A 115,343-nucleotide genomic window follows, 5' to 3' on the forward strand; every position below is an offset into this window, starting at 1 on the left:
AATGAGCTAATGGGATACGATACGTTAGGCATCTATCTCTATAAATAACTCTAATTAAGACTGGTATTTACTCTATTATTTATTAATAGAATATTTAAAGTTAATTATAACTCAGAATATATGCCTTATAAATAAAAATGTTACCTGGTGTTACTGTCGACTAAAAGTTAATTGTGTCTTTTGTTGACTAAAAGATTATGTAAGTAAAAACTTTATAGAGGAATTAAGGTCTAAAGTTTTACTGAAAACAACTTTGATATGAAAAATGAAAAAGTAAATTTATTAGCTTTACTAATATTACTATTTATTGCTTGTTCAAAAAATAATAATGACATTACATATATACAAGAAGAACCTTTATTTAAATTAGATTTACCTGAAGAGTATTATAATTATGCTAATATTGAACTTCCTAATTATTATAAAGAAAGTAAATTTCCTGATGCTTTTCAATTTGAAGCTGTAACAATATATGATAATACTCCCAAAGATAATCTGATAACAGATGCAGGAGCTACTTTAGGTAGAGTACTTTTTTATGATACTAAATTAAGTTCAAACGGGACTATTTCTTGTGCTTCTTGTCACAATTTCGAACATGGGTTTTCTGATTCAGAAATTTTGAGTATTGGATTTGAAGGAGGCCGTACCCGAAGACATTCTATGGGAATTGTAAATGCTAGGTTTTATGCTGGAGGACAATTTTTTTGGGACGAACGAGCAAAAACTTTGGAAGATCAAGTTTTAATGCCATTTCAAGATGATATAGAAATGGGACTGACATTAGATGAACTTATCCATATTATAAAAAATCAATCATATTACGCTCTACTTTTTGAAGATGCGTTTGGTAACGACAATATTACAAGTGACAGAATTTCTAAAAGTTTAGCACAATTTATTAGGAGTATAGTTAGTGTTACTTCAAAATATGATAAAGCAAGAGGAGATGTAGAATCTCCACTAGATGATTTTCCTAATTTTACAGCTAAAGAAAATGAAGGGAAAAAACTTTTTTATATGCCGAGAACACTTACAAATGGAGAAAGTGGAAGTTGTGTTGGTTGCCATCAAACCGAAGCTTTTATAGGGCCTCTTCCAGTAAATAACTTTAGACTTACTACTTTTGCTACTTCAAACGGATTAGATTTAATATCGACTACTGACTTAGGTGTTAATGAGGCAACGAATAATATTAATGATATTGGCAAATTCAAATTTCCATCTTTAAAAAATATTGCAATTCGTCCTCCTTACATGCACGATGGTAGGTTCTCAACTTTAGAAGAAGTGATTGATCATTATAGTTTTGGTATCCAAAATAATACGGCTTTAATTACTCCTTTAGTAAATTCGAATGGAGAAGTTGGGCAGTTTAATTTTACCGAAACAGAAAAAGAAGCATTACTTGCTTTTTTAAATACATTAACTGATAATGAAATGCTTACAGATGAAAAATATAGTAATCCGTTTAAATAATTATATAAAAATATTTTATACAGTTTTAGTTGTATTACTTATAGGATGTAAAAAAGAAAGTGTAATTATGGATCAATCTATTTTAGACCCAGCTGAGAGTACACCAAATATCCTATTTATTATAGCAGATGATTTAGGAAAAGATGCTATTAATGGCTTTTCTGAAGGACAGATAAAACCAACTACACCTAACATTGATGCTATACGAAATTCTGGAATTACATTTGTTAATTTTTGGAGTTATCCAACATGTTCACCAACAAGAGCTTCTATTATTAGTGGTAAATACAGTTATAGAACCGGTGTGAAATGGGCAGGTGATGAATTAGATTCATCAGAAATGAGTTTACAAAAATTTATAAATAAAGAAACTAATGAAACTTATGCAACTGCTTTGGTAGGGAAGTGGCATTTATCTGGAAGTAATAGTTCTTTTAATCCTGAAGTATTTGGTATTGATTATTACGCAGGACTTATAAGAGGAGAAGTTCAAAGTTATTACAATTGGGTATTAACTGAAGATGGAATAGGTAGTTTTGTCTCTGATTATACTACCGAAAGATTTACAGATTTAGCTATTAATTGGATACAAAAGCAAGAAAAACCTTGGTTTATGTGGTTGGCTTATAATGCACCACATACTCCATTTCATGTACCACCAAATGAAATGCATTCTCAGGGGAATTTGCCTGATTATATGGAAGGGATGGATGAAACACCTTACTTTATGGCTGCAATTGAAGCTATGGATTATCAAATAGGAAGATTGTTAGATAGTATTCCAGAAGATAAAAAAGAAAATACAATTATTATTTTTATAGGAGATAATGGATCCCCAAATCAAGTAGCACAATCTCCATATACATATTTTACGGCAAAAGGTTCTTTAAACCAAGGAGGTGTAAACGTACCTATGTTTATTTCTGGTAAAGGAGTTTCTAGAAGAGGTAATGATACGAATCTAGTTACTAGTACAGATCTGTTTGCTACAATATCAGAAATTGCAGGAGTACACGTAAATAATATTAACGATAGTAAAAGTTTTAAATCATTATTAACAGAATCTATAGGAGGAGTCAGAAATTTTCAATATGCTGAAAAAGATGATGGAGACAATAATTTATGGGCTATAAGTAATGGAAGTTATAAAATTATCGAAAATGAGAATGGTACTAAAGAATTTTACAATTTAATTGACGACCCTTACGAAGAAATTAATTTATTAAATAGATCATTGTCCAGTTCAGAATCAAATGCTAAAATAGAATTAGAAACTGAATTGTTAAATATAAGAAAGTAAAAAAAGCATCTTATTTCAAATAAGATGCTTTTTTAGATATTTTTGATTGTACTAAAGACTCACATATTTTAATCTTTTTTCAATTGCTTGAATTATATTTCCAGCAATATCTTTTCCAGTAGCATTTTCTATACCTTCTAGACCTGGAGACGAATTTACTTCTAATAAAAGTGGTCCTTTGTTAGAACGTATTAAATCGACACCAGCAACAGGAAGATTTAGAATTTTAGCAGATTTTAAAGCTAATTTCTTTTCTTCTGCAGATATTTTTACAATAGATGCAGATCCACCTTGGTGAATATTAGCTCTAAACTCTCCTTTAGCAGCAGTTCTTTCAATAGAAGCAACTACACGTCCATCAACAACAAAACATCTTAAATCTTTCCCATTAGCTTCTCTAATAAACTCCTGAACTAATATGTTGGCATTTAAGCTTTTAAATGCGTTTATTACAGATTCTGCAGCCTTATTTGTTTCGGCTAATACAACTCCTTTTCCTTGCGTACTTTCTAATAATTTAATAATTAATGGAGCACCACCAACCATGTGAATTAAATCTTTAGTATCTAATGGAGATTTGGCAAATCCAGTGGTAGGAATATGTATGTCATTTTTAGAGAATAATTGAGAAGAGAATAATTTATCTCTAGATGATGAAATAGATTCAGCTTCATTTAAACAATATGTTCCTAAAGATTTAAACATTCTAAGTAGCGCACAACCATAAAAAGTCATACTTGTTTTAATTCTTGGAATTACCGCATCAAAATCGTTGATAACATTACCACCTCTATATCTAATTTCAGGAGTAGCAGTGTCTAGTTTCATGTAACACTGTTGTACGTTTAAAAACACCATTTCATGACCTCTAGCACGACCTGCTTCCATTAATCTTTTGTTAGAGTATAATTCAGGATTGCTAGCCAATACAGCTATTTTTAATCCAGATTTTTTCATGACAAAAGTTTCATATTTTTGGTCAATTTCTTCTTCAGGAATATTACCCAATAAAAACTCTTCAGAAGGATTTACAATCATTCTGTTTTCCATAGCTTGTCTACCCAATAACATTTTAAATTCCATGTTATCTCTATCGGCTAAAGTAAGTTCTATATCCCACGTTTGATTTCCCATTGTTACAGGAGAAGAAACTACATATCTTTTTTCTGGAATACCAGATGAACTTTTAATAATTCTAGTGGCAACTATTTTAGACTCACATTCTATAGAAATACTTCTATTTTCTGTTAAGGGTTGAATATAATAACGAACCCAATTTTCTTTGTTTTTTTTATATGTTGTAATATCAGTAGCTTGAATAGAAGATGTTTTAGCACCAGAATCTACTCTAGCTTTGATAGCAGGAATATTTAATTTGTCAAATTGACACCATTCTTTGTTTCCTACAATTGTTAATTCACTCATGAATATTTATTTTTTTATCGAATGTAAAGGTAATAATATGTTGTTAGTGTTATGCTAATATTAATTTTAAAGATAGCGTATTTTCTTTATTTTAATTCTTTTAAAATCATATTGAATTGCTATATTTGTGCAAGAAAATTAAGAACATGATTTCAATTCAATTACATCATCATCATCATATCCAGTACTGCGCTTAAGCGAGTTGGAAGGATTATGTTGTAATAAGAACATATTTTTCAAACCCGTTTGAGCTATCTCGAACGGGTTTTTTATTTTTAAATTGATTATAAACTATATACCAATGAGCACATTAAAAATTGCCATTCAAAAATCTGGAAGATTAAATGAAGATTCTTTACAACTTTTAAAAGAGTGTGGAATTTCAATAGATCATCGTAATGCACAGTTAAAAGCTACAGCAAGAAATTTTCCTTTAGAAGTTTTTTATTTAAGAAATGGTGATATACCTCAATATTTAGAAGATGGAGTAGTGGATATTGCTATTTTGGGAGAAAATACATTGATTGAAAAAGGAGAAAATTTACCTATTGTAGAACGTTTAGGTTTTTCTAAATGTAAAGTATCTTTAGCAGTGCCTAAAGACGTTGAATATACGGGACTTTCTTACTTTGAAGGAAAACGCATTGCAACAACTTATACTAATACTCTTGATAAGTTTTTAAAGGAAAAAAACATAAAAGCAAGTTATCATAAAATTGCAGGTTCTGTAGAAATTGCTCCAAATATTGGTTTGGCTGATGGTATTTGTGATATTGTAAGTTCTGGAGGAACATTGTTTGCTAACGGATTAAAAGAAGCAGAAGTAATGTTTTGGTCAGAAGCTGTATTGACAAAATCACCAGTTTTATCAGATGATAAACAAGCTTTGTTAGATAAATTACAATTTAGAATTCAGTCAATTTTAAAAGGAAGAGCATATAGATATGTTTTGTTAAACGCTCCTAATGATAAAGTTAATGCTATTATTAAAGTAATTCCAGGAATGAAATCTCCAACAGTTTTACCTCTAGCTCAGGCAGGATGGAGTTCTATACATACCGTAATTCCTAAAGATAAATTTTGGGAGATTATAGACGAATTAAAAACGTTAGGAGCCGAAGGTATTTTAACTACCGAGATAGAAAAAATGGTGTTTTAATTAGTACTGAGTACAAAGTACTGAGTACAGAGTGTTAAGTAAAGTATCTAAGATAAGCTTAGGACTTTATACTTGATACTTAATACTTGCAACAAATGAAAACATATATAAATCCAGCAAAAAATACATGGGAAGCAATTACCCAAAGACCTGCTAAGGAAGCAAATACCTTAGGAGCTACTGTAAAAGCTGTTTTTGATGACATAAAAAAAGAAGGAGATAAAGCTTTAAAGGACTATACTCAAAAATTTGATGGAGTTACTTTGTTAAATTTACGAGTTTCTCAACAAGAAATTGATACTGCCATTCCTTTGGTTTCACAAGAGCTGAAAGATGCTATTATATTGGCTAAAAACAATGTTGAGAAATTTCATACTTCTCAAAAAATTGAGAAAAAAGTGATTTCTACTACAAATGGAGTAGATTGTTGGCAAGAAATGAAACCTATAGAAAAAGTAGGTTTGTATATTCCAGGAGGTTCAGCACCTTTGTTTTCTACTATTTTAATGTTAGGAATTCCTGCAAAAATTGCTGGAGCAAGCAAAATTGTTTTGTGTACACCTCCATCAAAAGATGGAAGTATTCATCCAGCTATCTTATTCGCAGCACAATTAGTAGGAGTTACAGAAATTTATAAATTGGGTGGTATTCAGGCCATTGCAGCCATGACGTATGGAACGGAATCTGTACCTAATGTTTATAAAATATTTGGACCTGGAAATCAGTTTGTAACGGCAGCAAAACAATATGCTACAACACAAGGTTTGGCTATTGATATGCCAGCAGGACCAAGTGAAGTTATGGTGGTTGCAGATAAAGATGCAGATGCAAGTTTTGTGGTGGCAGATTTATTATCGCAAGCAGAGCACGGAGCAGATAGTCAAGTAATTTTAGTTACAGCTTCTCAACAATTAATAGATGAAGTTCAAATAGAGTTAGATAAACAATTGGTAGAACTACCAAGAAAAGAAATTGCAGAAGGAGCAATTGAAAACTCTAGTGCTATTTTAATAGATAGCATTGCAGATCAGAATGAATTGATTAACGCATATGCACCAGAACATTTAATTTTAAATGTATTGAATGAAGATGTGTATATTTCTGAAATTGTAAATGCAGGATCTGTTTTTATTGGACCATTGACACCTGAGAGTGCGGGAGATTATGCATCAGGAACCAATCATACTTTACCTACAAACGGATATGCAAGAATGTATAGTGGTGTAAATTTAGATGCATTTACTAAGAAAATCACGTATCAAAAAATCACCAAAGAGGGAATTCAGAATATTGGACCCGCTATAGAATTAATGGCTGCTGCCGAAGGTTTAGATGCACACAAAAATGCAGTTACGTTAAGATTGGAGAGTTTAAAGAAATAAGAGAAGTTAAGAATTCAGGAGTTAAGAAGTTTTAGAACTTAATACTAGTTAAATATGAATTTTGATATCAATAAAATAATAAGAGAAAATGTAGCCAATATGAAAGCTTACTCTTCAGCAAGAGATGAGTTTACAGGAGCTACAGATGATATGGTCTTTTTAGATGCGAATGAAAATCCGTTTGAAAACGGAGTAAATCGTTATCCTGACCCAATGCAAAAGACAGTCAAGTCAGAATTGGCTAAAATTAAAGGAGTGGCTCCTAAAAACATTTTATTAGGGAATGGATCTGATGAAGTCATTGATTTAATTTTACGTGCTTTTTGTGAACCTAAGATTGATAATATCATCACATTGCCACCATCGTACGGAATGTATGATGTATCGGCAAATTTGAATAATATCACTATTAAAGAAGTTCCTTTAAGAGAAAATTTTCAACCTGATATTGCTAAAATATTAGAAACAGTTGACGAAAATACTAAAGTGATTTTCTTATGTTCTCCAAACAATCCATCTGGAAACTTGTTTGATTATGCAAACGTAAAAGCAATTGTAGAAGGTTTTAACGGTTTGGTTGTGGTTGATGAAGCTTATATTGATTTTGCATCAGAACCAAGCTGGATTACTCGTTTGGCAAAACATCCAAATTTAATTGTAAGTCAGACTTTATCTAAAGCTTACGGAATGGCTGGAATACGTTTGGGAGTTTGTTATGCATCAACAGAAATTATTACGGTGTTAAACAAAATTAAACCTCCATATAACGTAAACGAATTAACACAGCAAAAAGCATTAGAACGTTTACTGGCTTATGAAGATGTACAAGAGGAGATTGAAGCTATTTTGGTTGAGCGTGATAATTTAGAAATTGCATTAAAGGAAATTTCTTATGTAGAAAAAATATACCCTAGCGATGCCAATTTTTTATTGGTAAAGGTAGATGATGCAACCAAACGATACAATCAATTAATAGAAAAAGGAATTGTAGTTAGAAATAGAACCACTCAAGTACTGTGTGAGAACACGTTACGATTTACAGTGGGGACAATTAAAGAAAACGTTGCCTTAATGAAGGCTTTGAAGGAGTTAGAGTAGTACAAAGTACTGATATTTGAAATTGAAAAGGGAATAAGAAGTGGTTTAAATGGAGTTATTCATTTTTATGGTTTTACAGAAACTAGAAATGATCAGAATATCTTATTTAAGAAAGTGAAAGAAGATGAATTTTTATTATTACGAATTTCAAGAGATAAAATAGCTGATTTATACTATGTAAAATATGAAAAAGGAATTAGTTCTAATAATTATTTACATGAAGAAGAAAAAATGTTAAAACTTGGTTTTGATCCTAATGAGGTTGAAAGTTTAAACATATTGAAAAAATATATAAACAATTAAGTTATAATAATATCCTGAAACAAGTTCAGGATTGATTAACAAGTTAATCATGAAAAAAGTTTTATTTATAGATAGAGACGGTACACTTTGTATAGAGCCGCCAGTAGATTATCAGTTAGATAGTTTAGAAAAGTTAGAGTTTTACCCAAAAGTTTTTCAATACATGGCAAGAATTGCTGAGGAGTTGGATTACGAATTAGTGATGGTGACCAATCAAGATGGATTGGGAACAGACTCTTTTCCTGAAGATACTTTTTGGCCTGCTCAGAACAAAGTAATTGATGCTTTTAAAAACGAAGGTGTAGAATTTGCAGCTGTTCATATTGATAAAACATTTCCTCATGAAAATGCAGAAACTCGCAAACCAAGAACAGGTTTGTTAACACAGTATTTTGACAAGGAAAAATACGATTTAGAAAATTCTTTTGTATTAGGTGATAGAATCACAGATATGGAATTGGCTAAAAATTTAGGAGCAAAAGGAATCTTTTTATCAGAAAACCCTGAATTAGGAGCTGATGAAACAGAAGCTGATGCAAAAGCAATTCACGATTGTATAGCGTTGACATCAACTGACTGGAAAGAAATCTATGAGTTTTTAAAATTAGAAGATAGAGTTTCTGAAATTACTAGAAATACCAACGAAACTAAAATTTACATCAAACTAAATTTAGACGGTTCTGGTAAAAATGATATTTCTACAGGAGTAAAGTTTTTTGATCATATGTTAGATCAAATTGGTCGTCATGGAGCCATGGATTTAACCGTAAAAGTAGATGGAGATTTAGAAGTAGATGAACATCACACTATAGAAGATACCATGATTGCTTTGGGAGAATTATTTAACAAAGCATTAGGTAATAAATTAGGAATAGAACGTTACGGGTTCTGTTTGCCAATGGATGATTGTTTGGCACAAGCAGCGGTTGATTTTGGCGGAAGACCTTGGTTGGTTTGGGAAGCAGATTTTAAACGTGAAATGATTGGTGACATGCCAACAGAAATGTTTTTACATTTGTTTAAATCGTTTACAGATGGAGCAAAATGTAATTTAAACATTAAGGCAGAAGGAGCTAACGAACATCATAAAATAGAAGGAATTTTTAAAGCTTTTGCAAAAGCAATGAAAATGGCTGTAAAACGTGATGCGAATAAAATGTTTTTACCAAGTACAAAAGGAGTATTGTAGAATCCAGAAGTTAAGAATTTAAGAAGTTAAGAATTTCCTTAATTCCTCATTTCCTTAACTCCTTAACTACTAAAAAATATGAAAATAGTAATTATAAATTACGGAGCCGGAAATATACAATCTATCCGATTTGCGATTGAGCGATTGGGTTACGATGCTATTTTAAGCAACGATGTTGAAGAAATAAAAAATGCGGACAAAGTAATTTTTCCAGGAGTGGGAGAAGCTAGTTCTGCCATGAAAATGTTAAAAGCTACAGGATTAGATCGCTTAATTCCGACCTTAACACAACCCGTTTTAGGAATTTGTTTGGGAATGCAGTTGATGTGTAAATACTCTGAAGAAGGAGATACAACAGGTTTAGGGATTTTTGATGTTGACGTAAAACGTTTTGAAAATATTGTAAAAGTGCCTCAGATAGGATGGAACCAAATTAGTGGATTGGGTTCTAAAATATTTAACAATGTTAAAGAAGGTGCTTACATGTATTTGGTACACAGTTATTATGCACCAATCACCAAAGAAACCATTGCGACTACAGAATATGGAATTCAGTACGCTACAGCATTGCAAAAAAATAACTTTTACGGAGTGCAATTTCACCCAGAAAAGAGCAGTACTGACGGAGCGATGATTTTAGAGAATTTTTTAAATCTATAGATTTAATAAAGTACAGAGTATTCAGTACTTAATACTATTATAAATGAGAATAATACCAGCCATAGATATTATAGACGGACAATGTGTACGTTTGTCAAAAGGAGATTACAATACCAAAAAAGTATATAATGAGAATCCGCTAGAAATTGCCAAGCAATTTGAAGCACATGGAATTACACATTTACATTTGGTAGATTTAGATGGAGCAAAGGCAAGTCATATTGTAAATCATAAAGTGTTAGAAGAGATTGCAACCAAAACAACATTAAAAATTGATTTTGGTGGTGGTTTAAAAACCGATGAAGATTTAAAAATTGCTTTTGAATCTGGAGCGAATCAAATTACTGGGGGAAGTATTGCAGTAAAAAATCCAGCAGTTTTTAAAAGTTGGATTTCTAAATTTGGTGCAGATAAAATCATTTTAGGAGCCGATGCAAATAATGAAAAAATTGCAGTAAGCGGTTGGTTAGAAGAATCTGATGAAGAGTTGATTCCTTTTATTCAAGGATATCAAAAAGAAGGAATTCAGTATGTAATTTGTACAGATATTGCCAAGGACGGAATGTTACAAGGTCCTTCTTTTGATTTGTACGAAAAAATATTAAAACAATGCCCTAACGTAAAATTGATTGCAAGTGGAGGAATTTCTACTTTTGATGAATTGCCTAAATTAAAAGAATTTGGATGCGAAGGTACTATTGTAGGAAAAGCGATTTATGAGAATAGAATTAGCTTAAAACAATTGGAAGATTTTATTATAGGTACAAAGTAAATAGTACTGAGTACAAAGTTTTAATTGTTAGAATTTGAGTATTTAATACTCTGTACTAACTACTTAATACTAAAAAATATGTTAGCAAAAAGAATAGTTCCTTGTTTGGATATAAAAAATGGTCGTACTGTTAAAGGTGTGAACTTTGTAGATTTACGAGATGCAGGAGATCCTGTAGAGTTGGCAAAAAAATATGCAGAAACGGGAGCGGATGAATTGGTGTTTTTAGACATATCTGCAACAGAAGAACGCAGAAGAACATTGGTGAATTTAGTTCGTGATGTAGCTGCACAAGTAAACATTCCGTTTACCGTTGGGGGTGGAATATCCTCTGTAGAAGATGTAGATATTTTATTGCAAAATGGAGCAGATAAAGTTTCTATCAATTCATCAGCAGTAAAAAGACCACAGTTGGTGAATGAATTGTCTCAGAAATTTGGAAGTCAATGTGTAGTAGTAGCTATTGATGCAAAGAAGATTGATGGAGAATGGATTGTACATTTGGTAGGAGGAAAAGTACCTACGGAATTAAATTTATTCGATTGGGCAAAAGAAGTAGAAGAAAGAGGAGCAGGAGAAATTTTGTTTACATCTATGAATAATGATGGAACGAAAGATGGTTTTGCAAATGATGCTTTAGCACGTTTGTCAGAAGAATTAAACATTCCCATTATTGCAAGTGGTGGAGCAGGAAACATGCAACACTTTGTAGATACGTTTAAAGATGGTAAAGCAGATGCGGCCTTGGCTGCAAGTGTGTTTCACTTTCAAGAAATTGAAATACCAGATTTAAAAGAAGAATTAAAAAAACAGGGAATTCCTGTGAGATTGTAAAATTGTACAAGGTAGAAAGTACAGAGCATAAATAAACGTGACTCAATACTTACTATTCAGTACTCAGTACTAAAGAAATATGGAAATTAAATTTGACGAAAAAGGATTAGTTCCTGCAATTATACAAGATGCCGAAACTAAAAATGTATTGATGTTAGGATATATGAATCAGGATGCATTTGACAAAACATTGGCAACTAATAAAGTTACTTTTTATAGCAGATCTAAAAACAGGTTATGGACTAAAGGAGAAGAAAGTGGAAACTTTTTAGAATTGGTTTCTATTAAAAACGACTGTGATAAAGATACTTTGTTAATACAAACAAAACCTAAAGGACCAACGTGTCATAAAGGAACAGGTAATTGTTGGGCAGAAGAGAATACAGAAAACTTTGGTTTTTTATCTACTTTAGAAAACGTAATTGCTGAGCGTGTTAAAAATAAAGATGTTCAAAAATCTTACGTAGCAAGTTTGTTTGCTAAAGGAATTAACAAAGTAGCACAAAAAGTTGGAGAAGAAGCTGTGGAAACGGTGATTGAAGCGATGGATAATAATGACGAATTATTTTTGTATGAAGCAGGAGATTTATTATTCCACTACTTAATGTTATTACAAGCCAAAGGATTTACATTAATAGATATTACTGCCGAATTAAAGAAACGTCAGAAGTAAATTGTTTATAAATAATACTTGAGAGCCCTAGAAATTTTATGTTCTAGGGCTTTTGTTTTTTATATTTGTAAACCACTTTATGCTATGAAAGACACATTTAAACATCAAGGATTAAGAAATAGATTGATTACTGTTTTACAAACAAAAGGAGTTACAGATACTGCTGTGTTATCTGCTATAAAAACAATTCCAAGACATTTGTATATGGATTCTAGTTTTGAAGAATATGCCTATCAAGATGTTGCTTTTCCTATTGCTGCAGAGCAAACTATTTCACAACCTTATACAGTTGGATTTCAGTCTCAGTTATTAGAGATTAAACCGGGAGAAAAAGTTTTAGAAATAGGAACAGGGTCTGGATACCAAACCAGTGTGTTGGTAAATTTAGGAGCGCATGTTTATACAATAGAGAGACAACAAGAATTGTTTAAAAAAACACAATTGTTATTGCCTAAATTGGGGTACAAACCTAAGCATATGTATTTTGGAGACGGTTACAAAGGCTTGCCACAATTTGCTCCTTTTGATAAAATTATAGTAACCTGTGGAGCTCCTTTTTTACCCAAACCTTTATTGTCTCAGTTAAAAATAGGAGGTAGAATGGTGATTCCCGTAGGAGATGCTCAACAAATGATGACATTAATTACAAGGAATTCTGCGAAAGAGTTTGACAAACAAATAATTGAAGAATGTGCTTTTGTACCTATGTTAACAGATAAAAGTCTTAAGAATTTTTCTTAATCGTTCTTAAGTTTTTTTCACGTTCGTCAAATGATTTTTCTGCTAGCGGTAAAACCGTGTCTTCAAATAGTTGCATAAATTTAGGACTGTGTTCTGTGGTTTTATTTTTTTTCAAATCAAAATGCACAAAACTAATCCAAGCAACAGATTTTAAAACAGTTTTATCCTTATTAAACATACGCACCTCTGCTTGTAAATGTTTTTTAGAGTAAGCAATGGTTTGCGACTCAAAACTAACCTCTTCCATGGTATAAGCAGGAACCAAATAAGCAAGCTGAGTATTAGAAATTACCCAGCCTTTTTTTTCTTTTAAAATCATGCTAAAAATATCAATACCATAAGCATCTAAAACCTGATCTTCTCTTTGGTTGATAAAATAATCAATATAGCGACCATTGTTTAAATGGTTAAAAGGATCACAATCTTGGAAACGAATTTTGGTACTACTGGTTAAAATTTTAGGTTTGTCCATATTAATTTTTAGGATTAAAAACAGCACAAGGTATAATCATTTCTTCTAAAGATATTCCACCATGTTGGTAGGTGTCTTTAAAGTATTTAGTGTAATGATTTTGATTGTTTGGATATACAAAAAACAAATTGTCTTTGGCAAAAATAAAAGAACTATTAATGTGTTCTTGGGGTAAAAATATTTGTTTAGGATCATGTTCTGCATACACATCTTTTTCTTGATACGTAATACTTCTTCCTGTTTTGTATCTTAGGTTAGAAGCAATTGCTTTGGTACCTATAACTTGTGTAGGTTTGCTACAATTTATGGTTCCATGATCTGTGGTAAGAATCAATTTTATATTGTCTTTTTGAGCTTTTTTAATTAGTTCTAACATCGGTGAGTTTTGAAACCAACTATCTGTTAAAGCTCTATAAGATTTGTCATCAGAAGCCAACTCTCTTATTACCTTGGTGTCTGTTTTGGCATGAGAGAGCATATCAACAAAATTAAAAACAACCATATTAAATTTATTGTCTTTGTACTGGTTGTAATTCTGAATTAAATCTTTACCTGCTTTTTGATTGCTTATTTTATGATAAGAAAAAGTATATTCTTTTTGTAAACGTTTTAATTGTCGTTTTAAAAACTCTTCTTCATACATATTTTTACCACCTTCATCATTTTCGCCTAACCAAATATCTTTGTGTTTGGTAGCCATTTCTAAGGGGGTTAAGCCAGAAAAAATAGCATTTCTTGCGTAATGTGTAGCGGTGGGTAAAATGCTATAAAAAGGAGTTTCTTTTTGTTTTTTATAGTTGTTCGCTATTGTTTTTTCAATCATTAGGTATTGATCATATCTAAGATTGTCTACTACAATAACTAAAGTTTTATCGCTACTGTCTATCTCTGGTAAAATTACTTTTTTGAATAATTGATGAGATAAAACAGGAGCATCGTCATCGTAAAACCAATCCGCATAATTGTTTTTTATAAATTTAAAAAAGATTTGATTGGCTTCTTGTTTCTGACTTTCTAAGATTCCCAATAGTCCAGCATCATCAATATTTTCTAACTCCAACTCCCAATGAACTAATTTTTTGTAAATATCTACCCATTCTTGATGCGAATTCACCTGAGCCAATTCCATAGATATTTTTCTAAATTCTTGTTGGTAATTAATAGTGGTACGTTCACTTATCAACCTATTGTGATCTAAATTCTTTTTTAAACTCAGTAAAATCTGATTTGGATTTACAGGTTTTATCAAATAATCGGCAATTTTAGAACCAATAGCTTCTTCCATTAAATATTCTTCCTCGCTTTTGGTAATCATTATAATAGGAACGTTAGAAACCATATTGTTAATTTCTGTTAACGTTTCTAAACCAGAGAGTCCTGGCATGTTTTCATCTAAAAAAATAACATCGTAGTTATTTTCTTTTACCATATCTAAGGCATCAGCACCATTGGTACAGGGAGTTACTTGATAGTTTTTTTTCTCTAAAAAAAGAATATGTGGTTTTAACAAGTTGATTTCATCATCAACCCATAAAATTTGAATCGTATTCATGTAGTAAGAATCTGTTAATTACTAACTCTATAGGAATTAGATTTTTATATTTGCATTACCTTAAAAGTACAACAATTGAAAAGTCTGTCCAATAAAGTTAAGATTATTAACGATCCAATCTATGGGTTTATTACAATTCCGAACAAATTAATTTTCGATTTAATAGAACATCCTTATTTTCAACGTTTAAGAAGAATAACCCAAATGGGAATGTCTAACTTGGTATATCCAGGTGCTCATCACACACGTTTTCATCACGCAGTAGGTTGTATGCATTTAATGCAAAAAGCAATATCTGTATTACAAAACAAGGGTGTTGAAATTTCTAAAGAAGAAAAAAATGCGGTTTGTATTGCTATTTTATTGCACGATATTGGTCACGGACCTTATTCACACGCATTAGAACATAGTATTGTAGATGGTATAAGTCATGAATCTATTTCTTTGATATTTATGAATTCTTTAAACAAAGAATTTAAAGGAAAGTTAGATTTAGCTATAGAAATATTTGAAGGTAAGTATAAAAGAAAGTTTTTAAATCAATTAGTATCTAGTCAGTTAGATATTGATAGAATGGATTATTTAAAAAGAGATAGTTTTTATACAGGAGTTGCCGAAGGAAATATAAGTTCTGAACGTTTGATAGATATGTTAAATGTTGTAGAAGATCAATTAGTGGTAGAAGAAAAAGGAATTTACTCCGTAGAAAAATTTATTGTAGGTAGACGATTAATGTATTGGCAAGTTTATTTACACAAAGCAGGAGTTGTTGCCGAAAAAATGTTGGTAAATCTATTGGCTAGGGCAAAATATTTGGCTAGCAAAGGAGTTGTGTTGCCATCTAGCAAAGCGTTGCATTATTTTTTATACGAAGAATTAGATACAAACTTTAGTAAAGAAACCTTAAAAACATTTTCTAGATTAGATGATTACGATATTTTATCTGCCATAAAAGACTGGATTAGTCACGATGATAAAATACTTTCTAAGTTATCTGAAATGTTAATTAACAGAAAATTATTAAAAGTTCAATTAAATAATAAACCATTTACAGCAGAATATATTTCTTCAGTAAAAAATAAAATGGAAGAAAAAGGATGGACACAAGAAGAGATGAAATACTTTTTTATTCAGGATACTATTACTAATCAGGCATATAACGATACAAAAAGCAAAATATATTTATATTATAAAAATGGTCAAATCGTAGATATTGTAGAAGCATCTGATCAATTGAACATTCAAGCATTAACAAAGCCTGTAGTAAAACACTTTCTTTGTTATCCAAAAGGCATCAAAATAGCCTAAATAGATTTTAATTTTATATTTTTGCGAATAATGGAATTTAAAGCAACACAGATAGCTGAAATTTTAGGAGGTGAAATTTTAGGAGATTCATCTGCTAGTGTTTCAACATTGGCTAAAATTGAAGAAGGAGAAAAAGGAGCGATGACATTTTTGTCGAATCCTAAATACACAAAACACATTTATACTACAAATGCATCTATTGTAATTGTAAATAAAGATTTTGAGGCTACTCAACCTATATCAGCAACATTAATAAAAGTAGAGGATGCTTATCAGGCATTTACACAAATATTAGAGTTTTACAACGAATACAAAAATCAAAAATCTGGAATAGAATCTCCAGTAAGTGTTCATGATTCTGCCAAATTAGGAGATGATATATATATAGGAGCATTTACAAGTATAGGAGCAAACGTATCTATAGGTAATAATGTAAAAATCTATCCTAATTGTTACATTGGTGATAATGTTGTTATTAAAAATAATACAACACTTTTTGCAGGCGTTAAAATATATACTGATTGTATAATAGGAAACAATTGCAAGATACATGCAGGAACTGTAATTGGAGCTGATGGATTTGGTTTTGCCCCTACAGAAGATGGAACCTATAAAAGCATTCCGCAAATAGGAAATGTAATTATAGAAGACAATGTAGATATTGGAGCTAATACAACAATAGATAGAGCTACTATGGGATCTACCCTTATTAAACAAGGAGTTAAGTTAGACAATTTAATTCAGGTAGGACATAATGTTGTTATAGGCAAAAACACTGTAATTGCAGCACAAACCGCTATAGCAGGTTCTAGTAAAGTTGGAGAAAACTGTATGATTGGTGGTCATGTAGCCATTTCAGGTCATATTAGTATTGGTAACAATGTTAAAATTTCTGGAAAAACAGGAGTTGGAAAAAGTATAAAAGATAATTCTGTGATTAGAGGAATTCCAGCTATGAATTATAATGATTACAACAAATCATATATATATTTTAGAAAATTACCCCAAATTGTAGAAGAATTAAGAAATAAATAAAAGCTTTTAAAAAGTAAAAGGATGCTAAAACAAAGAACAATCCAAAAGGAAGTAACCTTAACAGGTATAGGATTACATACAGGTAAAAATGTTACTATGGTATTTAAACCAGCTCCAGAGAATAATGGATATGCGTTTGTACGTGTAGATTTAGAAGGAAATCCAACTATTGAGGCAAAAGTAGAATATGTAACCGAAACTGAAAGAGGTACTAATTTAGAGAAAAAAGGAGTTAGTATTAACACATCAGAACATGTTTTAGCAGCAGCAGTAGGTTTACAAATAGATAATTTAATTATTGAAATTGATGCATCAGAACCTCCAATTATGGATGGTTCTTCTAAATATTTTATAGAAGCCTTAGAATCCGCAGGAATTGTAGAGCAAAATGCACCTGTAGAAGAATACATAGTTAAAGAAGTTGTATCATATAGAGATGAAGCAACAGGTAGCGAAATTATTTTAATGCCTGCCGATGAATACCAAGTAACTACAATGGTAGATTTTGGAACTAAAATTTTAGGAACTCAAAACGCTACTTTAGATAGTATTACAAACTTTAAAGAAGAAATTTCTGCCGCAAGAACATTTAGCTTTTTACATGAGTTAGAAATGTTGTTAGAGCACAACCTAATTAAAGGAGGAGACCTAAACAACGCAATTGTTTATGTTGACAAAGAAATATCTACAGATACTTTAGAAAAATTAAAAAAAGCATTTGGTAAAGACGATATTAAAGTAACACCAAATGGAATATTAGACAACTTAGAATTGCATTGGGCTAATGAAGCAGCTAAGCATAAATTGTTAGATGTTATTGGAGATTTAGCTTTAGTAGGAACTAGAATTAGAGGAAAAGTAATTGCAAATAAACCAGGACATAAAATTAATACGTTATTTGGTAAACGTTTGTCAAATATTATCAAACAAGAAAAACGTAAAAATGTACCTACGTATGATTTGAATCAACCACCGTTGATGGATATCAATCAAATCATGAAAATATTACCACACAGACCTCCATTTTTGTTAATAGACAGAATTTTAGATTTAGGAGATGATTTTGTAGTAGGGATGAAAAATGTATCTATGAATGAACCTTTCTTTGTAGGACATTTTCCAGAAGCACCTGTAATGCCAGGAGTTTTACAAATTGAAGCAATGGCTCAATGTGGGGGGATATTAGTATTAAGTACCGTTCCAGATCCAGAAAATTACTTAACCTACTTCATGAAAATGGACAACGTTAAGTTCAAACAAAAAGTATTACCAGGAGACACTTTAATTTTTAAAGCGGAATTAATTTCGCCAATAAGAAGAGGAATTTGTCATATGAGATCTGTAGGTTATGCCAACGGAAGAATAGTAGTAGAGGCTGAATTAATGGCTCAAATAGCAAGAAAAAAATAAAAGGATGAATCAACCATTAGCATATGTACACCCAGGAGCAAAAATAGCTCGTAATGTTGTTATTGAACCATTTACAACAATTCATAACAATGTAAAAATTGGTTCAGGAACATGGATAGGGTCTAATGTAACTATTATGGAAGGAGCTGTAATTGGAGAAAATTGCAAAATTTTTCCAGGAGCAGTAATATCTGCAATGCCACAAGATTTAAAATACGACGGAGAAGAGACAAGTACTATTATAGGTAACAATGTTACCATTAGAGAGTGTGTAACTATTAACCGTGGTACTACAGATAGAATGAAAACAGTAATTGGAGACAATTGTTTAATTATGGCATATTGCCACGTGGCACACGATTGTATTGTAGGAGATAATTGTATTTTTTCTAACGGAAGTACTTTAGCAGGACATGCAAACGTAGGGAACAACGTTATTTTAGCAGGAATGACTGCGATTCACCAATTTTGTTCTATTGGAGATCACGCTTTTGTAACAGGTGGATCTTTAGTAAGAAAAGATGTTCCTCCCTATGTAAAAGCAGCAAGAGAACCTTTGTCTTATGTAGGAATTAACTCTGTAGGATTAAGAAGAAGAGGTTTTTCTACAGAAAAAATTAGAGAGATTCAAAATATATATAGAATCTTATTCCAAAGTACTTATAATAATACGCAAGCAATTCGAATTATTGAAGCAGAGATGGAAGCTACCAGTGAAAGAGATGATATTATAAAATTCGTCCAAAACTCACAAAGAGGAATTATGAAAGGATATTTTAGTAATTAAGCATAAAAAATTATAGATGGCAACAACATCAGATATTAGAAACGGATTGTGTATTGTATATAACAGTGATACATTTAAAGTAGTAGAGTTTCAACACGTAAAGCCAGGAAAGGGTCCTGCATTTGTAAGAACAAAATTAAAGAGTTTAACTTCAGGAAAAGTAATTGATAATACCTTTTCTGCAGGACATAAAATTGAAGAAGTAAGAGTAGAAACTAGAAAGTATCAATACTTGTATGCTGAAGGTGATACATTTAACTTTATGAATACAGATGATTACAATCAAATAACTTTAGAAAGATCTACATTAGATGCTCCAGATTTGTTAAAAGAAGGAGAAATTGTAACCATCATTGTTCGTTCAGAAGATGAAATGCCATTGTCTGTAGATATGCCTCAATCTGTAATTTTAGAAGTAACTTATACAGAACCTGGTATTAAAGGAAATACAGCTACAAATGCAACAAAACCAGCAACAGTAGAAACTGGAGCATCTGTAAACGTACCTTTATTTATTAATGAAGGAGATATGATTAAAATAGAAACAGCTAAAGGTACTTACCAAGAAAGAATTAAATCTTAAGCGTTTTAAAATCAATCAACAAAAGCCCAAAACATATTATTTGTTTTGGGCTTTTGTTATAAAATTAGCACAGTTACACAATTCTGTGATAAAAAAAATAAAACAACATATATTGTGAACAAATATTTATATTTGTTCGCAACGAATTTTCAATAAAAAAAATAAAATTAAATGAGTGTTTTAGTAAATAAGAATTCTAAAATTATAGTTCAAGGGTTTACTGGGAGTGAAGGAACTTTTCATGCTTCTCAAATGATTGAATATGGAACAAATATAGTAGGTGGAGTAACTCCAGGTAAAGGAGGTCAAGAACACTTAGGAAAGCCCGTTTTTAATACTGTACAAGATGCAGTAGACAAAGCAGGAGCAGATACTACTATTATTTTTGTACCACCAGCATTTGCTGCTGATGCAGTTATGGAAGCTGCAGATGCAGGAATTAAGGTAATTATTTGTATTACTGAAGGAATTCCAGTTGCTGACATGGTGAAAGTAAAAGGATATTTAGAAGGTAAAGAAGCTCGTTTGGTAGGACCTAACTGTCCAGGAGTTATTACTCCAGGAGAGGCTAAAGTTGGAATTATGCCAGGTTTTATTTTTAAGAAAGGAAACGTTGGTATTGTCTCTAAATCAGGAACATTAACATATGAAGCTGCTGACCAAGTTGTTAAACAAGGTTACGGAATTACAACAGCAATTGGTATTGGTGGAGATCCAATTATTGGAACCACTACTAAAGAAGCTGTAGAAATGTTAATGAATGACCCAGAAACGGAAGCAATTGTTATGATTGGTGAAATTGGAGGTCAATTAGAAGCAGAAGCTGCAAGATGGATTAAAGCTGACGGAAACAGAAAACCAGTTGTAGGATTTATTGCTGGACAAACTGCACCTGCAGGACGTACTATGGGACATGCTGGAGCTATTGTAAGTGGAGAAGGAGAATCTGCACAAGCTAAAATGGAAATTTTAGCAGAAAATGGAATTCACGTTGTTGCATCACCTGCAAAAATTGGAGAAGCTATTGCTAAAGTATTAGCTTAATAAAAATAATAATAAACTTATAGAATGGGATTATTAGAAAATAAAACAGCCATTATAACTGGTGCAACTAGAGGGATTGGTAAAGGAATTGCATTAGAGTTTGCTAAGCAAGGTGCTAATGTAGCTTTTACGTACAGTTCATCAGTGGAGGCAGCTAATGCATTAGAAACTGAATTAACTGCAATGGGAGTTAAGGCAAAAGGATATCAATCTAATGCAGCAGATTTTGATGCTGCTCAAGCTTTAGCAGCAGATGTGTTAAAGGAGTTTGGTACTATTGATGTATTAATCAACAATGCAGGGATTACTAAAGACAATTTATTAATGCGTATATCAGAAGAAGATTTTGATAAGGTATTAGAGGTAAACTTAAAATCTGTATTTAACTTAACCAAAGCTGTAATTCGTCCTATGATGAAACAAAGAGCAGGATCTATCATTAACATGAGTTCTGTAGTAGGAGTTCAAGGAAATGCAGGTCAAACTAACTACGCTGCTTCTAAAGCAGGAATGTTAGGGTTTAGTAAGTCTGTAGCTTTAGAATTAGGATCAAGAAATATTCGTTGTAATTCAATTGCTCCAGGATTTATTGAAACTGAAATGACTGCCAAACTAGATGAAGCAGTTGTTGATGGATGGAGACAAGCTATTCCTTTAAAAAGAGGAGGTCAACCAGAAGATATTGCAAACGCATGCGTGTTTTTAGCTTCTGATATGTCTGCATATATTACAGGTCAAACTTTAAATGTAGATGGTGGTATGATCACTGCTTAATACAATTAAAATAATAATTTATAACTGCCCTAAAGGACTAACTTTAGGGCAGTTTTTTTATATTTATAAAAAGCTTACCAATAATGACTATTTCCGATATTAAAGAAAAAATTTTAGCCAATACATGGAAACCTTTAAAGTTGTTTACTTATCAGTACAAAGGATCAAGTGGTAAAGAATGGGAACAAACTAGAGAGGTATACGATAAAGGTGATGGTGCAGCAGTTTTGATGTACAACAAAGCAGCTAAAAAAATAGTGTTGACCAAACAATTTAGAATGCCTGCATATATAAATGGATTAAAAGGAGGTATTGTAACCGAAGTTCCTGCAGGAATGTTAGATAAGGATGATCCTGAAACATGTATTATAAGGGAAATTGAAGAGGAAACAGGGTATAAGGTTCCTAAAGTTATAAAAGTGAGAGATTGTTTTATGACTCCGGGTGCTGTTACTGAAATAACACATATGTTTATTGCAGCGTATGATGAGACTATGAAAGTAGCTAATGGTGGAGGTTTGGAGAATGAACAAGAAGATATTTTAGTTTTTGAAATGAGTTTTGAGGAGGCTAAAAGAGTTGTGGAGAATAATGAAATAAAAGATGCAAAAACCTTAATTTTGCTTCAATATGCTTGGATTCATCATTTATTAGAGGCATAATTAATAACGTAAATAACAAATAAAATAAAGAATAAAAATGGGAAAAGTAATAATCAATAGTTTTGATGATTTTAAAGCATATGAAGGAAAAGAAATAGGAGTTTCTGAGTATTTACCAGTGCCTCAAGAAAGAATAAATCAGTTTGCAGATGCTACATTAGATCATCAATGGATTCATTGCGATGCCGAAAAAGCAAAAGAAGGACCTTTTGGAACTCCTATTGCCCATGGTTATTTAACATTGTCTTTAATGCCTTATTTGTGGGAACAAATTATAGAAGTAAACAATAGTAAAATGTTGGTAAACTATGGAATTGAAAAATTAAGATTTAACAAACCTGTTACTGTTGATAGTAAAGTAAGATTAAGAACTAAATTAAAATCAATAGAAAATTTAAGAGGGATTTCTAAAGCAATCTTATCTATTAATATAGAAATAGAAGGAGAACGTAAAACAGCATTAGATGCAGATATTGTTTTCTTGTATCATTTTGTAAATTAATACATGCATAGTACAGAACAAATAAAACAGTTGGTGCAACAAAATATCCATCAAATTAAAATTAGTGAGTTTGTGGCTGAAGGAGGTTGGCCTAATATAAATGAGATAGATGTTTCGGTCTTTAATCAAACAGAACAAAATGGTGTAGAGGTTATAAATTTACATATTTTGTATACTGTTGATAAAGCAGGATGTTGTTTTATACCTGGTGCAGAACAACAAATGAGGTTGCCAAAAAGAATAACCATTCAAAACAATAAAGTAAAAATTGGAGAAGATGAATAACAATCAAAATTTAAATATACCCAAAGGTTTACCCTTAATAATTATTATAGCAATAGTTGTAATTGTGTTTATATCTAAATCTGCATTAACCATAGATTCTGGTAAAGCAGGAGTCTTGTATAAAACATTTGGAGGTGGGGTAGTAACAGATCAACCCGCTTTAGGAGAAGGGTTTCATTTAATAGCTCCATGGAATAAGGTAATTGTTTATGAGGTTCGTCAGCAAGAATTGTTCGAGAAAATGAAAGTTTTATCTTCTAATGGATTGGATATTATTTTAGAAGTTACTGCTTGGTATTTGCCACAAAAAGATAAAATAGGAAGATTGCATCAGCAAAAGGGACAAACCTATTTAGAGTCTGTAATTAAACCTTCGTTAAGATCTGCAGCTCGTTCTGTAGTTGGTAGATATACTCCTGAGCAAATATATTCTAGTAAAAGAGATGTAATTCAAGAAGAAATATATACCGAAACTAAAAAAATATTAGACAATCAATTTATTCAGTTAAATGATGTTTTGGTAAGAGATGTAACTTTACCTCCTACAATTAAAACAGCAATTGAAAATAAGCTAAAACAAGAGCAAGAGTTTTTGGAATATGAGTTTAGGTTAGAAAAAGCTCGTAAGGAAGCTGAACGTCAAAAAATTGATGCAGAAGGAAAAGCAATAGCAAATAAAATTTTAAGTGAATCATTAACCGATAAAATTTTAAAGGAAAAGGGAATTGAAGCTACTAAAGAGTTAAGTAGTTCTCCTAATGCCAAAGTAATTGTAATAGGTTCTGGTAAAGATGGATTGCCTATTATTTTAGGAAATCAATAATTTAAAAACAGACAGATACAAAAACAGCCTTTACAAATTTGTAAAGGCTGTTTTTTTTGTATGATTGATATATTTATGATTCTTTAGTCATGGTAACTACTCTTTGTGGCAATGGAGCTTCGTAACCTGCTTCACCTAAAGCTTCTACTATAGCTTGTTTGGTATCCCAATAAACATCCCAGTAATTTTCGCATTTAGCATATGGCAATGCTAACAATTCAACACCATTAATTCCTAAGTTATTTACAGCAACTCTTGCTTTTTTATCTGAGGTTTGTAAAATATTAGGATCGTTGTTTAAAACATTTAAAACAATTTCTTTTGCTTTTTTAATATCTGCACCATAGCGTATTGCAAATGGCATATCAATTCTTAAAGTTCCTAGTTTGGTTAGGTTTACAATTTTATTTGCAGTAATAGCACCGTTAGGTATAATTTCTGTTTCGTTCTGAAAAGTTTCTATAATAGTTACAAATACAGATATTTCCTTAACAAAACCAAACGCACCATTTGTTTTAATTAAGTCTCCCACTTTAAAAGGTTTAAAAATTAAAAGCATAATTCCAGAAGCCAAATGACCTAAAGAACCATTAAAAGCAGCACCAATAGCAATACCTACACCAGCTATTAATGCGGCAAAAGATGCTGTAGGAACTCCTACTATACCTGCAATAGAGATAATAACCAATGCTTTTAGGGTAAATCCTAATAATGTAATTAAAAAAGGACGAAGAGTTTCGTCTATGTGTTTTGTTTCAAACAATCTAGAAATTCCTTTAAGGATAATTCTAACAATCCAAAGACCAATAATAAGTGCTGCTAAAGCTCCAATTAATTTAAGTCCCCAATCTCCAATTCCTGTTGCAATAGTGTTGTAAAAGCTCGATAATGATTCTGTAACTGTTTCCATAAAATTTTTAGTTAATTTAGTATTCTATAAATATAGAATAAAAAAAGAGGAACTAACATAGGTTAGTTCCTCTTTGTGTTTTAAAATTAAAATCTTATTAGTTTTTTTTCATATCTATTAAAATAGAAAAAGTTTTATTAATATCTTCTTCTTTTACTACAATTGTAATTTCGTGAGTTGTAGATATAATTTCGTGTACAGGAATATCTGCCCAAGCCAATTGCTTTAAAATAAAATAATAAATTCCTGATTGTTGAGAATTAGATTTTGGCAACTTAATAGTAATAGATGCCAACTCTTTAGAAGAGGATAATAATTGTTCTGTTTTAAAGATATCAGAAACTTTATCGTGTAATTTTTTACTGGTGATAATATTAGTCTCAAAAATTCCTTGAGAAATGGTAAAGAAATAATCTTTGTCATCTCCAAATTCATGAATTAAATCAGAAATACATCTTAGCAGAGTAGGAGTATTTTTAAAAGTAAAATTCTCTAAGTCAGAACGAACAATAAAATCACCTAAAGTAAGTGTTATTTTTTTTATGTTCTTGCGTATTTTTAAAATACTAGATGGAGATAATCTATTGATAGCCATCATAATAGCACCAGATTTAACATCTTTATTTAAGTCCTTTTCAACGTCAGGCTGAATGACTCTAGCCAACGATGAAACGTTGATTAATTTATCATTTAAAGCCTCTTCTAAAAAAGGTGTTTTTCTAATAATTCCTTCTACAGATTCTTGTATGGTTTTCATACGTGTTCAAATTTTAACAATTCGTATTAAGATGTAAAGATATTATTATTATTTTGTTCAAATGCCACATTTGTGAAACCTTTGCACTTTTATAGCAAATATTTTTTTGAGATAAAAAATAAATAACTGAAACTAGAAACTATTATGAAAGTATTAAAATTTGGAGGTACTTCTGTAGGGAGTCCAAAGAGCATAAAAGAAGTGGCTAACATTGTTAGAAATGTTGAGGGTAAAAAAACGGTAGTTTTGTCTGCAATGTCTGGAACAACAAACTCTTTACATGAAGTAGCAGATCACATTATTAATTATAGAGAAGAAGAAGCAAATGATTTAATTAACGATTTAGTTGCTAAATATGTTGATGTTGTTACTGAGCTTTTAGAAGAAAAAACAAATCAAAATGAGGCTATTGCTTTAATATCTGATCGTTTTGAATTTATTAGAGAACATATTGGTATAGAAATTCCATCTTCTCAAATAGAAAAAAACATTGTAGCTCAAGGAGAAGTTTTATCAACTAACTTGTTTAATTTTCATTTAAAAGAAACAGGAGCTAGTGTTTTGTTGGTTTCTGCTTTTGATTTTATGGCTATTGATGAAGCCAACGAGCCTGTACTTTCTAAAATAACAGAAGAATACGGTAAAATTGTAGTAGCAAACCCAGCAACAGAAATTTTTGTAACACAAGGTTATATTTGTAACAGCCATACCGGTAAAATAGACAACTTAAAAAGAGGGGGATCTGACTATTCTGCTTCTTTAATAGGTGCGGCTATTGTTGCAGAAGAAATTCAGATTTGGACAGATATTGATGGAATGCACAATAACGATCCTCGTTTTGTAGAAAATACGTTTTCCTTAAAAGAAATTTCTTTTGATGAGGCTGCAGAGTTGGCCTATTTTGGAGCTAAAATTTTACATCCACAATCTGTAATTCCTGCACGCAAAGCAAATGTGCCTGTGTTGTTAAAAAACACGTTTGAGCCAGATGCACCAGGAACTATTATTAAAAACTGTAAAGTACCCGATGGTGTTAGAGCCATTGCAGCCAAAGATGGTATTACAGCTATAAAGATTAAGTCTTTTAGAATGTTAATGGCTTATGGTTTTTTAAAAGGTGTATTTGAAGTGTTTGAGAAGTACAAAACTTCTATAGACATGATTACAACATCAGAAGTAGCTGTTTCTGTAACTATTGATGATACCACTCATTTAAAAGAAATTGTGGCAGAGTTACAAGAAATAGGTTCTGTAGAGGTAGATACAGATTTAACAATTGTATGTTTAGCAGGAGATTTTTCTGAACAAAAAACAGGATCTAATACCGCAATTTTTAGCAGTTTGTCTAATATTCCAGTTCGTATGATTTCTTACGGAGGTTCTAATTACAATGTCTCGTTAGTAATTAATACAGAAAATAAGAAAAAAGCTTTAGTTGCTTTAAACAACGGTTTATTTTAGTAGATAATTATTATTAATTTGAGGTGTTAAAATCAAAAAATAGTTTTATTTTTGCAAGTATTATAACACGAACAAAAGATTTAAGATAAAATGGATATTTCACAATTCTCAGGATTTTTAGCATTCTTATTTGTATTTACAGCTGGTTTTTGGTTGTTAATTTTCTTACTAACATTTGTAGTACCTTATTGGATTACAGGAACTGTTATAGAAAACATCAAATTAAAAGCAGCAGCTAAAAAACTGAAATAATTCATATTTCATTAAAATAATAAAAAGCCTAGTAGATTTCTACTAGGCTTTTTTGTTATAGATCAATCACCTTTTGTATCTTTAAATAGTATTAAATACAAATTGATTTCCAATTTTTAGAATACATTCTCACAAACAATAGCACCGTTTTACTAGGTAAATAATATGGAATTAAGTAGTAGTGATTTAGAAAAATTAAGACAAATAGCTAAAAAGGCAGCTCTAAAAGCAGGACAACACGTAATTGCTTGTTTTGGTACCGATTTTAAAATAGGTAGTAAAAATAAAGGTGGAAGTTTGGCTGCCGATGTTGTTACAGAAGTAGATATTAAATCTCAAGAAATTATACATGCTAGTTTGCAAGAAAGTATTAAAAAATACGATTTAGGTTGGTTGGGAGAAGAGTCTGAAGATGATAAAAGCCGCTTGGTTAAAGATTATTTTTGGACTGTAGATCCTATTGATGGAACTTTGCCTTTTACTAAAAAAAGTCCAGGCTTTGCTGTTGCCATAGGTTTGGTATCTAAACAAGGAGATGCTGTTGTAGGGGTTGCTTACGATCCTTATCATAATGACTTATATGATGCCGTAAAAGGAGGAAAGGTCTATAAAAATGAGAAGTTATTCAGTATAGAATACAATAAAAATAAAGGATTGACTTTTTATAGCGATTTAAGTTTTTTGTCTAGCGGAGCACTTCCTTACTTGATAAAATCTTTAGAAGAAAAATCTTTAGAAAAATATAATAAACCTTTAGAAGTTATTACACATCAAGGAGCGGTTATGAATGCTATGTGTGTCTTGCAAAATGCTCCTGCGGTATACATAAAACCACACAGAGACAAATTAGGTGGAGGTTGTGCCTGGGATTTTGCAGCAAGTGCCTGTATTGCCGAAGCTATGGGGTGTACTCCTACAGATTATTTTGGGAATAAAATCAACTTAAACAAAGAGGAAAATACCTATATGAATAATGAGGGGATTAAATATGAGATTTGGTAATATGGAAATAAATTTATCCTAAAATCTCAAACTCAATATTTACATCAACTTCTGGCCACTCAGAATGTCCATCTAGTTTTACATCAATAATTTTATCAATTACATCTAAACCTTTGGTTACTTGTCCAAAAACGGTGTGCTCGCCATCTAAATGAGAGCAATCTAATTTTGTTTGAATGATAAAAAATTCAAAAGGATTTGATTTTTTACCTGGATTATTTACCCAACGTCTAGTAGCAGATAATGCTCCGCGTTTGTGTGTAATTCCGTCTCTAAACTCAGGAGGAAGTTTGTAGTTGTTTAATTGTATTCTATAAGTATCTACAATTGTTTTTTCGGACCACCCTCCTTGAATAATAAAATCTTTAACAATTCTATGAAAACAGGTTTTGTTGTAGTATCCATTTTTAATTAAATAAATAAAACTAGCTCTGTGTAGTGGAGTTTCTTTATAGAGGGTAATGTGTATGTTTCCTAATCTAGTTTTTAGTAGTAATTTGGTTTCTGGATTTTTTTTTCCATAATCTAAAAAGAAACTCTTTACATTTTTATGATTGATGATATCTTTAATTAAAAGCTCTTTTTTAGGAATTTGAGCTAATAAAGAATCTTTAATCTCTTGCAATGTAGGTTTTTTGACCTCTTTTTTTAAGTTTTCTTTTTGAATATGAACTACAGTTTCTTTTATTGCTGTTTTTGGTTTTTTAGATTCCGAAGAACAACTATACATCAGTAAAGAAATAAATAAAATCTTTAATAATAAATGGATATGTTTACTCAATAATACCTGCATATAAACTTTTTACAATTCCGTCTGCCAATCCTATTTTTGGAACATATATGCGTTTTGCATCGGACCATTTCATTGCAGATAAATATATTTTTGTAGCGGGTATAATTACATCGGCTCTATCCTGATTTAAGTTTAGTTCAGAAATACGCTCATCATAACTCATAGTTTTTAAATATCTATAATTTGCTTTCATATAAATATAAGAAAGGGGAGAACCATCTGTTCTACCAGACATTTTATAAATTTTATTAATGTTACCACCAGAACCTATTAAAGAAATATTTTTAATACCAGCAGTGTGTTTTTTAACCCACTCTTTCATTTCTTCCCATTCATCTTTTAGACTGTCTTTTTGATTTAACATTCTTACAGTACCCATTTTAAAAGATTTAGATCTACTAATAGTTCCGTTTTTATATACGGTCATTTCTGTACTACCACCACCAACATCTACATATAAATAAGATTTGCTGTTGTCTAATAGTTCCCCTAAATCTGTAGTAGCAATAATTTTAGCTTCTATTTTACCGTCAATAATATCTATTTTTATTCCGGTTTTTTTAAGAATTCTATCAATAACATAGTCTCCATTATCTGCATCTCTCATAGCAGATGTTGCACAAGCTTTATATTTAACGACTCCATGTATACTCATCAAAAGTTGAAAAGCATTCATAGCATCTGTTAGTCTAATAATTTTCTTTTCAGAAATTTCTCCGGTAACAAAAGTGTCTTCTCCTAAACGGATAGGAACACGTATAAGTGCTGCTTTTTTAAATTTAACACTTGTCCCGTCGTCCTTTTCTATTACATCCATAATTAAAAGTCTAACTGCATTAGATCCTATATCTATGGCTCCGTATTTTTGAATTTTAATCAAAATAATCTGTTTTTAATGATAGAGTTCTCTTTATTTTTTATGATGTTTTGGGAACTCTTTTAATATTGTTTTTCCTGGCTTTATGTTTTTCCAATGTTGCGTGTCAAATTGTATTCCAATAACTCCACAAGTGGGTACATGTGCTATGGGTTCGCTACCAAAAGAATTTACAAAGGTGTTAATTCCATGATCGTGACTAAAAACAATGGCAGAGTCATAAGCATCATCTAAGGCTCTAATTGTTTTTACTAAATAACCATCGCTAAAGCTGTATAAAGATTTGCTTATTTTTAAATGTGCCATAGGAAAGCCTATAACGTTGCAAAAAATAATTCCTGTGTGCAATGCTCTATTGGCACAACTAGATATAAATGAATCGGGTTTTGGTATTTTATTTTTTAAAACTTTGGCAACTATATACGCATCTTTAATTCCTCTTTTTTTTAAAGGTCTATCAATGTCTTCTATGCCTTCATATTCCCATGAAGATTTTGCATGTCTTACAATATATATTGTTTTCATAATTTACTGCTAGGGGTTAGGGAGCTAAACGCTCAATTTTCCACTCAAAATTTTCTAATAAAGTATAACGTATTCTATCGTGCATTCTATTGGGTCTACCTTGCCAAAACTCTATAGATATTGGTTTTATAATATAGCCACCCCAATGTTCTGGCCTTGGAATTTCTTTGTCCTTAAATTTTTGTGTATAGTTTTCTAACTGTTGATTTAATTGTTCTTTAGAAGATACTACTTCACTTTGGTTAGATGCCCACGCACCTAATTTACTACCCTCAGGTCTAGTTTCAAAATATCCGTCAGACAAATTTGGCTGTATTTTCTCAGCTTTTCCTTTAATGATTACTTGTTTTTCTTGTTGTTCCCAAAAAAAAGAAGCACATATATTTGGATTATTGGCTATGGCTTTCCCTTTTTCACTATTGTAGTTGGTGTAAAAAATAAAACCTTCCCAGGTAAAACGTTTTAATAATACAATTCTACTTTTAGGAAATCCATCTAATCCTATACTGGCAATATTCATAGCATTGGTTTCTAAGCTTGTTTTAGCTTCTTCAACTTCGTAAAACCATTGTTGAAAAAGCTCAATAGGAGCTTCGGGGACTGCTGTTTCTAACAACTCTCCCTTTTGATATGTTTTTCTATAATTGCTTAAATCCTTATTCATGTTTAATTCTAATGATATAAAGTCCTAAATACGTGAGGATTCCGTTGATTAATAGTAATTCGTAACCAAATTGAAATCCATCAAATAGACGAACACTGTATTCGTTTATAAAATAACTAAAAATAATAGCAATAATAGCTATAAATAACACCCATTTATCTTTGATTTTATATTGGGTGAAAATTCCAAAAGAGAACAACCCTAACAATGGACCATATGTAAAAGAAGCTACTTTTAATAAATTGCTAATTACGTTTTCACTTAATATATATTTAAAAGTAATAATGGTGATAATTAAAACTATAGACATATAAATATGTGTTTTTTTTCTAATTTTTTCTTGGTCTTCTTTTTTCTTTTGTTCAATCTTTAAAAAATCAATACAAAAAGAGGTGGTTAAAGACGTTAAAGCGCTATCAGCACTAGAGTAGGCTGCTGCAATTAATCCCAATACAAATAGAATAGAAGCGGTAATACCCAAACCTCCATTTAAAGCAATTTCAGGAAATAACAAGTCGGTTTTGGCTTTTCCGTCTACTATAGGAATGTTAATGTTTTGTTGTTGTGCATAAGTAAATAATAAAGCTCCCAATGTTAAAAACAAAAAGTTGATGATAATTAAAGAAGGGGCTAGAGACATCATATTCCATTGTGCTTCTTTTTTATTTTTACAAGCTAAGTTTTTCTGCATCATGTCTTGATCTAGTCCTGTCATGGCAATGGCTATAAAAGCACCTCCTAATACAGACTTTAACCAGTAACTTTTAGCATTCACATCTTCTGTTACAAATATTTTTCCATACTTACTATATTCTTGTGAGCTGATAAAATCAAAAAGATTGGTGTTTAATTTTTCTAACAACAAATAACCAATTACTACCAAAGCGGTTAACATAAAAAGTGTTTGTAAGGTATCTGTCCAAATAATGGTTTTAATTCCTCCTTTAAAGGTGTAAATCCAAATTAATAAAACAGAAAATACCACGGTAAATTCAAAACGAATGTTCCAAGCATCAAAAATAAAATATTGCAATACAATAGCTACTAAGTACAACCTAAAAGAGGCTCCTAATACTCTAGAAACTAAAAAAGAGGCTGCTCCTACTTTGTGACTATTGCTCCCAAAACGTTGTTCTAAATAGCCGTAAATAGAAGTAATGTTATATTTATAGTATAGTGGCAGCAAAATATAGGAGATCACTACATATCCTAAAAAGTAACCAAAGACTACTTGCATATAACTAAACTGACTGGTAGCCACCCAACCTGGCACCGAAATAAAGGTTACTCCAGATAAAGAAGCACCAATCATTCCAAAAGCAACAATGTACCACGGAGCTTTTTTGTTGGCTTTAAAAAAAGTATCGTTGTTATTTTCTTTTCCTGTAATTACAGAGATTGTGTATAAAACAATAAAATAAACTCCAATAATTAAAGCAATGGTTGTAGGTGTCATTCAATAGATTTAAAACTAGTACAAATTAAATATTTTTTTTATTCAATTCCCGCCATATATGTACATTTGTACACTTATGGATTTTTCATCAAAACTTTTAGAAAATGCCGTTAACGAAGTTTCTCAATTACCAGGAATAGGTAAAAGAACTGCTTTACGTTTGGTGTTGCATTTATTAAGACAGCCTAAAGAGCAAACAGGATATTTAACACGTGCGTTAGATAACTTAGTCACCGATATTAAACTATGTAAAAATTGTTACAATATTTCTGATGTAGAGCTTTGCGAAATATGTTCTAGCCACAAAAGAGATGAGACTACTATTTGTGTGGTAGAAGATGTACGTGATGTAATGGCTATTGAAAATACAGCTCAATTTCAAGGAATGTATCATGTTTTGGGAGGTAAAATATCGCCTATGGAAGGAATAGGACCTAACAATTTACAAATAGAAAGTTTGGTAGATAAAGTAAAAGCAGGAAAAGTAAAAGAATTGGTTTTTGCTTTGAGTTCTACTATGGAGGGAGATACCACCAATTTTTATATTTACAAACAAGTAAAAGACTTAGATATAAAAATATCTGCCATTGCTAGAGGTATTTCTGTAGGAGATGAGTTAGAGTATGCAGATGAAGTTACTTTAGGTAGAAGTATCTTAAATCGTATTCCGTTTGAAAATAGTTTAAGACAATAAAAAAATGCTCTTTTAACTAAATAGAAGAGCATTTTAATTTTAGATATATAATAATTACTTAAACTTTTGTATTTGCTTTAATCTCATCAAAATGAGCTTTTAAAGTTACTTTGTTACCCGATGCTATGATGGTTTTGTCAAACAAAGAACCACCCATTCCGCAACCCACAACACCTACTTTAAAAAAGTCGTTAATATTGTTTTTATCTACACCACCTGTTGGTAATAACTTAATGGTGTTTAAAGGTCCTAAAATATCTTTAATGTATTTAGTTCCTAATTGTGTTGCCGGAAATATTTTAACCGCATTTGCACCTAGAGACCAAGCTTTGTAAATTTCGGTAGGAGTATAAGCTCCAGGAAATACCGGAATTTTATTAGCTACACAGTATTTAATAACTTCTTCGTCAATAACAGGGGTTACAATAAATTGAGAACCTGCTTTTAAGGCACGTTGCAAATCATCCATATTACAAACGGTACCCGCACCTACATTTAAAGTAGGGTATTCTTTACGCAAAGTAGCTATAGATTCTTCTGCGTTTTCAGAATTCATCGTAATTTCTACCGTATAAAAACCACTTTCTATATATACAGGTATAATTTCTCTAATTTGCTCCATAGAAAATCCTCTCATGATTCCTACCACAGGAGTTTCGTTATATTTTTCCCAAGAAAATGTTGATTTAGACATGTGATTTTACTATTTTTTTGTGACCTATTAATAATGCTTTGTCAATCATATCTGCATCAAAACAAACTATATTTTGATGAATTTGATCTAACGCTAATTTGTATAATTTGTATAAAATTCCGGTAGTGGCAATGTATATTTGCTGATGACTCTGTTTTAAATAAGCTAATTCTCCACCAATTAACAAACCAGATAAAAAGTAAAAGTTTTGTTGTGGTGTTTTGTTTTGTAACAAGTCATTAGCTCTTATAGAAAATAAAGAAGTCAAAGATTGATTGTTTAGTCCTTTTTGAACACCTTCTAAAAAAGAAGATTCAACATCGTTACTCCAATCGGTTTTTGTTAAAGAGTTTGCTAAGAGTGTGTTTTTACTAATTACATCAAAAAGCTCTCCTGTCATGTACGTGGTAAAATGGGTAAACACTCCATTTTTAAAATGAATGTGTTTGCTGTGCGTACCTGGTAATAACAAAACCCCTTCCTGGTTTTTTGGGATATGTTTAGACAAACCAATAGCTTGTATTTCTTCCCCTCTCATCACATCATCAAAAGTTTTGGCTCCTGATACTAGAATAAGATCTAATCCGTTTTCTGAAATTGTTTTGCTGAATAAATTAGCTCCACTAAAATTAATAGGCATGTCTACATAAGGCAATTCCATCATTCCAATGCTAGAAGTAGCCATTCCCGAGGCAACAATAATAGGGGTAGTACCTATACTATTTAGGTGTTTAATTTGCTCTTTTAAATAGTTTACAAAGTAAGATGTTTGGCTTTCTGTTGATTTACTTTCTTTGTAGTTAAGATGTAGTTTTTTAACTCCAACATCAGTAGTGTGTTCTGCAATTACTTCTAAATTAGAAGTGTTTACCAAACGCAATCTAAAATTAGAGGTTCCCCAATCGCAACTTATAAATGTTTTAGGTAAAGACATAGTTATAGTTGTATGCTTATTCTTTTTCTGATTAAATAATCTTCCAAAGCAAATTCAGAACAATCTACACCAATACCACTGTTTTTAATTCCACCATGTGGTAAATAGATGTCGTATTTTACTCCGTTAATTTGTACTTCTCCAAAAGCTAATTTTTCAGAAAAATATTTTTGCGTTTCATTATTCTCTGTAAATACGTAAGAAGCTAGTCCAGCATCTGTGTTATTTGCCCATTGTAATACTTCTTCTTTTGTTTTAAAAGGAACAATTAAAGCAATAGGACCAAATACTTCGTGTGTTAAAATCTCTGCTTTTGGATTGTTTATTTTAATTGCTGTAGGTTCAAAGAAATAACCAGGTGTATTTATCGCTTTTCCTCCTGTGATGATTTCACCACCTTGGGCAATTGCTTTAGCTACTGTATTTACCATTCTAGTAACCGATGCTTTGTTAGCTAAAGGTCCCATGTCAGGTTTATTTTCCTTACCAAATCCAACTTTGGTGTTTTCAAATTTAGCTTTCATTCCAGAAATAAATGTATCAATAACAGATTCATGTACATAGAATCTATTAGGAGCTACACAAATTTGACCTGTATTTGCTGTTTTTAGAATACTACCAATATTGATGGCATTTTCTAAATTGGCATCTTCACAAACAATAAAAGGAGCATTTCCACCACATTCCATACTGTATTGTTTGATGGATGTTTTACTACTTTGTTCTATTAATTTTTGAGCAGTTTTTGTAGAACCAATCATTGTGATTAATTGTGGAATTGTACTTTCGCACAACGGAATTCCAACATTTTCTAAATCTCCACAAATTACGTTGATGACCCCTTTCGGAAAATTAATTTCTTCGCAAATTTCTCCAATTAAATAAGCAGAAATAGGAGAGAATTCAGAAGGTTTTAAAATAATACTACAACCAGCTGCTAGAGCAGGGCCTAGTTTAAAACCTAAATTTAGCAATGGAAAATTATAAGCTAAAAAAGCAACAGCTACACCTAAAGGTTGTTTAATAACAGTATGTTTATGTGTACCTTCTTTGTCTTTAATGTCTAAGTCTTCTATTTTTTGAATTTCGTCTGCATAAAATTGTAAAGAATTGGTAATACTAGTAATGTCTTCTTCTGAACCTTCCCAAGTTTTTCCCATTTCGTGAACAATGGCAGTACGTAATGTATCTGCTTTTTCTAAAAGTTTGCTTCTTAGTTTAGACATCCAAGAAACTCTCTCTGATATAGGAAGTTGAGACCAATTTTCAAATCCTTCTTGAGCAGATTTTAAGGTTTTTAAAGTATCTTCTTTAGTCGCCCAACTTATGGTAGCGATAATTTTTTCAGTTCCGGGACAAATTACTTCAAAAGTAGTGTTGTTGGTTGCCGGATTTAATTGACCGTTTATATATAAATTTTTATGTCCAAATAATAAATTGCTCATTGTGTTTATTTTACAAATAGTTTGGTGTTGGCATCGCAAGAATATTTTTTAAGAGCATCCTCGTCAATATCTACTCCTAAACCAGGGTTTTTAGGAACGGTTAAAACTCCATTTTTAATAATTAAGCTATGTTTTACAACTTCATCTCTTAAAGGGTTTTCTGTTCTGTCTAATTCCATTACAGGTTTGTCAGAATACATTCTACCAGGATTTTTATCTAAGTTTGCTACTAAATGTACAGCAGCACTAATAGCAATCCATGTACCCCAAGTGTGCGGAACTACATCTTTAGAATAGGTTTGTGCTAAAGAAGCAATTCTTTTAACTTCTGTTAAACCTCCGGTAGCACAAATATCAGGCTGTGCAATATCTACACAATCGTTATCAAATAATCGTTTAAATCCGTGTTTTAAATATTCACACTCACCTCCTGCAATAGGTATAGAGGTTCTTAAACGTAGTTTTCTATATCCATCGTAATCTTCTGGAGATACAGGTTCTTCAAACCAAGAGATGTTGTATTTTTCAACATTTAAAGCTAATTCTAAAGCTTCTTTATAAGAGTATGCGTGGTTGGCATCTATCATCAATTTAATATCATCACCAATAGCTTCTCTTACTGCTTTTACGTAATGAGTATCTTGCTCAATACCCAAACCAACTTTCATTTTGATGGCTTTAAAACCTTCGTTTTTATAACTTAAAGCTTCGTCAACTAATTTTTTTTCTAAATTTTCTACTCTTTCAAAATACAAACCTGTTGCATAAGGATGAATTTCGGGGTTTTTAACACCACCTAAAAGAACAGATACAGGTTGGTTTAATATTTTTCCTTTTAAATCCCAAAGGGCAACATCAATAGCACTTACTGCAGCCTGAAAAACTCCACTTCTACCAAAATCTAAAGATCTTAAGTACATTTCTTGCCAAATACATTCGTTTTCTATGGCATTTTTTCCAATAATAAAAGGTCTAAAAAATTCAATTCCAGCTTTAATTACATCTGCAGGACCATATCCTTCTCCCCACCCATAGGTACCATCTTCTAAAGTAATTTTAACCAAACATATTTTTCTGGTATCGTATTGCCATTGCGAAAAATAAAAAGGTTCGTCTAGTTTACTAGTTAGTACGTAAGGAGTGATTTCTTTGATAATCATAATAATGATTTTTTGTTTATATACGCAGGGTGTAATCCATACGTTTAATTAATTTTTTTATAAAGTATTAGAGTAAGCCAACACGCAGGTAGCTACAATAATGATCCCAATTCCTACTAATAAAGTTTGGAATGCTTTGGATACATTTTTCCATTCTCCTGCTCTGTATGCCCATATATTACTAATGATTAATGATATTCCTAACATCATTGGCCAAGCAATCATAGTTCCAATGTCTCCAATTAAAGCAACTCCTTGTCCGTAAGTTCCCAAAGCTGCAAACCATAACAATCCTGCAATTACAGACCATTTTAAAGCTTTCCCCATTTCTGGAGTTTTAAAAGAATTGAATGATTTGTTTTTAATTAATAAAAATAAAGAGTATCCTAAATTCATAACATAAGCACCAGCTAATACAACTACCCAGCGAGCTAAAGCTGTGTTTCTTTGTAAAGCACCTGCCTTTTCTGCAATTTTCCCTATTTCAGAAGTACTGTCAAATCCAACAGCTAACATAGCTGATAAAATTCCACTTGCAGAAGCAATAATTAATCCTGTTTTAAAATCTTTTCCTTTTTTAATTCCTTCAATTTCATCTCCTTGTTCGGCTAAAATTTTGTCTCTTTTTAAACCTGCAATAGTTACAACTATAACAGCAACGGCTAACAATATCAATCCTAGTAAAATATAAGGAATACTGTCTGGGTTTATAGAATTGTATCTTAAAAACATTGGAATTAAAGCACCTACAATAGAACAAAGTCCCATTACAATACCATAAGTTAAAGACATTCCTATATAACCAACAGAAACACCAAACATAATTCCTCCAATACCCCATCCAAAACCAAGAGCTGCACCAGACCAAATTTCTTCGGAAGGAGCTTGAGCAATTACATCAAACAAATTAGGAACTACTAGCATAGCCCAGATTAAAGGAAAAATAACCATAGCTACCGTTGCATGTACAATCCACCAAGCTTCCCATTTTAAAGGAGCTATATATTTCATTCCTAAACCAAAGCTACCTTGAAATAAACTAGCAAATAAGATAAGTGCAATTGCAATTAAGTAAGTATCCATATTTTTATTTTGTATTAAATTAAAATTTTATTGTTTAGTTAATAGTACTTTTTTTACAGTTAAGAATATATTGTAGTATTCTATTGATTTGTACTAATGTTAGTTGTGAAAACAAATTTCGTTAATATTTATCCAATAAATTCACAACAATATACCAAAACAAGTATCTTATTGACATATTATTAAATTAGCAGTCTTTTTTTGATAAAATATGTTAGTTTTATATTTCATAAATAAAACAACTTATTAAAATTGAAGATTTTACAAAAAAAAATCACACCGTCTAACAAAAGTTTTTCAGTGTATAAGAATACCAAACCTTACTTGGATGAATCTTGGCATTTACATCAAGAGTTAGAGTTGATTTATATTATAGAAGGTACGGGTACTTGTTTTATTGGAGATAATGTTCATGAATTTGCGTCTGGTGAGCTTGCACTAATAGGTTCTAACATGCCACACTTGTGGAGAAATTCCGAAGATTATCATAAAAACATCAATTTAAAAGCAGAAGTGATCGTTTTACATTTTACGGAAGATTTTTTAGGAAAAGAGTTTTTTGAGAAGAATGAAATGGTACTAATAAAAAATTTAATCAGTAGAGCAAATAATGGAATTGCTTTTCTAGATGATAAGTTAAAAGCCTATGTATCTAGCGAGTTAGAAAGATTAATTCCATTAACGGGTTTTAAAAGTATACAGTGTATGCTTAATATTTTAGATGCATTAGCATCTACCAAAGATGTTAAAGAGTTTGCAAGTAATGGATACACTGAAAAAGTATATGTAAAAGATTCTCAACGATTAGAAAAAGTATATCAATACGTATTGACTAATTTAAGTAGAGAAATTCACTTAGATGAGGTAGCAGAAATAGCTCATTTGGGAGTTTCTCCTTTCTGTAGGTTTTTTAAGAAAAGAATGCATAAAACTTTTTCTCAGTTTTTAAATGAAGTTAGAGTGGGGTATGCTTGCAAGTTGCTTATAGAGAATAAGTTATCGATATCTGAAGTAACTTATAGTTGTGGATACAATTCTCAAACTAATTTTAACAGACAGTTTAAAAAAATAAAAGGGATCAATCCCAAAGCTTATCAAAAAATGTATTTAGATAATTAAAAAATTATATATCAAAATCAAATATTACCAATGAAAATTAAATTCAATGCTGTTTTATTGTTGCTGATTGCAACAAGTCAGTTGCTTGTAGCCCAAATTCAAAACGATTGGGAAAACGAATTAATGTTTGAACAAAACAAAATGAAAGCTAGAGTGCCTAGTTTTTCGTTTACCAATGTTCAAGATGCCTTAACAGGAAATAGAGACAAAGCAAGAGTAAAATCTTTAAACGGAATTTGGAAATTTAAGTATGTAGGAAAGTCTGAAGATAGACCTACAGATTTTATGGCAAAAGATTTTAAAGGAGAAAAATGGGCTGACATTCCAGTACCATCTAACTGGGAATTACAAGGTTTTGGACAGCCTATTTATACTAATATTACATACCCTTTTACTCCTGATATTATAAATGGTGGAGTGCGTAATTTTAATTATATGGGGCCACAGCCTCCAGTTCCTCCTAAAATATACAGAGACAATCCCGTGGGGAGTTATTACAGAGATTTTGAAGTGCCAGCAGATTGGAAAGATCAATCTATTGTTCTTCACTTTGGAGGGGTTTCATCAGCATTTTATGTGTGGGTAAATGGAAAAAAAGTAGGATACAGCCAAGGAAGTAGATTGGCAGCTGAATTTGATATTACAGATTATCTTACAGCGGGTAAAAACCGTGTGGCTTTACAAGCGTTTAGATGGAGTGATGGTTCTTATTTAGAAGATCAAGACATGTGGAGACTAAGCGGAATTCACAGAGAGGTATTGTTAATGGCTCAGCCTAAAATAGCGTTAAATGACTTTTTTGTTAGAACTAAGTTTGATGCAAATTTGAACAATGCAAAATTAGAAATTAGACCACATGTTTGGGTTAAAAAAGAAGGTGAAGATTTAAAAAATTGGACAATTAACGCACAATTATACAATGCTGAAAATGAAAAAGTAGCCAAGGAAATGAAAGTTTCTTTTGATGATGTATTTTATGAAAGATGGCCACAAAGAGATATTACAAAGTTTGCCATGCTAGAAACAGAAGTTACGTATCCAAGAAAATGGTCTTCAGAAGATCCTTATTTATACAAACTTGTTTTTAGTATTACCAATCCAAAAGGAGACGTAATTGAGGTAAGATCACAATCTATAGGTTTTAGAAAAGTCGAATTTAGTGCTGCTAACGAGTTGTTGATTAATGGTAAGTCTGTAGAAATTATGGGAGTAAATCGTCATGATCATCACCCAGTAAGAGGAAAAGCATTAACAAGACAAGATATGTTAGACGATGTTTTGTTGCTAAAACGTTTTAATTTTAATGCAGTGAGAACTTCTCACTATCCTAACGATCCTTATTTTTATGAGTTGTGTAATCAATATGGGGTGTATGTAATGGATGAGGCCAATATAGAGTGTCATCATTTAGGAAGTTATTTACCACAACAACCTACTTGGCCAGCAGCATTTTTAAGTCGAGTAATTCGTATGGTTGAAAGAGATAAAAATCATCCATCTGTTATTTCTTGGTCTTTAGGAAACGAAGCGGGATCAGGACCTGCACATGCAGCCGCAGCAGGTTGGGTAAAAGATTTTGATCCTTCTAGATTTATACATTACGAGGGTGCACAAGGAGATCCTACAGATCCAGATTATAAGGAAGGAGCAGAAGGACAAGCTGTGTTTAGAGGACCTGCACATGCAAATCCAGACGATCCTAATTATGTAGATGTATTGAGTAGAATGTATCCAGAATTACATCAGTTAGTTAATATGTCTAACAGTAAACATATAGATAGACCAATTGTTATGTGTGAATATATGCACGCAATGGGAAATTCTATTGGTGGTTTAAATGATTATTGGAAAGAAATTAGAGCTAGAAAAAATTTAATAGGTGGATTTATTTGGGATATGGTAGACCAAGGACTAGAAACTACCAATAAAAAAGGAGAAAAGTTTTATGCCTATGGAGGGGATTTTGGAGACATTCCTAATGATAAAAACTTTTGTATAAATGGAGTGTTTGCACCAGATAGAACTCCAAACCCACATGCATGGGAATGTAAATATATTTTTCAGTCTGTTGTTTTTGAAAATGCAGATATTAAGAAAGGAAAGGTTAGAATTTATAATAGATTTAATTTTACAAATCTTAAAGAGTATGAAATTCGTTGGACATTGTCTGAGGATGGAAAAAAAATACAATCAGGGATTTTAAAAGATGTAGATGTAGCTCCATACTCTGCCAAAGTAGTTCAAGTTCCTTTTAAAAATGTAAAATTTAAAAAAGATAAAGAATATTGGGTTGGTTTTACTTTACATGAAAAACAAGATAGATTGTGGTGTAAAAAAGGGTTTGAGATTGCACACGAACAAATTTTGTTAAAAGCAAAAGAAACAGCTACAGTTGTAAAAACAAGCTCTAGAGCTAAATTGTCAGTTGCAAATCAAAATTCTTCTATTCAGATTAAAGGGAATAAATTTTCTGTAGAGGTGTCTAAAAATAAGGGAGAAATTGTTTCTTACGTTGTAAATGGAAAAGAGCAATTTGTAACTCCGTTAAAACCTAATTTTTGGAGACCACCTATTGACAATGATGTAAGAGGAGCAGATTCTGGAAGATTTAGAAAATCTAGACAAGTTTGGAAAGATTTATTAGAAAATGTAACAACACAGACTTCTGTAATTTCTAAAGATGAAGCTTCTGTAAAAATTAATGTGATACACAAATACAAAAACAAGGCTACAGTTAACATTGTGTATACTGTTTATAACACAGGAGAAATAGGTGTTAAAATGGATGTAAATGCAGATAAATCTTTGCCTGATTTAGTTAGGATTGGATTTACTACAGGAGTGTCTAAAGAATTGGTGAATACTACTTATTACGGTAATGGACCTTGGGAAAATTATAGCGATAGAAAACTGTCTACCACTGTAGCTACTTATAAAAAAGAAACAGATGCTATGTTTACTAATTATGTGTACCCACAAGAGAACGGAAACAGAACAGATGTTAGATGGCTAACTTTAGCAAACAAAAAGAACAAAGTAGGATTAACTGTAAAAGGAAATCCTATGTTTGGTTTTTCTGTATGGCCTTATACAGCAGAAAATATAGAAGCTGCTAAACATCCGTTTGATTTAAAACCTCAAGATTTTTACACCTTAAATATTGATTTAATTCAATCTGGATTAGGAGGAACTTTGTCTAACACTTTGCCTCATTATTTGGTAAAACCAGGTGTTTATTCTTTTGAGTTTGTTATAAGTAAATAATACAATTTACATATTTATTTATCTGGTTTGTATGAGTTTTTCTCATATAAACTAGGTGAATACTGTCTAATTTTAAAATTAAAACCAAAAATAAAATTATGGAATACAAATTTAGTCACATCGGAATCCCAACAACAGAAGAAAAAGAATGGGATGGTTTTTTTGAACCAGGAAAAGTTCATTTTACAGAGTTTGATAAAGATGAGTTTAACGTAGAATGGGTAAAGTTTGATGCCGATAGTCCTTGGCATGAATTGGTAACTACCCAACCACACGTTGCATATTTAGTTGATAATATTGAAGAAGCTATTGCAGGTAAAGATGTTATAGTTAAAACATTTAGCCCTGCAGAAGGAGTTAGAGTGGTATTTGTTGCTCACAACGGTTCTCCTGTAGAATTTATGGAAATTAAAGAAGAGTAGTTGTTAAAACTATAATACATCATAAAAAGGCAGTTAAGAAATAATAATTCTTAACTGCCTTTTTTATATAGAATTCATAAATATAGTTAGATTTATGTTTCTATCAAGGTTCATTTTTTTTCTTAATCTATGACGAGCCACGTGCACACTTCCCAAGGAAATACCTAATAAATAAGCCATTTCTTTTCCGTTAAAATTCAACTTAATCAAAGCGCATAGTTTAAGATCAGAAGCAGTTAGGTCGGGAGATTTTTTTAACAAACGCTCATAAAAACCTTTGTTTTGTGCTACAAACCTGCTGTTAAATGCATCCCATAAATTTTCAGATCTTTTGTCAATGGTTTTTAACAATACCTTAGAGCTAGAGTCTGTATTGTTCTTTTTAATGTGTGACTTTAACGTATTGATAATTTCTTCTTTTTCAATCAGATTTAAAATGTTTGTAGTGAGTTCTTTGTTGTTTAAAGCAATTGTGTTTTCTGAAAATTCTTGTTCCTCTTTGTGTTTTGTAGCTTTAATTTTTATCCACGTTAACAATAGTGTAAGTGCTATAATAAGTAATGCAATGGTTAAATATATTTTAAAAAGTAAGATCCTTTTTTCAATACGATTCATTTGGTTTTGTTGCTGATTGATTTCAGAACTAAAAGCAGTTAGTTGTTCTTGATACTTGCTTTTTAATGTTAAAAAACTTTGGTTCTCATCGTTTCTAGGATTTAAATAAGTATCATTAATTTTAGCAGCATAGTTTAAATTTACATAAGCGTTTTTATAATCTCCGTTCGCAAATAAAAGGGAAGCATATCTATTGTAAACATAAGCCTTGTAAAAAGTGTTTTCACCATAAGTATCTTTTGTGTTTATAGATTTTTGGTAATAAATTTTTGCATTGTTGATTTCATTTTTATTTTGATATATATTTCCTAATGATGCATAAAGAATAATTAAAAAACCGGAATCTTTTTTTGTTTTTTTAGCTAAAAGGATAGATTCTTTTAAAAGTTTTTCGGCATTAAGATAATCTTCATTCCATCTATATAACGTTGCCTTTTTTTCATTTAAATAAAGCTGGTAACTAGAGTTTAAGTTGTTGTGCTTAGCAACAATTTCACAACTATCAATATAAGATTTGGTTAAGCTAGCATTGTCGGTACGTTGGTAATAAAGTATTAGATTGTAGTAAGAGTTAAACAGCTTAGGGTGCGTTTTGTCTTTGTAAACTTGTTTGTAATAAAAATGAGATTTTTTAAAGTTTGTTCCTGCTAAATTATCTTGTTTAAACAAATAATTTAAAATACCGTATTCTTGGTGTGCCTCTGCTATTAGTAAAGTATCTCTTAATTGTTCTGATAAAAAAAGTGCTTCTCCTGCATAGTCAAAAGCAGCTCCATAGTCTAAGTGAATACGTTTGTATCTACTTAGTTGAATTCCTTTTTGAATCATTTTAATAGAGTCTTTCTCTTTTATCGCTTTTTTATATAATCCTTGTAGTTGAGAAGAGTCTGTATTGTTAAATTCTTTCTCATTTTTTAACAAATAAAATTGCTGAGCATATATGGTTTGTGTAAAAATAAAAATGACAATAGTTAAACTTGTTTTTTTTGTTAACGTTTTCATTTTTAGTGTTTTATGTTGTTTTATGAAGTTAGATGTTAAGTTTTAATTTTAAACCTTTTACTAGGATGTTAAGTTTTTGTAATAGGTTTTATTACAATTAAGACTTGTTACGTAGCTAATTTAGATGAAAAATTAATGACCAACAATACTATAAAATGAAAAAAATCAAAATCATTTTTTTACTGACTTTTATCTTTCAATATACATATGCACAACCAAAACCTAACATCTTATTTATAGCAGTAGATGATTTAAGACCTGAATTAGGATGTTACGGTTCCAAGGAAGCAATTACACCTAATATAGATAAATTGGCAAGTCAAGGAGTACTATTTAACAATGCTTATTGTCAACAAGCTATTTGTGGTCCCTCAAGAGCAAGTATCATGACTGGTATTAGGCCCGAAAATAGTGGAGTATTTCATAACTATATAAAGTTTAGAGAAGCCAACCCCAATGTGATTACACTCCCTCAAAATTTCATTAATAATGGATATCAGTCTGTGCATTATGGAAAAATTTTTCATCATGGAGACGAAGATCCAAGTTCGTGGAATAGAACAGCATTAAAAACAAGTCAAAACTCAGCCACAAAAGGAGGATTTGCATTGTTAGAAAATCAAAACATCAAAATAAATGATAAAAAAGAAATGTTTGCAAAATACGGTAATGTTGCAAAATATGGTTTAGCAATGGGTCCTGCTTATGAATGTGCAGATGTTCCTGACAATACTTACAAGGATGGACAAAATACAGACTTAGCTATTAAAACTTTAAATGCTATGGTTAAAGAAAAAAGTGCTCCTTTCTTTTTGGGTTTGGGTTTTCACAAACCTCATTTAAATTGGGTGGCTCCTAAAAAATATTGGGATTTATATAATGAATCTTCATTGCAATTACCCTCACAAGTTACTGCTCCCAAAAATGGGGCGACTATGGGAGTGCCTCCTTCTTTTGAGTTAAGAGTACGAAGTGGTATTCCTAAAACAGAAGATTTTTCTCCAGAGTTAGAACGTAAATTAAAGCATGCTTATTTAGCTTGTGTTAGTTATGTAGATGCTCAAATAGGTAGAATGTTAGCTGCTTTAGATGCTTCAGGAGAGAGAGACAATACTATTATTGTTTTGTGGAGTGATCATGGATATCATTTAGGAGAAATGGGGCATTGGGGAAAGGCTACCAATTATGAAATTGCCACACGTGTTCCGTTAATAATAGCGACACCCAATATGTCTAAAAAACAAAAAGGAACAAAAACAAATGCTTTGGTAGAGTTGGTAGATCTTTATCCAACATTGTGTGATTTAGCAGCTATAAATGTTCCTATAACAGCAGAAGGAAAAAGTTTTGCACCGTTATTAAAAAAGCCTACTAAAAAATGGAAAAAAGCAGCTTTTAGTGTGTTTCCAACACCTGCATTAAGGGAATGGGGTGCCTATCCTATAAGACCAGCAATGAGAGAAACTTATTTTGGGCCTTTGTTAAAAGAGGTTGAAGCAAAAATAAAAGAGCAGCAAAAAGAGAATTGGAACAGAGAATTGTTTGAAAATAATTTGATGGGTTTTGCCATGAGAACAAAAAAACACAGAGTTGTGTTCTGGAAAGATTTAAAAAATGAGGATCAGGCACCTTTGTTTGTAGAATTATATAATCATAAAAAAGATCCATTAGAAACTAAAAATATAGCTAAAGAACAACCAAAGTTGGTTCAAAAACTATACAAGCAATTTCAACAAAGAAACAAATAGAATAATAAAACATACATTTATGAAAAGAAGAGATTTTTTTACAAAAACAGCTAAGAGTACTTTAGGATTAGGGTTGATTCCTATAATAGGAAGTGCTACAAATATAGAGGGAAGTTCTAGTGATTTTATATACGATGATAAAATTGGAGGTAAAAGAAAACGTAACACCATCCATAGACATAAAGATATTAAAGTAGATGTTGCTGTAATTGGAGGAGGAATTGCAGGTATTTGTGCTGCAGTTTCGGCAGCAAGAAATGGAGTTAAAGTCGTATTGGTACAAGATAGGCCTGTGTTGGGAGGGAATGCTTCTAGCGAAATACGTGTGCATTTAAATGGGGTAACTCATCTAAAAGACCATATGGCAGAGAGAGAAACGGGGGTGGTAGAAGAATTGTTACTGCATAATAGATTTCACAATCCACAAGAGTCTTATCCTGTTTGGGATCATATTTTATATGATTATGTAACATCTATTCCTAATTTAGAAGTAATTCTAAATACATCAGCTATTGATGTAGCCATGAAAAAGGATAAAATTAAATCTGTTTTTTGTTGGCAATTAACCACAGAAACAGAAATCACAATCAATGCAGGTATTTTTATAGATTGTTCTGGAGATGGATTGGTAGCTGCTAGTGCTGGTGCAAAATTTAGAACAGGTAGAGAGGCTTCGTCTGAATTTAATGAGAAATATGCACCTAAAAAAGCAGACGGTTGGCAAATGGGAGCAACCTTATTATTGTCTACTAAAGACATGGGAAAGCCAATGCCGTTTGAAGCTCCTAATTTTACCATACCCTATGATGCTGAGAGAGCAAATAAGGAACGAAAATTAAAGTTTTTTAAAGATGGTTTTTGGTGGGTAGAAGTTGGTAGTGAGCATGATATTATTGGAGAGTTTGAAGATAATAGGAAAAAGTTAATGGGATATGCTTATGGAGTTTGGGATTATATGAAAAATTCAGGAAAGCATCCAGAGGTAGAAAATTATGCTTTAGATTGGGTTGGGTCTTTACCAGGAAAAAGAGAGTCTCGTCGTTTTATAGGAGATTTTATCTTGTCGGAAAAAGACTTAACAACCTATAAACATTTTGACGATGCTGTTGCTTATGGAGGATGGTCTTTAGATGAACACAATCCAGGAGGAATAGAAAACATTGAAGAAAGACCTAGTTTTTTTCACGAGCGATTTAAAAAAGTATATGAAATACCTTATCGTTGTTTGTACTCTAAAAATATACCTAACTTGTTGTTTGCTGGTAGAAACATTAGCCAAACACATATTTCACTTTCATCAACACGTTTAATGGGTACTTGTTCTTTAATGGGACAAGCAGTAGGGACTGCAGCAGCCATGTGTATAAATAAAGGAGTAGAACCAAGGACAATTTATAAAAAGTATATACATAATTTACAAGAGCAATTGTTAAGAGACGATGCTTATATTCCTAACAGACCTGCAAAAGATACAAATGATTTAGCTCCAAAAGCAAATGCAATTTTTGCTTCTTCAACCGTGTCTGGAAATGCAAACTTGTTGGTTGATGGGTATTCTAGAGATGTAAAAACAGATCAAGGTTATGATATTCATCATTGGGAGTCTGATGGTCAATCTGCGCATGTTCAGTTAGAGTGGGAGAGCTTAATATTGCTGTCTAAAATTGAAATAAAATGTGACACCAACGTGCATAGAAATATATTAATGCGCAAAGATTCTAAAAATGATACAAGATTTACAAATACTGTACCTGTTGAATTGCTAAAATCTTTAGATGTAGAAGGTAGGGTAAATGGAAAATGGGTAAAATTAGGAGGCTTAGATAAAAACCGTAAACGTTTGATAAAATTCAATTTTGATAAAATACAAACAACAGCTATCCGAATCAACGTGAAAGAAACGTATGGAAGTAAAAATGTAAGATTGTATGAAGTAAGGTGTTATGAATCTTAAATAGATAATTTGTTTTTTGTAAAAATAAGTTTAGTTCTTAAATGGGTATTTAATTTAAGAACTAAACTATTTTTGTGTGTATTCTTAACTGATTTGTTGTTGTTGGCTTCTAATTAAAGTCAAAATAATACTACTAGTAGCTAAAATAGATTGATAAAATACTGCAATGTTTTGCTTAATTTGTAAAACGATAGATTTAAAAGTTAGAATTTGTCATATTATTAACTTGTTTGTTAAAACATTGTCAGAATGAAGAGAGTTTTGTTATTGGTGTTGTTGGTATTTAGTCAGCAATACTTTTTTGCGCAAAAAAAGCCCAACATTGTATTGTTGTTTGCGGATGATGCCGGATATATAGATTTTGGTTTTCAGGGAAGTAAGGTTATGAAAACACCTAACTTAGACAAACTTGCCAAGTCAGGAGTTGTCTTTACTCAGGGGTATGTTTCTGATCCTACTTGTGGTCCTTCTAGAGCAGGCTTAATGACAGGAAAGTACCAAGCAAGATTTGGTTACGAAGAAATTAACGTTCCTGGTTATATGAGTTCTCATTCTGCTTTAAAAGGAGATGAAATGGGATTGCCTTTAGATCAAAAAACAATAGGAAATTATTTACAAGCACAAGGTTATAAAACCGCTGCTTATGGTAAATGGCATTTGGGAAATGCAGATCGTTTTCACCCATTAAACCGTGGATTTGATGAGTTTTATGGTTTTAGAGGAGGAGCAAGAAGTTATTTTGCTTATAAAAATCCGAAGGGAGACCATAAAATGGAAACTAATTTTGGGATTTATGAAGAGCCAGACCATTATGCAACAGATGTGTTTGCCGAAAAAGCAATAGATTTTATAGAAAGAAATAAAGAAGAGCCTTTCTTTATTTACTTATCTTTTAATGCAGTGCATACACCTATGGAAGCTACAGAAGAAGATTTGGCTAAATTTCCTCATTTAACAGGAAAAAAACAGCAATTAGCAGCCATGACTTTGGCATTAGATAGAGCTTGTGGTACCGTTTTAAATAAATTAAAAGAATTAAAGTTAGATAAAAATACTATTGTGGTATTTACAAACGACAATGGAGGGCCTTCTGATAAAAATGCATCTATCAACAAACCTTTAAGCGGTACTAAATCTAATCACTTAGAAGGGGGAATTAGAGTTCCTTTTGTAATGAGTTGGCCTGCTAAAATAAAATGCAAATCAACTTACGACTATCCTGTTATTACATTGGATTTGTTGCCTACTTTTTATGCTGCTTCGGGAGGTGATGAAAGTCAACTTACGGATGTTAATGGAGTAAATATTGTTCCATTTGTAACGGGAGAGAAAGAGAAAAGACCTCATGATGTTTTGTACTGGAAAAAAGAAACAAGAGCTGTTATTAGAGAGGGAGATTATAAGTTGATTCGTTTTCCGGATAGACAAGCAGAGTTGTATCATATTCCTAATGATGTATCTGAACGATATAATTTGGCAAATAAATATCCTGAGAAAGTGCAAAGTATGTATCAAAAATTATTTGATTGGGAAATGACTTTAGAACGTCCGTTGTGGTTGTTAAAAAGAAAGTACGAACAATATGATATTAATAGAATGAATAAGTACAGAAAAGGGTGGGAGCTAGTAAAAGAATAAAAAAATGGAGAATAAAAAAGGTTTTACGAGATTATGGGTCCTTATTGTAGTTCTGTTTGTAGGTGTTAAAAACACAAGTATAGCTCAATCTGCTAAACAACCCAATGTCATCCTAATTATGTTAGATGATTTAAATGATTATACAGGTTTTTTAAAAGGACATCCACAAGTGCAAACTCCTAATATGGATGCTTTGGCTAAAGAAGGTATTGTGTTTAACAATGCACATACAAATGCTCCTATTTGTGCTCCATCTCGATCTAGTATGTTAACAGGAATTTACCCTCATACATCTAAAATTTTTTGGTTCTCTAAATGGCATCAAAACAATGTGTTGTCCAATAGCAAAACGTTAATGCAGTTTATGGGGGACTGTGGTTATGCTACTTTTGGAACAGGTAAACTAATGCACGATAGGGTAAAAAGTGAATGGAATGAATTTGGTGTTGAACACAATTTTGGTCCCTATGCTTTTGATGGTAAAAGACCTGTAAAGCATCCCTCGGTACCTAAAGAATATTATCAAAATAAGAATGATGGATTGTATGCATCGTTGGCAGATGTACCTAACATTGCTAGTTCTAATAATGTAAAAGGATACAAGGGTTGGTATGACGTTAAGAACAGAAAACCTTTTAAGTATATTGATGAAGAGAATCGTGATTTGTTAAGTGATGAGTTAAGTGCGAATTGGGCAGTTGATAAAATAATAGAACTAGAAAAAAGCAAGAGTTCTAAACCTTTCTTTTTAGCTGTAGGGTTTGTAAAACCCCATACACCTTTGGTTGCACCTCAAAAATATTTTGATTTGTACCCTTTAGAAACTTTACAATTGCCAAAAATTAAAGAAAATGATATTGAAGATACTTTTTACAGATCTACTTTTAAATGGACTCCACCCTGGGCAAGCCATTATGAAGAGTTAAAGGCATCTTATACAGATTTTAATAAGGGGTTGCGTACGTATCTTCAAGCATATTTAGCATGTGTAAGTTTTGCAGATGCACAAGTAGGTAAGGTAATGACAGCTTTAAGAAAAAGTGAGTTTGATAAAAATACCATTGTTATTTTGGTTAGTGATCACGGTTACAATCACGGAGAAAAAGAATTTATATACAAGAATAACTTATGGGAAAAGACCACTAGAATACCTATGATTGTGCGTGCTCCTGAATTCAAAGAAAATGCTGGACAGGTAGTAAATCATCCGGTTTCTTTGGTAGATGTTTACCCTACGATTACAGACTTGTGTGGTATAAATAATGCAAGTAATGTAAAAAATGATAAGGGAGCTGTATTGAGTGGTTTTAGTATGAAACCATTTTTAGAGCATCCAAAAAAAGGAACATGGAAAGGTCCTGGGGTTGCATTAACGGTTGTGAGAGGTGATTTTAAGAGTAATGAAGTAGATAGTCAAAGTTATTCGGTAAAATCTAAAGATTATCGTTACATACGTTATGTAAATGGAAAAGAGGAATTGTATGATCATACAAAAGATCCTAATGAGTGGACAAACTTAGCAGAAAATAGAAAGTACAGAAAGATAAAAAAGGACTTAGAACATCAATTAGATATGTTGTTAAAATAAAAACAATCAAAATGAAAAAAATAAATACAATACTACTATCGTCACTATTATTGATGATGTCTTGCGGTAAAAAAATAAATTCTACAGCAACAAAAGGAAGAACTTTAATAGTATCTCCTTTTTCAGATCCTACCAATACAGAAGGATGGATTTTAAATACAGCGGTTAGTGATGAGTTTAATGAGAATAAATTAGATAGAGAAAAATGGCATTTGGTAGGAGAAGTTACCAATGGAGTTCCTAGTTATAAAAATCCAGACAGACCTCAAAGAGAAGATTGGATAGGTAGAGCACCCTCACAATTTTCGGGAAACAACTATAGGTTTGAAAACGGAATGTTAAAATTAGAAACAAGATGGGAACCTAATTTTGCTTTTAGCGATAAAGTGGATAACGTTGGAGGTAAAAAAGTAAAACACGAAAATATTACCACAGCTTGTATTATTGGTAGAAGAGAATTTTTATATGGATATATGGAAATTAAATGTAAAGCAGCAGATGCTGAGGTTTCTAGTGCTTTTTGGGCAACAGGAGGACAAACAGAATTTGATATGTTTGAGTTTTTTGGAGATCATAGACAACCTAAGAAAGAAGCTAACGGAAAAGATAAAGAATTGTGGTGGTCTATGCATGATTGGAGTAGAACCGGTAAAGGAAAAACAACGTATACCGAGCATAAATATTTTGACTTTAGAGTGGCAAGCGATTTTCATGTATACGGATATGATTGGAGTAAAAATGGAGTGAAAATATTTGTAGATGGAAAGTTGTTTAGAAATGTATCTAGAAAACAAATCAACGAATGGGATGATGTAAAACTAAGCAAAGGAGGAAACGGAGCTGCAGAGAATTATGTAATTACACATCCTCTTAAAATTTGGTTAGACCAAGAAACGTTTCCTTGGCATGGAGTTCCAGATTCTAAAGAAGATTTACATCCTTCTGGAAAGGTAGATTTTGAAATAGACTACGTAAGAGTTTGGCAAAAAAAATAAAAAGTAAACACTAATATATACATAAGATGAGAAAGTTAATCACAAGCGCATTGAGCGTTATTATGTTTAGTGCAGGTTTTGCACAAGAGCATGGAATCTTAAATCATAGACATAGTAAACATGTTAAGTTAAAAAGTATTAACATGGGGGACTGTCATTGGACAGAAGGTTTCTGGGCAGATAAATTTAAAGTAGCAGAGAAGTCTATGATACCTTATATGCGTAAAGTATTAACAGGAGATGTAGGGCATGCTTTAAATAATTTTAAGATTGCTGCAGGTTTAAAAGAAGGAGAACACAAGGGGATGAAATGGCATGATGGAGATTTCTATAAGTTTATGGAAGCCGAATGTTATTTGTACGCTCAGAATAAAGACAAAGCTTTGTTAACAGAGTTGGATGGGTATATTGATATTATTAAACAAGCACAAGCAGAAGATGGGTATTTACAAACTCAAATTCAGTTAGATAAAGATGTAGATCGTTATGAAAATCGTAAGTATCACGAAATGTACAATTCTGGACATTTTTTAACTACCGCTTGTATTCATTACAGAACTACAGGACAAAGAAATATGTTAGATTTGGCTATTAAGCATGCTAATTTACTGCATACTCAGTTTATGCCAGATAACAAATTGTTAGGACGTTTTGGATTCAATCAAACTCAGATAATGGGATTGGTAGAATTGTATAGAACTACTCAAGATGAGCGTTATTTAAAGTTGGCAGAAAAATTCATCAATAACAGAGGAAAATACAAGGTTACAGAAGTATCTACAACAATTGGTTACCCTATTGGAGATATGGTGCAAGAGCGTACACCGTTACGCAAATCTAGCGAAGCGGTAGGACATGCAGTATTGGCTTTGTATTATTACGCAGGAGCTGCAGATGTATATGCAGAAACTGGAGAGGAAGCATTGATTAGTGCTTTGGATAAACTGTGGTACAATGTTACAGAGCAAAAAATGTATGTAACAGGTGCTGTAGGACAAACACATTATGGAGCCTCTACTAACAGAGATAAAATTGAAGAAGGATTTATAGATAAGTACATGATGCCTAACTTAACGGCTTATAACGAAACTTGTGCCAATGTATGTAACTCTATGTTTAGTTACCGTATGTTAGGATTGCACGGAGAGTCTAAGTATGCTGATGTTATGGAATTGGTATTGTACAACAGTGCATTGTCTGGAATTAGTTTAGATGGTGAAAACTATTACTATGCAAACCCTTTACGTGTGATAGAAGGATCTAGAGATTATAAAAAAATGAATACAGAGTATCCTACTCGTCAACCATATTTAGATTGTTTTTGTTGTCCTCCAAACTTGGTAAGAACTATTGCTAAGGTTTCTGGATGGGCATATAGTTTGGCAGAAAATGGAGTGGCTGTAAACTTGTATGGAGGAAACAAGTTAGATACTAAATTGTTAGATGGTTCTAAATTGGTATTAACACAAGAAACACAATACCCTTGGGAAGGAACGGTAAAGTTTACGGTAGAAAAAGCTAAAAGAAGTGCTTTTGATGTGATGTTAAGAATACCTAACTGGGCTAATGGAACCAAAGTTTTGGTTAATGGAAAAGATGCAGGAGTAAGTGTAAAAGTGGGAGAGTTTGCTACCATTAACCGTAAATGGAAAAAAGGAGATGTAGTTACTGTAGAATTTCCTATGGATGTTTATTTTGTAGAAGGACATTCTAGAATAGAAGAAGTAAGAAACCAAGTTGCTGTAAAAAGAGGTCCGGTAGTGTATTGTTTAGAGTCTGCAGATTTGCCTAAGGATACAAAAATAGTAGATGCTTATATTAAAGGAGATGCATCTGCTTTAAAAACAGAATATCGTGCTGACTTTTTAGGGGGAGTTACGGCTATAACAGGAGAATTATTGTTACGTAAGGATAAGTCTGATAAAAGTATGTATAACAAAGTAGGAAAACCAACTTTGGAAACCTACAAAACTACATTGGTACCTTATTTTTCTTGGTCTAACAGAAACAAAGGAAAGGAAAGTGAAATGAGTGTGTTTTTACCTGTAGTTTGGTAATTTATAATCTCAACTGTATTACTATTATCTGTAACTAGATGTAGAGTGCTTTTAAAATAAAATTATATAGAAACAGGATTGTATTTAGCAATCCTGTTTTTTTTGTTATTATTAGGTGTTTTGATTATGTTTTTATAGAGTAGTTTAGAATTTAAATAGGCTTTTATTGGTTATAGGTCTGGGTTCAAAAACGATATGGTTTTATTGTATTACTTTGGTGATATATAAAATTATAAAAGCATACGTTGGATGTGGGTAATATCAATTTTTTAGAATTAAAAGCAAGAGAAACTTAAGCTCCTAGTATCGTAAACTTCTCTACTTCAGTTGCAGAGTAATTTAGCTTTGTGACTTTTGCTTTTACGTAGCAGTTGGTAAGTTAAATAGTTTTTTGTTTTGTAAACTCATCCTAGGTACTTCCTGAAACGAGTTCAGAACATATGAATTGACAGGTAAGTGTTGATAGTTTTGAATGTTTTTTAGGAGTTGAGAGTTTGAGGAGTAAGGCAGGTGTTGATTAATTCCCAATACATTCTGAAACAAGTTCAGAACACTCGAATTAATATGATAAGTCTTTAAAAATTATCACCATAAAAAAAGGGTTTGACTTATTAGTCAAACCCTTTTTTTATAGAAGTGTTGTTTTTGTCTTAATTGTAAACTTCTTCTTCACTAATGGTGATTGCCGTGTACGTAGTTGCTGGGTTTACACCATCGTTAATAATTAAAGTTCCTGTTCCAGAAGTTTTGTCTCCGTCTAATACCCAAGTAATTTCTTGATTAATGATAGAGCCATCCTCTTGTGTTTCTGGAACTAGTTTAACCAAAGTAACGTCGTATACTGTTTCTGTAGAATTGTCTGTGTAATTTTTGGTTGTGTACTTGTTTAGCTTGGTGTCTGTTAGGTATTCTATAACAATAGATTCTGTTTGGTAGATGTTTATTTTTTCTAAACTATTACCTGTTAAATTGCTTAGGCTGTATGTTTTTGTTAACTCAATATTTGGAGTTCCTTCAAAAATAGATTCTTTGGAGCAGCTACTTAATAAGATAGCAAAGCAAAAAAAGATTGTTTTTTTTAATATATTTTTCATTTTTTTGATTTTAAATTACTCCTTTGTCTACACAAAGGAGTAATTGGTGTGTGTTTAAGGTCTTAATTCAATAGCTACTATAGAAATATCATCTATATATAATTTTTGAGCCCCTGTTACTCCTGGGTTTAAAGAAGATAAAATTCTTAATTGAAATGAAGCATCAGTTGGCACATCTCCAGTAAAAACAATTTCTTGTTTTAATTCTATCCACTTACCTCTTTCTATACTTTCTAAGTTCCAGTCTCTTTGAACCCATGTAGGTTTGTTTACAATAGTTCTAAAAGCTTTGATATCTGAACCAGACTCAATAAATAATTTTAAAGACATAGAGTAGGTTCCTGCTGGTATACCGTCTGGTGCAGCAAAGGCATTAGAGCTAATAAATGGAGTAGGGAAAGGAGTTGTGTCAGTAGATTCAAATTTCATACTAGCACTACCACTTGCAAACTTATCGGTAGTTCTTTCGTAGTAGAAACCAGCTCCATGCGAATTTGTATTCCCTACCCAGTAAGTAGATGCAAAAGCACTGTTTGCGCTTGTAGTAGCATCTTCAAATCCTTTATTAAAGCTTAAAATATTGTTTCCAAAATAAGGAACTACTTTTATTGGAGTTGTAAAACTTTCTAAAGTTCTTTCATCAGAAGACATAATAGTACCTCCTGCATAATTTACGGTAATTATATCAGAATTATAAATAGGTTGGTCTAAGGTTAGTTCGATAAAAGTTGCATCTGTTTCACTAACTTTTGCATTGGTAACAGAAATATTTTGATTAAATGTACCATTGGCTACGTTTACGGTAAAAAAGCTTTCTTGCGCTGTAAAAGGAGCTAGTTCTCCAGTAACCTGAAAACGTAAAACCTCTTCTTTAGTTTCTTTAATTTGTCCGTTAATTGCAAAAGGTTGGTTAGATTTAATGACTTTAACTTTTAAGGGAATTATTTTAGTTGTAGATGCTGTAGGGTAGTTTATTCCTTCTGAAACACCTCTAAGTACTGTAATGTTTCCGGCATCATATGTACCTAACTTAAAGAATTTTATGGTTGCTTCTTTTAGGTTTGAAGAAAGAGGGCTTGCGTTTTCTACTTGCCATCTTCTACTTGTAGGTCTACCTTCTGTTGTTAAATCTTGATAGGTTAAAGATCCACCAGCTTCTACTTCTACTATAGGCCAAGAGTCTTTATTTTTTATACTAGTCAATTCATCAGCGGTAACTACTAATTTTTCTGTTCCTGCTTGTAAAATTTTAAAACTAGGTTTGATATGTCCATAGACATCAAAAGTAAAAGTAGTGTCTATTACCCACTGGTTACCAACTTTTACAGATGTAAGAGTTCCTATACTAGTTTTATTGGTAACAGGAGCGTTATAAGTGTTGAATAAACGAATTTTATTTACTCCTTTTTTTCTAAAAAACACATGAGCTTTAGCATTTTTGGTAACAGTATCGTTGTTTTTAATAAACAGTGGTAAAGAGTCTGCTGCTGTAAATCTTTCTTTTAAAAAGAAATTTCCTTTCTCTATGATCCATCGATGTTCTTTTTGTCCTTGTGATAGGTCTAAAAAGCTGATGTAGGTATCTATATTTATAGAAAACCTATCATCGCCACTTGCGTTTGGGTCTAAACCAATCATCCAAGACGTGTCGTTAATTTCGTCTGGTGCTGTATAATCAGCATATTCTGAGGTACAGCTTACTACTGCTAAAAGTAGTAAGGTACCTAGTATTATTTTTTTTATGATTTTATTTTTCATCTTGCTTATGTTTTAAGTTCGTTATGACAACAATTAATCTATATTATCGTTTGCGTTCTTTTCTCTTGATGGAATAGGGTAATAGCTGTGCAAAGCATCTGAATAATTACTGTTGGCTAAATCATATTCATAATCTACTACAGTTGCCGCATTTAAATCTGCAGGAGCAGTAGCTGTTAGGGATGGGAAATTTTGTTTCAGTTTAGCAGCTCCAGTATTATCTGTATAGCTATAATTTACTCCATATAAGGTTAAGTCAGATAGTTCTTGCAAACGTTCTTTAAACCCATAATTGTCTGATTTTTTCCATCTTAAAAAATCAGTCCAACGCATTGCGTGACCTTCTGCACCTAATTCCAAAGGTTTTTCAATTCTCATAAAACGATCCATTAACGTTGCTTGTGTGTATGCTTCTTCGTCATAAGTTTTGCTAGAATCTCCGTTAGAAGCCCCTAATAAAACCAATCCCCATCTTTGTCTAATTTGATTGATTAACTTTAAAGCACCAGTGATATCATTGGTTTTAATTTTACATTCAGCTAAGTTTAAAATAGTTTCGGATAGACGAATAACAGTAAGGTTTTTTGCTGAGTAAGCTACTCCGTTAGGAATGTCTCTTTCTGCGGCTACAATATCGTGATTGGTATATTTTTTCCACCAAGCAAAACCTCCCCAAGCTCTACCATTAAATGCAGGTCCTGTAACATCTGTTGTTGGTGCTTGGTAATAAGTAGTTTGATAATCTTCTACAAGAGCTATCATAGAAGAAGCTCTTAAGGGCACGTTTCTTAATTTTTTGGTGTCATCAGCAGGATCTATATAATAGTTTCTGTTGTCTAATGGGTCTTTAGGTTCATTTTTATAAGCTAAAGCAACCCATGCAGGTCCTGAAGCAGTACTAGAAGAGTTACCACGTGTATATAAAGCTAGTGAGTTGGTACCTGTTCCTCCATCCCATGGGCCATAATTTAGATTTACGTTGTCTGCTGTAAAGTTTACTTCAAAAATAGATTCACTATTAAACTCACCAGCTGTAGTAAACATTTTGGATAAATCTGTTTCAAGTTCATAACCGTGATTGTCTATCACATCTTGATAATAAACACTAGCTAGATCATATTTTAATTCGTTTAAGTATGAGTTACCCAACAACATTGCTGCAGCACCTGCATTAACTTTAGAAATATCACCGTCTGGATATTCTCCTTTTTTATACAAATTAGCGTATGCATACTCTAAATCTGTTCTAATAAAAGCGATTACATCAGTAGCAGAAGATAGTGGTAATTCATACTCATTTCTGGTTGTAGGTACTTTGTTTCTTATAATAATGCTACCGTTGTTATAGGTAGTGTATAAAAAATAGTGAAATAAACCTCTAAAGAAACGAGCTTGTGCCATTTGAGAAGTCCATTCTTCTGTATCTATATTTGTATTTCCTTGAATTCTTTCTAAAGCTTCTATTACTAGATTAGCTCTAAAAATTCCTAAGTAATTAGACTGCCATTTCTCATTTACTTCATCAGAAGTTTCTGAATAGGTATGAATGTAAAAAGGAGAAGGAGATGCCGGAATAGGTCTGTTTAATGAAGGATATCCCATGTCTGATCTTAACATTTCTTCAGTAATGTTAAAAGTACTAGGAGAGTATAGCGTTTTGTATACAGAATACAATCCTTTTTGTGTTTCTGTTAAATCTCTCCAAAAGTTAGCAGAGGTAGCTTCGTTTGGGTTTTCTTGCTCTAAAAAGTCTCTTTTTACTTCATCTGTACACGAGGCTATAAAACCAAGTGCAAATGTGAATAGAGTTATTTTTAATATGATATTTTTCATGATTGTTCGGTATTAAAAGTTGAAATTAATTCCTGCTAAATATTGTACAGATATAGGTCCTGTTCCTTTATCTAAACCTTTTGCTGTTACGCCTCCTCCAACTTCGGGATTGTATCCTGTATATTTTGTAAAGGTTAATGGGTTTTGTGAACTGATGTAAAATCTTAGTCTTTCAATCCCTAAATTTTTAGTTGTCTTTTTAGGTAGACTGTACCCTAAGGTAACTTGTCTTAAACGTAAATAAGAACCATCTTCTAACCATAAATCACTATATCCAATAAAATTTCTATGATTTCTAATATCATCACGATAGGCGGGAACTGTAGTTATAGGGTTTGCTTCAGACCATTGATAGATTAAATCTTTATGTCTACCAAAACCATAAGCCCAAGCGTTAAAACCGTTCATAATTTCGTGACCTAGCGATGCGTACCAGTTCATAGAAAAATCAAAATTTTTGTAATTAGCGTTTACATTGTAACCAATTTCATATTTGGGAAGTCCACTTCCGCTGTATACTCTATCGTTATCATCTAATTGTTTGTCATTATTTTGATCGATAAATCTTACATCACCCATCTTAGCGTTTCCATCAATAGTTTGGTATTCTGCTAGTTTTTCTTCCGTGTCAATAATTCCATTGGTTCTCCATAAGTAAAAAGCTCCTGCTTCTCTACCTACTTTGTGGGCTGTAATTCTAGATTGAGTAGAAGCTCTACTTACCAGGCCATTATCATTGGTAAATAGAAAATCGCTGTCTCCGTTAATTTTGGTGATTTTGTTTTGGTTGGTTGCAAAAGTTCCTGTCATTTGATAAGACACTTTTCCAATTCTATTTCTGTATTTAAGAGACAATTCAAGTCCCTTGTTGGTCATGTTTCCTGCGTTGTAAACAATAGTAGCATTGTTCCCTCCACCAGCAGATGTTGGTAGAAAAATAGGAAATAACATATTCTCTTTATTTGTGGTGTAAAAATCTGCTCCCAATGTTATTTTATTTTTTAGGAAAGCCATATCAATCCCTAGATTTGTCTGTCTTGTAGTTTCCCATTTTAAATTAGGATTCTTAAAGTCTGTTTGAGTAGCACCGTTGTTTAAAATTTCATTAGTACCGTTGCTACCAATGTAATCTATGTTTTGAGTAATGGTGGCAGTGTGTTCGTAAGGAGCAATTCTGTCGTTACCTACAGTACCGTGGGTAATTCTAACTTTAAAGTTGTTAACGGTACTTTTAAAATCATCCCAAAAATTTTCATCAGAAACATTCCATGCAAATGCCATAGAAGGGAACATAGCAAAGTTGTTTTCATATAAAAATTTAGAAGACCTATCAAAACGAACACTAGAGCTAAAGTTGTATTTACCTTTGTAGTTGTATTGAAAACGAGCTATTTGGCTTAGTCGAGTATCTACAAAGTCAAAACCAGAACTTACTATTTGTTCACCTGTAGCACTGTTTAATACATCTAAATCTTTGTTTACAGCCTCTAATCTTCTTGCTCTAAATTGATCTGATGTTGTTTTTTCTGCGGTAAAAAATAAACCTAAATTTAATTTATGTTCTCCAATTTCTTTTTTGATATTGGTACCTACTTCTGCATAAAAATTAACCCTTTCCGTGCTATTGTCTTCAATATAGCTATTGGTTGGTTGTGTAATAGGTTGTTTTGTACTACTATTGATAACTTCTTGATAAGGAACTTTAATTTTTCCTCTACCAACATTGTAAGTAACCCCAGAATTTGCTCTTATGCTAATGTTATCGTTTACATCGTAATTAAGATTGATAGAGGCATTAGATCTTAGATTTTTTAAATATTGTTTGGTTTTTAAACTTTGAAGTACCCAAGTTAAACGATTCGCTTGATCTCCATTGTCTAATAAATCATTAAAATCATCTAAGACTAATCCGTTTTGGTTAGGGTTGTAAACAATTGCTTGTGATAATAAGTTGTTTCTAGGGATGTCTCTTTTGTCGATAGACAAACCTACACTTGTACCAACGCTAAGTTTTCCTTTTTTGTAAGTTGTGTTAGAGCGGGTGTTGAATCTTTCATAGTTAGAGTTTAATTGCAACCCTTTCTGATTGAAAATTCCCATCGTAACATTGTAAGTAAGTTCTTTAGTACCACCAGAAACACTAGTGTTGTAATTATGAACATATGCTTGGTCATTAAATATTAATTTATTTAAATCAGTATCATTTTGTAATGCATATGGGTTTTGTAGTGTAGGTATTCTTAAATCTGCATCTACATTTCCAGTAGTGTTTCTAAAGCTTACTGTGTTTACATACAATTGTTCCGTTGCGTTTAGTAAAGGAATAGCCGGTTTTCTTAATTGAATAGCAGAACTACCATTAAAACGTACTTTTAAAGTTCCTGCTTCTCCTTTTTTTGTTGTTATTAAAATTACCCCAGCGGCACCACGTGCTCCATAAATAGCAGTAGAGGCAGCATCTTTTAAAATATCTATAGTCTCAATTTCACTTGGCGGAATTCTAGGGTCTCCATCTTGAATAATGTTATCTACTACATACAAAGGTGTATTGTCTCCACCTACAGAAGTAATACCACGAATTAAAATTTCAGATTCTCCCCCTGGAGTAGAAGGAGCAACTACGTTAACTCCTGATACTTGTCCTTGTAAAGCAGATCCTAAATCTGAAGTAACAATTTTTTCTAGCTCTTCAGCTTCTACTCTGGCAACAGCTCCTGTTAATTCTTTCTTTTTAACAGAACCGTATCCAATAAGTACTACATCGTTTAAGTTTTCTACGTTACTTTTTAATGTAATGTTTAACGTTGGGTTTTTTACGGTTAAGGTTTTGTTTTCAAATCCTAAATAAGTGAATTTAAGAATGTCTCCTTTTTTTGCGTTAATAATGTATTGACCATCAAAGTCTGAAGTAGTAATTATTTTGGTACCCAATTTATAAATATTGGCACCAATTAATGGTTCTCCGTTTTCATCAACAATAGTTCCTGTAGTTTTTTTAAAGGATTGTGCTTGTGATTGAAAACAGACTAATGAAAACATTATAAATAGCATTAATATGCTTTTTATAATGATTAATCTTGAAAAAATAAAATTTATCATAATTAGTTAGTTAAAATTAGAGTTGCTTACTTTTTAAATAAGCTAGTTTTGGTTTTTTAAATAATGACACTTTATTGATGTGTAATTGTTTTAAATGGCAACTTTTCTTTTGATTGAATAGTTGTTGGTTTTTTGGGTTTTTTATTGTTTTTTTTATAATTAAAAAGGTTTGTATTGTGTTATATAGCAAAATAATAGCTTTTTAATTGTTGATTCGTTACAGTATTTTGCAATTATTAGTACTATTTTGATGTTTTGTTATAAAAACAATCTTTGAGCTTATATAGGTTAATTGCTACTTTACAGTAGTAAACAAATTACAGTACAATATTGACTTGAATTAAACGAATCGTTTTTTAAATTATCATAGAGGTAAGCTTTTGTTTAAGTTTGTGTTAAAAAATAAAGACATAATATGTCATAGTTATTTTTTTAATCTGTGTTTTTTAGCAAAAGCATAATTATTAATGAATTTGAATTTACCATGAGAAAAATTGTTTTAGGACTTGTTAGTTTGCTAGTATTAAATGTTGTTAATGCTCAACAAAAAGGGATTATGAATACTACAAATAGTCCCAATGTAAAATTTAAAAGTATAGATATTGGAGACTGTACTTGGACAGAAGGTTTTTGGGCTGATAAGTTTAAAGTAGCCGAAGAAACAATGGTTCCTTATATGGGGGAATTGTTAACAGGAGATGTAGGTCATGCGCTTAATAACTTTAAAATAGCAGCAGGCCTAAAAGAAGGAGTACATAAAGGAATGAAATGGCATGATGGAGATTTTTATAAATGGATAGAAGCTTCTATGTATATATATGCTCAAAATAAAGATCCTAAAATAGTAAAAGAGTTAGATGAATATATTGCTATTATAGGAAAAGCTCAAGCTTCTGATGGTTATATACAAACTCAAGTTCAGGCTTCTAATTTAAAAAGATTTGGAAACAGACAATATCATGAAATGTACAATGCCGGACATTTGTTTACATCGGCATGTATTCATTATAGAATTACAGGGAAAACCAACTTTTTAAACATTGCCATAAAGCAAGCAGACTTTTTGTACAAAACGTTTATGCCAGAACCTAAGGGAGATTTAAAACGTTTTGGATTCAACCAAACTCAAATAATGGGATTGGTAGAGTTGTATAGAACAACCAAAGATGAACGTTATTTAAAATTAGCAGAATTGTTTATTAATTTAAGAGGTAAATTAAAGGTTGAGCCAACAAAAGTATCTAGCCATAAGTTTATGGGTGATATGGTTCAAGAACGTACTCCTTTAAGAAAAGCAAAAACGGCAGAAGGGCATGCCGTATTGGCTTTGTATTTTTATGCAGGAGCAGCAGATGTATATGCAGAAACTGGAGAACAAGCTTTGGTTGATGCGTTAGATAGATTGTGGAGTAATGTGGTGAATAAAAAAATGTATGTAACAGGAGCTGTTGGGCAAACACACCACGGAGTATCTTCTCATGTAGATATGGTACACGAAGGTTTTATTAACGAATACATGATGCCTAACTTAACCGCTTACAATGAAACATGTGCTAATATTTGTAATTCTATGTTTAGTTACCGTATGTTAGGTTTACACGGAGAAGCAAAGTATGCAGATGTTATGGAGTTGGTATTGTTTAACAGTGCTTTGTCTGGAATTAGTGTTGAGGGGAAAGATTATTTTTATGCAAATCCATTACGTGTAAGTCACAAAGGTTACGATCCAGGAAACGATACAGAGTTTGATGTTCGTCAGCCTTATATTCCATGTTTTTGTTGTCCGCCAAACTTAGTGCGTACTATTGCAAAATTATCAGGATGGGCATATAGTTTAACGAATAATGGAGTGGCTGTAAATTTATTTGGAGGAAATAAATTATCTACAAAATTATTAGATGGTTCTAAGTTCGAATTGATTCAAGAAAGTCAATACCCTTGGAACGGAGCCGTAAAATTAACGGTTAAGAAAAGTAAAAGAGAAGCTTTTGATATTTTAGTAAGAATACCAGAGTGGGCAAAAGGATCTAAAATTTTAGTGAATGGTAAAACAGCAGAGGTTGAGGTAAAAGCAGGAACTTATGCAACTATCAATCGTAAATGGAGAAAAGGAGATGTTGTTTCTTTAGATATGCCGATGGATATTAAATTATTAGAAGGAAACCCGTTAATAGAAGAAGTAAGAAATCAAGCAGCTGTTAAAAGAGGACCTGTAGTGTATTGCGTAGAAACACCAGATTTACCAAAAAACACTGAAGTTTTAGATGTGTATTTACCCTTTGATTCAGAATTAACAGCTAATTATAAACCAGGTTTTTTAGGTGGAGTAACTACAATTTCTGGAAAATTGGCAATACGTAAAGATAAAAATGAAGAGATGTATAACGAAGTAACTAAACCAATATGGGAGACCCAAAATGTAGAGTTAGTTCCTTATTTTTCTTGGGCAAATAGAGGAGTAAGTGAAATGTCTGTTTGGTTGCCTGTTCTTTGGAATAAGTAATCAGCTATAAGCTTTAGTTCTTTTAAAAAAAAAACAGGTGTTTCTTTGTCATAAAAGTAACTACCTGTTTTTTTTTTTAATATGTTGAAAAAGTGTTGTTTGTAGTGTATATACATCCATAGAATAATAGGTTATTGTACTAATTTTCTACTCTAATTTAATAACTAAAATAGATGAAAACGATCAAGGTGTTTTTCTTAATCTCTTTCTTGTTTATGACGAGTTTGTTCTCTCAAAATAAGGCAAGTATTACTGTAGTAAAGAATTATAAAAATTGGAATTGGAAAGAAGTATACGTAGCTAAAAACCCATATATAAGTGTGGCTGTTGTTCCTCAAGCAGCAGGTAGAATTTTAGAATATAATCTAGGAGAAGTACCATCTTTATGGATTAATCCTAAATTAATGGGGAAAAGTTTTGCACCTACCGATGAGGTTAAAATGCAAGAGTGGAGAAATTTTGGAGGTTATAGATTAGTTCCTTTGCCTATAGAAAATTGTTCGGTAGATAAAGATGGAAATACAGCGAAACGTTGGCCACCACCTGCTATTATTGGAGACAGTCCTTACAAAGTAGAAAAAGGAATGGATAAAAAAGGTAATGAAACAATTGAGGTAACTTCTGGAATACAAGATTTGCCCGTTCCATCGTACAATGGAAAATTAAAACGTTTTGTATATCCCAATAAAATAGAAGAAAAGCTAGAATATAGTAGAAGTCTATATATAGAACCTAATTCTAGTTTGGTGCACATCAATCATCATCTTAAAAATGTGGGAGATAAAGAAATGAAACGAGGAATTATGATTTCTAGTCAGCATGTATCTAGAAGTAAACCAGAATTAACAGACGGAGAAAATTTTGTGGCCTATATTCCTTTTAGTAAAGAATATTTGTTGCCTAATGGAAAACAATACCAAGTAATGTCAAGTCCAGAAGCTAGATGGAAATATATTAACAAAAATCGATTTAAGTTAAATAAAAATAACCCAGAAGATGTAGCAAAATATTACAATCATGGAACTAACTGGAAAGGAGAAGTTGCTCCAGGAATTTATGAAGTGGAGTATGATTATAATTTAATGGCTGGTTTTCATATTGTTTCCTCAGAATCTTGGATATGCTATGTGAACAAAACAAATAACACCGCTTTTGCAAAAATGATGGAACCTTACGATACTTCTTTAGCGTACGATCATGGTTTGAATATGGCTATTTTTTGTAGCGGATTAGAAACAGGTTACTTAGAAACAGAAGTAAAAACTCCTTTATACAATTTAAAACCTTCAGAAAGTTTTGATTATAAAGAAATTCATGGAGCTGCAAAAATTCAGAATACACCTGTATTAGCAGTTACTATGGCTGGAATTACCACTCAGAAATTGAATTGTGAAAACGGACAGGTTTTAGGAAGTTATGGAATATTTGTAGCATCATCTGCCTACTTAGTTGCAGAAAATGAAAAGGGAGTTGAAATTGATAGGATATTTATAGAAAAAGTAAACCCATTACAACCACTTAATGTACATGTACATTATACAAAATTGTTTAACAAACTAAAAATAGTATTGGTTGATGGAGATAATAAAGAGTACGAATTAGATAAATTTAACAAGTAATAAAATGAAAAATAAATTGAAAAAAAAAGGTCTAAGTTTTTTAGCAATTGTATGGACTATTACAAGTGTTTTTGCACAAGATAAAAGACCTAATATACTCGTTATATTATGTGACGATTTGGGGTATGCAGACGTAGGTTTTAATGGATCGAAAGATATTATTACTCCCAATATAGATGCTTTGGCACATCATGGAACTATATTTTCATCAGCCTATGTAGCACATCCATTTTGTGGTCCAAGCAGAACTAGTATTATGACAGGACAATATTCTCATGCCATGGGGGCACAATTTAATTTGATCAGAAATAGCGAAAAATACAATTTAGGAATTCCGTTAACCGAGAAATTCATCAGTAAAGAATTGCAACAAGCAGGTTATTTTACAGGAGCAATAGGAAAATGGCATTTAGGGTCTAACGAACAGTTTCATCCGAATAAACGTGGTTTTGATGAGTTTTATGGTTTTTTAGGAGGTGGACATAGGTATTTTCCAGAGCAGTACAGACCTATTTATGAGAAACAAAAAGCAGCAGGAAATAAAGATATTTTTGATTATTTAACGCCCTTAGAATACAATGGGACACAAGTAAAAGAAACAGCATATATTACCGATGCATTTTCTAGAGAAGCCATTACGTTTGTAAATAAAGCTGCTCAAAAAAAAGAACCTTTCTTTTTGTATTTGGCCTATAATGCACCACACCTTCCTTTAGAAGCAAAAGAAGAAGATATAAAAGTGTTTACATCTATTAAAGATAAAAACCGTAGGACTTATGCTGCTATGGTATATGCTGTAGATAGAGGTGTAGGGGAGTTGGTAAAAACCTTAAAAGAAAAAAATGAGTTTGAAAATACATTGATTGTTTTTTTAAGTGATAATGGTGGAAAGTTAGGAGTAGGATCTGCCAATAACAATCCTTTAAAAGAAGGAAAAGGAAGTGCTTATGAAGGGGGTTTTAGAGTTCCAATGTTTTTTCATTGGCCTAAAAAAGTTAAAGCAGGAAAAGTCTTTGAACACCCTGTGTCTTCTATAGATTTTTACCCCACGTTTGCAGGTTTGGCAAAAGCTGATATGTCTAAAAACAAAAAGCTTGCAGGTAAGGATGTTTGGTGTAGTGTTAAAGCAAATAAAAATCCGCACAAAGATGAGATGCTTTATATATTAAGACATAGAACAGGATTGAGCGATGTAGCTGCAAGAAAAAATGAATGGAAAGCTTTAAAAGTAGGAACTCAAAAATGGAAGTTATTTAATATTGTAAAAGATATTAGAGAAGAACATGACTTGAGTACTCAACATCCAGAAATTTTAAAAGGATTGGTTTCTGAAGCAGAAAGATGGAGTAATACGCATGCAGAACCTAAATGGTTTCATTCTTTGGAAGAAGGTGAGTTGTGGAAACAATATAATATGCCTAGGTTTGAGGAAACGTTTTTATTGAAATAAAGCATATAATAAAGAAAAAAAAAGCAACCAGTTGGTTGCTTTTTTTTTGTGAAACGGATTTAATAATTATCAAATCGGTACAATTTTAATTATATATTTATAATATATTTGTTTTCAAACCAAAAAGAATGAATAAAAAGAATGCACTAATACTGCTGTTTCTTGTATTTACCTGTGTTATTTTTTCACAAGAGTCTAAGCTAAATAAATTTAAAACCCTTAACATATCCAATGGATTAACCCATAACGGAGTTACTTCTATTTTTGAAGATTCTAGAGGTTTTGTTTGGATAGGGACTTATGATGGGTTAAATAAGTACGATGGATTTAAAATTAAACAGTATAAGAATACTTATAAAAAAGAAATTTTAACGAGTAATAGAGTACGTTGTTTAAATGAAGATGAGTCTGGTAATTTATTAATTGGTACCGATAAAGGTCTTTCTATTTACAATTTAGAAACGGAAGAGTTTTCTAAAATATTTAGTAATACATTTAAAAGTGTTTTAAAAGAACCCATAATTAGAAGCATTACAATTCATCCAGATACGGAAGAGATTATATGTGCTACCGAGGGAGAAGGATTACTTGTTTTTAATAAAGATTTTAGCTTTCAGGGGCAGTATCATCTTTTTAACTCAAACAATAATGTAAAAAGAAATATAATTTTTAATGGAATTTCTTTAGATAATGAAAACTATTTATTTGCAACCTCTGGTTATTTATTACAGTTTAACATTGTTACGAAAAAAATAAATTTTCTAGATATAGAAGGAGTTTTTAGTACTAGTTTTATAAATAGATTAGATGAGGATACTTTTTATGTAGGAAAAAATGCTGGGGGAGTTGCGTTTATAGATTATAAACTAATCAATAAAAAATATGTATTTACAGCCCAAGATGCACTATTAAAACAATTTCGTTTTTTTTGTGCTAATATAGATTACAATAACAAGTTATGGTTGGGAGATACTAGAAATGGGATTGTAAAAATAAAAGATGCTCAACAGTTTTATAACTCAAAAAACACAATAGTATCAGATAAAAATTTTTCTCTAGAAAAAACAAGAATGAGTACCATTAAAACCTTTAACAAAAGATATTGTTGGGTAGGTTCTTTTGATAATGGAGTTACGATTATAGATTTAAAAGAAAATCCATTTCGTTATGAAAAACTAAAACTGAGTAATTTTTTAGATCTAGTTCCTTTAAGTAAAAACAAGTTTTCTTTAGGAGCTACTGGTGATATGCTTAAAACGTATGATGTGACCACCAAGCAATATGATATTTTTGAAGCCAATTTGACTAAGTGGGAAAGAAATAAAGCATGTATTATGTTGTCAGATTCTAGAAACGATAGATGGATTGGGTTTTCTGGAGGCAATAAAGAAGTAATTGCTAGAGTAAAAAAAGGAAGTTCTAAAGTGGAAAGAATTTTATTATCTAATAAATATCAAGGTGGAATTAAAGATGTTGTAGAAGATAAGAGTGGGAATATTTGGGTCGCCTATGAATACAATATTTATAAAATTAATATAGATACCAATGGTACTTTTTTAAGTAAAGAAAGTCTTAAGGAAAATGTAGCTTTTAAAAATAAAAGTTATTCAACATATAAATATTTATACATAGATCCTTTATATAATTTTTTATGGATAGGAGATAAAGTTAGTGGATTATTAAGAGTTGAATTAAAAAAAGAAGTTCCTTTAAAAGAATTGGTAATAGATAATTATATAGCAGACAAACATGAGCCATATGCTATTTCTAATAATTTTGTAACTTCTATTGTTAGATTGCCCAACAATCAATTATGGATTGGTACTGAAGGAGGTGGGATTTGTAAAGTAGAAAATAGTAATAAAACTCCTAAATTTATTCCGTTTACAGAAAAGGAAGGATTGTCTAATAATGTGGTGAAAAGTATTATTGCGGATGAGGATCAAAATTTATGGATTTCTACCAATATAGGATTGAATAAATTTGATGTTAAAAAGAATACTTTTAGAAGTTTTACTTTAGAAGATGGATTGCCTTTTGAAGACTTTCATTACAACTCTATAAAACTATCCGAAGATCAATTTGTTTTTGTTGGAAACCATGGTTTTTGTTATTTTAATCCCAAAAAAATAATTCAAAAAGAACCTTTGCCAAGAGTAGAGTTTGGTGATTTTAGAATTTATAATAAAGTTGTAAAACCAAGAGACACCCTTGAAGGAAAAATTGTTCTACAAAAACACTTAACCAATGGAACTCATATAGAATTAAATCACAATCAAAATGTTTTTTCTGTAGAGGTAGTTCCGTTGCATTACTCTAGTTACAAAAACCGTTTTATAAAATATAAATTAACCCCTTTACATCAAAATTGGATTGAATTAAAAAGTGGTCAAAATTTAATTGAGTTTAATGGATTGCAATCAGGAAATTATAAATTGCAAGTAAAAGCATCTAACTCAATACAAGAATGGACAACTCCCAAGGAGTTGAAAATTGAAATACATCCTGAATTTTGGAAATCTAATATTGCATATGTTTTATATGTGTTGTTCGGATTTTTAATTATTTATATAGTCTTTCAAATTTTCTTTAAAATTCAAAAACTAAATCACAATTTAGAAATAGAGCAATTAGAAATAGATAATTTAAAAGATTTAAACGAATCTAAACTTCGATTTTTCTCCAATATTACTCACGAAATAAAAACTCCGGTAACATTAATATCTGGACCTGTAGACTTTTTATTATCAAAAATAAAAGCAGGAGAACAGGTAGATGTTGTAGATAAATTAGGAATTGTACAAAGGCAATCAAAAAGAATATCTCAACTGATAGATCAAGTAAATCAATTTCAAAAATCGGATGAACGACAATTAAAGATGAATTATGAAACATTTTGTTTTGATACTTTTTTAGGAAATTTATCTACAGATTTTAATTTTTTAGCTCAAAAAGAAAACAAACAATTGGTTATAAATAGCGGAAATAACAAAACAATTTATGTTTCTGCAGATAAAGATAAAATAGAAAAAGTATTTAATAATTTATTTAGTAACTCTTTTAAATACACAAAAGCCAAAGATAAAATAGAAATCAATTATTATTCTGATGAATCTAACTTAATTGTTTCTTTTAAAGATACAGGAAAAGGGATTTCGTCAGAAGATTTACCAAATATTTTTGATCGTTTTTATCAATCGCAAAGAATGACCAAAGAATATATTGGAGGAGCTGGTATTGGCTTGGCCTTTTCTAAACGTTTGGTAGAAATGCATTATGGATATATTAATGCAGATAGTGAGGTAGGAAAAGGAACCGAAATACATATAAAGCTACCTATTATTGTAGAAGAGCTAGACAACCAATCTCAAATTGAAGAAGTATTACAACAAGAAGAAAAATTTGAAGTAAGCACAATAGCATCTTATACCGAAGTTGATTTTAGCTCTATAAAATCTGATGAAACATTTGCACAGGCTAAAATATTTTATGCAGAAGATAATGTAGATATGAGAAACTTTGTAACAGAAATGTTATCACATTTTTTTGAAGTAAAATCCTATCCAAACGGAGCAGAATGTTTAGAAGCTCTAGAGAATGAATGGCCAGATATTATTTTAAGTGATGTGTTAATGCCAGAGTTAAATGGTTTTGAACTATGCAAGTCAGTTAAAAGTAATATAAAAACCAGTCATATTCCAGTAGTTTTGTTAACGGCTTGTATTTCTACAGATGAACAAATTCAGGGAATAGAAGAAGGAGCAGATGCTTACATTAAAAAACCTTTTAACACGCAGCAGTTGGTTTCTACTATAGAATCTTTACTAAGAAATAGAAAGCAGTTAAGAGAGCGTTTTAAAATTGATTTTCCTTTGGAGTTAGAAAAAAATACAGACTCTAAAAAGAACATGGTTTTTATAGAAAAGCTATATGATTTAATTTTAGAAAACTTAGATAATAAAGATTTAGATATAGATAATTTAGCCAAACATTTGTATTTAAACAGAACTCATTTTTATCAAAAAGTAAAAGAAATTACCAATCAAACTCCTTTTGAATTGTTAAAAGACTTTAGATTAAAAAAAGCTGCAGAGTTTTTGGTGAGAGAAAAAATGACTGTAAATGAAGTTTTTGTAGCTACAGGGTTTAAAAGTAGGTCTCATTTTAGCAAAGTTTTTAAAGACAAATACAACGTAACTCCAGGTCAATTCGTAAAAAAAGGATTGGATAATTTACCGGATACCAACAACGATTAAAGATACTTACAAAAGTATAATTTACACAAATCCCTTAGTTTTTTAATAAAAACTAAGGGATTTGTGTTTTTGTGATGTAGAGTTAAGTGTTTGTTTTTTAGTAGATTATATCTTTTCTCTTCGGTATTTGTCAATTTTGTGTTTGTATTTGTACGTGAGCGTACAAATTATTTACCGAGTCGCATAAGACTAATGTATATTAATTTGAAATTTGTTTTTGATAATATGACAACAAATTGTTCTTATTGTTTTTTATTAAACAATAAATAGGATAAATGGTTGTGAGATAGGTAGAAAACTCATAGCTTTTAGTTGGAATAGTATCATATATAAACTATCAAAAACCAAATAAATATGAGAAATCTATTTTTTTTACAAAATCAACAAATTGCATCGCGGACTGTCAACAAAGCAAATTTGATGAAATTTTAAAAAACAAAAACTAACTTAAATGAAGGAATATAAAAAAATAGAAATAGAAACTATAGTAAGAAAAATAGCTCTTATTATGTTTTTATCACTAGTATGTTTTCAGGGGAAAGCATATGCACAAAATAAAATAACAGGTGTTGTGACTAGTTCGGCAGATGGATTGCCATTAATTGGAGCAACGGTTCAAAAACTGGGATCTAAATTAGTAACTAGTACAGATTTTGACGGACAATATATTATTAAAGCTAAAGAAGGGGATGTTTTACAGTTTTCTTACTTGGGGATGTTGTCTAGAACTTTAACAATTAAAGGAAATGTTTTAAATGTTACTTTAGATCCAGATCAACAAGAATTAGATGAGGTTGTTCTTATTGGATATGGTTCTGTAAAGAAAAAAGAAATTACAGGAGCCGTAGCAAGGGTAAAGGCAGAAGACATTGAGAATATTGTTACATCTGATTTAGGCTCTGCTTTGCAAGGACAAGTTTCGGGGGTGAATATTGTTTCTAGTGCAGAACCAGGAGGAGGTTCTGATATTTTAATTAGAGGGGTTACATCATTAACAGGTAGTAATGATCCTTTATATGTGGTAGATGGTGTAATTCAAGATGGAGATCCTAGAATTGCTCCCAACGAAATTGAAACTATTGATGTTTTAAAAGATGCAGCTTCAACAGCTATATATGGAACTCAAGGAGCAGCGGGGGTAATTTTAATAACAACAAAACAAGGAGAAGCAGGTAGTTTAAGAGTAGCTATAAATTCTAGCTATGGTATTAAAGTTTTAAATGGTTCTCCAACTCGTTTAATGAATGCTAATGAACAATTGTTTTCAATTTTAGTACAAAGTAGAAACTCTACCTCTTTAACATTAGGAGATGACCAATTGGACTTAGGTTTTAGTTTGCAACCAACAGCATATCAGAACGATACTAATTTATATGATTATGTAGTTATTGATAATCAACCTACACAAAATCATTCTTTAAGTATTTCAGGAGGAACTAAAGAGATTAAATACAATGTAACAACTGGTTTCTTTCAGCAAGTAGGTACTTTAGTTAATTCTAAGTTTGAACGTTTTAATGTTAGAGCAAATACAGCTTACACAAAAGATAAATGGGACATTAAAGCTAATATTGCTGTAACAACAGAAAAAAATCAAAAGTCACCAGGAGGTCTTATTACACAAACTATTAAATATTCTCCATTACAACAAGATTTGCAAAACAATGATGTAGATGAAGAATTAGTATCTTTAGGAGGATCTACAGCTACAGTGTTAGGTTGGGTGTTGGATAGTTTTCAAAACGAAAATGAAATTAATACCATAAGGGCAAGTACAACGTTTAATGCCATATACAAATTTACAGATAAATTTAGATTAACTTCTAGAGTTGGTTTGTCATCATATTATTCATATGGACACACATTTAATCCGTTGCAAGAGGTAACTGATGTTTTTGGAAATTCTCGTAGTCCAGCTTCTAGTAGTTCTGTAGGTAATTCTGCTCAAAAAAGATTAAGTCAAACATTTGATTTATTTGCAAATTATAAGTTTGATTTTTTAAAAGATCATAATGTAAACTTAACAGCAGGTGGTTCTTTTCAAAATTCAGATGTTGAAAGTTTTAGTGCGAGAGCTTCAGGGGTAGTAGATAATTCAATTAAGGTTTTAAATGGGGCAAGACTAAACCCATCAGTAGAATCTGGACCAGACAGTACTACAAACACGTTTGGTATGCTTTTAAGAGTTCAATACAATTATAAAGGAAAATATATATTCAGTTCAAGTGTTAGAAGAGATGCCTCTTCTAGGTTTTCTGAAGATAATAGGTCTGCTATATTTCCATCAGCTTCTTTTGCATGGAATGTTTCTGATGAAGATTTTTGGAATGATATAAAAAGCACGGCAAATAACTTTAGACTTAGAGCTTCTTATGGAGCTGTAGGGAATGAAAGAGTTGGTAATTACTTATATCAATCAATTTTTACAACAAATTATCAATATGCTTACGGACGTTCTGGAAATGATAATTTAGTAAATGGTAACATCCAAAATGGATATGCCAATGAAAAATTAAAATGGGAAACATCCATACAATCTAACTTTGGATTTGATTTAAGTTTGTTTAAAAATAAATTCACTTTAACAGGAGAGTATTATAGAAAAACAAATGAAGAAATGTTATTTCCGATACAGTTAGCAGGTTCTACAGGAGCAGCAAATAACTCTACAATTGTATTAAATATTGGTAACATGAAAAACCAAGGATTTGAATTTGCTTCTAAGTACAGAACCAATGTAGGGAAGGTAAAAGTTAATATGAGTGCTACATTTTCTACAAACGATAATGAAGTATCTAGTGTTGAGGGACTTGGACGTTTTACACTTGCAAATGATTCTGGTTTAATTTCTGGAGCCAAAGATCAATCTCAAGTTACCGCTATAGCAACAGGTTATGAAGCAGGAGCTTACTTTATTTATTCAACAGATGGTATTGTAAATACAAGTGAAAAATTAGCAGAATATCAAAAAATATCACCTCAAGCAAGAATGGGAGATTTGATTATTGTTGACACAAACAATGATGGTGAAATTACAAATGATGATAGAACGTATAGAGGTAGTGGTTTGCCCGATTTTGAAATTGGTTATAACCTAAACACAAACTACAAAGGTTTTGATTTTTCTATGAATTGGTATGCTGCTATTGGACATGAAATTATGAATGGTTCTAAAGCAACAGCTTTTGGGTATGGTCGTCATCAAGATTTAATTTATCAATGGTCAGAAATAAACCCAGTAACATCTGTCCCTTCTTATAAAGGAGCAATTAAAAATCATGCAAATTATAATGGTAATACTGATTTATGGTTAGAAAAAGGTGATTATTTACGATTAAAAGCTGCTACAATAGGATACAGTTTGTCTAAAAAATCATTAGAAAAATTAGGAGGTTTAAGTAAGTTTAGAATTTATGCTACAGCCCAAAATCCTATAACATTTACAAAATATTCAGGATACGATCCTTCTGTTGGAGGAAATATTGCTAATAGAGGTTTAGATAAAGGAGCATATCCAATTACAGCTACGTATTTATTAGGGCTAAACTTAAACTTTTAATTAAAAAAGAAATATCATGAAACATATAAAAATTAATAACATATTTATATTTTTTCTGTTTTTTAGTCTGCTTTCGTGTTCAGACGAATCTTTAACAGAATTAAACCCTAACAGCCCGGTGGTTAGTTGGGAAAGTTTAAAAGATACTCAAAAAGGCTTAAATTCAATATACAACTCACTATTAGATGAGTCTTTATTAAGTATTAAAAACGAAGCTATACGATCAGACATGGGGTACCCAGGGTATGGTAGACCTGTTCCAGACAGAATTGATGCTCAAGTAATTTATAACCAGTCCTATAATAGTGGTACACCTTACATTAGTGCTAAATGGGATGCACATTATACTACCATATATTATGCTAATCAAGTAATTAATGGTTTAAATATAATAAAACCTACGCTTGAAGAAACAGAAATTGAAGATTGGGAGTCTCAAATGGCTCAAGCAAGATTTTTTAGAGGGCTAATGCATTTTTACTTACATTCATTATACAACAATGGTCGCATTATTATTAGAGATGAAATACCTAATGTTGAAACTGGTTTTGGTAAAGGATTATCTTCATCAGAAGAGGTTAAAGCTTTTTTTAGAGAAGATTTAATGTATGCATATGAAAAATTACCAGAATCTTATCCTGATAATTATCTAGGTTCTGCTACAAAATGGGCAGTAGCTACTTTTTTAGGAAAAAGTCACTTATATGCAGAAGAATATGCTCAAGCTAAAGTTTATTTTAATGATGTAATTAACAACGGTGGCTATGAATTGGTAGAAGATACTTCATTACTATTTAAAACTCCTGGAGGAGAATTTAATAAGGAGTCTATATTTGAATTGGCATACAATACAGAGCATAGAAATGATTTTACAGTATGGGAAGCAGGTAAAATGTCAAATCAATTATCTCATGAAAGTACAGCTAATACAGGATTTTATCCACCTGCTTGGATTGTAAATGAATACAAAAATGAGGAGTTAGATTTAGCAGACTCTAGAAACTTCTTTACAGAAGTTAACCCAGATGGTACAACAAAAGATGTATTAAGACCTATATCTTTAAGAGCCTCTACTATGGTTGCAATTGTAAATGATGAATTATCTGATTACGGAACAGGAAAAACAAAAACACCTGATGCAATTAAAATTAATAATAATGGTTGGGGATTTGGTTATTATAAAAAATACTTAGATTTTTCTAATACAGATTCTAGAGGGTCAAGAAGTAGAGGTTCTAATGTTATTGTTTTAAGATTAGCTGATGTACATTTAATGTTGGCAGAGTGTTTAATTCAAGAAGATGATTTAGAAGGAGCTTTAGAAAATATTAATGCTGTTAGATATAGGTGGGCATTACAGTTATTAGGGAAACCTAATCCTAAATGGCCAGACTCAACATTTGAATCGGATAAAGATACTGATGGAAATACAGATGCTGATTATGTGGAGTATACTAAAGAAACTTTAATGAATCGTTTAATGTATGTTGAAAGACCTTTAGAATTGTCTGTAGAAGGAAATGCTGATAGATGGATTGATTTGAGAAGATGGGGGAAACTTAAAGAAAATTATGAAAAATTGTCAGGAGAAGTATTTTACCTAACGAGTTATACTTATGATGCACATGACAAAGATACTGGTTTTTTAACGGGAAGTACTACTACAAAAAATAATTCTGAAATTGTAGATGTAGACCCTGGGGCAACAGGTTTAAATATAATTGATTATGAATATGATGAGGCTTTTATAAACTACAACGCTACATTACATGATTATTATCCAATACCGCTTAATGAAATATTAAGAAACCCTGAGTTGAACTAATAAAATAAAATCAAATGAAGAAAATAAATAAAATAATACCGATAATTATTACTGTACTACTATTTGTAGGTTGTAATAATGAAGAGGTTGAAGCTTTAAGTGATTTAAGCGATGCAACCTGGACTATTTCTGAAGGTAGAAGCAATGCTACAGAAGATTCAGATATTGATTATTCTAAAAATGTATATGAGTTCATCTCTTTTATAGATTTGTCACAAAATGCATTGAGTCATGAATGGCATATAGCGGAAGAAAATAAATACTTAAAAACAGGGTTTAAATCTAAAGATAGCTTGCCTTTATTTGTAGATAATAGTTTAGGTACTGTTTCTAAAAATAAGGCAGCACATGTAATGTTTTTAAAATCAGGTATTAATGATGTAACGATAATAAATACATTTAAAGATTCTGTGAATTTTAGAGGGTCTAATGTAATTTCTTCTGTTAGAAAAGGAGATGTATATGAAATTACAAGAACTTGGAAAGTAGATGTTTATGATATTATTAAACCAGAAGTGAAAATTTCGGATAAAAACGGAACTGTAATATTTAATAGTACAGTAGATAATGTTCCTGTAAAAAAAGAGGATTGGGTGACGGTTAATGTAGAAGCTGGAGATTTTTTAACATATGAGGATCTTTCCACTGTAGGAAGACCAAATGCTAATGGTTGGAAAGTAAGTGCATCTAGTGAAAAAACAGCTAAAGGTAAATTAACAAATAACTTTACATTCTTTAAATTAGGAGAAGGATATGATGCAGGTGTTTTAACAGCAGCTCGCGAAGGTGATGATATTCCTAATGCTAAAACGGATTATACTATTCCTGTTAAAATTAATGTAGTTCAATCATCTCAACCTTTTGTGTTAGCAGATTCAGGAATTAAAAGAATTTCAAACAATGTTATAGAGTTAGGTGTAACGGGAGAAGTAAAGGCTTTAAAAGAGCAAGAAGGAGATTTTACTGTACATGTAACTAATGGAGGTTTTGATCAAGATATTAATGTTGTAAAAGCAGAAGTTAGTAGCCTTGATAAAACGAAGATACACTTAACTTTAGAATCAAGATTGTATAATACAGATATAGCTACAGTTAGTTATGTAGGAAAAACAATATCCTCTTTAGATGAGAGAGAATTAGTAGAGATTACAACAGAGCCAGTGAAATTTGTTGGAGGAAACATATTAGGAGAAGATCATTTTGGTTTTGAAACTGGAGGTAAGGAGTGGTTTATTCAACATCCAGATCAATGGTCATATAGTACTTCTTTTGCAAATTCTGGAACTAACAGTTTAAAGTTTGAAACGGTTACATCTTTAATGGGGGGTAATGCAAAAGTACAAGGTACAGGAGCTACTAATTTAAATATTCCTGCAGCTACTTATACTTATTCATTAAAAATTTATATAGATCCAAATACAGACTTATCTAAATTAATAACTAATTTTTCAGGTCCATGGAAGCCACATACGTGGGATTTATCTGCTGTTGCTAAAGGAGAATGGGCTACTTTATCTGCTGAAATAGAACTTGGAGATTACGACCCTGCTGCAAAAGGAAAGTTGATATTTCAAGTAAATAAAGCGGATATCTCAAGTGATAATGCCAAATTTTTTGTAGATGATTTATCTTTAGTAGAAATAGAATCGAGACCATAAAAAGTCTATTTAACAGAGGTTAATAATATTAAATTAAAAAAAAATGAAAAAAATAATATATATAATAGTAGTCTTATTCACTGTAGTGCTAACAAGCTGCAGTGAAGAGGAAAACCCTTTTGAAAAACCGGATATTGAATTGGTACCTATTTATAATGTAACTGTTCAAAATCCTACGGGAGATGATAATATTACTTCAGGTTATAAAAGTGTTATTGTTCCGTTTAAAATTGAAATATTTAAAGAAAAGAATTACATAGTTCATTTTATAAACTCAGAATTAGCATCACCAATTAAAGAGTTTTTTACTCAGTCTACAGCCTATGTACCAGCAACTACAGATCCTGTTGCCGCAGCAAAAGAAGGTGTTTTTAAATATAATTATAAAATCATTTTAGATGATTTTGTAACAGAGTTTCCAGATAAAGTAATTACGGTAAAAGAAAATTCTGATTATTCAATAGAAATAAAAAACACAGATATTGATGGGAATAAGCTAGATGTAATATCAGGTTTAGGATTAACGATAGAATCTACAAAAAAGGTTATTACTGTAGTAGACAAAATTGATGGAGATGTTAATGCTAGTCCTGTAGTTACACCATCAACAGATGATATTGGTGAAATAACAACAGAGGTTACTGTTGATGATACAACTAATAAAACAACGACTACTGTTACTACAGTTTCTACGGCTAAATCTATAATTTCAGTAAAAGAGATAGAAGTATATAATTAATAAAATTTTTTAATGCTTTAAAAAGACAGCTTAACAGCTGTCTTTTTTTTGATTTAGAGTTTAAAATAGCATCATTTTAGTGTATAATATTAATGTATATTTAAAGTTATACCAAAGAAGTATTTTAAAAGTCTTTTGTGTAATAATTTTATGTTTCTATAATATATTTATTTCCATTTGTATGACACTATCTCAAAATTGGTGTAAGTTAAAAATTCAGGGTTCAAGTATTTTATATTTGGATCCTCTTTTCAAATATAGCCAAAAATTGATTTAAAATTATGATCCAATTTCTAATGGGCATCGTCTATTTTTTGTTGATTCCCTTAAAGCAAGAAAAACAGATTTAAGACTTTCTCTTTTCTTTACCAACATTGTGTTATAAGAACTATCTCTATCTCTTGGAACAGCTATTTCAGTCTCTCCTATGGTTGTTCTCAATTTCTTTTTAGAATAACCATTTCTGGCGTTACTAGGACTTCGTTTTTTGAAACTTGTCATATAATCCATATGACCATCTAGTTCTCCTTCTAAGATTTGCTCTATACCTTGCTAATGAATCTGAGTTAGAGAATTGGTAAGCTCTTCTCCTGACTTAAATTGTTTTAAAAAGTCATCTTGTCATAAGTTTTCGGGATTCATAATTAATATAAACTTTAAAAGTTAAACAAAAAAAACAGGGTTGAATATATATATTCAACCCTGTTTTGAAACTTATACACATATCGGCCTAGTGTAGTGTCTGCTTTAATTTTATTATTCCTCTTCTTTTTCTTCAGAACTCCAAAACTCTCTTTGTTTGTTTAGTTTTCTTTCTTGCTCTGCATATTCTTCTACAGAAATAACTTTTAAGAAAGAAGGATGTTGCTCTATAGCAAATTCAATTTTTTTAAGAATGTCATTTGCATCTTCTTTGTCATAATCAATTTCTAAAGGTTGTTTAATCACCATAGATTGTAAAATTCCACGTTTCTTTATCAGTAATCCTTTTTTATCAAAAGATCTTCTAAATCCATCAATTACAATAGGGATTACAATAGGTTGATAGGTTTTAATTAAATGTGCAGTACCTCTTCTTACAGGATTAAAAGGTTTGGTAGTTCCTTGCGGAAATGTAATAACCCAACCATCATCCAATGCTTTTTTAATATTGGTAATGTCAGACATTTTAACTTGTCTTTTTACATCTTTACCCGCAGCTCTCCATGTTCTCTCTATAGAAATAGAACCTACATAAGCAAATATTTTAGGTAACAAACCAGCTTTCATGGTTTCTAATGCAGCAATATAGTACAAGTTTAATTTGGGACTTAATAAATAAGTCCATCTTTTTAAACTATTGTCTCTACCATTTAGCGTAGCAAAAAATACATGGTACATAGCAGCTACATCTGCAAAATAAGTTTGATGATTTGAAATGAATAATACATTTCTGTCAGGAAGGTCTTTTAGTATTTCAGAACCTTCAATTTTTAATTTATTAAAACCATTGTATCTTCTATAAGAAACGATTCCAATTATGCTGATGATTATTCTTTTTAAAAAAAGGTATTGCCCAAAAGGGTTTTTTTTAAATAAGCTCATTTATATCTTATTATTTTTTCTAGTAAAAAACAAATTTACAATAATTTGTTCCTAATTATAGTGTTTTTAGTACTTCTTTAGCTTCATTAAGAATCATAGCTGTAGCTCCCCAAATTCTGTAATGATTATAGACAAAACAAGGGATTTCTATGTTTTTTGCATAGGAAGTAGAGGATTTAAAGGTAGCTATTTTTTTTGGATCCAATAAGTTGTTTAAAGGGAAATGAATAATTTGATCCACTTCGTGATTGATTGTGAAATTAGGAGTTTTTTTAAGAATTCCTATATATGGATTTACCGAAAAATTGCTAGGAGGAATATAAATAGTTGTTAATTGTTTTAATACAGTAATCTCATTTTTAGCAATTCCAACTTCTTCAAAAGTCTCTCTAAGAGCTGTTTCTTGTAAATTAATATCAAAGTTTTCTTTTTTACCTCCAGGAAAACTAATTTGACTACTATGTGTACCTTTATAACTAGCTCTTTTAGTTAGTAATATATTTGTATTATTGTTGGCATCAGGGTATAACAACATTAGTACACCTGCTTTTTTTGCGTTTTCCGGAATTTGGTATTCTGTAAATGTAGGTCTACTAAAAGGTGCTAATTCTTTGTGAGCTTCAATGCCCTTGAGCGGAACATTTTTTAGCAACTCAATATTATTTATAACTTGGTTAAAATCCATCTTTTGTATATTTTAACACTATGAAATCCAAATATATTAAAATCATCCTAAGTGTTCTGTTAGATTTAATAGGAATGTTATCTTATTTAGTTCCAGAGTTAGGGGAGTTTATAGACATCGTATGGGCTCCTTTATCTTCTTTTATTTTGATAAAACTATATAAAAATAAAGTCTCTAAATATATGGCTGTTATAGGTTTTGTAGAAGAAATATTACCTTTTACTGATCTAATTCCAACTTTTACAATTACCTATGTTTTAAGTTTGTTTTTTGATAAAAAAGAAGCTAAGATTTAAACTTCATTCGTTTCATCATTTTATTCTGCATGTTTTTAAAAAATTTGTATTGACCAACTAGCCAACCTGTATAGGGTAAGGTAAATTGATAGACAATAAAAACAGGAACAATATATAAAATATAATAAATAACAATGTTTAGGTTTTCTTTGGTAATACCTATTATAGAAAGTGTAGGTCTAACAATATAAGCTGCAAAAGAACCGTTAATGCTAAAAGCAATTAGTATTGCTACTATTTCCCAGTTAGATGTAAGGCCCCAACGCTGTTTTAATTTGTCCATCAAAAATAATTTGGGACAAAAATAACCGATAAACTAGTATATACAACAAAATGTTACTTATAAAAATTTATTTTTTAAATCTGGAGTAGGAATCATACAATTATCTTTTTTACCAAACCACCTATATCTATTTTTGGCAATAAAATCATAAACCCAATCTCGTATTGGTTTGGGGATAATATAAAAGACATAAATAGCTGGGTACAATCCTTTTAAGTGTTTAGCAATAGTTAATGCAGCACTAGATTTTGTGTAAATTTTAGTTTGGGTTATTAACAGTATAGAGTCTATAGATTTGTACTTATTTCCTTTACTAGCCAAATAATTTTGAGCTTCTATATTTTGTAAAGTAGCAAAATTAAAAACGTTTTTAACGTCATTTTTAATAATTAACTGAACAGAATTATCACATAAATTACAAACACCGTCAAACAAAACAAGGTGTTTACGCTTTATAAGATCTTCTATGTTTTTAAAACTATTACTCATTTTATTTTCTAAATTTGCCAAACTTTTAAAAATCAAATATACCTATATAATATATGAAAAATACAAGATTATTTTTGATGTTGGCTATATTCACAATTGCCATTCAAGCTCAAGAAACAAAATTAAAGAATAAAGGTAAATTTTATGCTTACTGGGGATGGAATAGATCGGCTTATTCAGCATCTGACATTACCTTTAAAGGAGACGATTATAATTTTACGTTAAAAGATGTAGTAGCTAAAGACAAACAGATTCCTTTCTCGGCTAATAAATATTTAAATCCAGGAAATGTTACCTTGCCACAAACCAATGCTGCAATAGGGTATTTTTTTAGTGAAAACTATAGTGTTGTCTTAGGATTAGATCATATGAAATATGTAACGGTACAAGACCAGTGGTTAACTATTAATGGAGAAATTGATCCTAGTTATGGTGTTGTAGGTGCAGACGGAGCTGTATCTCCTTTTGTAGATAATGGAATTAAGCAAACAGAAGATTTTTTAAAATTTGAGCATACAGACGGATTGAACTATATTCATTTGTCAGTAAATAGATTTGATGATATTAGTAGTCGTTTTGGATTGCATTCCGAAAATTTTGTCATTAATTTAACAGAAGGTATCGGTGCAGGAATTTTATTACCTAAAACAAATTCAACGCTATTAGGTAAAGAAAGACATGATGATTTTCATGTATCAGGATATGGAATACATGCTCAGTTAGGTCTTAACTTTGTTATTTATAAACACTTTTTTATTCAAACAGATTTAAGAACGGGGTATATCAATATGTCAGATATAAGAACAACACAAAGTAAATCTGATTCTGCTTCACAAGATTTTAAATTTATACAAGGAACTTTATTGATAGGTGGTAGATTTAAAATTTTCTAAGAAAACATAATTATAAATTAAAAGGGTTTATCATTTTAATGATAAACCCTTTTTTTATGTTCTTAAAAAAGAAAACCCTTTGAATAAACAAAGGGTTTTAAATGTTAAAAATGTAGGGTAAATTATTTTACGTTTACCAATTCTACATCAAATATTAATGTAGCATCTGGTGGAATTACTCCTCCAGCACCCCTAGAACCATATCCTAAATCAGATGGAATTACCAAACGAGCTTTGTCTCCAACTTCTAATAATTGAATTCCTTCATCCCATCCAGAAATAACTTGACCAACTCCAATGGCAAAATCAATAGGTTGCTTTCTTTCATAAGAAGAATCAAATACAGTTCCATCAGCCAATTGCCCTTTGTAGTGTACTGATACTTGTTGTCCTTTGGTAGCTTTTTTACCAGAGTTTCCAGACTGAATTATTTTATACCTTAATCCGCTAGCTGTTTTTTCATATCCAGCAGCTAATTTTTCTAATTCTAATTCACGAGCTTCTGCTTGTGCTTTTAAGTTCGCTTCTCTAGAACCTTCAAAAGTTCTAAATGCTTCAATTGCTTTAAATTTTTCAGCCGTTTCACCTACTGCAATAATTTCTAAAGTCTCAATCTCATCACCTTGCTCAATAGCATCAACAATATCTTGACCTTCAATAACGCTTCCAAAAACAGTGTGTTTACCATCTAACCATGGAGTAGCTGCATGTGTAATAAAAAACTGAGAACCATTAGTTCCTGGTCCTGCGTTTGCCATAGATAATTTTCCAGGAGTATCATGCTTTAATTCTGCTACAATTTCATCGTCAAAACTATAACCAGGGTTTCCTGTTCCAGTTCCTTGAGGACATCCTCCTTGAATCATAAAATCTGCAATTACACGGTGGAATTTTAATCCATCATAATAAGGAGTTCCTTGTGGTTTTGCCTCGTTTTCCATGTTTCCTTCTGCCAAAGCAACAAAGTTACCTACCGTTCCAGGAGTTTTTTCAAATTCTAAGTTTACTAAAATAGCACCTTTAGAGGTGTTAAATTTTGCGTACAATCCGTTGTTCATCTCTTTTTTATTTATTTTAAAGATGGATTTTAGTGATGAAAAATTCACACTAAATCCGATGTTTACATTGTTTGAGTTGATACTTGTTGAAGGTGATGTTACCTTACCTGCAGAAGCCATTATAGAGAATGTATTGTTTATATGGTAATACGCTCCAACTTTTGCTTTGGCAATAATTCCTTCTTTTGTATCAATTCCAGCACCTCCACCAGCTCCTACTAAGAACTCGGTGAAAAACTGTATTTTTTCTTTTGCAAATATAGGAGAATAGAATCCGAATCCAACCATTCCATCGGCATAACCACCTGCTCCTAATTCACTTTTTTTATCAGTTCCATTATAGGTAGCTTCATAAGCAAAAGAAGCCTGTCCTGTTACATATAAAAATTTGTTAATATCATAGTTTAACTGTAGTGCTAATAAGTGTAAATCTATAGGTTCTCTTTGGTGTCTGTGTATATCAAAATAGGTTTGATGCTGTGCACTAAATCTAATTCCGTTACTTTTTAGTTGATAAGCTCTTTTGTTGTTTTCCAAATTATAAAAACCACCCGTATAAGTATTAATTTTTAAACCTGCACCTAAGGTATAGGCTTCAAAATCTCCATCAATAGCTCTTAAATAACCGCCATGACCTTGTAAAGAAATGGTTTTGTTTAATTTGTATTCCAATCCAAAACTGGGGTACAAAGTAGCTCCACCTTCTTCCTTTATTCTACCTCCTGCAGCCCCAAAAGCAATTTTTGTAAATACATTAAAATGTTTGGTTTGTATAGGTTCGTAACCAATACCACCAAACAAATCCATAAAACCAGCTGTTAAACCCTTATAAATAGCATCTGTATGTACAAAGGCAAAAGTGTTAGACGTTATATATCTTTGATATTCAAAACCTAATAAATACAACGTATTGTCAATTAATTCAAATTGATTTGCTGCATCTTTACGAGAGTTTCCGATAGCAATAAATTGATCTGTACGTAAAACAAATCCGTTTTTATGAAATGCTCTATACCACGGAGAGTTTGCATTAGGTCTAAATTGTTGATGGGCTTTTTTATAATTACCCACCCGAACATTAATGGGGATTTCTGCAAAAATAGAAGCAGAATTACTTTTAATACTCCCTGTGTAAAAATTAAAATGGCTGTATTGTAAACCAATGTTAAATTTAGGGAAATGATATAAAAATCCAATGTTAGGATTTATATAAGCTCCTTTGTTGATCAAATTTCTGTAACCACCACCACCACCAAAATTTATATTACCATCTAAAAACAAATTAGAAAATATTTTTTGTTGATAGCCCAAAGCGAGTCCTAATGTAAATAATCCTCCTTGATCTCCAAATAAAGCCGCATGCATGTTAAGGCCTCCATATATGTTTTTATGAATAGGAACTAAGTAATGTAGTCCTGCCAATCCCATAGTTGTTTTTAAATTATTATGCTGTTGAATAGGCATTGCAACAGGTATATAATTTAAACGTATGTGATTGTTTGAATTATAAAAACCAAAATTAGAAGAACTGTTTTCCTGTCCAAATGTTAGAAAAGTAATAAAGCATAAAAGCCAGAAAAACAGTTTATACATTTTATATCTTATTTAAATTCACTAGTAAAGTGAAGTTTAACTGACGGATATTTATCTTGTGTCATTTGTATGGTAAAAGCAGAATCTGCTAAAAACACTAACTGACCTTGTTTGTCTTTTGCTAAATAACGCTGTTTTACTCGTTTAAATTCGGCAAATTCTTCTTTGTTATTTGTAGGTTGTACCCAACATACTTTGTGCATGTTTAAGTTTTCGTAAGTACATTTAGCTCCATATTCGTGTTCTAAACGGTACTGAATTACTTCGTATTGTAAGGCTCCAACGGTTCCAATAACCTTACGTCCGTTTAATTCTAAAGTAAATAATTGTGCCACACCTTCGTCCATTAACTGGTCTAATCCTTTGTATAATTGTTTAGACTTTAAAGGATCTGCATTGTTTACATAACGGAAATGTTCCGGAGAAAAACTAGGAATTCCTTTAAAGTTGATGATTTCACCTTCGGTTAAAGTATCTCCAATTTTAAAGTTTCCAGTATCATGCAATCCTACAATATCTCCTGGAAAAGATTCATCTACAATCTCTTTTTTCTCTGCAAAAAAGGCATTGGGACTAGAAAACTTCATTTTTTTACCATTACGAACATGTAAATAAGGCACGTTACGTTTAAAAGTACCAGATACAATTTTTATAAATGCCAAACGGTCTCTGTGCTTAGGGTCCATGTTGGCATGAATTTTAAATACAAATCCGGTTAATTTATTTTCTTTAGAATCTATTATTCTTTCTTCTGCTTCTTTAGGTTGTGGAGTAGGAGCAATTTCTATAAAACAATCTAACAATTCTTTTACTCCAAAATTGTTTAATGCAGAACCAAAGAATACAGGTTGTAAGTCTCCGTTTAAATAATCTTGTTGATCAAATGGAGGATACACTCCTTCTACCATTTCTATATCTTCTCGTAAAGTGTTTGCTGCTTTTTCTCCAATTAATTGATCCAATTCAGGAACGTTAATATCTGTAAATTCAACTCCTTTACTTATTTTTTGTTTTTTATCTCCATCAAAAAGATTAATCTTCTTTTCCCAAATATTGTAGATCCCTTTAAAATCGTAACCCATTCCAATAGGAAAAGAAAGTGGAGTAGTAGTTAATCCTAATTTTTGTTCTACTTCATCTAATAAATCAAAAGCATCTTTACCTTCACGGTCTAATTTGTTGATAAAAACAATGATCGGTATTTTACGCATTCTACAAACTTCTACTAATTTTTCAGTTTGAGGTTCTACACCTTTCGCAACATCAATAACCACAATAACACTATCAACAGCTGTTAAAGTCCTAAATGTATCTTCAGCAAAATCTTTGTGACCCGGTGTATCTAAGATGTTTATTTTTCGATCTTTATAAATAAATGCCAATACAGACGTAGCTACAGAAATACCACGTTGACGTTCGATTTCCATAAAATCGGAAGTTGCTCCTTTTTTTACTTTGTTGTTTTTTACGGCTCCAGCTTCACTAATAGCTCCACCAAACAATAATAATTTTTCTGTTAAAGTAGTTTTACCTGCATCGGGGTGAGAGATAATACCAAAGGTTCTTCTACGTTTAATTTCGTCTATAAATGCCATCTTGTTGAATTAAATTGCGGATGGCAAAGATACATTTTATAAGGTCATAAAAAAACGCTCTTACCAAAGAAAAGTACTTTAGTGAAGAGCGTTTTATGTCCTGTTTAAAAAGGAATTAGTTTTTGATGTAATATCCTTGTTTGTCCTTAAAATTTCCTAAAATTATTCTGATAAAATCAACCAAAGCCCAAATACCTAATCCTCCAAAGGTGATTAATTGTAAAATTCCTGTACCTACTTTTCCTACATAAAAACGATGAATTCCTAAACCTCCTAAAAAGAAACATAGTAGAATAGTCGCTGTAAAATCTTTTTCACTTTTAATTATTTCCATTGTAATTTTTTTTCAAAAGTATAAAAATATTTTAAGAGAGGTGTTTTGATACAATTATCGTCCTTCAGGATGATGTCTTAATTTACCCAATCCTTGTTTAAAATAAACTTCTGGTTTGTGCCAAACACCTGTTTGTTTAAAACCTGGCTCATCATAATCTAAACTTAAATCACAATCAAATCTGGCAATAATAGAATATCTTTTTCCGTTAGTTCCAGCATTGATAAAGTGAGAAAATCCCCAAGTAATTCCTCTACCATCTTTGGTGTCTGTAAAAGCATCTGGAGTATAAGGACCTGCAGCAATAGGCACTAAAGAAATTTTAGAAGCCACTTTAAAGTTTACTCCATCTTCAGCATACTGTACCGTTTCTCTTTCGTTACCGTCTTTGTAATAAATAGCAGCAATTCCTTTTTTGTAAGGAAAGTATGTAGTTTCGTGACCAGAGGTAGAAACTGGGTTTAAAGGATGTTTTGTATAAGGTCCTAAAGGATCATCAGCCATAGCTAATCCATGTCCTACTGCATAGTTTTTTCTGTTGTCTGGCCACTTGTTGTAAGCCGATTTGTAATACACATAAATCTTTCCGTTGTGTACAATAGGAAAAGGGTCGTGTGTTGCTTTGTGATCCCATTCTCCTTCTTTTCCAAAAGGAATAACAGCATCACCACCATGTGTCCAAGGTCCACTTGGTGAATCTGCATATGAAATTGATACTGGACATAAATCACCTCTTAATCCACTAGGCTCATCAAAAGCTTGATAGTACAAGTAGTATTTTCCTTTCCAAATTAAAATTTCTGGAGTACAAACAGATCTCCATCCAGATTTTGGTTTTTCGGGTCTTTTAATAGCAAATCCTTGCTCTTTCCAATTAAATCCATCTTTACTAGTAGCGTACCAAACCTCTGCCAAATCCCAATCTGTAGATGGAATTTCATCTGTAGCTTTGGCAGCATTGTTCCAACCAATAGGACGGACTTTTGTATGACGTTTTGTGTACCAAACATAATAAGTGTCATTTACTTTTATAGGTCTAGTAGGGTCTCTTCTAGAAATGGTTCCATCACCACCGTTGTAATCAAAACCTTTTAATTTGGTGTATTTAAATTGTGAAAATAATTCGTTGTCTTGAGCTCTAGGAGCAGGATAATCAAACATGCGTTCTGCCGATGCACTTAAGGGCATATCTGGCTTTTCTGTAGGTAATTTATAAGGGAAAACCTTATGTTCTTGAGTGGTTGTATTTTGTTCTTTACTAGCTCCACAAGAAATTGTTAGTGCTATTAGTATTAAACCTAGACCTAATTTTTTTAATATAGATATTGATTTCATATGTTGAATTTTAACTTTTTGTTTTTGATGATTTGTACACTATAAAAGCTCCTCCAAATAAGACTAATGATCCTATTGCATTGATAATAATTGATTGAGTCTCGCTAAAAAAAGTAAGTCCTAAAATAATAAGTCCGGTACATAAAACTCCAATACCAATTACTTTTACACCTTTTAAATTTTGAGATTTAGAATCCTCTGTATCATTAGAAATAGGTTTAGCGGCCAATTTTTCTATATACTGATTATATTGGGTAGGCTCTAAGTTTTTAGCTTTTGCATAGATTTCATATATGGCCAATAATAAAATTGGACCACTTACTCCTAAAATCATTTCGTTAGCTCTACTTAAAGAAATATCAAACAATTCTGGAGATACAAATTTGAAAAATAAGTTGATGGCTAAAGAGGTTATCGTTACTACAATAACACTTTTACCTGTTTGTTGTTTAGAGAATAAGGACCATAACGGAGGTAAAAACATAGCACCACCTGTTAAGGCAGCTAAGGTTAATACTACGGATACAATTCCTCCCATCATAGGGACTAATAAGGCAATTATTATGGTGATGATTCCTAAAACAATAGTGGTTGTTTTTCCTATTTTCACCAATTTAGAATCACTAGTATTAGGGTTTAGATGTTTGTAAATATCGTTGGTAAATACTCCAGCTGATATGTTTAAAGTAGTGTTTACAGAACTAGAAGTGGCAAAAACCATTCCTCCTAACATTAATCCTAACATACCAATTGGTAGAACTTCTTTACAAATTAATAAATAAGCTCCTTCATCAGCCAAAGCTCCCAATTCAGGATTCAAGACTTTATAAATCATAGGAGGCAACATCCAAATAACAGGACTTAATGTATACAAACCAGCAAAGACCAATCCTACTTTTTTTGCCTCTTTTGGAGAAGATACAGAGGTATATCTTTGTATATATCCCCAGTGACCTGCTATAAAAAAGAGATTGTACAGTCCGAAAGCGACCATAAACTCCCAAGAATATTCAGCATTTACCAAATTAAAATAGTTGTCAGGTGCTTTGCTAATAAATCCATCAATACCACCTACTTTGTCTAAGGCTAAAGGAACTACAATTAATACAGCTGCAGTAAGTACAACAAATTGTAGAATATCGGTAACAATAACTGCCCACAAGCCTCCAACAGCGGTGTAAATTAGAATAATAACTCCTAAAAAGATAATACTGGTAGAAATAGGAATGTTGGTAGAAACCTCTACAATTTTAGCAACAGGATACAGATAAGTACCTGTGGTAAAAATTGAAATAACTAAAAATAAATAGGTGTAAACTTTTTGAGTTTTATAACCTAATCTACTTGTAATGTATTCTGCTGCGGTTAATGCTTTTGTTTTTTGCCATTTTGGAGCAATAAAAAATGCAATAATAATACCTGCAATACACATGGTCCATTGTATGGTTACGGCAACCCAACCACTACTGTATGCAATAGCTCCCCAAACCACAAAAGTACCTGCAGAAAAGAAACTCATAAACAAAGACAATCCACTCATCCACCAAGGTAAACCACCACCAGCAGCAAAGTAAGATTTCATGTTTTTTCCTGATTTGGAAAAGCTTAATCCACAGACAAAAACAAGTATGGAAAAAAGGATAATAACTCCAATATCTATAGTACTCATAGTATTTATTTAATAATTATTTACAAAAAATTTCAAAAATAGATGTAGGAACATTTTCTAAAGGCTTTTCTAGTTCTATAACAATTCCTGTTGTCTTAATTGGTGTTTCTAATTTGATGGTATTAATTGTTTGATGATTGTCTTTTTGAGTAAAAAGTACCTCACCATTATTATTTTTTATAACATAGTTACGTACACAAAAAGGAACAACAGCCTCAGGATGTCCATATAAGGTAGATTCCATTGGGTGGTCGTAATCTGTATCTAAAAATAGTTTAATTTCTGAAATTGTTTTTTCAGTATCCCATTCAATTTTTAATTCAGGTTTTTGATCTGATAAATTTGCTGTCCAAGCATTGGCTTGTCCCCAAGGTCTTACGTATCCATTCCCAATATTAGAAGTATCAAAAGAGCTAATAGCAGGAGAAATTTCCATAGCAATATTTCTTCCTTCTGGTCTACGGTGTGGAGTCCAAAATTCAAAAGTGTCTACTCCTAAGTTTTCTGGTGGAGTTTGTTTACCGTTGTTAGAAACTGCTTTGTTTACTCCGTTAAAAACCGAAATAATTCCGGTACTTCTAAATTCACTATTCTTAAGGCTAATACTTTCATTTGCTAAAAAAGTAACAAAAGCATATTGATCTTCGGAAACAGATTTTGAAAAAGAAATTTCAATATTTTGTTCTCCTTTTTTCAAGGATATTTTTTTACTTTCTAAAATAACATCAGGAGTATAGTTTTTAGTTTTTTTAGAACTACGCAACTCAACAGTTAATACGGTATCTTCTGTAACATTTGCCAATACTTTAAAGGTATAATTTACATTTGCTTTTAAAGGTAGTAGTTGAGCGGCAGCTAGTTTTAAACTCATCCATTCTCCGTTAAAAGGAATTTCTGACAAGGCTAATGTAGATGAAGCAGAAATAGAAGCAGTACTTACTAAGTTACTTTCTTTAATAATAGGAAAGTCAGGAATAGATTGTCCTGTAATGTTTAATTCATTCTGTAAATAAGAAAGATTCTTTTTTTCTAAAAGATCTTTAGGCAACGCTGTTTTTTCGTGACAAATAGCAGCGGCCATACCTACAGCTTGTGCAGTTAATCCGTTGGTAGCCATTACTCTTGTTGATCCAAAAGCCACGTGTGTAGCACTAATAATTCTACCTGCTAAAAATAAATTGTCTATATCTTTGCTAACCAAAGTTCTATACGGAATTTGGTATACTCCTTTAGAGTGCCATTGTGTACAGCCCGACAATTTACTATAAACTCCATCAGCTGGGTGTAAATCTATAGCCCAACCACCATGTGCAATTGCATCATCAAAGTTTTTTTGTTCTATAACATCTTGTTGTTTTATCATATACAAACCTTCAAAACGTCTACTTTCTCTTTTTCCAGGAATGGTTCCTACCCATTCTAAAGTGTGGTTTTCTACATCCTTAAACTCTCCAGAGTTTTTAATATAATCCCAAACACCATAAATTACTTTCCACAATTCTTGTTTAATTTCTTCGGTGTCGTGAATGGTATCTTTTCTACCTCCATATTCAAACCACCAAAAACGACATCCTTTGTCATCTTTACCAATGGCCTTGTATCTAGGGATTTCGGTAATATCTTTTAAGGCAAAAGAAGGAGCTGTGTAATCTACAGGAAAATCTTCTCTTTTGCTATAAAAATACATAGAGTGTCCTAGTAGTTCCCCATAAGAATCGTCAGGAGCAAATAATTCTCCAAATTCTTCTCTTTTTTCGGCACCCATTCTAAAAGCTGCCCCCGCTTTAAAGGCGACAATACCATCACCAGAAGCATCACAAAACAAAGGTGATTTAACGGTGTAACTAATAGAGTTTTGACTGTTAAAAGCTTTTACAGACTCAATATTAGTATCGTTTTTTTTAGAAATATCGTAAACTGCAGTGTTTAATAAAAGGGTAATATTTTTTTCTTCCAATACTTTTTCTAAAAGAATGGTATCAAAAACAACGGCATTTCCTTCTTTATTTCGGTACATGTTTTCTACCAAAATTTCATCCATTACACCACCTTCTCTAGACCAACGATTGTTGTTTCCCATGTGAGATGTAGCTCCTAAAATCCACAAGCGCACTTCTGATGATGCATTTCCTCCTAAAACAGGTCTGTCTTGAATTAAAACGGTTTTAGTTCCTTTTCTTGCTGCGGTAATAGCGGCACAAACTCCTGCAATTCCTCCACCAATAATGGTAAAATCAGAATTGATTGTAGTTTCTCTATTGGGTCTTGTTTGTGTTGTATAATTTTCAATTAACATATAGTTGCTTTTCTTGGCTATTTGGTTAGTTTTCTATTTGTGTACTTCTAAATTCCTACATTTTTTTAGATTGATGTGCTTGAAGTACTAAAAAAGAACATCGGAAACGTTTCCGATGTTCTTTTATTTACCGATAACGTTTCCGAAACTTGACTATTAATTTCCGAATGTTTAATATTGAAACATGAAGAGAACTACCATAAAAGATGTTGCTAAAAAATTAAACGTATCAGTATCTACGGTTTCTAGAGCTTTTAATAACAAATACGATATTAAAGAAGAAACCAAAGAGTTAATTATAAAAACGGCAAAAGAGTTGGGGTACAGACCCAATCCTATTGCTAGAAAATTGATACAACAACGTTCTTACAATATTGGAATTATTGTTCCGGAGTTTGTAAACAGTTATTTTCCTGATGTAATTATGGAAGCACAAAAAGTATTGATAGATAAAGGGTATCAAGTACTAATTATGCAGTCTAATGATTCATCGGAAACAGAATTAAAAAATTTAGAAACTCTATTAGACAATATGGTAGATGGTTTGATTGTTTCTTTAATTAGAGAAGATGACAATATTGAAAAGTACAAAGAGTTGTTAGATGATAAAATGCCCATCGTATTTTTTAATAGAGTAGCAGATAAATTAGATGCATGTAAAGTAGTTTTTGATGATTTTAAATGGGCATTTTTTGCCACCGAACATTTAATATTGCAAGGTTATGAAGATATTGTTTATTTAAGTGGTCCCAAACACATGAGACTGTCTTTAAATAGAATTATGGGTTTTGAAAAAGCACACAGAAAACACAGAAGAGACGTTGGGAAAATAATTCCTTGTGGTTTTTCTATGGAAGAAGGTGCAAAGGCTGCAAGACAAATGATTGAAAATAACCAAGTGCCTAGAGCTATTTTTGCAGCAAATGACCATTGTGCTATTGGTGCCATGCGAGTTTTTAAAGAGTATGGGTATAACATTCCTAAAGATGTTGCTATTGTAGGTTTTACAGAGTCTAGATTGGCAGAACACATTCATCCTACTTTAACAACCGTTGAGCAACCTACCAAAGATATAGGGATTACCGCTGCTAATTTATTGATAGAACAATTGGAGAATAAAGGAATGTTTGTGCCACAAACCATTGTGTTAAACGGACGTTTAAATGTTAGAGAATCATCGGTTACGCATTAGTTCTAATTTCTAATATTTTATTAAATCTTCTAGCGTAGTCGAGAAGTTTTTTTAGGGTTAGGAATGTTTAAAATTCTGATTATTTAAAATAATAAACAGCAAAAACACCCGCAATAGCATATAACAAATGACCTTCCCAAGAAGTGTTTTTTTTGGATGATGGAAAAATTCCCCAAAGCAATCCACCATACAGAATAAGAACAATTACAGAAACCAACAAAGGTTGTAAGGTATTGCTTAAAAATCCGTTTACAATTATAAATGTGGCCAATCCGTAAATAAGTCCACTAGCACCCATATGATTGGCATTTCTACCTAAGAGCCAAACTAAGAATCCACCTAAAAAAAGTACAATAGCAATTACTTTTATTGCTATTGTAGGATAAGAATAATGTAAGGTAAACAACAAAACGAGTATTGGAACCGTGTTAGACACCAAGTGTTTCCAACTGCTGTGTAGTAACGGAGCGGTTACAATTCCTATCAATCCTTTTTGTTTTCTGGGGATAATTCCATATTTGCGTATAGGTATAATAAGTCCAATAAAATAGACCAAGTAAATACCCACAATAAAATAAAGAATGTAATTGTTAGGAATCATTTACGGTATTTTCTAAAAGCCTGAATGGTTTCATACAAACCATAACCAATAAAAACTTTCCCAAAAATGAATGGAATCCACTCTACAAAACGACTTAAAAACTCTCTTTTTTCTGACAATGGATCATAAAAGTTAGTGACCAACATAAATTTAAAATAACCAGAGGTAAAATGATTAAATCCATTGATGATATCAAATTCATTTTGCCAATTTTTAACAAAGTATAAAATACTATAAAAACCAAAAGCGAAAAGTAAAGTCATTTTTAATGCTTTGCCCCAGCTAGTTCCATGGTTAGAGAAAAGGCTATTTAATTTTAGAATTAGTAAATCACCATTCCACCATTTTTTAGTTGATTGTAATTCTTTTTTATAGAGCTCTAATTCATAACTTCTAAATTTATCGTAGTCAATTCTATTCTCCGTTTTTTGTAATTGTTGTTTTATCGTTCTGACGGTTTTAATATCATTAGCGTTATAATTAGAAATGTTAGTTTGTAGGTTGTCTAAAAATGGAGGTAATGAGAAAAAAGTATCTTTTAATTCAATTTTATCAACATGATTATCTTGCATTGATGTATTTCCGTAAAAAAAACAATCATCGAAAGTCATTTTTTTAAACTTATTATTATTTATATTAATTGTTTTGTTTATTGTTAAATTATGAGCGTAGAAAGAATTAGTTTTTACAACGTTTTTAATTATTCCTCTACCATTTAAAGTTATATCAAATAAGGAAATAGACTCAAAACTACAATTATCTATTTGTAACTGTCTTTCTATTATATTATTGGGTTTAGTGAATCTAATAGAGTTTTTAGAGTCAATATTTTTTATTAATAAAGAATGTAAATTTACTTTTTCAAAATGATAGTTTGGAGCTTCAATTTTGTTGTTTGGATTATGCTGAATAGTTAAATAATCTACATTAGAGTCTTCAATGGTAATAGTTTTGTAATTATTGTTTTTAACAGAACAGTCACTAATATTAACTTGATTTAAGTTAGAGAGTTCTAAAAAAAAAGAAGTATCAAATTTACAGCTGTTAAATGATATGCTTTTGTTTTTAGAAGTGTTGTTTAATATGTTGAAAGAAAGGTTTTTAATTGTGAAATCACAATGGTCAAAGCTAAAGCCAAAGTAATTTTTAAAATCAGATATTATACAGTCTATTTGAATTTTTTTGTCTTGAATATGTAGCAGTACATTCTCATTTCCATTTTCTAAGCTTGCTAAAATTGTTGATAATAGTTCTTCTTTCTTCAAGGTGTAATTTTCTTACTAAATTAAAGAATTTATTTTTTAGCTTATTTGAAGATCTATAAGTGTTTTGGAAATAAATATATAATCAATATCAATTTTTATTGTTGTGGTATCTAAAATAATCGTCATAAATTTACGCTTAAAATTTTTACAAAAATGAAGCATCCTATTCAGCAAAAAATAGAAAATTTAAGAGATACGTTGCACAAACACAATTACGAATATTATGTGTTAGACAATGCAACTATTTCTGATTATGATTTTGATATGTTGCTGAAAGAACTTCAGGCTTTAGAAGAAGCACATCCTGAGTTTGCAGACGAAAATTCTCCCACTCAAAAAGTAGGAGGAGCTGTTACCAAAAATTTTGAAACGGTAGTTCACAAAAACAGAATGTATTCTTTAGATAACTCCTACAGCAAAGAAGATTTGTTAGATTGGGAAAAACGTATTTCTAAAATTATAGAAGGAGAAATTACCTATACCTGCGAACTTAAATACGATGGAGCTTCTATCAACCTAACTTATGAAAACGGTGTGTTGGTAAAAGCGGTAACACGTGGAGATGGTGTGCAGGGAGATGATGTTACAGCCAACGTAAAAACCATTAAATCTTTGCCGTTAAAATTACAGGGAGATTTTGTGGATAATTTTGAGATTAGAGGAGAAATTATTTTGCCTTTGGACGGATTCAATCAAATGAATTTGGCGAGAGAAGAGGCAGGAGAAGAAATTTATAAAAACCCAAGAAATACCGCTAGTGGTAGTTTAAAACTACAAAATAGTGCTGAGGTTGCTAAAAGACCGTTGGACTGTTTGCTGTATCAAGTGTTGACTTATAATAACGAATTTACCAGTCATGCTCAAGCTTTAGAAAAAGCAAGAACGGTTGGTTTTAAAGTACCAGAAACTATAAAAGTAGTAAGTTCTATAGATGAAGTTGTTGCTTTTGTTGAATATTGGGACAAAGCTCGTTTTGATTTGCCTTATGAAACGGATGGAATTGTAATTAAAGTAAACAATATTCGTCAGCAAGAAGAGTTGGGGTATACCGCAAAATCTCCACGCTGGGCAATTGCTTATAAGTTTAAAGCTGAGCAAGTTTCTACTCAATTGCTTCAAATTACGTATCAAGTAGGTAGAACAGGAGCTATAACTCCCGTAGCCAATTTAGAGCCAGTGCAATTGGCAGGAACTACGGTAAAAAGAGCCTCGTTACACAATGCAGATCAAATTGCGTTGCACGACATTAGAATAGGTGATGAGGTGTATGTAGAAAAAGGAGGAGAAATTATTCCTAAAATTGTGGGAGTAGATTTAACACAAAGACCTGCAGATTCTTTGCCAACATTATACGCTACTCATTGTCCAGAATGTAATACTCCGTTGGTTAGAAAAGAAGGAGATGCCAAACATTATTGTCCTAATGAGTATGGTTGTAAACCACAAGTTTCGGGTAGAATTCAGCATTTTATTAGCCGTAAAGCCATGGATGTTGATGGATTGGGAGGAGAAACGGTTGATTTGCTTTGCGATGTTGGATTGATAGAAAATTATGCCGATCTGTATGCTTTAACGTATGATACTATTTTAAATGTAGAAAAAGCATACGATAGTGAAGTGTCTGGATTGGTTTATCAAAACAAACTTCAAATAACTATAGAAAATGCAATTTTCGGATTGGGTTATGCAAATGTTTCTAAAAGGCTGGCTAGTTTGTTGGCCTCAAAAATAGAAGCTATTCAAGATTTATTACATACAGAATATACACTAGAACCCAAAGATGCAGAGGTGTTAGGTAAGTTTAAAAGAATTTTTAAACATAGATATGAGATTGTTTTAAAACAAAATTTAAGTGAATTTGTAGCCCTAAAAGGATATGTTTCTTTGTCAGACTTTTTAATCTTAAAATTTAATGGAAAAGAAAAAGGAGCCAATTTGTTTGATACTTCTTTTGATGAATTGTTAAATGCATCAAAACAAATAAAATATGTAGATGAGTTAAAATCTATAGCTGTTTTTGAAGATAAATACGAGAAATTTAACGAAACAATTAGTAAAATAGCTAACAGAAGAGTTGTTGGAATTAGAGAAACAGGAGCTAAGAATATAATTGCAGGAATTAAAGCTTCTAAACAAATCCCTTTTGAAAAAGTATTGTATGCTTTAGGAATTCGTTTTGTGGGAGAAACCGTTGCAAAAAAACTAGCCAATGCTTTTAAAAATTTAGATGCTTTATTTGCAGCCGATTTTGACACTTTAATAGCGGTAGATGAAATTGGTGATAGAATTGCAGAAAGTATTATCGCGTTTAAAAACGAGCCTTTAAATCAGGTGTTAATTGCTAGATTAAAAGAATATGGATTGCAGTTTTCTTTATCAGAAGAAGTGCTGCAAAACCAAACAGATACTTTGTCAGGAAAAACCTTTGTAGTTTCTGGAGTATTTCACAAAGTGTCTAGAAATGAATTGAAGAAATTAATAGAAGACAATAGCGGAAAAGTAAGTAGTTCTATATCTAAAAAAACGGATTATATAATTGCAGGAGACAATATGGGACCTGCCAAATTGCAAAAAGCAACAGACTTAGGAATAACTATAATTTCTGAAGATGATTTTTTAGAGATGGTATAGACAAAAGCGGTATTAAGTTAGGTGATTATTTGTATACCAAAAGTGGTTTAAAAGTGGAGAATGGGTAATTGATGAGTATTTTTTACACACTTATAAAAATATTGATTTTTGTAAGTGGTTGATTTATAGGTGGAGTTGTTGTTGGAATAACAGTTGCTTGTTATATACTGAAAACAATTATACAAGAATTAAGTTCCACTATAAAAACCAAAATTATGTCATCCAAAAATACTTTCTTTTCCGATCAGGAAACCGACAATGTAAAAGAATCAAAAACCTCTAAGAACGTACTATCTAGCCGAATCATTTTATCAGCAACAATGTTGTTGTTAGTTGGTGGTGCAGCCTTAGTTTACTATTTGCAACCCGAGTTTTATACTTTTAATGAAGATAGAATTAATTCGCCAATAGGATTCACTTTTCTTGTGATGACAGTTGCGTTGCTGGTATTTAAAGCATTATTTTTAATATACAACGTGTTTTTGTATATCCAATACAAATCAATAGAGTCTGTATCTAATGAGTTATTACCAACTTGTACTGTTATTGTGCCTGCTTACAATGAGGGAAATTTGGTTTATCAAACATTGCTGAGTGTTGCTAATAGTGATTTTCCTAAAGATAAATTACAAATATTGGCAATTGATGATGGAAGTAAAGACGATACTTGGCACTGGATGAATGAAGCCAAAAAAGAATTAGGGGATCGATTACTTATTTTTAAGCAACCTAAAAACATGGGGAAAAGACATGCATTATACCATGGGTTTAATTTAGGTAAAGGAGAAATTTTTGTAACAATTGATAGTGATTCAATTATTAAAACAGACACATTAAGAAACTTGGTGAGTCCGTTTGTAGTAGATGAAAAATGTGGAGCAGTAGCTGGTAATGTTCGTGTGTTGAACCATAAAAATGCAATTCTACCTAAAATGCTTAACGTGAATTTTGTGATGAGTTTTGAATTTGTACGTTCGGCAGAAAGCCAGTTAGGATCTGTATTGTGTACCCCAGGAGCTTTGGCAGCATATAGAAGTTCAGCTGTTTTTAAATGCCTTCCAGAGTGGATTAGTCAAACTTTTATGGGAGTTGCTTCAGATATTGGTGAAGATCAAGCGATGACCAACATGATTTTAAAGCAAGGTGAAAAAGTACTTTTTCAACGTAATGCAATTGTGTTAACAGATGTTCCAGAAAAATATGAGGGATTGTACAAAATGTTTATTCGATGGGGTAGAAGTAATGTTCGTGAAAATTTGGCTATGAGTAAATATGTTTTTACCAATTTTAGAAAAGAATCTAAAGCTGGAGCACGATTGTTATTTATAAATCAATTTTTAACCATTATAATGACGTATCCTTTTTTACTGTTTATGTTGTTTTTTATCGTAGTACATCCTTTATTGTTTTTAAGTTCAACATTGTTAGGAATATTAGTTGTTTCAAGTTTTTCAGTGCTTTTTTATGCTAAAAAATACAATGCATCAGAATCTTTATGGGCATATGCCTATAGTGTTTTATATACCTTTGGACTGTTTTGGATTTCACCTTATGCTATAGCTACCGTTGGACGTAGTGGTTGGTTAACTCGTGGATTGTCACAAAAGTAAAAATCGATACTCTTTATATATTTCCCTGCCAAAAGCTACTTTTTTAAGTGATTTTTGGCTTTTACTTTAAAAAACGTTGAATGTCTTTATTGGCTCCATAAATAACCAAAACATCATCTTTGTACAAAATATCATGAGGATCTGCCAGGCCTTTTACTTTGGTTTCATTTCTTGTTTTTCCAATGGCGGTATTTACCTGACGGTTAGAAATAGTTGTTAAAACAAGTAAATTGTACTTCTCTTTAATTTGCATGTCTAAAATACTTTTCCCATTGTATTTTTCGGGCATGTTAACTTGTACAATACTGTATTCATTACTTAGCTCAAAAGAATTTACAATACCTTTTAAACATAATTTTTTAGCCCAACGTTCTGCAGATTCTTCTTCAGGTAGCACAATTTCATCTACCCCAATAGCTTGTAACACTCTTTTGTGAATGTGGTTGGTTGCTTTGCTAATTAATCGTTTTACTTTTAAACTTTTAAACAAAGCAGTTGCCATTACATTGGCTCCTTGATTTTCTCCAATTGCAATTACCACAATATCTGTGTCTTTTAAAGGCAATCCGGTTACGGTAAATTCATCTGTAGCATCCATACAAATGGTGTGACTGATTTTTTCTTTAAAAGCATCTACTTTAGACATATCGGTATCAATACCAATGACTTCATTTCCTTGTTCTGTTAGTTTTTCTGCTAAGGATGATCCAAAGTTTCCAAGACCAATAATAATGTATTTCATAAGAAGTTAATTTATGGAAATTTCTTCCGTAGGATAACGGTAGTTTTTATGTTTTTCTTTTTTAAAAACAGCAATTAAAATAGAAAGCATGCTTACTCTACCAATAAACATAATAACAATAAGTACAAATTTACTATAAACACTTAAGGTTGCTGTAATTCCCAAGCTTAAACCTACGGTACTGTAGGCAGAAAAGCACTCAAAAGCTACACTAAGTATATTTATTTGAGGATCGAATATAGAAATGGAAAAAATTCCAAATCCAATTACTATTATAGATAAAGAAATAATAGCAAATGCTCTACGTATAGATACTTCTGCAATTTCTCTACGGTAAATTTCTATTCTAGATTTTCCTCTGGCCAAACTAAAAAAGTTTAAAGTTGCAATGGCAAACGTATTGGTTTTAATACCACCACCTGTAGATGCTGGCGAGGCTCCAATCCACATTAGTAAAATAATTAATAAAACAGAGGAGTTTTGCAACGCTCCCATATCAATGGTGTTAAACCCTGATGTTCTAGGAGTGGTTGCAGCAAAAAGGGAAGCTATAAATTTACCTATAAATCCTTTTTGGTCGGTTAAAATATGATTGTATTCGTTTAATAAAAATAAAAGTGTTCCTACAATAGTTAAGGTAATTGTGGTAATTAATGCAATTCTACTATTTAAATTTAAAACCCAAGGTTTGTAGTTAAGGTGTGTTCTTCTAAAAAGTCTAGTAACTATAAAGTATTTAGAGTATTTAATAACATTAGCAACAATAGGAAAACCTAAACCTCCTAGCATAAAAACAGTGATAATAATAAACTGTAAGGTGTAATTGTATTTAAACCCTGTTTGGTACAAGCTGTTAGGTAAGGTAGAAAACCCCGCATTACAAAAAGCTGATATAGAGTGGAAAATAGAGAAAAACACCTCTTTAACAAAAGAGTCAAACAACAAACTATCTAGGCTAGTATAAATTAAAAATGCACCTATAGTTTCTATAATAAAAGTGATAAACAAAATTCTTTTTAAGGTTGTAAACACTTCACTCATTTTTTGAGCATTGGTCATATCTCCTAATACCAACTGGTTTTCGTAAGTAGAACCTCCTTTAAAAAAATAACTAAAATAGCTGGCAAAAGTTAAAATTCCTAAGCCTCCAATTTGAATTAAAAGTAACAGAATAATTTGGCCAAATTCTGTAAAAAAAGTTCCAGTATCTACCACAATTAATCCTGTTACACAAACAGCGCTAGTGGCTGTAAATAAAGCATCTAAAAAAGAAATACTCGTATGTGTAGCATTGGGAAGCATTAATAGTAATGCTCCTAAAAATATTAAAATTAAAAAACTGATAATAAACAATTGAGCTGGGTTTAAAAAGGCTCTTTTGTAGGTGATTTTTTTTTCTGCAAATTCCCTAATAAAGGTTAAAATAATCGCAAGTTTTATCCAAATATCATCATAAAAAATAGAGAGATGTGCATGAGATTGTTCTGAAAAAAAATGGATGTAAATAACAGATAGTATAATTAGAATACTAAATCCATCAAACAAAACAACTCTTTTGGTTAAAGATTTACTGAGCTTAAGGTAGCGAATGATGGTTGAGAATATTCCCGAACTTAAAATTAAAAAGTAAATTTCGTTAACAAATAACTGCGTTTTTATAGATTGGTTAAAACCGTAGTCGACAATTAAAACAAAGATCCCCGTCAAGCTTAATAGAAATGTAATTCTATAAATAAGAAGATGGTTTATTTTATTTAAAATTATATTTTTCAAACCATGTATTTAATAGTATAAAAGTACTACGGTTAAGCAATATAGCAAAGGCTTATTTAATTTGTTTTATCAAATCTCTATTCTGACTGCTTTCTGCACTATAAGACATTATTAAAGTCCCTTTGGTTCCATCGTTGGCAGAAATAGCAAATAATTCTGATTGGTCTGCAGGATTGGTCATTCCCTCAAACCTATATCTTTCATCAATGGTTAAATCGCTAGGCTGATATTCTTTTTTAGCATACAATGCTGTTATGGTGTCGTTTTTAGCTGTAAAACTATCTTTGTAGCCTTTTTCAGATAAATCGTTGGTTGCTTGTGATAAAGTATCGTAATCTCTTGTTTTCATGTTGTGAAATTTTATAGGTTCTTAGATACCTATAAGTTACTTAAAAACAAGGTTGTAGAAAAGTTGATTGTTATCAAGTTATTTTTTAAAATAAGCAGCTTTAAACTTGGCCAATCTTTTTTTAGATACTGCTTGTATATAAGAATTGTTAGGATTGTTTTTCTCGTAATTTTGGTGATAATCTTCTGCAAAATAAAAATGATCAATTTCTAGAATAGTCGTTACTGCTTTTCCATTGTATTGCTTGTCAATCTCTTTAAATTTATCCCAAGCAATGTTTTGTTCTTCTTTAGTGCTGTAAAAAATAATAGAACGGTAGTTTTTACCAAAATCTGGTTTTTGACCATAAGTAGTAGGATCTTGTGAGGCATAGTACACGTTAACCAAATCTTTAAAAGTTATTTTATTAGGGTTGTAATAGACAGCAACCGTTTCTGCATGACCTGTTTGGTGAATAGTTCTATAGGTAGGATTTTTGGCTGGACTACCAGCATATCCAGAAATAACCTCTGCAACACCAGGTACACTTTCGTAAATAGCTTCTACACACCAAAAACAACCACTAGCAAAATAGGCTACTTTTAAATTAGCATCTGTAGGTGCTTTAGTGGTTTGTGCAAATAGAGTGGTGGTAAACAGAAAGGCAAGTAAAAATCTCATGATTGTATTGTTTGAATGATAAGTCGTAACCAATTATGAAAGTTACAAAAACAATTGAATTTACTAAGGATAGATGTGTGTAATAAGAAAATTTGATGTGTATTTTATAACTATCAATAAAATCAATACAATGATAAAAACATTAAATAGAAATACTATTGTTTAATTGAATATTGACCTTAAATTTGTCGTAGAAATTAATACAATTAATCATTATAAAATAACAATTATGGCAACAGCAGTAGGGAAAAAATTTCCAAACATTTCAGTAAATGCAATGAATGATATGGGAGATACTTTCCAAATCAATGTGTTAGAAGAAGCAGTAAACAACAAGAAAAAAGTACTTTTATTTTGGTACCCAAAAGATTTTACTTTTGTATGTCCTACAGAATTACACGCTTTTCAGGCAGCTTTACCAGAATTTGAAAAAAGAAACACCGTGGTTATTGGAGCATCTGTAGATTCTGCTGAGGTTCACTTTGCATGGTTAAGTACAGCTAAAGATAATGGAGGAATTGAAGGAGTTACTTACCCATTGTTAGCAGATACAAACCGTAACTTATCTGAAGCTTTAGGAATCTTAGATTCTACAGAGGTTTATGATGAAGAAACACAAACTATTTCTAAAGAAGGAGATGATGTAACTTATAGAGCTACTTACTTAATTGATGAAGAAGGAACTGTATTTCACGAAGGTGTAAACCACATGCCAGTTGGACGTAACGTAAACGAATTTTTAAGATTGATTGATGCTTATGCACACGTACAATCTCACGGAGAAGTTTGTCCTGCAAACTGGGAAGAAGGTAAAGAAGCTATGCAAGCAAATGCTAAAGGTACAGCAGCTTATTTAGCAAAAAACTAAGAAATTAGTTTAAAAGTTCATATAAATTAACCGGATGCTTATTATTGATGAAATCAATCATCCGGTTTTTTAGTATCTATTAAATAAAATAATTATTTTTAAAATTTATTGATTATGAGAGAATTAACCACAGATACACTTCAAGAAGAAGTATCAAAAAATGAGTTGGTTTTTGTACAATTTTCTGCCGGATGGTGTGGAAACTGTAGAATTATGAAACCTAAATTTAAAAAGTTTTCTACAGAAGTAGAAGGAGCTGAATTTTTAGTAGTAGATGCTGAAAATAATCCAGAATCTAGAAAATTAGCAGATGTAACAAATTTACCAACTTTTGCTGTTTTTAAAAACGGAGCGTTCGTAAGTCAAGTTCAAACTAACAAAACAGATGTTTTAAAATCATTTATAGATGAAGCTGCCAGTAATTAAACACATGACTCAGTTTATTGCTGAGAACGACGTAGATTATATTCACGAAACGTTAGAAACTTTAGAAGCATTAACAGAAGTTAGTTCTTTAAAAGACGAAGAGTTAGATGTAATTGGAGAAATTATTTCTAACCTTTACGGAGCTATAGAAGTAGATAAAGAGGTTAAAAAAGGAGTTCCTCAAAAAGAAGCATTAAACGGTTTTATGAAACGTGTTTTAGGTTCTATAGATAAATAAAATTTAGTCTAGGCTAAATCAAAAGAAGATAAAACAAACAAAACATATGACTAAAGCCTATTTTAATTGGAGTTCTGGAAAAGACTCATCTTTAGCTTTGTATAAAACATTGAATCAATCTGAATACCAGGTTGATTTTTTGTTGACCAATATAAACAAAGATGTAAACCGAGTTTCTATGCACGGATTGCGAGAGGAATTGTTAGAGGCTCAAGCAGCTTCTATTGGAATTCCTTTACGTAAAATTGAGTTTTCTGGAAATGTAACCATGAAAGAATATGACAATACCATGAAAACTGCCATGGAATCTATTCTTAAAGACAATTATCAACATTGTTTTTTTGGTGATATTTTTTTAGAAGATCTAAAAGCGTATAGAGATGCCAAATTAGCTGAAGTAGGCATTACAGGTCTGTATCCATTATGGAAACAAGACACAAAAGCATTGTTGCAAGAGTTTTTAGACTTAGGTTTTAAAGCCATTACAGTTTGTGTAAACGCACAATATTTAGACAAAAGTTTTGTGGGGAGAGTTATTGATGAGCAATTTATAAAAGACTTACCTAGCAATGTAGATGTTTGTGGAGAAAATGGAGAATTTCATACGTTTGTTTTTGAGGGTCCTATTTTTAAAAATGCAGTAACATTTACCATAGGAGATAAAGTGCATAAAACATATCAACCAGCAGCTAATGATGATGATAATTGTTTTCAGAAAGACAAAGAAGTAAATTGGGATACCGGTTTTTGGTACTGTGATTTATTGCCAACTACAGCTAAACAAGACTTGTAATTATTTTTGCAACACGCTATCTTATTGATTGTCAGTTGAACTTTTTTAATTGTTAATTTGTAATTTAATAGTCGTAATTAAAGCATTATTTTACGACCTACTACCTAGCAATAATTTTTTATGGAAAGCTTACAAATACCTTATAAAGACACCGGATATTTTTCTAAAATAATGTTAGATTATTTAGAAGAAAAGGAAAGTATAAAACCGTTTTATAATCGTTTTCCCTCTATAGAAAATTTTGAAGCACAAATAGAAGAGAAATCTCAATCTTATTCTAACGCTACAAGAAAAACTTTGGTAAATGCTTTAGAAAATCAATATCAAAAAATTGATATTTCTAAAGAAACTCAGCAAAATATAGAAAATTTAGTATTGTCTACTACTTTTACCATTACTACAGGTCATCAATTAAATTTGTTTTCGGGACCTTTGTATTTTTTATACAAAATAGTATCGGTTATTAACTTGTGTAAACAATTAAAACAAACCTATCCTAAACATAATTTTGTACCTATTTATTGGATGGCCTCAGAAGATCATGATTTTGAAGAGATTCAATATTTTAATTTCAATGCCACCAAAGTTTCATGGAAAAGAGAAGCCAGTGGAGCCGTTGGTAGATTAAATACGCAGGGTTTAGATGAGGTTTATGAGCAATTTTCAGCATTATTAAACAGTAGTGATTACGCAAACGAATTAAGAGATTTGTTTAAAAAAGCTTATTTGGAGCATTCTAATTTAACAGAAGCTTCTCGTTATTTGGTAAACGCATTGTTTGGAAAATATGGTTTGGTGGTTGTTGATGGTGATGATAAAGATTTAAAATATTTGTTTAAACCCTATGCTTTACAGGAATTAGAAGAACAAACTAGTTTTAAAAACGTTACAAAAACCAATGTAGAATTAGAGAATTCGGACTACAATATTCAAGTAAATCCTAGAGAAATTAACTTGTTTTATATAGGAGATGGCTTTAGAGAACGTATTGTAAAAGAGAATAGTGTTTATAAAGTTTTAAATACCGACTTACACTTTTCATCTGCAGAAGAGCTGTTTAAGAATTCTGACAAATTAGAATTTGTATCAGGTAATGCCTTATTAAGACCTTTGTATCAAGAAGTAATTTTGCCTAATTTATGTTATATAGGAGGAGGAGGAGAGTTGGCTTATTGGATGCAATTAAAATCTACATTTGCTAGTTTTAATGTTCCATTTCCTGTTTTGTTATTACGAAATTCTGCCTTGTTGGTAAGTGAAAAACAACAACAAAAAGCAACCAAATTAGGTCTAGATTTACAAGATTTTTTTCTGTCTCAAAACGATTTGATTAAGAAAAAAGTAAACGAATTATCTACTGTTAATTTTGATTTTGAAAGTAAAAGAAATCAATTGGTAAAAACGTTTAAAGAGTTAGAAGATTTAACAAATCAAACCGATAAATCTTTTATAGGAGCAGTAAAAGCGCAGCAAGTAAAACAATTAAAAGGATTAGATATTCTAGAAAAAAGATTGTTAAAAGCAGAGAAGAAAAAGATGTACGAATTAGTTACTAGAATAGAAATTTTGCAAAATGATCTTTTCCCAAATCATTCTTTAGAAGAAAGACAGCGAAATTTTTCTGATTATTATCAAGAGTATGGGAGTAAAATTATTGATTTGCTTTTAAAAAAACTAAACCCTATACCGCTTAAGTTTACAGTTGTAAAGTTATAGTATGTTGGTTTTTAGGTATAAAAAAAGTATTAGAACTAACTAATACTTTTTTTAATATTGGATAAATGTTTTCTTTTTCACAGCAAATTTTCCCCAATTTTTTTTCGAAATAATACAATAACTTATTTTTAATAATTATTATTATATATGTTTAAGATTTTAAGTATCTTACATTAACAAAGATAAGTTTGATAACAAAAACTCACAACTGCGTTTTTACGTAGTTTTTAATTATTAATGAAAATAGATAATACTAAAGATATAGGAACCTACTCTAAAAGTTTGTTAACTAATACTCCTGTAGATCAATCTAGCGAGGTATACAAGTATTACAAAAATACTCTACCAAGTTTCCCTAATCAAGCTGTTTATATATATTCTTTTAAAGAGAATAGAATGGTTTATGCAGAAGGATGGGAAGAAATTTTAGGATACAAAGATGATGAAATAACGATGCTTACTATTGTAAGTATTACTACACCTCGTTTTCTAAAGTTTTCTGGAGAGCTAAACGATAAAGCAATGGTCTTTTTTAAAGGTATTAAAGAGGGGTTAACTGAATATAGTTTTACGTTAGAATTAGAAAAAATTCATAAAGATGGTTCTGTAGTTCCACTCTTTTCCAGAGTAGGTGTACATAAGGCTACCAACGGTCAAATTGAAGAAATTATAGGGTATTCTGAAGTTATAAAAACATTAAGGTTAGGAAATGTAATGCAGTACGCTGCTTATGGACCTCAAGTAGCTCAGTTTGAAGAAGCTTTAAATAAAGAGTTGTTCAATCATTATGCTATTTCTAGAAAAGAAAAAGAAGCTTTGGCTTTGGCAGCAAAAGGTTACGCTTTTAAAGAAATAGCAGAAGAATTAGGAGTTTCTCAATCTGCCATAGAAAAGAGAATTATTCCTATGTATAAAAGATTTGGAGTTAAAAGTTTACCTCACTTAATAGGTTTTGCTTATCAAAATAATATTTTGTAAACTTATCTTATTAATCAAGTTAGTAAGATAAGTTTACAATGTTAATGTTTTTTAACTCAACACCAATGGTGCTAAGTAATCCCGTCCATTCCTCTTTTTGATCCAATTCATTTACACCCAATACCCAAATAATATTTTTTTCTCTAAGAATTTTTCTGTTTTCTTCATTTATACTTTTAAAAGTATCTACATAATATAAAAAATCTTTGGGTTTGGTAATTTTTAATTTATCAGGATTGATGTCATCAATAACTAAAAATTTTGAATTTTGCCAATTCCATAAAGTTTCTAAGTCTTGATGAGTTTCAAAAAAATGACTATATAGCTTTGTGGCTGTTATGTAGGTACAGGCTTGTTTACACAGAGCTAATTCATTAGCAATAGCAACTCCTAAATTACATTTTCCGTCATGAACACTTCCATAAATTAAGATATGGTTTCCTTTTGCGTTTTTCTTACTTCCTGTAGATATATAATTTTTTACAATTGCTTTTTCTTCATCATCTAAAAATTCACCTTTCCATTGAGACAACCTAAATTGAAAAGGAAAATAAGCATATTGTTGATAAATTCTCATGGTATACCAATCTACAAATGGATAAAATAAAAGAGCTACTAAACCAAGATTCATCCAAATTAAAAAAGGAGTAGGTTCAGAAATTAATAAAGCTGAAAACATAGCTCCTAGTACAAAGTATAAAACATCAGTAATGGTATCGTAGATTAAATTCTTCCAGTCAGGTTTAAAAACACGATCCTTTTTAGAAGCAAATAAAGGCATTGTTAAGTTCAAAGCTTCAAAGCTAAACCAAGAAATAGCTACCCATTTACTAAATACAATAGGAGGTGTATCTCTAAATATAACACTTAAAACAATACTGGGGAATAATCCTAATGTAAAGTGTCCTAGTTGGTTAGCTAGCCAGGCATAAGTTAGACTTACACCGCGGTAAGAATCTTTTCCTAAAAAATCTATTTGAATAAGTTGTTTGATGAAAATTTTGAAATTAATCTTTGTCATAGTGAGTTAGGGGTCGTTTTATAGCTTGAATAAGTTATGTATTTATTTTATGAAATCACACAAAAAAAGCCGCCTAAAAATAGACGACTTTTTTCAACAAAAAATAAAGAAAAATTATGCAGAAGCGACTACTAACTTCTGTGCTTTATATGCTTTTATAGTTTGTAATTTCATTAAAATAGAGATGAAAAATGCAATAACAAACAAACCTGCAAAAATAACTAATGTGACATCTAGAGAACCTGTTTTTTCTTTTACAACATCATATATGGTGGGACCTACAACTCCTGCCAATCCCCAAGCAGCTAATACCATTCCGTGTATAGCTCCTAATTGTTTTGTGCCAAATAAATCACCTAAAAAAGCGGGCAATGTAGAAAAACCACCACCATACATTGTGATTACGGTAAATAGAACGATTAAAAATACACTTTCAATACCAATTTTAGGTAAAAAGTAAAATGCTAATATTTGAAAACCAAAAAAGATAATAAACGTATTTGCTCTTCCTAAATAATCTGATAAGGTAGACCATGTAATTCTTCCTAAGCCGTTAAATACACCAATAAATCCTACAATAGCTGCAGCTTGCATAGGTGTGTAGTTTAATTTTTCTTGCATCATTGGACTTGCAGCAGATATAATAGCAATACCACAAGAAATATTGATGAACATCATTACCCAGATATAATAAAATCTAGAAGTTTTTAAAGCTTCATTAGCGCTAATATTAGATAAATCTTTTTTAATTATTTTTCCTTCTCCAGGTTTGTAGCCTTCGGGAACATAGCCAACAGGAGGTCTTTCAATATAGTTTGCAGAGGATAGGATTAAGACCATATAAATAATACCTAAAATGTAAAAAGCATTAGAAACACCTACTGTTTCAAATAATTTAGCCATTACGGGTCCAAAAATTAAAGCTGCAAAACCAAAACCCATTATTGCCATACCTGTTGCCAAACCTCTTCTGTCTGGGAACCACTTAACCAAAGTACTAACAGGGGTAATGTATCCTAATCCTAAACCAATACCACCAATAATTCCGTAACAAATATAAAACAAGGTTAAAGACTCAATTTGTACAGCTAAACCAGAACCTAAAATACCAACTCCATAAAAAATACCGGCTGTAGTTCCGCTTATTTTTGGACCTACTTTTTCTACCCATCTGCCTAAAAAAGCAGCAGATAGCCCTAAAAGTAATATTGCAATTTTAAAAGCCCATTTAATAACGCTACCCTCAACACCAAAAACATCTTTAACAGGGTTTGTCATTACAGAATATGCATAGACTGATCCAATAGAAATATGTATTCCTACGGCAGAAGCAGCAATTAACCAACGGTTTTTTATTTTTTGTGATTTCATAGTTTTTATTTTAATTAATTTTAACTTCTTTAAAATACGTGCTTAAAATTTGTGCAGCTTGCGCTAATTCTTCAGGTGTATTTTCTCTAGCATCGTTTAATTCGTAAGTCCAACCTAAAGCTTCCCATTTATGAATTCCTAATTTGTGGTAAGGTTGTAATTCTATTTTTTCTATAGTTTTATAGTTTTTAAATTGTTCTCCTAAAGCATGTAGGAGCTCTGGTTTGTTGGTTATTTCTGGGATTAAAACATAGCGCAACCACATTTTTTTACCAGAATCTTCTCTATATTTTGCAAAATTAAATGAAGTTTGTGCGTTTTTTTTACCTGTAATGTATTGGTAGCCTTTTTCTGTTACATGCTTAATGTCTAACATTACTAAGTCTGTGTAATTGTCTAACACTTGCATTACTGGGTGGTTTAATACTCTTCCGTTGGTGTCTATATTGGTGTGAATATTTTCTTCTTTTAATCGTTTAAAAAAAGTAAGAATGTTTTTGGCTTGTAACATAGGTTCTCCCCCAGAAACGGTAACTCCTCCATTGTTTCCAAAATAAGATTTCATCTTAATGGCTCTTTGCACCAAATCTTCAATTTCATATTCTGTTCCTCCATGTGTGTCAATAGTATCGGGGTTGTGACAATACAAACATTTTAATTTACAACCTTGTAAAAAAATCACCATTCTAATTCCAGGACCATCATGAGTCCCAAAAGATTCAATAGAATGAACGCTTAATGTGGTTTCTGAAGTTTTAATAGGGGTCGGTTTTTAGGTTGATAAAAAGAGATTCAAAAAAATACTAGTTGTACTTTTTTAATAAAAAGTGGGCTCTAATAAAGAGTCAATTTTATTTTTTTGAATCCCTGATAATTATATATAAATAGAAAATCTTCTACATAGATTCGTGAAAAGAACGAGTAATTACTTCTAATTGTTGTTCTCTGGTTAATCTAATAAAGTTAACGGCATATCCAGATACACGAATGGTTAATTGTGGGTGATTTTCTGGGTGTTCCATTGCATCTAACAAAGTTTCTTTGTCTAAAACATTTACATTTAAATGTTGAGCTCCATGTTCAAAATAACCAGTTAGCGTTGCTGCTAAATTGTTTATTTGATCTTCTTTATTTGCTCCTAATGATTTTGGAACAATAGAAAAAGTGTTTGAAATTCCATCAAGAGAATCGTTATAATCAATTTTAGCTACTGAGTTTAAAGAAGCGATAGCTCCGTTCGTATCACGTCCGTGCATTGGATTTGCTCCTGGTGCAAACGGAACTCCTTTATCTCTACCGTCTGGTGTTGCTCCTGTTTTTTTACCATATACTACATTAGATGTAATAGTTAATACAGACATGGTTGATTCTGCATTTTTATAAACGGGTAATTTTTTTAATTCATTGTTAAAATCTTTAACCGCATTATGTGCAAAAATATCTACACGATCATCGTCATTTCCATATTTAGGAAACTCTCCTTCAATAATATAATCTACTGTTAAACCTTGGTCATTTCTAATTGGTTTTACTTTTGCATATTTAATAGCAGATAAAGAATCGGCAACAATAGATAAACCAGCAATACCATAAGCAATGTTAACGTGTGGATTGGTATCTATCAAAGCCATTTGAGCTTTTTCATAATAGTATTTATCATGCATGTAGTGAATAATATTCATAGCATCATTATATACTCCGGCTACTTGTTTCATGGCAATTTTAAAATTAGCCATTACCTTATCAAAATCTAAATATTCACAAGTGCAAGGTTCAATACCGTTTACCATTTGAGTTCCTGTAATTTCACATTTACCACCATTTATAGCCAATAACAATGTTTTTGCTAAGTTGGTACGTGCTCCAAAGAACTGAATTTGTTTCCCTATTTCTTGATATGATACACAACATGCAATTCCGTAATCATCAGATCCTCTAGAAGTACGCATTAAATCATCATTTTCAAACTGAATAGAAGAGGTGTCAATAGAAACTTTTGCACAGTATTTTTTAAAATTATCAGGTAATAATGGAGACCATAATACCGTAATGTTTGGTTCTGGTGATGGACCTAAATTGTATAATGTGTGTAAAAATCGGAAAGCTGTTTTGGTAACTTTTGTTCTACCATCATTTAACATACCACCAATAGCTTCGGTAACCCAAGTAGGGTCTCCTGCAAAAATTTCATCATATGCAGCCATACGTAAGTGACGAACCATTCTTAATTTCATCACAAATTGAT

General features: G+C 31.4%; 95 protein-coding genes and 1 pseudogene (1 of these 96 running past the window's edge). 55 read left to right on the forward strand and 41 right to left on the reverse strand.

The features are described from left to right. Positions 1–258 precede the first annotated feature (258 nt). Both FHR24_RS08670 and FHR24_RS08675 read left to right on the forward strand, forming a co-directional pair. A complete protein-coding gene (locus tag FHR24_RS08670) occupies positions 259–1,479 on the forward strand; it encodes a cytochrome-c peroxidase (protein ID WP_167187041.1) in 1,221 nt (406 codons plus the stop codon). After that, the gene (locus tag FHR24_RS08675) at positions 1,451–2,779 is read left to right on the forward strand and encodes a sulfatase-like hydrolase/transferase (protein WP_243846534.1); all 1,329 of its coding nucleotides are present in this window, start codon (positions 1,451–1,453) and stop codon (positions 2,777–2,779) included. The genes FHR24_RS08670 and FHR24_RS08675 overlap by 29 nt, the downstream gene beginning before the upstream one ends. 51 nt (positions 2,780–2,830) lie before the next feature. Here FHR24_RS08675 and rimK read toward each other — a convergent pair whose 3' ends face one another. Next, entirely contained in the window at positions 2,831–4,204 is a 1,374-nt protein-coding gene (gene rimK, locus FHR24_RS08680) for a 30S ribosomal protein S6--L-glutamate ligase (RefSeq protein WP_167187044.1), read from the reverse strand. Positions 4,205–4,505: 301 nt separating this feature from the next. On the opposite strand from rimK, the gene hisG reads away from it, so the two are divergent. From hisG to FHR24_RS08730, 10 genes are all read left to right on the forward strand, one after another. Then, positions 4,506–5,363 (forward strand): ATP phosphoribosyltransferase, encoded by an 858-nt coding sequence (hisG, locus tag FHR24_RS08685; protein WP_167187047.1) that lies wholly within the window; start codon positions 4,506–4,508, stop codon positions 5,361–5,363. Between the two features lie 95 nt (positions 5,364–5,458). Next, positions 5,459–6,745 (forward strand): histidinol dehydrogenase, encoded by a 1,287-nt coding sequence (gene hisD / locus FHR24_RS08690; RefSeq protein ID WP_167187050.1) that lies wholly within the window; start codon positions 5,459–5,461, stop codon positions 6,743–6,745. Between the two features lie 54 nt (positions 6,746–6,799). After that, positions 6,800–7,843 (forward strand): histidinol-phosphate transaminase, encoded by a 1,044-nt coding sequence (gene hisC / locus FHR24_RS08695; RefSeq protein WP_167187053.1) that lies wholly within the window; start codon positions 6,800–6,802, stop codon positions 7,841–7,843. 114 nt (positions 7,844–7,957) lie between these two features. Next, complete coding sequence (locus tag FHR24_RS08700) at positions 7,958–8,146, forward strand: hypothetical protein (RefSeq protein WP_167187056.1); 189 nt, start codon at positions 7,958–7,960, stop codon at positions 8,144–8,146. A gap of 49 nt (positions 8,147–8,195) precedes the next feature. Beyond that, positions 8,196–9,335 (forward strand): bifunctional histidinol-phosphatase/imidazoleglycerol-phosphate dehydratase HisB, encoded by a 1,140-nt coding sequence (hisB, locus tag FHR24_RS08705; protein WP_167187072.1) that lies wholly within the window; start codon positions 8,196–8,198, stop codon positions 9,333–9,335. A 78-nt stretch (positions 9,336–9,413) separates the two neighbouring features. Then, positions 9,414–9,995: an imidazole glycerol phosphate synthase subunit HisH gene (gene hisH, locus FHR24_RS08710; RefSeq protein WP_167187076.1), complete on the forward strand. Its 582-nt coding sequence runs from the start codon at positions 9,414–9,416 to the stop codon at positions 9,993–9,995. Between the two features lie 43 nt (positions 9,996–10,038). Then, positions 10,039–10,767: a 1-(5-phosphoribosyl)-5-[(5-phosphoribosylamino)methylideneamino]imidazole-4-carboxamide isomerase gene (gene hisA, locus FHR24_RS08715; RefSeq protein WP_167187080.1), complete on the forward strand. Its 729-nt coding sequence runs from the start codon at positions 10,039–10,041 to the stop codon at positions 10,765–10,767. A gap of 78 nt (positions 10,768–10,845) precedes the next feature. Further along, positions 10,846–11,601 (forward strand): imidazole glycerol phosphate synthase subunit HisF, encoded by a 756-nt coding sequence (hisF, locus tag FHR24_RS08720; RefSeq protein WP_167187083.1) that lies wholly within the window; start codon positions 10,846–10,848, stop codon positions 11,599–11,601. Between the two features lie 79 nt (positions 11,602–11,680). Further along, positions 11,681–12,274 carry a bifunctional phosphoribosyl-AMP cyclohydrolase/phosphoribosyl-ATP diphosphatase HisIE gene (gene hisIE, locus FHR24_RS08725; RefSeq protein WP_167187086.1) on the forward strand — a complete coding sequence of 198 codons (594 nt, stop codon included), beginning with the start codon at positions 11,681–11,683 and terminating at the stop codon, positions 12,272–12,274. Between the two features lie 84 nt (positions 12,275–12,358). After that, positions 12,359–13,015 (forward strand): protein-L-isoaspartate(D-aspartate) O-methyltransferase, encoded by a 657-nt coding sequence (locus FHR24_RS08730; RefSeq protein WP_167187089.1) that lies wholly within the window; start codon positions 12,359–12,361, stop codon positions 13,013–13,015. On the opposite strand, the gene FHR24_RS08735 is transcribed toward FHR24_RS08730, so the two are convergent. Next, entirely contained in the window at positions 12,999–13,487 is a 489-nt protein-coding gene (locus tag FHR24_RS08735; protein ID WP_167187092.1) for an acyl-CoA thioesterase, read from the reverse strand. The two genes, FHR24_RS08730 and FHR24_RS08735, sit on opposite strands and share 17 nt — an antisense overlap. 1 nt (position 13,488) lies before the next feature. Further along, a complete protein-coding gene (gene porX / locus FHR24_RS08740) occupies positions 13,489–15,039 on the reverse strand; it encodes a T9SS response regulator signal transducer PorX (protein WP_167187096.1) in 1,551 nt (516 codons plus the stop codon). Positions 15,040–15,114: 75 nt separating this feature from the next. On the opposite strand from porX, the gene FHR24_RS08745 reads away from it, so the two are divergent. The 11 genes from FHR24_RS08745 (at position 15,115) to FHR24_RS08795 (ending at position 24,252) form a co-directional block, all read left to right on the forward strand. Next, entirely contained in the window at positions 15,115–16,347 is a 1,233-nt protein-coding gene (locus FHR24_RS08745) for an HD domain-containing protein (RefSeq protein ID WP_208412319.1), read from the forward strand. A gap of 30 nt (positions 16,348–16,377) precedes the next feature. Next, the gene (gene lpxD / locus FHR24_RS08750; protein WP_167187099.1) at positions 16,378–17,382 is read left to right on the forward strand and encodes a UDP-3-O-(3-hydroxymyristoyl)glucosamine N-acyltransferase; all 1,005 of its coding nucleotides are present in this window, start codon (positions 16,378–16,380) and stop codon (positions 17,380–17,382) included. Between the two features lie 21 nt (positions 17,383–17,403). Continuing rightward, on the forward strand, positions 17,404–18,792 hold the full coding sequence (locus tag FHR24_RS08755) for a bifunctional UDP-3-O-[3-hydroxymyristoyl] N-acetylglucosamine deacetylase/3-hydroxyacyl-ACP dehydratase (RefSeq protein WP_167187102.1): 1,389 nt from the start codon (positions 17,404–17,406) through the stop codon (positions 18,790–18,792). Between the two features lie 4 nt (positions 18,793–18,796). Then, positions 18,797–19,579, forward strand: a complete 783-nt coding sequence (gene lpxA, locus FHR24_RS08760) for an acyl-ACP--UDP-N-acetylglucosamine O-acyltransferase (protein WP_167187105.1) — start codon at positions 18,797–18,799, stop codon at positions 19,577–19,579. Positions 19,580–19,595: 16 nt separating this feature from the next. Beyond that, positions 19,596–20,162 (forward strand): elongation factor P, encoded by a 567-nt coding sequence (gene efp, locus FHR24_RS08765; RefSeq protein WP_167187109.1) that lies wholly within the window; start codon positions 19,596–19,598, stop codon positions 20,160–20,162. Positions 20,163–20,333: 171 nt separating this feature from the next. Then, on the forward strand, positions 20,334–21,206 hold the full coding sequence (sucD, locus tag FHR24_RS08770) for a succinate--CoA ligase subunit alpha (protein ID WP_167187112.1): 873 nt from the start codon (positions 20,334–20,336) through the stop codon (positions 21,204–21,206). 24 nt (positions 21,207–21,230) lie between these two features. Beyond that, entirely contained in the window at positions 21,231–21,980 is a 750-nt protein-coding gene (fabG, locus tag FHR24_RS08775; RefSeq protein WP_167187115.1) for a 3-oxoacyl-[acyl-carrier-protein] reductase, read from the forward strand. Between the two features lie 83 nt (positions 21,981–22,063). Continuing rightward, positions 22,064–22,642 carry an NUDIX domain-containing protein gene (locus FHR24_RS08780; RefSeq protein WP_167187118.1) on the forward strand — a complete coding sequence of 193 codons (579 nt, stop codon included), beginning with the start codon at positions 22,064–22,066 and terminating at the stop codon, positions 22,640–22,642. Between the two features lie 37 nt (positions 22,643–22,679). Continuing rightward, positions 22,680–23,144, forward strand: a complete 465-nt coding sequence (locus tag FHR24_RS08785; protein WP_167187121.1) for a MaoC family dehydratase — start codon at positions 22,680–22,682, stop codon at positions 23,142–23,144. A gap of 3 nt (positions 23,145–23,147) precedes the next feature. After that, positions 23,148–23,429, forward strand: coding sequence for a hypothetical protein (locus tag FHR24_RS08790; RefSeq protein ID WP_167187124.1), 282 nt, complete (start codon positions 23,148–23,150; stop codon positions 23,427–23,429). Next, positions 23,422–24,252 carry a prohibitin family protein gene (locus FHR24_RS08795; protein ID WP_167187126.1) on the forward strand — a complete coding sequence of 277 codons (831 nt, stop codon included), beginning with the start codon at positions 23,422–23,424 and terminating at the stop codon, positions 24,250–24,252. Before FHR24_RS08790 ends, FHR24_RS08795 begins: the two co-directional genes overlap by 8 nt. A gap of 73 nt (positions 24,253–24,325) precedes the next feature. Here the strand turns inward: FHR24_RS08795 and FHR24_RS08800 are convergent, their stop codons facing one another. Together FHR24_RS08800 and FHR24_RS08805 are read right to left on the reverse strand one after the other, a co-directional pair. Continuing rightward, a complete protein-coding gene (locus FHR24_RS08800) occupies positions 24,326–25,162 on the reverse strand; it encodes a mechanosensitive ion channel family protein (RefSeq protein ID WP_167187129.1) in 837 nt (278 codons plus the stop codon). Between the two features lie 97 nt (positions 25,163–25,259). Continuing rightward, positions 25,260–25,919, reverse strand: a complete 660-nt coding sequence (locus FHR24_RS08805) for a hypothetical protein (protein ID WP_167187132.1) — start codon at positions 25,917–25,919, stop codon at positions 25,260–25,262. Positions 25,920–26,063: 144 nt separating this feature from the next. Here FHR24_RS08805 and FHR24_RS08810 point away from each other — a divergent pair, with 144 nt between their 5' ends. The 3 genes from FHR24_RS08810 (at position 26,064) to FHR24_RS08820 (ending at position 28,634) form a co-directional block, all read left to right on the forward strand. Next, on the forward strand, positions 26,064–27,380 hold the full coding sequence (locus FHR24_RS08810; protein WP_167187135.1) for an aspartate kinase: 1,317 nt from the start codon (positions 26,064–26,066) through the stop codon (positions 27,378–27,380). Between the two features lie 90 nt (positions 27,381–27,470). After that, positions 27,471–27,632: a hypothetical protein gene (locus tag FHR24_RS08815; protein WP_167187138.1), complete on the forward strand. Its 162-nt coding sequence runs from the start codon at positions 27,471–27,473 to the stop codon at positions 27,630–27,632. Between the two features lie 165 nt (positions 27,633–27,797). Beyond that, positions 27,798–28,634: a 3'(2'),5'-bisphosphate nucleotidase CysQ family protein gene (locus FHR24_RS08820; RefSeq protein WP_167187141.1), complete on the forward strand. Its 837-nt coding sequence runs from the start codon at positions 27,798–27,800 to the stop codon at positions 28,632–28,634. Positions 28,635–28,647: 13 nt separating this feature from the next. Here FHR24_RS08820 and FHR24_RS08825 read toward each other — a convergent pair whose 3' ends face one another. From FHR24_RS08825 to FHR24_RS08845, 5 genes are read right to left on the reverse strand one after another with little or no spacing between them, the layout of a single operon-like run. Continuing rightward, positions 28,648–29,427 carry a peptidylprolyl isomerase gene (locus FHR24_RS08825; protein WP_167187144.1) on the reverse strand — a complete coding sequence of 260 codons (780 nt, stop codon included), beginning with the start codon at positions 29,425–29,427 and terminating at the stop codon, positions 28,648–28,650. Continuing rightward, entirely contained in the window at positions 29,408–30,307 is a 900-nt protein-coding gene (locus tag FHR24_RS08830) for a Ppx/GppA phosphatase family protein (protein WP_167187147.1), read from the reverse strand. Before FHR24_RS08830 ends, FHR24_RS08825 begins: the two co-directional genes overlap by 20 nt. A 30-nt stretch (positions 30,308–30,337) precedes the next feature. Then, the gene (locus FHR24_RS08835; RefSeq protein ID WP_167187151.1) at positions 30,338–30,829 is read right to left on the reverse strand and encodes a SixA phosphatase family protein; all 492 of its coding nucleotides are present in this window, start codon (positions 30,827–30,829) and stop codon (positions 30,338–30,340) included. Between the two features lie 16 nt (positions 30,830–30,845). Continuing rightward, on the reverse strand, positions 30,846–31,493 hold the full coding sequence (gene pdxH / locus FHR24_RS08840) for a pyridoxamine 5'-phosphate oxidase (RefSeq protein WP_167187155.1): 648 nt from the start codon (positions 31,491–31,493) through the stop codon (positions 30,846–30,848). Further along, a complete protein-coding gene (locus tag FHR24_RS08845) occupies positions 31,486–32,949 on the reverse strand; it encodes a sodium:solute symporter (RefSeq protein WP_167187158.1) in 1,464 nt (487 codons plus the stop codon). Before FHR24_RS08845 ends, pdxH begins: the two co-directional genes overlap by 8 nt. A gap of 76 nt (positions 32,950–33,025) precedes the next feature. Between FHR24_RS08845 and recR the strand changes: the two genes are divergently transcribed. Next, entirely contained in the window at positions 33,026–33,643 is a 618-nt protein-coding gene (gene recR, locus FHR24_RS08850; RefSeq protein WP_167187161.1) for a recombination mediator RecR, read from the forward strand. A 58-nt stretch (positions 33,644–33,701) separates the two neighbouring features. Here the strand turns inward: recR and FHR24_RS08855 are convergent, their stop codons facing one another. From FHR24_RS08855 to FHR24_RS08875, 5 genes are read right to left on the reverse strand one after another with little or no spacing between them, the layout of a single operon-like run. Further along, positions 33,702–34,337 (reverse strand): bifunctional 4-hydroxy-2-oxoglutarate aldolase/2-dehydro-3-deoxy-phosphogluconate aldolase, encoded by a 636-nt coding sequence (locus FHR24_RS08855; protein ID WP_167187163.1) that lies wholly within the window; start codon positions 34,335–34,337, stop codon positions 33,702–33,704. Then, positions 34,330–35,271 (reverse strand): 2-dehydro-3-deoxygalactonokinase, encoded by a 942-nt coding sequence (locus FHR24_RS08860; RefSeq protein ID WP_167187167.1) that lies wholly within the window; start codon positions 35,269–35,271, stop codon positions 34,330–34,332. Before FHR24_RS08860 ends, FHR24_RS08855 begins: the two co-directional genes overlap by 8 nt. A gap of 2 nt (positions 35,272–35,273) precedes the next feature. Next, positions 35,274–36,716 (reverse strand): aldehyde dehydrogenase family protein, encoded by a 1,443-nt coding sequence (locus FHR24_RS08865; RefSeq protein ID WP_167187170.1) that lies wholly within the window; start codon positions 36,714–36,716, stop codon positions 35,274–35,276. A gap of 5 nt (positions 36,717–36,721) precedes the next feature. Further along, entirely contained in the window at positions 36,722–37,876 is a 1,155-nt protein-coding gene (locus tag FHR24_RS08870; protein ID WP_167187174.1) for a mandelate racemase/muconate lactonizing enzyme family protein, read from the reverse strand. 57 nt (positions 37,877–37,933) lie between these two features. Beyond that, a complete protein-coding gene (locus FHR24_RS08875; RefSeq protein ID WP_167187177.1) occupies positions 37,934–38,959 on the reverse strand; it encodes an L-rhamnose/proton symporter RhaT in 1,026 nt (341 codons plus the stop codon). A gap of 252 nt (positions 38,960–39,211) precedes the next feature. Here FHR24_RS08875 and FHR24_RS08880 point away from each other — a divergent pair, with 252 nt between their 5' ends. From FHR24_RS08880 to FHR24_RS08890, 3 genes are all read left to right on the forward strand, one after another. Beyond that, the gene (locus FHR24_RS08880) at positions 39,212–40,078 is read left to right on the forward strand and encodes an AraC family transcriptional regulator (RefSeq protein ID WP_167187179.1); all 867 of its coding nucleotides are present in this window, start codon (positions 39,212–39,214) and stop codon (positions 40,076–40,078) included. A 30-nt stretch (positions 40,079–40,108) separates the two neighbouring features. Further along, positions 40,109–43,342: a glycoside hydrolase family 2 TIM barrel-domain containing protein gene (locus FHR24_RS08885; protein WP_167187182.1), complete on the forward strand. Its 3,234-nt coding sequence runs from the start codon at positions 40,109–40,111 to the stop codon at positions 43,340–43,342. Positions 43,343–43,440: 98 nt separating this feature from the next. Beyond that, positions 43,441–43,764 carry a hypothetical protein gene (locus tag FHR24_RS08890; RefSeq protein WP_167187185.1) on the forward strand — a complete coding sequence of 108 codons (324 nt, stop codon included), beginning with the start codon at positions 43,441–43,443 and terminating at the stop codon, positions 43,762–43,764. Between the two features lie 63 nt (positions 43,765–43,827). Here FHR24_RS08890 and FHR24_RS08895 read toward each other — a convergent pair whose 3' ends face one another. Beyond that, positions 43,828–45,381: a hypothetical protein gene (locus tag FHR24_RS08895; protein ID WP_167187188.1), complete on the reverse strand. Its 1,554-nt coding sequence runs from the start codon at positions 45,379–45,381 to the stop codon at positions 43,828–43,830. Positions 45,382–45,536: 155 nt separating this feature from the next. On the opposite strand from FHR24_RS08895, the gene FHR24_RS08900 reads away from it, so the two are divergent. The 6 genes from FHR24_RS08900 to FHR24_RS08925 all read left to right on the forward strand — a co-directional run bounded on the left by FHR24_RS08900 (position 45,537) and on the right by FHR24_RS08925 (position 55,361). Next, positions 45,537–47,129, forward strand: coding sequence for a sulfatase (locus FHR24_RS08900; RefSeq protein WP_167187191.1), 1,593 nt, complete (start codon positions 45,537–45,539; stop codon positions 47,127–47,129). Between the two features lie 19 nt (positions 47,130–47,148). Further along, positions 47,149–49,083: an FAD-dependent oxidoreductase gene (locus FHR24_RS08905; protein ID WP_167187194.1), complete on the forward strand. Its 1,935-nt coding sequence runs from the start codon at positions 47,149–47,151 to the stop codon at positions 49,081–49,083. A 249-nt stretch (positions 49,084–49,332) separates the two neighbouring features. Further along, on the forward strand, positions 49,333–50,721 hold the full coding sequence (locus FHR24_RS08910; protein WP_167187198.1) for a sulfatase: 1,389 nt from the start codon (positions 49,333–49,335) through the stop codon (positions 50,719–50,721). Positions 50,722–50,725: 4 nt separating this feature from the next. Further along, complete coding sequence (locus FHR24_RS08915) at positions 50,726–52,309, forward strand: sulfatase (RefSeq protein ID WP_167187201.1); 1,584 nt, start codon at positions 50,726–50,728, stop codon at positions 52,307–52,309. Positions 52,310–52,320: 11 nt separating this feature from the next. After that, positions 52,321–53,304 carry a family 16 glycosylhydrolase gene (locus FHR24_RS08920; protein WP_167187204.1) on the forward strand — a complete coding sequence of 328 codons (984 nt, stop codon included), beginning with the start codon at positions 52,321–52,323 and terminating at the stop codon, positions 53,302–53,304. A 26-nt stretch (positions 53,305–53,330) separates the two neighbouring features. Further along, on the forward strand, positions 53,331–55,361 hold the full coding sequence (locus tag FHR24_RS08925) for a glycoside hydrolase family 127 protein (protein ID WP_167187207.1): 2,031 nt from the start codon (positions 53,331–53,333) through the stop codon (positions 55,359–55,361). A gap of 650 nt (positions 55,362–56,011) precedes the next feature. Here the strand turns inward: FHR24_RS08925 and FHR24_RS08930 are convergent. Genes FHR24_RS08930 through FHR24_RS08945 form a run of 4 tightly spaced genes read right to left on the reverse strand, consistent with a single transcriptional unit; the run spans position 56,012 to position 63,097 of the window. Beyond that, a complete protein-coding gene (locus FHR24_RS08930; RefSeq protein WP_167187211.1) occupies positions 56,012–56,455 on the reverse strand; it encodes a hypothetical protein in 444 nt (147 codons plus the stop codon). A gap of 54 nt (positions 56,456–56,509) precedes the next feature. After that, a complete protein-coding gene (locus tag FHR24_RS08935) occupies positions 56,510–58,213 on the reverse strand; it encodes a SwmB domain-containing protein (RefSeq protein WP_167187214.1) in 1,704 nt (567 codons plus the stop codon). A 33-nt stretch (positions 58,214–58,246) separates the two neighbouring features. Continuing rightward, the gene (locus tag FHR24_RS08940) at positions 58,247–60,046 is read right to left on the reverse strand and encodes a RagB/SusD family nutrient uptake outer membrane protein (RefSeq protein WP_167187217.1); all 1,800 of its coding nucleotides are present in this window, start codon (positions 60,044–60,046) and stop codon (positions 58,247–58,249) included. A gap of 12 nt (positions 60,047–60,058) precedes the next feature. After that, on the reverse strand, positions 60,059–63,097 hold the full coding sequence (locus FHR24_RS08945) for a SusC/RagA family TonB-linked outer membrane protein (RefSeq protein WP_243846535.1): 3,039 nt from the start codon (positions 63,095–63,097) through the stop codon (positions 60,059–60,061). 604 nt (positions 63,098–63,701) lie between these two features. On the opposite strand from FHR24_RS08945, the gene FHR24_RS08950 reads away from it, so the two are divergent. The 8 genes from FHR24_RS08950 (at position 63,702) to FHR24_RS08985 (ending at position 80,754) form a co-directional block, all read left to right on the forward strand. Then, complete coding sequence (locus FHR24_RS08950) at positions 63,702–65,648, forward strand: glycoside hydrolase family 127 protein (RefSeq protein ID WP_317166190.1); 1,947 nt, start codon at positions 63,702–63,704, stop codon at positions 65,646–65,648. 173 nt (positions 65,649–65,821) lie between these two features. Continuing rightward, positions 65,822–67,267 (forward strand): hypothetical protein, encoded by a 1,446-nt coding sequence (locus FHR24_RS08955; RefSeq protein ID WP_167187225.1) that lies wholly within the window; start codon positions 65,822–65,824, stop codon positions 67,265–67,267. Between the two features lie 4 nt (positions 67,268–67,271). Further along, a complete protein-coding gene (locus tag FHR24_RS08960) occupies positions 67,272–68,717 on the forward strand; it encodes a sulfatase family protein (RefSeq protein WP_167187228.1) in 1,446 nt (481 codons plus the stop codon). A gap of 128 nt (positions 68,718–68,845) precedes the next feature. Beyond that, entirely contained in the window at positions 68,846–72,973 is a 4,128-nt protein-coding gene (locus FHR24_RS08965; protein WP_167187231.1) for a hybrid sensor histidine kinase/response regulator transcription factor, read from the forward strand. A 451-nt stretch (positions 72,974–73,424) separates the two neighbouring features. Then, positions 73,425–76,532, forward strand: a complete 3,108-nt coding sequence (locus tag FHR24_RS08970; RefSeq protein WP_243846536.1) for a SusC/RagA family TonB-linked outer membrane protein — start codon at positions 73,425–73,427, stop codon at positions 76,530–76,532. Between the two features lie 16 nt (positions 76,533–76,548). Further along, positions 76,549–78,357: a RagB/SusD family nutrient uptake outer membrane protein gene (locus tag FHR24_RS08975; RefSeq protein ID WP_167187234.1), complete on the forward strand. Its 1,809-nt coding sequence runs from the start codon at positions 76,549–76,551 to the stop codon at positions 78,355–78,357. Between the two features lie 14 nt (positions 78,358–78,371). Beyond that, on the forward strand, positions 78,372–80,015 hold the full coding sequence (locus FHR24_RS08980) for a hypothetical protein (protein ID WP_167187237.1): 1,644 nt from the start codon (positions 78,372–78,374) through the stop codon (positions 80,013–80,015). Between the two features lie 43 nt (positions 80,016–80,058). Then, on the forward strand, positions 80,059–80,754 hold the full coding sequence (locus FHR24_RS08985) for a hypothetical protein (RefSeq protein ID WP_167187240.1): 696 nt from the start codon (positions 80,059–80,061) through the stop codon (positions 80,752–80,754). A 351-nt stretch (positions 80,755–81,105) separates the two neighbouring features. Here FHR24_RS08985 and FHR24_RS08990 read toward each other — a convergent pair. The 3 genes and pseudogenes from FHR24_RS08990 to FHR24_RS09000 all read right to left on the reverse strand — a co-directional run. Further along, positions 81,106–81,396, reverse strand: a pseudogene (locus FHR24_RS08990) (transposase); the annotation flags it as partial. A gap of 114 nt (positions 81,397–81,510) precedes the next feature. Then, on the reverse strand, positions 81,511–82,338 hold the full coding sequence (locus FHR24_RS08995; protein WP_167187246.1) for a lysophospholipid acyltransferase family protein: 828 nt from the start codon (positions 82,336–82,338) through the stop codon (positions 81,511–81,513). 55 nt (positions 82,339–82,393) lie between these two features. Then, positions 82,394–83,023 (reverse strand): NUDIX hydrolase, encoded by a 630-nt coding sequence (locus FHR24_RS09000; RefSeq protein ID WP_167187248.1) that lies wholly within the window; start codon positions 83,021–83,023, stop codon positions 82,394–82,396. Between the two features lie 20 nt (positions 83,024–83,043). On the opposite strand from FHR24_RS09000, the gene FHR24_RS09005 reads away from it, so the two are divergent. Further along, complete coding sequence (locus FHR24_RS09005) at positions 83,044–83,319, forward strand: hypothetical protein (protein ID WP_167187251.1); 276 nt, start codon at positions 83,044–83,046, stop codon at positions 83,317–83,319. On the opposite strand, the gene FHR24_RS09010 is transcribed toward FHR24_RS09005, so the two are convergent. Next, a complete protein-coding gene (locus FHR24_RS09010) occupies positions 83,309–83,602 on the reverse strand; it encodes a DUF6787 family protein (protein WP_167187254.1) in 294 nt (97 codons plus the stop codon). The two genes, FHR24_RS09005 and FHR24_RS09010, sit on opposite strands and share 11 nt — an antisense overlap. Before the next feature lie 57 nt (positions 83,603–83,659). After that, entirely contained in the window at positions 83,660–84,112 is a 453-nt protein-coding gene (locus FHR24_RS09015) for a thiol-disulfide oxidoreductase DCC family protein (protein WP_317166191.1), read from the reverse strand. 32 nt (positions 84,113–84,144) lie between these two features. Between FHR24_RS09015 and FHR24_RS09020 the strand changes: the two genes are divergently transcribed. After that, a complete protein-coding gene (locus tag FHR24_RS09020) occupies positions 84,145–84,984 on the forward strand; it encodes a hypothetical protein (RefSeq protein WP_208412320.1) in 840 nt (279 codons plus the stop codon). A 122-nt stretch (positions 84,985–85,106) separates the two neighbouring features. On the opposite strand, the gene FHR24_RS09025 is transcribed toward FHR24_RS09020, so the two are convergent. The 6 genes from FHR24_RS09025 to FHR24_RS09050 all read right to left on the reverse strand — a co-directional run bounded on the left by FHR24_RS09025 (position 85,107) and on the right by FHR24_RS09050 (position 94,864). Then, the gene (locus FHR24_RS09025) at positions 85,107–86,042 is read right to left on the reverse strand and encodes a peptidylprolyl isomerase (protein ID WP_167188292.1); all 936 of its coding nucleotides are present in this window, start codon (positions 86,040–86,042) and stop codon (positions 85,107–85,109) included. Between the two features lie 1,601 nt (positions 86,043–87,643). Continuing rightward, positions 87,644–89,230: a peptide chain release factor 3 gene (locus FHR24_RS09030; protein WP_167187257.1), complete on the reverse strand. Its 1,587-nt coding sequence runs from the start codon at positions 89,228–89,230 to the stop codon at positions 87,644–87,646. Between the two features lie 115 nt (positions 89,231–89,345). Then, positions 89,346–89,564, reverse strand: coding sequence for a TM2 domain-containing protein (locus FHR24_RS09035; protein ID WP_167187260.1), 219 nt, complete (start codon positions 89,562–89,564; stop codon positions 89,346–89,348). A gap of 54 nt (positions 89,565–89,618) precedes the next feature. Next, positions 89,619–90,899 (reverse strand): glycoside hydrolase family 117 protein, encoded by a 1,281-nt coding sequence (locus FHR24_RS09040; protein WP_167187264.1) that lies wholly within the window; start codon positions 90,897–90,899, stop codon positions 89,619–89,621. 10 nt (positions 90,900–90,909) lie between these two features. Then, positions 90,910–92,568 carry a sodium:solute symporter family protein gene (locus FHR24_RS09045; RefSeq protein WP_167187267.1) on the reverse strand — a complete coding sequence of 553 codons (1,659 nt, stop codon included), beginning with the start codon at positions 92,566–92,568 and terminating at the stop codon, positions 90,910–90,912. 16 nt (positions 92,569–92,584) lie between these two features. Then, on the reverse strand, positions 92,585–94,864 hold the full coding sequence (locus FHR24_RS09050; protein WP_167187270.1) for an FAD-dependent oxidoreductase: 2,280 nt from the start codon (positions 94,862–94,864) through the stop codon (positions 92,585–92,587). A 184-nt stretch (positions 94,865–95,048) separates the two neighbouring features. On the opposite strand from FHR24_RS09050, the gene FHR24_RS09055 reads away from it, so the two are divergent. Further along, on the forward strand, positions 95,049–96,056 hold the full coding sequence (locus FHR24_RS09055) for a LacI family DNA-binding transcriptional regulator (protein ID WP_167187273.1): 1,008 nt from the start codon (positions 95,049–95,051) through the stop codon (positions 96,054–96,056). 79 nt (positions 96,057–96,135) lie between these two features. Here the strand turns inward: FHR24_RS09055 and FHR24_RS09060 are convergent, their stop codons facing one another. Together FHR24_RS09060 and FHR24_RS09065 are read right to left on the reverse strand one after the other, a co-directional pair. After that, a complete protein-coding gene (locus FHR24_RS09060) occupies positions 96,136–96,657 on the reverse strand; it encodes a rhomboid family intramembrane serine protease (RefSeq protein ID WP_167187276.1) in 522 nt (173 codons plus the stop codon). Beyond that, positions 96,654–97,922 (reverse strand): hypothetical protein, encoded by a 1,269-nt coding sequence (locus FHR24_RS09065; RefSeq protein WP_167187279.1) that lies wholly within the window; start codon positions 97,920–97,922, stop codon positions 96,654–96,656. Before FHR24_RS09065 ends, FHR24_RS09060 begins: the two co-directional genes overlap by 4 nt. A 153-nt stretch (positions 97,923–98,075) precedes the next feature. Between FHR24_RS09065 and ligA the strand changes: the two genes are divergently transcribed. Together ligA and FHR24_RS09075 are read left to right on the forward strand one after the other, a co-directional pair. Then, on the forward strand, positions 98,076–100,553 hold the full coding sequence (gene ligA / locus FHR24_RS09070) for an NAD-dependent DNA ligase LigA (RefSeq protein WP_167187282.1): 2,478 nt from the start codon (positions 98,076–98,078) through the stop codon (positions 100,551–100,553). Positions 100,554–100,768: 215 nt separating this feature from the next. Further along, on the forward strand, positions 100,769–102,163 hold the full coding sequence (locus FHR24_RS09075) for a glycosyltransferase (RefSeq protein ID WP_167187285.1): 1,395 nt from the start codon (positions 100,769–100,771) through the stop codon (positions 102,161–102,163). Between the two features lie 61 nt (positions 102,164–102,224). Here the strand turns inward: FHR24_RS09075 and FHR24_RS09080 are convergent, their stop codons facing one another. The 4 genes from FHR24_RS09080 to msrA all read right to left on the reverse strand — a co-directional run bounded on the left by FHR24_RS09080 (position 102,225) and on the right by msrA (position 105,687). Next, positions 102,225–102,905, reverse strand: coding sequence for a potassium channel family protein (locus FHR24_RS09080; protein ID WP_167187288.1), 681 nt, complete (start codon positions 102,903–102,905; stop codon positions 102,225–102,227). Positions 102,906–102,911: 6 nt separating this feature from the next. Beyond that, the gene (locus FHR24_RS09085) at positions 102,912–104,678 is read right to left on the reverse strand and encodes a TrkH family potassium uptake protein (RefSeq protein ID WP_208412321.1); all 1,767 of its coding nucleotides are present in this window, start codon (positions 104,676–104,678) and stop codon (positions 102,912–102,914) included. 52 nt (positions 104,679–104,730) lie between these two features. Then, complete coding sequence (locus FHR24_RS09090; RefSeq protein ID WP_167187291.1) at positions 104,731–105,027, reverse strand: phosphoribosylpyrophosphate synthetase; 297 nt, start codon at positions 105,025–105,027, stop codon at positions 104,731–104,733. 78 nt (positions 105,028–105,105) lie between these two features. Further along, a complete protein-coding gene (gene msrA / locus FHR24_RS09095) occupies positions 105,106–105,687 on the reverse strand; it encodes a peptide-methionine (S)-S-oxide reductase MsrA (RefSeq protein WP_167187294.1) in 582 nt (193 codons plus the stop codon). A 229-nt stretch (positions 105,688–105,916) separates the two neighbouring features. Between msrA and FHR24_RS09100 the strand changes: the two genes are divergently transcribed. The 6 genes from FHR24_RS09100 (at position 105,917) to FHR24_RS09125 (ending at position 110,706) form a co-directional block, all read left to right on the forward strand. Continuing rightward, positions 105,917–106,555: a peroxiredoxin gene (locus FHR24_RS09100; RefSeq protein WP_167187297.1), complete on the forward strand. Its 639-nt coding sequence runs from the start codon at positions 105,917–105,919 to the stop codon at positions 106,553–106,555. Positions 106,556–106,669: 114 nt separating this feature from the next. Continuing rightward, the gene (locus tag FHR24_RS09105) at positions 106,670–106,981 is read left to right on the forward strand and encodes a thioredoxin family protein (RefSeq protein ID WP_167187300.1); all 312 of its coding nucleotides are present in this window, start codon (positions 106,670–106,672) and stop codon (positions 106,979–106,981) included. Beyond that, a complete protein-coding gene (locus FHR24_RS09110) occupies positions 106,962–107,219 on the forward strand; it encodes a DUF6952 family protein (protein WP_167187302.1) in 258 nt (85 codons plus the stop codon). Before FHR24_RS09105 ends, FHR24_RS09110 begins: the two co-directional genes overlap by 20 nt. A 46-nt stretch (positions 107,220–107,265) precedes the next feature. Then, positions 107,266–108,012: a Dph6-related ATP pyrophosphatase gene (locus FHR24_RS09115; protein WP_167187305.1), complete on the forward strand. Its 747-nt coding sequence runs from the start codon at positions 107,266–107,268 to the stop codon at positions 108,010–108,012. 120 nt (positions 108,013–108,132) lie between these two features. Then, positions 108,133–109,728, forward strand: coding sequence for a bacillithiol biosynthesis cysteine-adding enzyme BshC (gene bshC / locus FHR24_RS09120; protein ID WP_167187308.1), 1,596 nt, complete (start codon positions 108,133–108,135; stop codon positions 109,726–109,728). A 237-nt stretch (positions 109,729–109,965) separates the two neighbouring features. After that, a complete protein-coding gene (locus FHR24_RS09125; RefSeq protein ID WP_167187311.1) occupies positions 109,966–110,706 on the forward strand; it encodes a LuxR C-terminal-related transcriptional regulator in 741 nt (246 codons plus the stop codon). A gap of 19 nt (positions 110,707–110,725) precedes the next feature. On the opposite strand, the gene FHR24_RS09130 is transcribed toward FHR24_RS09125, so the two are convergent. The 4 genes from FHR24_RS09130 to pflB all read right to left on the reverse strand — a co-directional run. Next, complete coding sequence (locus FHR24_RS09130) at positions 110,726–111,727, reverse strand: P-loop NTPase family protein (protein WP_167187314.1); 1,002 nt, start codon at positions 111,725–111,727, stop codon at positions 110,726–110,728. A 114-nt stretch (positions 111,728–111,841) separates the two neighbouring features. Next, positions 111,842–113,098, reverse strand: a complete 1,257-nt coding sequence (locus FHR24_RS09135; protein WP_167187317.1) for an L-lactate MFS transporter — start codon at positions 113,096–113,098, stop codon at positions 111,842–111,844. A 10-nt stretch (positions 113,099–113,108) separates the two neighbouring features. Further along, the gene (gene pflA / locus FHR24_RS09140; protein ID WP_167188298.1) at positions 113,109–113,858 is read right to left on the reverse strand and encodes a pyruvate formate-lyase-activating protein; all 750 of its coding nucleotides are present in this window, start codon (positions 113,856–113,858) and stop codon (positions 113,109–113,111) included. A 136-nt stretch (positions 113,859–113,994) separates the two neighbouring features. After that, positions 113,995–115,343, reverse strand: partial view of a formate C-acetyltransferase gene (pflB, locus tag FHR24_RS09145; RefSeq protein WP_167187320.1) — the 3' portion only. The gene runs 877 nt beyond the window's last position; the window shows 1,349 of its 2,226 coding nt (coding positions 878–2,226); its start codon lies off the right edge, out of view — the gene reads right to left on this strand; its stop codon occupies positions 113,995–113,997.

The sequence above is a fragment of the Wenyingzhuangia heitensis genome (genome assembly GCF_011762155.1).
Classification (GTDB): domain Bacteria; phylum Bacteroidota; class Bacteroidia; order Flavobacteriales; family Flavobacteriaceae; genus Wenyingzhuangia; species Wenyingzhuangia heitensis.

Coding starts and splice junctions, on each gene's coding strand:
- FHR24_RS08670 (WP_167187041.1), top strand. CDS start 259: ATGAAAAATGAAAAAGTAAATTTATTAGCTTTACTAATATTACTATTT.
- FHR24_RS08675 (WP_243846534.1), top strand. CDS start 1,451: ATGAAAAATATAGTAATCCGTTTAAATAATTATATAAAAATATTTTAT.
- rimK (WP_167187044.1), bottom strand. CDS start 4,204: ATGAGTGAATTAACAATTGTAGGAAACAAAGAATGGTGTCAATTTGAC.
- hisG (WP_167187047.1), top strand. CDS start 4,506: ATGAGCACATTAAAAATTGCCATTCAAAAATCTGGAAGATTAAATGAA.
- hisD (WP_167187050.1), top strand. CDS start 5,459: ATGAAAACATATATAAATCCAGCAAAAAATACATGGGAAGCAATTACC.
- hisC (WP_167187053.1), top strand. CDS start 6,800: ATGAATTTTGATATCAATAAAATAATAAGAGAAAATGTAGCCAATATG.
- hisB (WP_167187072.1), top strand. CDS start 8,196: ATGAAAAAAGTTTTATTTATAGATAGAGACGGTACACTTTGTATAGAG.
- hisH (WP_167187076.1), top strand. CDS start 9,414: ATGAAAATAGTAATTATAAATTACGGAGCCGGAAATATACAATCTATC.
- hisA (WP_167187080.1), top strand. CDS start 10,039: ATGAGAATAATACCAGCCATAGATATTATAGACGGACAATGTGTACGT.
- hisF (WP_167187083.1), top strand. CDS start 10,846: ATGTTAGCAAAAAGAATAGTTCCTTGTTTGGATATAAAAAATGGTCGT.
- hisIE (WP_167187086.1), top strand. CDS start 11,681: ATGGAAATTAAATTTGACGAAAAAGGATTAGTTCCTGCAATTATACAA.
- FHR24_RS08730 (WP_167187089.1), top strand. CDS start 12,359: ATGAAAGACACATTTAAACATCAAGGATTAAGAAATAGATTGATTACT.
- FHR24_RS08735 (WP_167187092.1), bottom strand. CDS start 13,487: ATGGACAAACCTAAAATTTTAACCAGTAGTACCAAAATTCGTTTCCAA.
- porX (WP_167187096.1), bottom strand. CDS start 15,039: ATGAATACGATTCAAATTTTATGGGTTGATGATGAAATCAACTTGTTA.
- lpxD (WP_167187099.1), top strand. CDS start 16,378: ATGGAATTTAAAGCAACACAGATAGCTGAAATTTTAGGAGGTGAAATT.
- FHR24_RS08755 (WP_167187102.1), top strand. CDS start 17,404: ATGCTAAAACAAAGAACAATCCAAAAGGAAGTAACCTTAACAGGTATA.
- lpxA (WP_167187105.1), top strand. CDS start 18,797: ATGAATCAACCATTAGCATATGTACACCCAGGAGCAAAAATAGCTCGT.
- efp (WP_167187109.1), top strand. CDS start 19,596: ATGGCAACAACATCAGATATTAGAAACGGATTGTGTATTGTATATAAC.
- sucD (WP_167187112.1), top strand. CDS start 20,334: ATGAGTGTTTTAGTAAATAAGAATTCTAAAATTATAGTTCAAGGGTTT.
- fabG (WP_167187115.1), top strand. CDS start 21,231: ATGGGATTATTAGAAAATAAAACAGCCATTATAACTGGTGCAACTAGA.
- FHR24_RS08780 (WP_167187118.1), top strand. CDS start 22,064: ATGACTATTTCCGATATTAAAGAAAAAATTTTAGCCAATACATGGAAA.
- FHR24_RS08785 (WP_167187121.1), top strand. CDS start 22,680: ATGGGAAAAGTAATAATCAATAGTTTTGATGATTTTAAAGCATATGAA.
- FHR24_RS08790 (WP_167187124.1), top strand. CDS start 23,148: ATGCATAGTACAGAACAAATAAAACAGTTGGTGCAACAAAATATCCAT.
- FHR24_RS08795 (WP_167187126.1), top strand. CDS start 23,422: ATGAATAACAATCAAAATTTAAATATACCCAAAGGTTTACCCTTAATA.
- FHR24_RS08800 (WP_167187129.1), bottom strand. CDS start 25,162: ATGGAAACAGTTACAGAATCATTATCGAGCTTTTACAACACTATTGCA.
- FHR24_RS08805 (WP_167187132.1), bottom strand. CDS start 25,919: ATGAAAACCATACAAGAATCTGTAGAAGGAATTATTAGAAAAACACCT.
- FHR24_RS08810 (WP_167187135.1), top strand. CDS start 26,064: ATGAAAGTATTAAAATTTGGAGGTACTTCTGTAGGGAGTCCAAAGAGC.
- FHR24_RS08815 (WP_167187138.1), top strand. CDS start 27,471: ATGGATATTTCACAATTCTCAGGATTTTTAGCATTCTTATTTGTATTT.
- FHR24_RS08820 (WP_167187141.1), top strand. CDS start 27,798: ATGGAATTAAGTAGTAGTGATTTAGAAAAATTAAGACAAATAGCTAAA.
- FHR24_RS08825 (WP_167187144.1), bottom strand. CDS start 29,427: ATGCAGGTATTATTGAGTAAACATATCCATTTATTATTAAAGATTTTA.
- FHR24_RS08835 (WP_167187151.1), bottom strand. CDS start 30,829: ATGAAAACAATATATATTGTAAGACATGCAAAATCTTCATGGGAATAT.
- pdxH (WP_167187155.1), bottom strand. CDS start 31,493: ATGAATAAGGATTTAAGCAATTATAGAAAAACATATCAAAAGGGAGAG.
- FHR24_RS08845 (WP_167187158.1), bottom strand. CDS start 32,949: ATGACACCTACAACCATTGCTTTAATTATTGGAGTTTATTTTATTGTT.
- recR (WP_167187161.1), top strand. CDS start 33,026: ATGGATTTTTCATCAAAACTTTTAGAAAATGCCGTTAACGAAGTTTCT.
- FHR24_RS08855 (WP_167187163.1), bottom strand. CDS start 34,337: ATGTCTAAATCAACATTTTCTTGGGAAAAATATAACGAAACTCCTGTG.
- FHR24_RS08860 (WP_167187167.1), bottom strand. CDS start 35,271: ATGTCTTTACCTAAAACATTTATAAGTTGCGATTGGGGAACCTCTAAT.
- FHR24_RS08865 (WP_167187170.1), bottom strand. CDS start 36,716: ATGAGCAATTTATTATTTGGACATAAAAATTTATATATAAACGGTCAA.
- FHR24_RS08870 (WP_167187174.1), bottom strand. CDS start 37,876: ATGATTATCAAAGAAATCACTCCTTACGTACTAACTAGTAAACTAGAC.
- FHR24_RS08875 (WP_167187177.1), bottom strand. CDS start 38,959: ATGGATACTTACTTAATTGCAATTGCACTTATCTTATTTGCTAGTTTA.
- FHR24_RS08885 (WP_167187182.1), top strand. CDS start 40,109: ATGAAAATTAAATTCAATGCTGTTTTATTGTTGCTGATTGCAACAAGT.
- FHR24_RS08890 (WP_167187185.1), top strand. CDS start 43,441: ATGGAATACAAATTTAGTCACATCGGAATCCCAACAACAGAAGAAAAA.
- FHR24_RS08895 (WP_167187188.1), bottom strand. CDS start 45,381: ATGAAAACGTTAACAAAAAAAACAAGTTTAACTATTGTCATTTTTATT.
- FHR24_RS08900 (WP_167187191.1), top strand. CDS start 45,537: ATGAAAAAAATCAAAATCATTTTTTTACTGACTTTTATCTTTCAATAT.
- FHR24_RS08905 (WP_167187194.1), top strand. CDS start 47,149: ATGAAAAGAAGAGATTTTTTTACAAAAACAGCTAAGAGTACTTTAGGA.
- FHR24_RS08910 (WP_167187198.1), top strand. CDS start 49,333: ATGAAGAGAGTTTTGTTATTGGTGTTGTTGGTATTTAGTCAGCAATAC.
- FHR24_RS08915 (WP_167187201.1), top strand. CDS start 50,726: ATGGAGAATAAAAAAGGTTTTACGAGATTATGGGTCCTTATTGTAGTT.
- FHR24_RS08920 (WP_167187204.1), top strand. CDS start 52,321: ATGAAAAAAATAAATACAATACTACTATCGTCACTATTATTGATGATG.
- FHR24_RS08925 (WP_167187207.1), top strand. CDS start 53,331: ATGAGAAAGTTAATCACAAGCGCATTGAGCGTTATTATGTTTAGTGCA.
- FHR24_RS08930 (WP_167187211.1), bottom strand. CDS start 56,455: ATGAAAAATATATTAAAAAAAACAATCTTTTTTTGCTTTGCTATCTTA.
- FHR24_RS08935 (WP_167187214.1), bottom strand. CDS start 58,213: ATGAAAAATAAAATCATAAAAAAAATAATACTAGGTACCTTACTACTT.
- FHR24_RS08940 (WP_167187217.1), bottom strand. CDS start 60,046: ATGAAAAATATCATATTAAAAATAACTCTATTCACATTTGCACTTGGT.
- FHR24_RS08945 (WP_243846535.1), bottom strand. CDS start 63,097: ATGCTATTTATAATGTTTTCATTAGTCTGTTTTCAATCACAAGCACAA.
- FHR24_RS08950 (WP_317166190.1), top strand. CDS start 63,702: ATGAATACTACAAATAGTCCCAATGTAAAATTTAAAAGTATAGATATT.
- FHR24_RS08955 (WP_167187225.1), top strand. CDS start 65,822: ATGAAAACGATCAAGGTGTTTTTCTTAATCTCTTTCTTGTTTATGACG.
- FHR24_RS08960 (WP_167187228.1), top strand. CDS start 67,272: ATGAAAAATAAATTGAAAAAAAAAGGTCTAAGTTTTTTAGCAATTGTA.
- FHR24_RS08965 (WP_167187231.1), top strand. CDS start 68,846: ATGAATAAAAAGAATGCACTAATACTGCTGTTTCTTGTATTTACCTGT.
- FHR24_RS08970 (WP_243846536.1), top strand. CDS start 73,425: ATGAAGGAATATAAAAAAATAGAAATAGAAACTATAGTAAGAAAAATA.
- FHR24_RS08975 (WP_167187234.1), top strand. CDS start 76,549: ATGAAACATATAAAAATTAATAACATATTTATATTTTTTCTGTTTTTT.
- FHR24_RS08980 (WP_167187237.1), top strand. CDS start 78,372: ATGAAGAAAATAAATAAAATAATACCGATAATTATTACTGTACTACTA.
- FHR24_RS08985 (WP_167187240.1), top strand. CDS start 80,059: ATGAAAAAAATAATATATATAATAGTAGTCTTATTCACTGTAGTGCTA.
- FHR24_RS08995 (WP_167187246.1), bottom strand. CDS start 82,338: ATGAGCTTATTTAAAAAAAACCCTTTTGGGCAATACCTTTTTTTAAAA.
- FHR24_RS09000 (WP_167187248.1), bottom strand. CDS start 83,023: ATGGATTTTAACCAAGTTATAAATAATATTGAGTTGCTAAAAAATGTT.
- FHR24_RS09005 (WP_167187251.1), top strand. CDS start 83,044: ATGAAATCCAAATATATTAAAATCATCCTAAGTGTTCTGTTAGATTTA.
- FHR24_RS09010 (WP_167187254.1), bottom strand. CDS start 83,602: ATGGACAAATTAAAACAGCGTTGGGGCCTTACATCTAACTGGGAAATA.
- FHR24_RS09020 (WP_208412320.1), top strand. CDS start 84,145: ATGAAAAATACAAGATTATTTTTGATGTTGGCTATATTCACAATTGCC.
- FHR24_RS09025 (WP_167188292.1), bottom strand. CDS start 86,042: ATGAACAACGGATTGTACGCAAAATTTAACACCTCTAAAGGTGCTATT.
- FHR24_RS09030 (WP_167187257.1), bottom strand. CDS start 89,230: ATGGCATTTATAGACGAAATTAAACGTAGAAGAACCTTTGGTATTATC.
- FHR24_RS09035 (WP_167187260.1), bottom strand. CDS start 89,564: ATGGAAATAATTAAAAGTGAAAAAGATTTTACAGCGACTATTCTACTA.
- FHR24_RS09040 (WP_167187264.1), bottom strand. CDS start 90,899: ATGAAATCAATATCTATATTAAAAAAATTAGGTCTAGGTTTAATACTA.
- FHR24_RS09045 (WP_167187267.1), bottom strand. CDS start 92,568: ATGAGTACTATAGATATTGGAGTTATTATCCTTTTTTCCATACTTGTT.
- FHR24_RS09050 (WP_167187270.1), bottom strand. CDS start 94,864: ATGTTAATTGAAAATTATACAACACAAACAAGACCCAATAGAGAAACT.
- FHR24_RS09055 (WP_167187273.1), top strand. CDS start 95,049: ATGAAGAGAACTACCATAAAAGATGTTGCTAAAAAATTAAACGTATCA.
- FHR24_RS09060 (WP_167187276.1), bottom strand. CDS start 96,657: ATGATTCCTAACAATTACATTCTTTATTTTATTGTGGGTATTTACTTG.
- ligA (WP_167187282.1), top strand. CDS start 98,076: ATGAAGCATCCTATTCAGCAAAAAATAGAAAATTTAAGAGATACGTTG.
- FHR24_RS09075 (WP_167187285.1), top strand. CDS start 100,769: ATGTCATCCAAAAATACTTTCTTTTCCGATCAGGAAACCGACAATGTA.
- FHR24_RS09080 (WP_167187288.1), bottom strand. CDS start 102,905: ATGAAATACATTATTATTGGTCTTGGAAACTTTGGATCATCCTTAGCA.
- FHR24_RS09090 (WP_167187291.1), bottom strand. CDS start 105,027: ATGAAAACAAGAGATTACGATACTTTATCACAAGCAACCAACGATTTA.
- msrA (WP_167187294.1), bottom strand. CDS start 105,687: ATGAGATTTTTACTTGCCTTTCTGTTTACCACCACTCTATTTGCACAA.
- FHR24_RS09100 (WP_167187297.1), top strand. CDS start 105,917: ATGGCAACAGCAGTAGGGAAAAAATTTCCAAACATTTCAGTAAATGCA.
- FHR24_RS09105 (WP_167187300.1), top strand. CDS start 106,670: ATGAGAGAATTAACCACAGATACACTTCAAGAAGAAGTATCAAAAAAT.
- FHR24_RS09110 (WP_167187302.1), top strand. CDS start 106,962: ATGAAGCTGCCAGTAATTAAACACATGACTCAGTTTATTGCTGAGAAC.
- FHR24_RS09115 (WP_167187305.1), top strand. CDS start 107,266: ATGACTAAAGCCTATTTTAATTGGAGTTCTGGAAAAGACTCATCTTTA.
- bshC (WP_167187308.1), top strand. CDS start 108,133: ATGGAAAGCTTACAAATACCTTATAAAGACACCGGATATTTTTCTAAA.
- FHR24_RS09125 (WP_167187311.1), top strand. CDS start 109,966: ATGAAAATAGATAATACTAAAGATATAGGAACCTACTCTAAAAGTTTG.
- FHR24_RS09130 (WP_167187314.1), bottom strand. CDS start 111,727: ATGACAAAGATTAATTTCAAAATTTTCATCAAACAACTTATTCAAATA.
- FHR24_RS09135 (WP_167187317.1), bottom strand. CDS start 113,098: ATGAAATCACAAAAAATAAAAAACCGTTGGTTAATTGCTGCTTCTGCC.